We start from the raw sequence: 107,549 nt of genomic DNA on the forward strand, positions 1-107,549 counted from the left end.
GGATGGACTATAAAACGTATCGTAAACGGGGCCTTCTGATTGGGTCTGGGGCTATCGAATCAGCTCACCGAACGGTGATGCAACGACGGTTGAAGCGGTCTGGGCAACGCTGGAGTATTCGGGGTGCGCAGCGTGTTCTAAACTTGCGCGTTTGCCTGATGAGCAACCGATGGAATTTGGTTCGTCAGCAGATTGAGCCAATCAACTATGCGATGGCCGCATAGCGACATTTTGAATTGCACCCATGTTTATTCTTGTTAGATGGTATTGATGAAGTTCCAGAAAGTAAACAATATGGTAGTATAGAAATTTCAAGAACTTCTATTGCAAAATGGCTTATCCAGCAAGTAAATAATTATGGTAAAATGAATTCTGACAATCGATTTATCTTGACTACAAGACCTACCGATTATCATATTTTTTCTGGACATTTTCAATTATTTAAAATAGAAGACTTTAATAAATCTGAGGTAAAATTATTTACAAAAAATTGGTACTCTACATATAATGATATACTACGGCTTGCAATCGAAAGTGATCCTAGAGAGTATAAGCAAAAACATTATCGATTGGTATTGAATAATTTAATAGAGAATAGAATAGCTTTCCAAAAAGCGTGTGAAATTGAGCCCCTAGTAGAATTAATACAAAACCCGTTACTTTTATCGTTAGTGTTGTTAATTCACAGTATAGAAAAGACATATTCCGTTGACAATGCTGAGGGGCTATACGAGCAATTTGTAAAGACTCTTCTTTACCGATGGGACGATGTGAGGAACATGGATTTTTACCCAACTTTGTTTGGTAATAAACATTTTGACCGGCTATATGAAGTAATTCGAAAAGTTGCATTTCGTTTCTCTGAAAAAGAAGATACAATATTGAACGTTAATCAAATACGGGAGGCCTTGTTGCAATTTATTGCACGTTACGGTTTGGAACCTAATCAAGTTGCTTCGGCGACAGATGAGTTATTGAAAGCTTTACGTGACCGTAGCGGATTATTAACTGGTAAAACTGTAAGTGATTCTTTTGATGAGACTACCTTTGAATTTCAACACAAAACTTTTCAAGATTATCTTACGGCTATTACCTTACACCGCGATAATCTGTTGCCATCCGGAAAGTTTTCTTTGGATGATAAATTAGGAAATCCTTTTTGGCAAAAAACTATCGAATTCTTTGTTAATAGTGGAAATCCAGATTATTTCTTTGAGCAATATATTAACAATATAGAGTCAAATACTATTTATATTAATAATTTAGATTACTTTATTAGGTTCTATAATTTGGCTCGTGCAAAAGACCCTAGTTTAGAGGGGAAATTAATAAACAAATTGTTGGCTGTTTTTTTTGAAACAGACTTAGTTAATGAAGTCATATATTTATACCGTGTTCTACATTTATTTAAGCTAGATATTAATCTTTTTGTCAATTATTTTGAAAGTGATGTTACTTCAGAAATATCCGCTTATAAATCAGCTTATTGTGCTTTGCTGGTTAATGATAATCATCAATATAAGCTTATTCGCTCTAAATTTCTTTCTAAAATAGCCAGCCTTAAGTTTAAACAGGAGTTTGGTTATAATTTTATTGAAATATTTTTATGCAACTATATGATCATTGATAATGAAGATTTTACTGGGTATAAATTGATGTTTGAAGAATATAATTCAAATCCATACATGATAGCTATATATTTTGATTTTCTTTTTGTAAAAGAATTTCATAGAATAAGAACAATAAATAATAGGTTATATTTTAAGTCTGCACCAGAAGTACATGAAGAAATCACAAACATCTTGAAAATAAAAAACTTATTAGAATGGAAAGATTGGCCTAAAAGTAATAAGCTGGACTTTTTAATCGATTTGTATTACCTAGACAGAGGATTTGCTTATCCAGTTAATGTGCCTAATAGTCTACTTTATTATAGGCTTTTTTCAACAAAGGAAAAAAATACCCCTATTATAGATATTGTCTCAAAAATTGAAAAAACTAATTACAGTATTATTTTATCTGGTGTAGATAAATTTATAGAGCAAAATAGGAAAATTTTTTCAAGCCTTTCGCAAAAAGAAGTAGAGATGTATTTTAAATATTACTAATTACATTTAGTATAAAATATGCTACATACTTTATAAAATATTGCTTATAGACAATAAAAATTTTTACTGTCTATAAGCAATGTGTCGACTTTTTTCAGTTTCTAGATATGCAGGATCAATTAGCTGATCTGCTTGAGAAGCCTGTAAACCTGGCTATTGACAATGAATTGCCTCCCTAATCAAGCCCTATATCGAACTCGAAGTGCGACTGATTTATGAGAAAGCTGCTTGACTATAAAATTCGGTTACTACCCATACTTCATTCTATTATGACTCAGGGCTTTCTTATAAAAATGCCGCAGGCATGAAATCGTTGTAGAATGAGGTTGTTAAACTCCCAAAGAACTTCGTAGGAGTGACATCTTTAATAAATTATATCACTCTTACGGAGTTCTTTGGGTCGTGTAAATAGGTTTTTTCTGCACAGATACCACTTTTACGAGGTTATAACTTTTTATAAGAAAGCCCTGTATTGTGACTCTAGTGCTAGATGCCTGCACAAACCATATACAGTCCGCAAACAGCTGGAGTTCATTCACCGACCCACATGGTCTTTCCGGGTTTGTAGCTGCTTTAGCACTGCATTCAACTCTTTGGGCTTCCGCATGTAGGACGATAAATCATACAGGGAGACGGTGCGAAACTCGACGGGGTGGCTTTCGCTTTGCAGGGATATGTAGCCTTCGCTGAGGGGTTGCCCGTCTTTTTTGACGGCCGGGTCGTGGTGAATGACATTGCCACCCCCGATCTGCGGTTTTGAATAGACCATCACCGTGTCGCCTTCAACGATGTGCCTGATTAGCGAGTCGCCCAGCACCAGGGCTTCGGCATGCACCCATTGATCTCCGGCGTAGGTTTTCGAGTTGGAGTCGATGCAGTGGGGCGTAAAGAGTTTCCCGTCCCGCACTACGTTTGTGCCGGGTGTACACAGGTTACCCGTGTGCCGCTCGTGCTGACCATCGCCCCCCAGCAACTGCATTTCCAGCGAGATGGGGAAATCCTGTTTCAACCCCATAGTTTTGGGGTCCTGCCCGTGCAGCATCGCCCCGCTGTTGCGCGTGGCCCAGCCGGGCCCGCCTTTGGCCTGCTCACCAACGAATCGATACTCCATCACCAGCAGGTAGGCCGAAAAGGGTTTATTGTAGAAAATATGGCCGTACTGCTCGTCGAAGGCGTTGTATTGGTCGTAACGCACCACCATATTCCCGTTCTCTACCCGGAAGGTGTTACCGAAGTTATCGTTGAGCGGATGGCCGGTTATCTTCACCGCCCAGTTTTTCAGGTCTTTTCCATTGAAAAGCTCCGTCCATTTGCCCGACTGAGCCAACGATAGGGTTGTGGTAAACCAAAAAGTAATCAATAAGCTAACTAGACGCATAGGACAACGTTGTAAAAAAGGGGGCGATTGTGTGTATCGACCCCCTTGTAAGCAGTTGAATAAAGTATCTGTGTTGATTAAGCGACAATTGTCAGGCGGTTAATTCCTCGTAGGCAGCCTGCAAACTGCGCGCAATACCGTCGCCCTGCCACTCGCTAACGCCCGGAACAGACGTTGCTTTCATCACTTCTTCTTTTGATTTTCCGGCCTTGATTTCCTGTCCGACAAAGACGAGTAGTTTTTCCAGGTAATCCTTAAATGCCTTGATGTCTTCTTTGGTACCCGTTATTTTTTCGGGGTCGAACGCGTGGCCGAAAACAAAGATTGTTTTGTTATCGAACGTCGTCAATGTCTTATCCAGAACCGTAATCCAGCTTTTAACGCTGGCCCCGGCACTTCGGTCAACAAAGGGGTACCGGCGATTGAACACCAGATCGCCCGTGTGTACTACGTTGGCGTTTTCGAAGTGGATCAAACTGTCGCCATTAGTATGGCCCGGCCCGAAATAATACGTCCGGATGCTCTCTCCGCCTACCTTCTTTTTCCAGCCATTGCTGAAGGTGGTATCGGGATAGAGCTGTTTGTCTTCCGTCTTCGATTTTTCGGCTACGGCCTTCTGGTTTTTCAGCGAATTTTCGTGGGCCACCACGTGCTCCACCAGACCTTTGAAGGCAATATTGCCGCCCGTATGATCGCCGTGGTGGTGGGTGTTCATTAGCAGATGAATGGGGATATCAGACGTCTTTTTCAGACCCTCAATCAGATGCTGTGCCTGTTCCGGAAACTCTGAGTCTACCACTACCCACCCTTCTTTGGTGCGGAGGTAGGCAATGGTACCGCCCTTCTCAGTAAATACCCCCACCGAGTCGCGAACCATTTTCATCTTATACGGGTCGTCGGCAGCCAGTTGGGCAAAAAGAGGATGGTTTATCAATGATACACCGCCTATGGCCAGTGCGGAGTAGTGAACAAAATTTCTGCGATTCATTTACCTGTTTATTAAGAGTTAATCGTTGGGGCTAACTAGTACAGGACGTTTTCGCGTATCAATGCTAAACAGCCATTAGTTCCGATAAATATACGCAGGCTGATTCATTTTTCGCGTGGGTTCACCATCTGATAACGTATAACGGGGTAATGGCAGGGCTACGGATTATCTAACTACGAATCAGTCCGATACTGTCCGTTAACTAAGCCGTAATGAGGTATAATCTCTGACCAGCCTATTTATACGACCTGATTGGATTGGGTTTGTCAGGCTAGTCAGAGAAGGTGAAAGAGTTGGTTATTACCCCTTACCAGACCAGGCAGAATCAGCCGTTGTTAGTATTGCCGGTCAGAGCCAGTCCACCACCAACAAGGCCGTTATCTGTTTGCCTCACATAAAGACCGGTGCTCTTAACCAGGCTGTTACCTATATAACTATCGCCGAAAAGGCTCTTTCCGTTACGTTCAGCTACACCCATACCGACTGTAGTGCCGGATTTTTTGCTAAAATAGGTATAGAGGCCAAAACCGGCAGCCAGTGTTGCGCCCAGAGCAATGCCTACAATAGTCGTTACTTTCTTATCCATGATGGTTCTTGAAGTTGTTTGCAGCAATAACAGCCGTTCGTTCAAATGGTTTTAATACATCCAGTTAACCCCGCCCAACTGTCAGTTTGCCGGAGGGCGGGGAGCCCAGCGACAAGGAGTGATTAACCAACTGCAGAAGTGAGCCTGCTCGTAAAGCGGTAAGCCTGTTTAGTTGAATAGTCGGGATATACGATCAGGAGCGTTGAAACAGATACCACATACCCGCAACAATAATGGTTTCAATTATACATACATGCATCGTGTTGTGGTGGGCCAGTTGGCGAAGCAGAAAATGCAGTCCGAGGGCACCACCCGCAATAGGAATACCGAAAAAGAACTGTAGCACATTATTCCGCTGCCTCATGTCGACAAAGCCATAAAGAATCTTAACAACCCCTATTCCAGCTATGAAAACGAGTGGTGTTAACAGACTAAATAGTGTCGATATAACCATTTGTTCGGTTGCCCGCTGGGTTTTAACCTCGATTCAACGTGCTTTATTTCAACGTAAAGAGTAACCGGAAGGTTTTATTTAGGGTAGTCTGCATCCCAGCACGCATTGTCGATTGTCCAGATACGAACACAAGTAAATACTTCACGGTATTCACTGCACGGCAAGAATAATCTTGCCGATGTGGTCACTGCTTTCCATGAGTTCCTGTGCCTTAGCGGCTTCGGACAAGTGAAATGTACGGTAAACAATTGGCTTGAACTGTCCATCGGCCACAAGGGGCCAAACATGCTTCTCTACGTCGGCAGTTAGCTTCGCCTTGAAGTCGGCATCGCGTGGCTTTAACATACTGCCACTGATTGTGATGCGCTTTTGCATTAGCGTTGGAATACGAATCTGACTGTCGGCACCCTGCATGGCGTTGATAAACATCAGCCGACCATCCATTGCCAGCAGGTTCAGGTTTTTTTGGGTATAATCACCGCCAACCATATCCAGGATAACGTCGATGGGTACGCTACTCAATACCTGCTCAAAGTCTTCTTTTTTATAATTGACGCACCTGACTGCCCCGAGTTGCTCGCAAACCGCACATTTTTCATCACTGCCCGCTGTGGCATAAACATCAGCGCCGAATGCTTTTGCCAGCTGAATGGCCGTTACGCCAATGCCACTACTGCCCCCGTGTATAAGAAAATTTTCTCCGGCAGACAGTTGCCCCCATTGAAAAGCCGTTGACCAGACGGTCAATACCGTTTCGGGTAGAGAAGCTGCTTCCGCAAATGTCAACGTTGCCGGTACGGGCAGGCAATGCCGCTCGTCTACGGCTACGTATTCTGCGTATCCGCCCCCGCTAATCAGGGCACAAACAGAGTCGCCAATTTTCCATTGGCTGGCATTTGGTCCACACTTTTCCACAATACCTGCCACTTCGAGACCCGGAATCTGACCGGTGGGGTCGGTGCCGTAGCCGCCTGTTCGCTGGTGAATATCACTCCGGTTTACGCCAGCCGCCCGCACCCGAATAAGAATTTGCCCGGATTCGGGTTGCGGAATCGCCCGCTCCTGCAGGGCAAGAACCGATCCATCGCCGGGTTTGGTTATGATGATTGCTTTCATCCATGAATAACCATAAATGACTGCCTTTTGTCAGGAAAAAACGATCTGACCCGAAAATTGGTAATCGTTATTCGTGTCTGGCGATGGATGGGTGCGTAGAAGGTTTTTTTATGCAAACTTTTCCAGCTGCTTCACCAGCACCCCGAAATCTTTAGGATAGGGCGCTACAAACGTGTGTTCTTCGCCATTCAGCAGCGTGAATGTAAGCGAGTAGGCGTGAAGGGCAACACGCTGAATCAGGGGCAGTTCTTCGGTTTCCTGCTTGAGGTTGAACTTGCGCTTTACATCAGACAGGAAAACGGGCTTGCCCCCATAGGTAGCGTCATTGACGATGGGTGCTTTGAGGCACATTAGATGCACCCGAATCTGGTGCATCCTACCCGTAATGGGTAAACACTCCACCAGCGTAGTATTTTTATAGGCCTGTAGCGTATTGAAAATGGTTTCGGCTACTTTTCCGTTCTCCCGGTCAATCCGGACAAGCGTTCCGTCTTTAGCGGGCGAAATTGGCAGATAGACCGAGATACCGGCGAAATCATGCACGCCGTTCGTAACAGCGTGGTAGCGTTTTGTCACCTCGCGGTGTTCAAACTGCATGGCCAGATGCCGGTAAGCTTCCGGATTTTTGGCAATGGCCAAAATTCCCGACGTTTCCTTATCCAGGCGGTGCCCAAGCTGGGCGTCGGCACAATAAGCTTTCGCCAGCCTGACAATACTTTGCCCGCTGCGGTCGGGCGTACGCTCATCCAGCGAGGCTACGCGGGGAGGCTTATTGACAAGTATATAATCCTCATTTTCAAATACAATGAGGTCGGTGAAGGTGAGTTTCATAGCGTTCATTAGTTGATCAGTCGGAGAGTTGATCAGTGCCACTGGGAACCTACTGGCTGACTCACCGACTGATCAACTAACCCCCTGACTATATTTAATACAAAAAGCCTCCTCCTGACTGGAAAAGGCTCGATGAATGGTTTTTCGAAAGACTATAACGACAGCGTACCGCGCTGATGAGCCTTCTGAAGCGTTGCTTCCAGACCGTTTTTGTTGATGGTCTTGATGGCCGATGTAGCCACCTTCAGCGTAATCCACTCACCCGTCGACTCAACGAAGAAACGCTTCTTCTGGAGATTGGGGAAAAATTTACGCTTGGTTTTATTATTAGCGTGAGAAACGTTGTTTCCCGTGCGTGTTCGCTTTCCTGTTATTTGACAAATTCTGGCCATTACCGTACTGATTTTCCGTATGAGGGCGCAAAATTGGCTAAATTATCCCAAACCTGCAAATCAATCTTTCTTTTTTTTGAATCCGTACGGGCAGTGCCGGCAACCATTCTGGCAACAGTACCCCCGTTTCAGGTGATAGGCAGCCGTGAAGACCATGTACCCTTCCGGCGTGAGGTAATAATCTTCAGTGATTACCTCTGGAATGTTTTTTTGGGATGGCTGCGGGGGCATTTGGTTTGGGCTTGTGTCGAAGAAAGCGTATTTTTGAAGGAAACACACTGTGCTGTCGGTTAGTTGCTCAAACGCAAACAGAAGGCCGATAAGCCTATTTTAAACTGCTACTCATATGACACTCGACCCTGAAATACCTGTTTCGTCCGCTGATAAAGCGATGGACCTGGAATGGCACTATGGTGCCCATAACTACCATCCTGTTCCGGCCGTGCTAACGCGGGGAGAAGGCATTTTCGTTTGGGACGTGGACGAAAAGCGTTACTTCGATTTCCTGTCGGCGTATAGTGCCGTGAGCCAGGGACATTGCCACCCGCGTATCGTCAATGCCATGATGCAGCAGGCTCAGCGACTGACGCTAACGTCAAGGGCTTTTTATAACGATAAAACGGGTTTGTGCGAGAAATACCTCTGCGACTACTTTGGTTTCGACAAAGCCCTGATGATGAATTCCGGGGCCGAAGGCGGAGAAACTGCGCTTAAATTAACCCGTAAATGGGCTTACCTCGTGAAAGGGATTGCCCAGAATCAGGCCAAGATGGTTTTTGCCACCGGTAATTTCTGGGGTCGTACACTAGCCGCTATTTCATCGTCAACCGATGCCAGCAGCACGAATGATTTTGGTCCGTTAGTGCCGGGCTACATCGTTATTCCCTACAACGATCTCGAAGCCCTGGAGAACACCTTCAAAAGCGATCCCAATGTGGCTGGCTTTATGGTTGAACCAATCCAGGGAGAAGCGGGTGTTGTAGTACCCGATGCCGGGTATCTGCGCGGAGTGCGCGACCTCTGCACAAAATATAACGTGCTATTCATTGCCGACGAAGTGCAGACAGGTATCGGGCGAACGGGCAAACGCGTTGCCTGCGATCATGAGAACGTAAAGCCTGATTTGCTCGTATTGGGCAAAGCCCTGTCGGGTGGCATCATGCCCGTATCGGCCGTGATGACATCGGATGAAGTGATGCTGACTATCAAGCCCGGCGAGCACGGGAGTACCTATGGCGGTAACCCACTGGCCTGCGTTGTCACGATGGAAGCTCTTCAGGTAGTGGAGGATGAGCATTTAGCCGAGAATGCCCAAAACATGGGCGAGGTATTCCGGTCCAGAATGACCAGCCTGAGCCAGAAAACGGACCTTCTCCAAACGGTACGGGGAAAGGGCCTGCTCAACGCCATCGTCATCACCGAACGCCCGGACCTGGGCGACCAAACTGCCTGGGAAATATGCCTGAAACTAAAAGACAATGGCTTGCTCACCAAGCCAACGCATGGCGATAAAATCCGGTTCGCGCCCCCGCTCACCATCAAAGAAGCGCAAATGCACGAAGCCTGCGATATCATTGAGAAGACGATACTCGCGTTTTGATGAAGTAGTCATACGTTGTCAGGTATTGTCATTCGGTAGTCATTTGTTGTGAGGTGTTGTCAGATAAAAGGGTAACAGCAAATGGCTATGAACGACAATACCTGCCTATCAATGACAAAGTAATTAGGTACGTATATCATACATCTTTACTGCACTGGCTGCCCGTTTCTGAACGTAGCCGCTAGTTTATCGCCGTCGGAGAAATAGTAAGTTCCTTTGCCGTTGGGGACGTTTTTCTGGAACCAGCCCATGTACTTGTCGCCATTTCGGTAGTAATATACACCGTAATCAGAGCGGAGGTTATCCCGGAAGTTTCCCCGGTATTTCACTTTTCCATCGGTGTAGTATTCAACGCCTTCGCCGTGTTTGTCGCCTTCTTCAAACTCGCCGGCGTAGCGTTCGCCGGTGGGGTAAACAAAAACGCCCGTTCCATCCTGGCAATCGCCCGAAACACAGCCTGTTTTTGAGCGGACTGGTGCTTTGGACATAACAACCGGGCGGGTGGCAATAGCCGGGCGGCTAGCCGTAACGACGGGTTTGGGGGCTACTGCCGTTGGCGTTTTGGCATAGTTCCGGCTTTTGGGATACATGGCTTCGGCTTCCAGCCAGCCTTTCCGAATAGCCTCCACACGGGCAGGTTTGGCGGGGTGCGTAGAGGTAGCATATTCATCGCCGAGGGTTCGTACGGCTACCACCGATTCATCCAGCGAAGCACCTAACTGATGCAGGACAAAGCCCGAAAATTTGTCGGCTTCAATTTCTTTAATGGGCTGTCCACCGCGCCCGTCAATGGTATGGCCCTGCAAATGGTGCCCAATTTCGTGCGCCATAATGCTGATAGCCGACCAGTCAGTTTCAGTCTGTTCCTCGATACCCTGCATAAAAGCAGCATCATACACGATAAACCGTTGTCCTTTCAATACGGTGGCAAAGCAGTTATCTGTATTGGCGCATTCGACCACTTTGAAATTACGAATCAGGCCGATTGGTTTTAAAATCCGGTCGACCACTTTCTCCGCGTGTCCATTGGATGGCTTCTGTGAGCAGATAATGTCAGGATTAACAGATCCTCCGGTGTAATTGCAAATAAATGCCCCCGAGGCAAACGGGCGTATAGGAGCGGTGTTCTGGGCAAACAGCGGGCTCATAGCCGCGCTCAGGAAAAAAATGGGAAGTGATAAAGCCAATCGCACGGGCATAACCAAATGGGGTTAATCGTTCAACACGGCTAAATAACGATGGTAAACAGGCGGCTATTTTAATCGATTCCAAAACTATTTGAACCGGTGCACGGCTACTTTTCCTTTTGCACCAACGGTGTGAAATCCCTCAATAACTGATTTTCAGGATGAAACGGGAGCTATAGAGTAAAAAGTGCCCTTAATTTCTGTTCCAGAACAAATTGATAAGAGCCGGGCAAAACGCCTAACTGACGCTGAATCAACCTGGTAGGAATAGTGACTAGTCGATGGAGTCGAATAACAGAATCCAGCTTAAGCCCTGTCAGTTCAAAATCAGGATCAGTCGTTATGATTCTTAAATCACTTGGTTCGCTAGCTCCAGCTATTTGGCTGGTGATAAAACTGATAACTACATGGTCGTAAGCTCCGATAGAATCGGTGAGACACAGGGCGGGGCGTACTTTACTACTGCTTAAGTCATCGAACGGGAAGGGTACGAGGATAATTTTATTTTTCATTCGTCAGGGGACTCCCATCATTCAGCGTGTAGATATCTTCAGCCTCATCTTGCAGAAAATTAAAGGAGGGGTTTGTGCGTATCGCTGTTAACCATGCTTCGTCGTCCGATACGTCAGGGACCAGAATCAACACTTTGACTTTCTGATTGCGCAGGTCGAGTGGATGAGTCAAGATGAGTTGACCTTCCTGATTTACCGTTCCTGATGACTCGATAGCTACCATGTTGACCTAGTTTCGTTTAAGCAAATTTACACAAATTATCGGCTAACAATGCCTGAACGTATAGCCTTTCAATCCTCCAAAGACGCTTCTCATTTGAACCGCTGCACGGCTACTTTTCCTTTTGCACCAACGGCGTAGCAGGTACCTTTGGCGCAGGCCACAGCGTGAAAGCCTTCGGCGTCGAGTTTTTGCCAGGTTTGTCCCTGGTCGGCAGACAGGCTCGTTCCCGGCGGGCCAACCGTCAGCAAGCGGTCGCCGGGCAGGAGAGCTACGGCTTCTTTCAACCCGGGTGGGTCGGTTGGGGTCAGGAGCTGCCAGGTTTTGCCGCCATCGCGCGTAATGGTCGCATTGGGGCCGGGCTGTTGTTCCTGTTTGTAATTTCCGCCAACGGCTACGCCAATTTTGTCGCTGAAAAAACGCAGACCGAATATCCCTGTCGCTTCGGCACCCGGCAGGGGCGTGTTACTGACGGTCCAGCTCTTACCCCGGTCCGACGAATGAAACACACGCCCATGCCCACCCCCGCCCGACGCAATCCACACATTTCGTTTTCCTTCCACGACAAGGCTGGTACCACTGGCGGCAAAAGCGGCTTCGTTTGGCTCCATAGTAGGTAAAGCGGCTGGGGGTACGCGTTGCCAGGTTTTACCTCCATCGTCTGTTGTCAGGATAAACCACTTTTTGTTGCCCGCTTCATCGGTTACGGGGTCGCTGAAAACGATGCCGTGCTTATTGTCCCAAAAGTCGATTCCATCGAAGAAAACGCCTTGCTGTTCATTTTGGTAAAGTAACGTCCAGTTTTGCCCGGCATTCGTTGTCTTGTAAATCCGGGCCTGCCCTTTTTCTGCCGGACCGGCGCTCATCAGGTAGGCAGTCTGGACATCAATGGCCTGCACATCGCGAAAGTCGCAGGTCTGGGCATCCGGCACTGTGCCCGTTTGCCAGGTTTTTCCCCCATCGGCAGTTCGTACAAACGTTCCCTTCGTACCGCCAATCCAGGCAACATCGGCACCGGCTACACTTACGGCCCGAAAACTGGCATCCGTACCAACCGCCTGGGGTTGCCATTGGGCAGCACAGTAAAAAGGAACTAACAGGCATACGGCCAGACGATACGTGAGTCTATTCATGAGAATCAGGTTTTTGCTAACGAGTTGAACGATAGTGACGTTGGATACTGGTTGTCAATAATTGGTAAATTTCTGCCAGTTGGGGCTGATTGCCCAGATAAGTCAGATGCGTTTCAATTGTTTTCAAATCACCCCGGCGGGCCGGACCCGTTTGAACATCGGCCGGACTTTCGGCATCAAGTCCTTTATGAAACGTTTCTGCTATCAAGGGCCGGAGCAAATCGAAATCCATTCCTTCGGCGCTTACCATATCGTTGGCAAGAGCCAGCAGGTGATTGGTAAAGTTACAGGCGAACACGGCCGCCACGTGCAATGCTTTTCGCTCCTCGGAGGTGATAACGTAAACGGTGTGGCTAATATCCTGTGCCAGACGTACCAGCTTATCCTCAACCGTCGGGTCTGCCGATTCGATACAGAGCGGGATGTCCTCAAAATTCATGAATGGTTGCTCCCTCGTGAAGGTTTGAAGCGGGTAGAAAACACCCGTCTGCACAGGAACATCGCTATAAACGGCCATCCATTGTTCCAGTGAGCGCAGGGATTGGCCCCCCGCCGTATGCACCACCAGGGCATTTTCGGGTAGTACCAGCCGGGAGCAAACGGACTCGAGTGCCTGGTCGGAAACGGCCAGAACAAACAAGCGGGACGGACTATCGGCAAAGTTCAGGTCCGAATGCGTTCGGGCATCATACAGGTTACTGACCAGTTGACGGGCATGCTGAAGCTGGCGGCTGTATACTTCATTGATATGATGCCCGGCACTTTCAAGGGCCGGAGCAAGGTGCCAGGACAGGTTACCGGCACCGACAAACGTTATTTCCATGCCCAAGTATAAACTATTTTACCTGAAACCAGGCCGTGTTGGCTAAAGGTAACCAATTGACCACCTATGCCGTCACAATGGCTCATCCGGTTGGTTGGAACCCAACTATTTCCTCACAAAATCCGTTACTCACTTGTTCAGACGACCAAGCCTTTAGGTATACCGGTTTATAGTAAAAAAAGCTTCGTCGGCATTATTATGGAAATTCTCGTTTTACTAGTATACGCAACGGCCCTTTTGCTGTTGTTCTTATATAATTTCGGTCAACTAAGCCTGATAATTACGTATTTACGCTCCATAAAGCAGCGTCGGAAATTGATTCAGCCGACAGCCATACTATCAGCCGACGACCTGCCCCTCGTAACCATTCAGTTGCCTGTTTATAATGAACTCTATGTGGTGGAGCGGCTGATTGATGCCGTTGCCCGGATACAATACCCAAAAGATAAACTCGATATTCAGCTTCTGGACGACTCGACGGATGAAACAGTAGCCATTATTGCCGAAAAAGTGGCTGAGTACAAACAGCAGGGCTTCGCCATCGAACACATCCGCCGACCCGAGCGGACGGGCTTCAAGGCTGGGGCTCTTGGCTATGGACTTACGCTGGCTAAAGGGGAGTTAATCGCTATTTTCGATGCCGACTTTGTGCCCGACCCTGACTTCTTACTGAAAACGGTACCGCATTTTTCTGACCCACAAGTCGGGATTGTACAAACCCGCTGGGAGCATCTGAACGAAAATTTCTCGCTCATCACGCAGCTACAGGCTTTTGGCCTGAATGCCCACTTTACCGTTGAGCAGAGTGGCCGTTATGCAGGGGGGTATCTGGCTAATTTTAACGGAACGGGCGGAGTGTGGCGCAAAGAGGCTATCATTGATGCCGGGGGCTGGCAGAGTGACACCCTCACCGAAGATCTGGACCTGAGCTACCGGGCGCAGCTACGCAACTGGAAATTTGTTTATCGGGAGGATATTGGCTCCCCGGCCGAGTTACCCGTTGCCATGAATGCGCTAAAATCGCAGCAATATCGCTGGATGAAGGGAGCTGCCGAATGCGCCCGTAAGCTTTTTGTGAAGGTTATCAAAACGCCGGGTATATCGCTTCCTATGAAGCTGCACGCCTTTTTTCACCTGTTCAGCAGTGCTACATTCATTCTGGTTTTAGTACTGGGTGTACTGAGCGTTCCTCTGATCTATATACGAAGTCAGCATCCGGAGTGGGAGCGGGTATTTATGATTATTAATTTGTTTCAGCTTAACCTGATTATCCTGATTACGTTTTACGGTATTCCAGTCTGGTTTTTGACCGGGACCAGCAAAGCGAAATTAATCTGGTACTTTCCCATGTACTCATCGCTGATGATGGGGTTATCGCTGCACAATACCATTGCGGTAATCGAAGGCTACATTGGCAGGAAAACGCCGTTTGTCCGTACGCCTAAGTTTAATGTCAAGGCGGCTACCGACAGCTGGGCTGCCAACAAATACATCAACCGCCGGGTAAGCTGGCTAACCGTAGCGGAAGGCGCCCTGACGCTTTATTTTCTGGGGGGCCTTGCTTTGGCGGTTTATCTACAGGATTTTCGCCTTTTTTTCCTTCACATCATGCTCATGGTTGGCTTCGGCATGGTGGCTATTTACTCCCTCATTCAGGCCATGAATCGTACCGTGTCGGTAAGAGCCTGAATTGTTTCTTGCCTGTGTAGTTCGATTCCTGGCATATATCTCTAAGTTTACATCGGTAAAGTATGGCCTGGAAATTGTAGGGCGCTTTGACAGGTTAATCATCTCCCGCGTAACAGATGGCAGATGAATGACGATTTGTACGTAGCTTTTCGTCGTGTTATGTCAAAATGAACGGTAGATTGCCGGTTAAAAAATTCTACAACCCGGTTAGACGAATGATCTGATGTTGGCCGTTTGATAGAAGTACGTACCGTACACACCTATTTCTGAACCTGAAAAGTCCCAAATGGTGAACCCTTACATTGTTCACACGTCTCTTTTTTACCACCATATCCCCGCTTTTGGCAGGCTTCTGTTCGCTCAGAATGGCTGGCTGATACTGGGGTGCTGGCTACTTATGGGGCTGGGGTTAAGCTACGGGCAGAACCCGACCACCCCCACCCGGCGCGGAGCTAATAAACCGCAACAGGTTAACGGAGAGGTAGAATCGGAGCTTGAAAAAGAATTGAACCCAGGTAAAGTCGATAAACGGCAACAGATTAATGCAGACTCGGCCCGCGCTGGTGTTCAACGTGCGGCTGCTGCCCGGACCGATTCTATTAAAAAAGCGGTGCAGGAACGCACCGACCGTGCAGCCTCAGCCCGCGCTGCTGCCCAACGTGCGGCTGCTGCCCGAACCGATTCTATCAAGAGAGCAGTGCAGGAACGCACCGACCGTGCAGCCTCAGCCCGTGCTGCTGCCCAACGTGCGGCCGCTGCCCGAACCGATTCCATCAAGAGAGCAGTGCAGGAGCGCACCGACCGAATTCGGGTTAATGCGGACTCCGCCCGCGCTGGTGTTCAACGTGCGGCCGCTGCCCGGACCGATTCTATCAAGAAGGCAGTGCAGGAACGCACCGACCGAATTCGGGTCAATGCAGACTCGGCCCGCGCTGGTGTTCAACGTGCGGCTGCTGCCCGGACCGATTCTATCAAAAAAGCGGTGCAGGAACGCACTGACCGTGCAGCCTCAGCCCGTGCTGCTGCTCAACGTGCGGCTGCTGCCCGGACCGATTCTATCAAAAAAGCGGTGCAGGAACGCACCGACCGTGCGGACTCGGCCCGCGCTGCTGCCCAACGTGCGGCTGCTGCTCAAACTGATTCCATCAAGAAGGCAGTGCAGGACCCGACGCCAACCCGGCGGGGGGCCGCCGGTCGCCGGCAGCAGGCTGCTACTGATACTGCCCGCGCCAATGCCCGCCGACAGGCCGCTGCCCGCGCCGATTCGGTCAAGAAAGCTATTCAGGACCGCACAGACAGCCTTCGGGCCGTGCGTAGTGCGGGTCGTCATCCAACCATAAACTGGCCCGACCGACGTGCCACCCGTTTCTCTGACCAACCGTCTAAATCGCCCTTTATCTTACGAGACCCGAAAGGTGTCTCCACCGACTTTCGGCTCGGGCCAAATGGGGGGCTTGATGTGTCGGAACGAGTCCGAACGGGCGTATCCCTGTCAGGCGCACCTACGCCCAACAGCGTGCCGGGACGAATGGACCTGACCTCGCCCCCCGCATCCGGTACGGGGTTATCCGGTCTGGCCTTGCCCCCGTCGCAGTTTGGGTTGCCTTACCGACCTGCCGAAACGATTCCTTTTTCAACTTATAACGAACTTCAGAATCAGCGTGTCGAACAGAATCTATGGCGCGAGTACAGTGCCCGCAGCGACGGCCAAAGTGCCCTGAGTGGACGTGGCCTGATTCCGAAACTCGAATTACCCCCCATCATCGACCGGCTTTTTGGCGGTAGTGAGGTCGATTTTAAGCCCAACGGCTTTGTCACGCTCGATTTTGGGTATCTCTACCAGTTTAATGACAACCCCGCTTATCCGGTTCGTCAGCGTCGTACGGGTAATTTTCTGTTTAATGAGCAAATCAACATCAATTTCAACGGTAAGATTGGCGAGAAGCTGGGCGTACTGGCCAACTTCGATACCAAAGCCAGTTTTAACTTTGAAAATGCCATCAAATTAAATTACCGTCCGGGCGGTGGGTTGCCTGCCTTCGGTTCGGGGCAGAAGCCCGGACTTCCGGCGGCACCCACCTTACCCGGCACCCCGAATGCCCCCGGCCTGCCGGGTTTTACCCCCCAGAACGAAAGTATTTTGCAGGGCCTTGAGGTCGGTAATATTAGCTGGGCGGTCAATAGTCAGCTTATTCCGGGCGTACAAAACCTGTTCGGGATAAAAACCCAACTCCGCTTCGGCAAACTGAATGCTACAATCGTGGCTTCGCAGCAACGGTCGCGCAAGAGCGAGATCGTTTTGCGGGGAGGGACTTCCAACCGGCCGTTTGAAATTCGGGCTGACAACTATGACGAGAATCAGCACTTTTTTCTGTCGCAGTTTTTTCGGTCCATCTACGAGTCGTCCCTGAAAACACTGCCACAGGTAACGTCGGGAATTAACATTACCCGTATCGAAGTGTATGTGACTAACCGCACCAACACCACCGAATCGCTGCGGAATGTAGTTGGTTTTCAGGATTTGGGCGAAGGCAATCCGTATAGCCAGGCGAATCCAAATCTGCCCCCCTTCTCCCGCAGTAACCGGACCCCTACGGCCAATGGTGCCAACGGCCTGTATAGTAAACTAACGTCGGATTCCAACAACCCGCTCCGGCAGGTAGACCGGACTAATGATGTACTGACGAGCACGTATGGACTGACCAAAGGAACGGACTATGACCTGCTGCGGGCGGCCAAACGCCTGACCGACCGGGAGTATCGGTTGCAGCCCGACCTGGGGTATATATCGCTGGTAACACCCCTGCGAAATGACGAAATTCTGGCCGTTTCCTACGAGTACACCTATCAGGGCCAACGCTACAAAGTGGGGGAAATGACCGAAGATTATCAGGCACGCAGAGATGGTGAAGTGCTGGTCATGAAGTTGTTAAAGTCAGCTACGCTGCGGAACAATCTTCAGTTGCCGATGTGGAACCTGATGATGAAAAACATTTACGGGCTCAATACGGCGCAGATAACCCGGCAGGGCTTCCAGCTACGGGTTATTTATAAAGATGACCTGACGGGGATCGACAACCCGAACCTGCAGGAAGGCAGGCGGACGCAGAACCGCCCACTGGTGCAATTGTTTGGCATGGACCGGCTCAATCAGCAGCTGGATGCCCAGCCCGATGGTAATTTTGATTACGTGGAGAATTACACGATTGACAGCCGATATGGGAAAATTATTTTCCCGGTACTGGAGCCGTTTGGAGCATATCTGGAGCGGCAGTTCGATACCGACGAAACCAGTTTAAAGGCTAAATACGTCTTCAACGAACTGTACCGTACCACCAAGGCGGATGCTCAGCAGATAGCCGACAAAAATAAATTTTTCCTGAAAGGCTCGTTCCAGTCGGGCAACGGGGCCGAAGTGCAACTGCCTTACGGGGTCAATGAACAGTCGGTTACGGTTACGGCGGGCGGGGTACCCCTCAGCGCCGGAGTGGATTATGTACTCGAAGCGCAGATTGGCCGGTTGCGGATTATTAACGAGAGTGTGACGAATTCGGGTCGTGAGATTCGGATTAGCTACGAACAACCCGACCTGTTCCAAAACCAGATACGATCGCTGGTGGGTACGCGGCTGGACTATGCTGTCAATCGGGATGTGAGCATCGGGCTGACGGCCATGCACATGAAGGAAACCCCCGCCGGTTTTCTGACGCGGGTGGCTCTGGGTAATGAGCCGGTCAACAACACCATTCTGGGTGTGAATGCCAACATCCGCAAAGACTCCCCCGGTCTTACCCGACTGCTGGATGCGCTGCCGGGTGTGCAAACCAAAGAGATGTCGACCATTCAGTTCAATGGCGAAGTGGCGCAACTCTTCCCCAGCACCAATCAGAAAGCTAACAACGAGAGTTTCCTGGATGATTTTGAAGCGGCCCGGACTATTTATGACCTGACCCGCCAACCCACCCGCTGGCGGCTGGGTGCCACTCCGCAGCAGTTTCCGCAGGGCACCTTTGCCGATCCATTGCCTTACGCCTACAACCGCGCCCGGATTTCGGTCTATACCGTAGACCCCAGTATTTTTGGCTCTACGGGTGTGCTGGGCGTAGCATCCAATATCGATATAGACGATGCGAACGCCCACGTGTACGAACGGCCTTTTTTACCGCAGGAGCTGTTTCCCGGCCGGTCTGCCCGACCGGTGCAGCTGCCCGAAAACATTCTGGACGTGGCGTATTTTCCGACTGAGCGGGGTATGTACAACTACAACCCGAACCTGGATGCACTGGGTCGTTTGCCTAATCCACGAAATAATTTTGGTTCGGTTACGCGGGCTATTGCCTCCGACATTGATTTCGACAATGCCAACGTAGAGAACATAACGTTCTGGCTCATGGACCCCTTTGTGCCCGGTCCTTCCGGCGTGATTCGGAGCGGGCCCAATCAACAGTTCGACAATACGGGCCGTGTTCAGGGTGGTAAACTGGTGTTCAACCTGGGCGATATTTCGGAAGATGTCATTAAGGATAGCCGATACGAGTTTGAAAACGGCTTTCCGATTGATTCGGCCATCAGCGTACGAAATCCCGGCACGGATTCTACCGCCTGGGGCCGGGCACCTACGCGGCAATTCGTAACCAATGCCTTCCAGGCGGGGGCGCGTGAGCAGCAGGATATTGGCCTGGACGGATTGAAAAACGACGCGGAAAGGCAACGGTTCAGCAGCTACCTAAACACTATACGGACGCGGGTAACGAACAACCCCGGCGTATTGGCCGACATACAACGGGATCCCTCTGGTGATGATTTTCAGTTCTATCTGGGTGAGCAGGCCGATTCGGCCCAGTACATCGTAGGCCGGTATAAGCGGTATATGGGTATGGAAAACAACTCGCCCGAAAATACCAGCGCCAACCAGTTCCTGACTCCTGCATCGACAACCCTGCCCGACATCGAAGACCTGAATATCGATAATACCATCAATGATAACGAGGCTTATTACGAGTATGAAATAGACCTGCAACCGGGTAAAATAGAAGTCGGGCAGAATAAGTACATTATTGATAAAGTATCTGTGCCAACCAAAGGGGCACCGGGTGGAGTGGTTACCTGGTATCAGTTCCGGATTCCGGTGCGCGAACCCCTGCGGAAAGTAGGCAGCATCAACGGGTTCAAATCCATCCGTTTTATGCGGATGTACCTGACCAATTTTGCTGACCCGGTTGTACTCCGGTTTGCCCAGTTGCAGATGGAAGCCAACCAGTATCGTAAATATACCGGCGACCTGACCCAACGTGGTTTGCAGGAAGTACCCGAACCCTACGACGCCAATTTTACCGTTTCCACCGTCAACGTAGAAGAGAACAGCAGTACGCAGGTTACTGCTCAGGGGGGAGATAAGTACGTGTACTCGGTACCACCGGGATACGTTCGCGACCGGGACTACACACAGCCTAACATCGTGGAGTTGAACGAACAGTCGATGCGCCTGAGCGTAACGAACCTGCGCGATGGGGATTCGCGCGGGGCATTCCGGAATACCAATTTCAACCTGCTTTTCCGGGAACGGCTCAAGATGTTTGTCCACATGCACAACCCCGATAACGAGAGCGGTCAGGTATCGGCTTTTGTGCGGGTTGGCACGGATTATACGGACAACTACTACGAAATCGAAATTCCCCGACTGGTTGCAACGCTCTCCGGTAATCAGTCTCCAGAAGCCGTCTGGCCTGATGCCAATGCGCTGGACATTGCACTTCAGGAGTTGATTGACCTGAAAGCAAACCGTAACCGACAGTTTGGTCGCCGAACGTCATTACCCTTCACGCAGCCTTCTGCCGATGGGCATTACCTGATTACGGTAGTCGGTAACCCCGACCTGAGTTCGGTGCAGTCGGTGATGATTGGGATGCGTAATCCTAAAATTCTGGGCGATGGCGAACGGCCCAAAACGTTCACCATCTGGGTCGATGAGTTTCGGGCCAATGGCTACGACCAGCACGCGGGCATGGCGGCTATCGCGGCTGTCAGTATGAAGCTGGCAGACCTGGGTACCCTCACCGCTTCGGGGCGAATAACGACCTTTGGTTTCGGGGGCGTTCAGACGCGTATTGGGGAACGGGCCCTGGAAACAACCTCCGAGTTCGGGGTATCGTCTGCACTGGCCATCGATAAGTTTCTGCCCGCCAGCTGGGGGCTTAAAATTCCGCTGTATGTCAACTACGACCACCGGAATGTGAACCCCCATTTCGACCCGCTCGACCCCGATACCCCCTTGCAAACGTCCATAGACACAAAGCCGGAACTGGAACGGGACAGCTACAAGCAACTGGTGCAGGATAATACCACCCGCCGGGGCTATAACTTCTCGAACGTCAGGAAAGTAAAAACGAATCCTAATGCTAAATTACACTTCTGGGACTTTGAGAATTTTGCCTTCACTTACGCGTTCAACGACATAAAACGGACGAACATCCTGACCCAGGAATACCTGCAACGGCAAAATAAGGGCGGCATCTCGTACACCTACAGTGTGCAGCCGAAAGCGTTTGAGCCCTTCCGGGATGTGGCTTCATTTGAGGCTCCCTACCTGCGCTGGCTCAAAGATTTTAATTTGACGCTGCTCCCTTCGTTAGTGTCCATCCGAACGGATATGGACCGCAGTTTTATCAAAACCCAACTTCGTTCGTCGGACCTGACAACGGACGGGATTCTGCCGCAGTTTGAGAAGTACTTCCTCTTCAATCGCTATTATGATCTGACCTGGAACCTGACCCGGAATCTGGTGCTGACCTATCATTCGCAGGCCAATGCGATTATCGATGAGCCAGCGGGTGATATTGATACGCAGGCCAAACGGGACTCGATTCTGAACAGCATCAAGCACTTGGGCCGGATGAAAAACTTCGTGCAGGATATTCGGGCTACGTACCGGCTGCCGCTGGACAAAATCCCGTTGCTCGACTGGATTGCGGCTGATGCTGTTTATGGCATTGGCTACCAGTTTCAGGCTAACTCGTTCGGTATTGTTGATTCGCTGGGGGTACCGTTCGGCAATATTATCCGTAACAACCGCGAACAGGGCATAACGGGCCGCGTTGATTTGATTCGCCTGTACAATAAAATACGTTACCTGCGGTTTGTCAATACGCCCGCGCCCATTCGGAAAAACTTTGCCCGTAACCCAGGCGATATTGAGGACATTGAACGGGGTGAAAGTAAGGTGCTGAAAAATTTCACCCGCGTTTTGTTAACCGTACGGGGCATCAACTTCTCGTATATCCGGCAGGAAGCCACGATTCTGCCCGGCTTTCTGCCCACCCCCCGCTTTTTTGGCCTGAGCCCGGAAAACGCGCCGGGCATTGGGTTTGTGCTGGGTAGTCAGGCGCACGACATTGCTTATAAAGCCGCGGCAAATGGGTGGATTTCGCCCAGTACGGTCCAGAACACGGCCTTTCAGCAGAACATCACCAAAAAATTTACGGCCAGCACCACCCTGGAGCCGTTCAAGGATTTCAGGATGCAGATCAACTGGCGACTCGACCGGACCGATGCATACCAGGAGTACTACCGTCCGGGTTCGCAGGGCGGCCCGTTCGAAACCCAGACGCCCGTGCGCAGTGGTCAGTTCAGCATGTCGTTCTGGTCATTCCGAACGGCTTTCAAAGGACTACGTGGCGATAATACGTCGGTTCTGTTCGATAGCCTGGAGAGTTACCGACGTTATTTCAGCCAGAAATTGAACGCAATGGCTAAGGGCGAAAACCGGCAGGGAACGTACGACCTCAATTCGCAGGATGTGTTGGTTCCTGCATTTTTTGCGGCCTACAGCGGTCAGCAAAAAGAAAAGGCGAAGTTCTCCCCGTTCTATAATTTCCCGTTGCCCAACTGGCAGATTACCTACAACGGGCTTTCGGGATTAGGCTTCATTCGGAAGCAGTTCAGCGCGTTCACCATCAACCACAGCTACTCGTCGACCTACAGCGTAGGAAACTTCATCTCGAATCTGGATTATGGAGCGGCCTACGTGAACCTGGCCGTGCAGGAGTTTGAGCCGGGGCAAATCCTGAATCAACTCAACCAGTTTGTGCCTATTGTGGCCCTGAGTACCATCACCATGTCGGAGAAGTTTGCGCCCATGCTGGGGATCCAGTTCCAGACCAAGAGTCGCATGACGGGCCAACTGTCCTACAATCAAAGCCGCGACGTGGCCCTGAGCCTGTCCAACGCGCAGGTGGCCGAACTTCGGAACAAAGATTTGACGGCCTCACTGGGTTTCACAAAGCAGAATTTCCGGATACCGTTCCGCATCAACGGGGCCTACAAAAAGCTGAAAAACGACCTGACCTTCTCCTGCGCCCTGACCTTCCGGGATACGCGCACCATTCAGCGAAAACTGGATGCCGAGCAGATTGTTACGGCGGGTAACGTAAACTTCCAGTTGCGGCCGCAGGTCAGCTACATCGTGAGCCGCCGGTTAAATTTCAACCTCTATTTCGACCGTACCTTCAACGACCCACTGGTGTCTAACTCTTTCAAGCGGGCCACCACATCGGGCGGGGTTCAGGTGAAGTTTAACTTAGCCGAGTAGGGCGTTCGCGGACCGGGACGTACCCGAAAGGATGAGTAGGTATGCGATAATCATACCATCGAAAACCGCGCTCTGTTTAGAAAACCGCGGTTTTTTTGTGTGGGAATAGGCTGGCTCAAGGTCAGTGTATTTTCATCATGTATCGTAGCTGTAGAGGTGGTAGGGTAGCGGACGAAAATCTCCGACACCAATACGCGTCGGAGATTCAGATTTCAACCTAACTTATGTCTTGCTTTTGAGTGATCCGCCGGTAGCAACGGGCTGGTTATTCGTATCTTCCTGTGCCATTTTTGACGCTGGTTTACAGATGGATCCGGTAGTAAAATCGACCGGAATACTCACTGAAGGGAACCGCAGGAGGTCGGCAATCAGCCCACCTGACGAGCTGGCTGACCGGGTACGGGGTGCTGTTTCTGATGCACCGGAACGCGCCCGTCAAACACGGTAGCGTAGGAAGATAGGGAGCGTGATCGAGGCCAGTGCCTAAACGTCGTTTTTTTGAGCGCATTCCAAGGTATACGTTTATTTAGTGGCGCCGATGGTAAAGTGCACGTTGCTATCATCTACTCCGTTGATAGTCAAATTGTTGCTATTCAGTTCGCCAATCTGCTCACCGTCATACTTGAAGGTTAGTTTGCCGCTGCCTGCGTCGAACACATCGACACCACCGCCCGACAGCACAATGAACTCGCTGTTGTCTGATTTCTGGCGAATATTTACATCCATACTCACTTTGCCGGCCGACTCGCGTGCCACAGTAATGGTGCCTTTAAGATTGGTCTGGCTGGCGGGCAGGGTTTGGCCGTTGAACGTCAGTTCCGAATAGGTGTACGAACCAGCAGCCTGGGCTGCGGCATCGGGAGCAACAGCGTCATTGTTTTTCTTACAGGCCGTAATGAGGGTGGTGGTTAGCAGCAGCACGAATGCTACAGAACGGAAGCGTACTATGGTTTTCATTGGTTTGATCGTTAGGCCACGGTAAATGGTTTGACCATTTGTGCGGGCGGTGAAAAAGGAGGAAAGTAATTGACGGATAACGCTTAAAATTTAGCGGCTACGCCTAACCGCAGGGCTGAAACGCCATAGCCCACTTCGGCAAAACCGCCGACTTTCTCGCTGAACATGTACCGGCTGCCGAGGTGAATACCCAGAAACAGACCGCTGTTGTAGGGGCTGGCGTAGTTATCGTAGCCATAGGTATCCTTGTAGCCAGCGTAGCGCAGTCCCAGCGTGGCCCCCACGTAGGGGTCGAATTTGTCATTCTGTACATCCAGCAATTCGCCTAGGTGGTACGAGGCTCGCGTCCCGGCATACACGAAGGTATAGTTCCATTTGTAGCCACCTGAATTGTAGCCGTACCGGAAATAATCGACCGAGCCACCCACAGAGATGTTGTTATTTTTGGTGGTCACTTCAAACGACATGCCTATCGGCAGGCCACCGCCGTAATAGGCCGCGAGGCCGATGCCCGCGTTAAGGTATTTGTAACGGGTACCGGCCAGCGTTTTGGCGGGTTTCGCGGGCGCAGTCCCAACCGGAGCCGTAGCCACCCGACGGTTGGTCGGGACCGGTGCTGACGTGGCTGTAGCCAGAGCGGAAGAACTGGCCGGTTGAGCAGGTGCCTGGGTAGCGACCGGTTTGGCTGTTGCTGTCGGTTGGCCAGCCGGGCGGGAAGAAGCCGGGCGCGTTGTGGTAATGGGTTGTTTGACTGGTAAGGCCGGCCGTTTCGACTGGCCCAGCATGGGACTGGTAGCACTGGATACTGTCAGGATCACAGCCAGCAGGTTGTTTTTTGTAAACAGGGTGTTCATACAGATTTGTGTTTTGAAAAAAAGAAATGTTCAGCGGGACAGTGTAAATCCCGTTGCAAACCTACGCCCGCCCCAGGCCTACATCCAGGCCCGGTTGTGTCAACTGCGCAAATGAATATACCAACCGGATTTTTGACCGGATGAAGTGGTTTAGGGCCAGAACAGATGGCAGTGAAGGACAGAAGCGACGCATGGGATGAAGCCGGGTGAGGTACGGCACGAACCGGCTCTCGGGCTGATAAACGGTTCAGCCGCAGTTCATCCGGCTCTTTGTCCGGTTCAGATAGCCGAGGTTGCGTTTCGGCAGAAAAGCGTTGCCAACCGCTGGCACCATTCGCCAATTTTGATCCGTCAATCACGGCAACGAAGCCATCGACAGACAATGCCTTCTTCTTTTTTCACCAAAACCAACAACAACCAATGAACACTTTTTTTGCGCTCGCCCTGGCCGCGACTCTTAGCACGGCCCCCAACACTAACGACGACAGCAAGACGCTGCCGAAGGAAGCAACGACCTATATCGTTACCGATAACGTAGCCATCTGGCTGTCGGAGGCTGGTAAACTAAAACTGGCCATTGGTCAGGATACTAATGAGGCTACAATCGAGTTTCGGAGTCAGAAAGAAACGCTCTACACCAGCACCATTGCGCTCAAGAAGGCCGTTCACCAAACCTTCGACCTCTGGCAGTTGCCACAGGGCAACTACCAGATTCGGGTAACCATTGGCGGACAAGTCATCAGCAAAACCATTCAGATTGAGTCCGTGCAGTCGCGTACCTGTCGGTTGATCTGAACGCATTTTGCCCATTTTTCTGGCCTCGTCTGGTTGCTGAACCGGGCGGGGCCTTGGCAGTTCACGCGTTTTTTTACCAGTTCATATACGGGTAGTAGCAATTGGGGCCGAACTGGCATAGAATGTGCCAACCGGGCTAATTATTTTTGTAAACAGGCTCCGGCTCATTTTTCGGTCTGTTTCCTATGCCCCGTTTGCTGACTTCACTGGTCGAGAAAGAGCAGTTGAAAAAGACGAACCTGCAAGGCCAGTACAAGAGTCTGAAAAATCAGGTCAACCCGCACTTCCTCTTCAACCCGCTCAACTCCCTCTCCTCGCTCATTGCCGACGAGCCGCAGCGGGCCGAGCAGTTTGTGGACGAGATGGCTAAAGTGTACCGCCACCTGCTTCAAACTAACCGCCCCGCTGACACACCAGGCCGCGAAACCGACCTGACTACGCTAACCAATGAACTGACGTTTATCGAGTCGTATTTTCACCTGCTCAAAACCCGCTATGCGTCGGGTATCCAGTTGGAGATTACCATCGACTCTGCCGATGAAGACCGGCTGCTGCCCCTGCTCACGCTTCAGGTGCTGGTTGAAAAGGCAGTGAAGCACAACGTTATCCACGCGGCCAGGCCGCCGATTATCGAAATTAAATCGGCTCCCAACGGGCATCTGCTGGTGCGTTACCTGCTTATTCTGTTACTGCTTTTTTGGGTTGAAACCCTTCAGGCCCAGCCTCTCAAAAAGCGGGGGCAACTTGGCATTGCCGCCGTAGCTGGATGCGGCATACTTGTTGTAACTCCAGGTGATCTGAAACCAGCACAAGCAGCAGTGGCCCAACGTATGGTTATGCGTGGAATGCTGCTTGTCTGAACGCTCATTATGATTTCGTCAGTACAGCGTGCTCCGGTAACGGAAACTGTTCCGGCATAAACACGCCTGTTAATCAACGGGATAACGGTGTCCGCTGTCGTACAGAATTTGTCCGATAATGGACGTTTATACTTTTCTATTTGTGTTAATTCACTAGTAGTCAGTGTTTTATTTGTCTGGCATGATGATGGCTGAAATGTTTTTTCAACGCATCCCCTACCTACTTTTTGCCAATTCATGAAAACGCTTTGTACACTACTCCTAACGGGCATTGGTTTCAGCGTAGTAGCCCAATCATCATTTGTCAACAAGCACATCACGAATGATGGCCATCAGCTCCGAATTCGCGTCGATATCGAAGACGATGGCCGTTCTGTGCACTATAGCCGCTCATTCGATGTGTCCGACATGGAAAAGACAACCGTGAAAGCACTCGAAAATCGCATTGTCGATTCGTTGGAGCAGCATGCTGCCGAACTAGATGCCGTAGTTATCGCTGACCCAGAACAGGGTAGTAAAACGAGGAAAAAACAGGTTGATTACCGGGGGAACAAGGGGGCAGATACGGACGAGAACAGCCACCTGGAAGCGAATGCAACATCGTCGCTTTCTCCCGACGACGTAATGCCATCATCCGTACTGGTTCGGGAAGACAAAGAGAACGGGCGGCTCTGGATGCAGTACGTTTTCCGGAAAGACGGCGACGAACTGATCATCGAACGTACTGCCAATGTAATCGGTAAATCGGAGCACGAAAAACAGGTAATCATCCGGGATACCGAACGCAGCTTCGGTATCAAAACCGGTAATCAATAACGTCCGCATTCCTTATCTCCAAAGCCTATGTCATACATCGCCATTCCCATATCTTCGATGCCTGGCAAACAGGACATAGAAATCGACGTGACCATCAATGGTCAAAAGCAGGCATTGCACTACCGCGTCGAACTATTTTACTGGGGCGACTGCCTGTCACCCACATTCGACCGGGTCGAGTGCATTCAGCAATTGCTGGCCGACTACGACCGTAACTGGACGTTATACTACATCGGCTCACCAACCGATGAGTTTGTGCCAATAACTTTTGTGAAAAAGGAAGATTTGGTCAAACAGCGACGAATGCTGAGAGCCTGACTGGAAAATAACACGCTGAGGTATACAGTTACTTTTCAGCTTTTTTGAATCTGTTTCGCTGTGTCGTTCGTACATATGTTGGGAAATTTCTTATTCCAGCTAACCCCAGCTCCTTATCGACCAGCACCATGAGGCACTTTTTTTTACTACTCGTTACCATCACTGTTAGTAGCGCTTCGTTGCAGGCTCAGAACGCCAAAACGATTGCTGACGCTATCCACTACACAAAGTTAGCGAACACCCTCCGGGAGGTCGACAAATCACCGGAATCGATTAGCCTGCTGAACCGGGCCATGCCTGCCTTCATTTCCGGCAAAAGTGTGTACTGGCAGGCCGTTGCCAACGAGTTGATTGGTCTTTCGTACAAAGACATCAAGGATACGACCAATGCCCTGGCTTACCTGCAAAAATCACTCGACCTGTATGGTAAACTGAAGTACGTAGCCAGCGGATGGGGGGTTAACGAAGTGATGCGGGCACTCTCCAGCAAAAATATTTACGCTGGTATCCAGTTCAACCAAACGGGGGTGCGGGTGGCTATCTTCAAAACAAAGTACGAAAGCGATTTCTACGAGAAAGACATCAAAACAACCTTCGACATTCCAAACAACCTGCTGGTTGCCGATGCCTCCAATTCATTTAAAGGTAGCCAGGACGCGCTTCGGATTGGGCTTGACTCGATCCGGCGCTACCAGATTCCCAACGAACGGATTTTTGTTGTGCTGAGCAGCGACATGAGTAATGAACTGGCCCATACACCAGAAGGGCGTAAAAGACTGTACACGCAGTTGGAGCGGGCCGTTCCGGGTACCGGACTTCGTATCGACACTACGTTTACTCCCGCACGCGAAGCTGAACTGTTCACCATTGGTGCCATTCCCCGAAAAGTGTGGCCGACTACATCGGCTCTGAATGTGGGCAATAACAGTACGATGGGTGGCTATTTCGAGAGTGAAGCCAGCCGCCGGAATTACACCAATGTTGATAAGGATTTTCATAAAATCACGCTGCCTCTTGGCATCAACACGCTTGTAAGCCAGATCGAGAGCAAAAAGTCGCTGGGCATGGATGCGTACCGGCGCGAAGCCCAGCTTGTAGTCCCGACCATAGCCGATTCTGCCCTGAAACCGTTCATCCAAAATCGGGATACGGGTTTGCAGGAACGTCGGACGGTAGGGTTAGGGGGGGATATTGTTCAGGCATTGGTTGCTTATCTGCACCCCGAAAAGGCGGGTGTTACGGCCGTAGCTGTTACGGTCAATGATATCGAACAGTTCAAGCGTATGGCCCTGACGGATTACAAAGCCCTGACCCGCCCCGACCTGAAAGATATTCCCAACGCGGGTATACGCCGTCAGGCCGAGCAGGATATCAATGCATCTCAGAATCAACTCAGTGAAAAGCAGCTCATTGCCGGTGCTTTGTGGCTCGATTATATCACGCGGGTGTACAACAACTCACTGGGGTCCAAACGATTTGTGTTCATCCGAAACTCGGACTTAGGCTGGGTAACGGGTAAATTTCTGGAAACGATCAACAACGAGTACGAATCTACTATTGCCAAAGGCGACTTCTATACGCGCTAACGCAACGGTATCACTGGTACAAAAAAAGAGAATCGACCGAGACTTGTACGCTTCGGTCGATTCTCTTTTTTATATCGTGCCAACTCACCCAAAGACACTGGATGATCATTTGGGTGAGGAACAGACTACTACTTTCGCATTGCTTTGAAGGCGTTTATCAGGCCGTTTGTCGAGCTATCGTGTGCGCTGATAGTTTCATCGTCCTGTAACTCGGGCAGAATACGGCTGGCCAGCTGCTTACCCAGTTCAACACCCCACTGATCGAAACTGAAAATGTTCCAGATAACCCCCTGCGTAAAAATCTTATGCTCATACAGGGCAATCAGGCTACCCAGCGTGTGCGGGGTCAGCTTCTGGAACAGAATGGAGTTGGTGGGCCGGTTGCCGGAGAAGGTTTTAAACGGTGCCAGAGCCGCTATCTCATCCTCGCTTTTGCCTGCTTTCCGCAATTCGTCGGCCGCTTCTTCTTCCGTTTTGCCATTCATCAGGGCTTCCGTCTGGGCAAAATAATTGGCCATCAGTATTTTATGATGCTCACCAATGGGCCGCTGACTGATTGCCGGGGCCAGAAAATCGCAGGGAATCAGTTTAGTACCCTGGTGGATTAGCTGATAGAACGCGTGCTGCCCATTAGTACCCGGTTCGCCCCAGATGATGGGACCAGTCTGATAATCGACCGGGTTACCATTGCGGTCAACCGATTTGCCATTACTCTCCATATCGCCCTGCTGAAAATAAGCCGCAAAGCGGTGCATGTATTGATCGTAGGGAAGGATAGCTTCGGTTTGCGCACCAAAGAAATTGTTGTACCAAACACCCATCAACGCCAGAATAACGGGCAGGTTCTGGTCGGAGGGCGTATCGCGAAAGTGGTTATCCATCGCGTGGGCACCCTCCAGCAACTCCTCAAATTTGTCGAAACCAACGTACAGGGCAATGGACAAGCCAATGGCCGACCATAAGGAGTAACGGCCACCCACCCAGTCCCAGAAGCCGAACATATTGTCGGGGTCGATGCCGAATTTCCGTACGGCTGCCTGATTGGTTGATAAGGCAGCAAAATGTTTGGCAATGGCGGCTTCGTCGTTTGATGCATCCAGAAACCACTGCCGGGCCGTTTGGGCGTTGGTCATGGTCTCCTGCGTGGTGAAGGTTTTGGAGGCAATCAGAAAAAGCGTCGTTTCTGGCCGAACCGTTTGCAGGGTCTCGTAGATATGCACGCCGTCAACGTTGGAAACGAAATGGACGCGGAGTTTTTTATCGTCGGCGTAGGACTTCAGGGCTTCCGTTACCATCACCGGGCCGAGGTCGGAACCACCGATACCAATGTTCACGATGTCCGTAATGGCTTCGCCCGTGTAACCTTTCCACGCCCCCGACCGGATACGCTCCGTGAATGATTTCATTCGTCCCAAAACGGCATTGACATCGGGCATCACATCCTGCCCATCGACCAGAATCGGGCTGTTGGACCGATTGCGCAGGGCTATGTGCAGCACCGCTCGATCCTCCGTCTGGTTGATTGTGTCTCCCGAAAACATCTTGCCGATGGCATCCTTCAATCCGGCCTGATCGGCTAACTGAATAAGCAGGTCCAGCGTTTCGGCGGTGATGCGGTTCTTCGAAAAATCGAGCAGGATATCCTCAAACCGGCGTGAGAAGGTAGTAAACCGCTCCGGGTCTTCGGCAAAGAGATCGCGTAGATGCTGGTCTTTTATCGTATCGTAATGAGCCTGTAACTGGGCACGGGCTGGTAAGTCGGTAAAGGAATGGTTAGCGAGCATGTGTTGCGGTTTTAGGTTTGCGATTTCTGGTTTTCAGTGGTTCGTTTACGGCTAACTATCCCGTTATAGACGTAGAACTAAAAACCATAAACCTACTTGTCGGCGCGAATATCGGGAATCCCGGCAACTTTTTTCGGCTATTTTTGTGCTTCTTTCCCCGCTGGCAGGTCGGGCTTTTTTGACATGACTCCCCGTATTAATGAATCAAAAACTCTTTTATTCGCTTATTCTGGTTGCGCTGGGAGCCTTATTTTTTATTCCGTTTCTGGGTGGTGTCCGGCTCTTCGACTGGGACGAAATTAACTTCGCAGAGGCCGCCCGCGAGATGATTGTACTGAGCGACTACCTGCACGTTCACATTGATTTCAAACCCTTCTACGAAAAACCGCCCCTGTTTTTCTGGCTTCAGTCGGCCATGATGAATCTGTTCGGCATCAACGAATTTGCTGCCCGGCTACCGAATGCTATTTGCGGCATCATTTCGCTGGTTTACCTGTACAACCTCGGCGAAAAACTGCACGGTCATCGCTTCGGGTTGCTTTGGGCAGTGGCTTATCTGGGTTCGGTTACACCCCATCTGTACTTTCGCTCCGGTATTATCGATCCCTTTTTCAACCTCTTTATTTTCATTGGACTGGTCAACCTGATCCTGGCTTCCTGGAAACGGGAGCGGCTGGGGGGCGCCATGACGGCGCCCAAACGTGAGTGGACGTACCTGCTGATTGGCGGCTTTGTGCTGGGACTGGCCATCCTGACAAAAGGGCCGGTTGCCTACCTCATTATTTGTCTGGTACTACTGGTGTACTGGATGCTGGGACGATTTCGGTGGTTTATCACACCGGCGCAGTTTCTAACTTTTTCCCTGGCGGCTTCGCTGATGTCGCTGGCCTGGTATGGGCTGGATGTGTACCTGCACGGCCCCGCGCTGATGCGTGAATTTCTGGCGTATAATATTCGCCTGTTCAGTACGCCGGATGCCGGTCATGTGGGGTTTCCGGGTTTTCATGTCATTATGCTGCTGGTTGGCTGTTTTCCGGCATCCATCTTTGCCATTCGGGCATTGGGCTCGCTGTTTATCGAGCGTAATTACCAGCGCGAGTTTAAGCGGTGGATGCTCATTCTATTTTGGGTAGTGTTGGTTCTGTTCAGTCTGGTGCAATCGAAAATCGTCCACTATTCTTCACTCTGCTATTTTCCGCTAACGTACCTGGCCGCCCTGACGCTGGTGCAACTGGAAGAGCGAAAAATCCAGTTCAATAACTGGATGCGGGCCGGGTTGATACTCATTGGAGGGATTTACGTCGTAGCCCTTATTGGTATGCCCATTCTGGCGCATCACATGGACATTGTGCGGCAATATGCCGACCAGGATGCCTTCTCGCAGGGGAATCTGGATGCCAGCATAAACTGGCCGTGGTGGACGTTGATACCCGGAATCTGGCTATTGATTGTCCTCACGTTGGCTTTCCGATGGTATAACCAGCGCGAAACGGCGCAGGCATCCATAACGCTTTTGGGGGGGATGGCGGTGTTTATTACGCTTACTCTCTGGTTTTTTATCGGGCGTATCGAAGGGATTTCACAAGCCGCAGCTATGGCGTTTTTCGAGCGGGCGCAGGAGCAGGATGTATACGTAAAGACCTACGGCTACCACAGCTACGGCCCGTATTTTTATACGATGAAACAGCCATCTGCCAATCCCAATTACTACAACGACGAATGGTTGCTGCGGGGGCGGATTGACAAAGATGTGCTCTTCATTCGCCACGCCAGCGAGGAGCCGACATTGCTCGACTCATTACCTGATGTGCGAAAGACGGGTGCTAAAAATGGGTTTGTCTTTTACCGAAGGCGGGTAAGGTGATTTGCTGTGCTGAAAACTGTTGACCCGGCCGGACAGTTATAGCGTACAGGTAACTTCTAACAACGATGCGCCATCTCTTACTCAAAAACCTGATTCGCTTTGCCACCCTGCCAATTGGGTTGATTTGTCTGACAATTTATCTGCCGGGCTGTAGTGCTGGTAACTCATCAAGCTCAGGAACCACAAAAAAGATGAGCATATCGGTGGGCGACATCAGAGAAATATCCCTGCCCGGGAGTGGCGATGGGTCAATGGAACTGATTGGTACCTCCGATAATCAGGAGATTGTAGACGTATCGCGCCGGGAGTTGGCTCCGGCAGTAGATACACTCAAACGAATGGATACCGGCTCCACGGTTTTTCAGATTAAAGGGATCACGGCGGGTAAAGCCAATGTCGTTTTCAGGAAGCAGGCAATGGGCGCAACGGGGAATGGTCAACCCGTACGAACGTATATCGTGCAGGTAAAAGCAAAATAAATCTGGCCATCGGTCAGCCGCGCCCGTGGGGTCAGCGCATCAAATCCGCTGAATCAGTTCGGCCACTTTGTGCACTTCCCGGCCCATAATGTGGTCGATGATAGACTGCGCGTGTTCACGACCGTTTTCGATGAACACCTTCTCGGTGTAAATACCCGCCAGCACCGTACCACACACGTACAGTCCGGGTACGTTGGTTTCGAACGTTTCCCTGTCGAAAACCGGTACCTGCGTTTCCGGATTCAGGTCAATACCACAACGGGTTAGCAGGGCCGCATCAGGAATGTAGCCGGTCAGGATAAAGACGAAGTCGGCGGGGATTTGCCGTTCTTCGCCCGTTTTTAGGTCATTGACCGTTATCGAGTGTTCGTCGATTTGAGTAACGCAGGCGTTGAATACCGTTTTGATTTTTCCCTCTTTCACCCGGTTTTTTACATCGGGCACCAGCCAGTATTTCACCGTACTTCGAAAATCTTCACCCCGGTGTACCACCGTAATGTTTACGTCGTGCCGGTACAATTCCAGCGCGGCCTCAACGGCAGAATTCGATGCGCCGATAATAACCACGTTCGTAAATGAATATTTGAACGGTTCATCGTAATAATGAGACACGTGGGGCAGTTTCTCACCCGGAATGTTGAGCCAGCGGGGGCGCGTGAAATAGCCCGTAGCCATAATGACCTTGTGAGCATAGTACGTTCCGCCGGTAGTAGTCGTAACGGTGAACAGCTCACCTTCCTTCGTAACGTCCCAGACTTTCTCGAACAGCTTGAAATTCAGGTGGTAGTAAGCCGCTGCTTTACGGTAGTACTGCAGGGCTTCGTCGCGACCGGCTTTCACGTCGGAAATGGCAAAAGGGAGTCCCCCAATCTCGATGTTCTCGGCGGTCGAAAAGAAGCGCATCCGGCGGGGGTATTGGCGGATTGACTCGGTCAGGCTTCCCATTTCCAGGATTAGATGGCTAAGCCCGGCTTTGGCCGCTTCGATACCGGCGGCAAGGCCACAAGGCCCACCACCCACTATAATGACATCAACAGGTTGCATATGACTATGTTACTTATACTACTCTAACACACAAAAAGTCCCCAAAGGTTGCGCTAAGGGGACTTTTTATGGGGTTGGTCTGCTGGTATTTACTTTTTGCTCCTTCTCACCACAATTGGAATACAGGTGGCAGGAGGGCAAACAAATGGTACGACCGCCAGACTAGCCGAAACCCGGCAGCCATTGCTGGCAGTGGCCGTAACAACGTACGTACCATCATCAGTTGCTTTGGCTTCTGACCCAATGGCGGTGAAGTTATTGGGACCTGTCCAGCTTAAAGTGGCACCCGGCGCTGTAGCTGCCACGGTGGCGGCACAGGTTTCACAGTTTTTGGCCACTACCGTTGTTGTCATTACCGGCGTTACCGTATTGGACGTAACAGGGGTGCTGACAATGGTATTGCACCCATTACTGCCTGTCACGGTCGCGGAATACGGCCCTGCCGTGCTGACCGTGATGCTGGCTGTGGTCTGGCCCGTATTCCAAAGGTAGGTATACGGGCCAGCACCACCTGTTACCGTGGTACTTAGCATACCCGATTGACTGGTACAGGTTAGTTCCAGCGTATTGACTAAAGCCCTTGGGACTGTCGTTTCAGACACAACCGAGGTGGTGGCAGTCGTAATACAACCGTTGGCTCCGGTAACCGTGACGGAGTAAGGTCCGGCCTCACTGGCCGTGATGCTGGCTGTTGCAGCCCCCGTATTCCACCGGTAGCTATACGGAGCGGTACCATCCGTGGTACTGGCGGTAAGTATGCCTGACAGTGTAGTACAAGTCAGTGTCAGTGCATTGACCGAAACGCTGGGTACGGCCGTCCCGGACACCACACTGGCACTGGTTGATGTCGAGCAGCCGTTGGCCCCCGTAATCACAACTGAATACGAACCGGCACTGCCGACACTGATACCAGGGGTACTGGCGTTGGTACTCCACCGATACGTGTACGGAGCGGTGCCACCCGTTACGCTGGCCGTTAAATTGCCGGATGGATTGGTGCAGGTCAGGGTCAGACTATTGACCGATGCGCTGGGTACGACCGTTTCGGACGTGACCGTCGCAGCAACCGTAGCGATGCAGCCGTTGGCACCTGCGACGGTCACGGAGTATGGACCCGCCGAACTGGCCGTGATGTCGTTTGTAGTCGCTCCTGTACTCCATAGATAGGTGTAGGGTGCGGTGCCACCAGTTACACGGGTGGAAAGCGTACCCGTTGGGCTGATGCAGGTCAGCGTCAGGGAATTAACGAACGATACCGGAACGGCTGTGTTGGAGATGACCGTTACCGTAGCGGCAGAACTACAGCCATTTGCACCCGTTACCGTAACCGAATATGGCCCGGCCTCACTGGCCATGATACTGGCGCTGGTAGCTCCCGTGTTCCATAAATAGGTGTATGGAGTGTCTCCCCCTATTACACCGGCAGTGAGCCTACCCGACGGATTCGTGCAAGTCAACGTCAACGCATTGACTGATACGCCTGGCTGATTCGTATCCTGAACAACGCTGGCAACCGCCGAAGATGAGCAGCCGTTAGTGCCGGTGAGGACCACTGAATAGGATCCTGCCCTGCCCACGCTGATGGATGGGGTGTTTGCAGTGGTACTCCACTGGTAAGTATACGGAGCGGTGCCGCCCGTGGCATTAGCGGTCAGTGTACCCGCTGGTCTGGCGCAGGTTAGTGTCTGGCTGTTGACCGATGCGGTGGGTACTGCCGTATCAGAAATAACTGCGGTGCTGGCTACCGTCTGACAGCCATTTGCTCCGGTGACCGTAACGGAGTAAGGGCCATCCGTATTGGCAGTGATACCTGCCGTTGTCTGACCCGTATTCCACTGGTAGGTATACGGAGCGGTGCCGCCCATGGCGTTCGCTGTGAGTAGCCCCGATGGGTTAGCACAGGTTAGCGTCAAACTATTGAGGGAGGTACCTGGCGGGACTACATCGGATGAGACAGTGGCCGTAGCTGTTGTGACACAACCATTCGCACTGGTAACGGTTACCGAGTAAGGCCCGGCTGTGTTGACGGCAATACGCTGGCTGGAAACTCCCGTGCTCCATTGGTAGGAGAACGGTGCTGTCCCCCCCGATACACTGGCCGTGAGCGTACCTGTTGGGTTTACACAGGTTAACGTCAGGCTGTTGACAGAGGCACCAGAGGCCATTGTATCAGCCGTAACCGTAGTAGTAGCTGTTGTGACACAACCATTGCTACCGGTAACAGTGACCGAATACGGCCCGGCTGCACTACCCACGGTAATGTCGGGAGAAGTAGCTCCCGTGCTCCACAAATAGGTGTAAGGACTACTGCCCCCCGATACGCTGGCTGTGAGTGTACCCGTTGGATTAGCGCAATTCAGGGCCAGATTATTGACACTCACTACCGGCGTCGTCAGGTCGGCTGTAACGGTTGACGTTGCCACTGTACGGCAGCCATTGCTACCGGTAACCGTGAGCGAATATGGCCCGGCTGTGTTGACGGCAATACGCTGGCTGGAAACTCCCGTACTCCATTGGTAGGAGAACGGTGATGTGCCCCCCGATACGCTGGCCGTGAGTGTACCCGTTGGGTTTATACAGGTTAATGTCAGGCTGTTGACAGAGGCCACCGGAACGGCCGTATTGGCTATTACGGTGGCGATTGCCAGTGGCGATTGTACGCTGGTGCAGGCTGGATTGCCTACGGTAAGGGTATAGATACCCACTTCTGACACGGAAGGGTTTTGCTGGGTGCTGCTAAACCCGTTCGGCCCTGTCCAGGTATAGGTAACGTTGGTAGCAGCGGAACCATTTCCGTAAAGAGCCTGCCCATTCAGCGTAATCTGTATGGTCGAACAGCTCACTGTTCCACCCGTTGCCGAAGCGGAAACCGCTGGTGAAACAGTGAGCACCGTCTGGCTACTCTGCCGGCAGTTAGGGTCGGCTGGCATGGGCCATACCAACGCATAGATGTATTGACTAACCATCCCGGCCGTGTTATTGGTTGTATTGACAACAGGGTTACGGAGCACAGTACGACCGGTAGTCGGGTCTGGTAATATGGTTCCGAGCAAGGTGCTGCCAGACCCGTACATGGCCGTACCCGACTGGGGGCTGCTGAACACAACGAAACGGACGGAATCGACCTGACTGAGGTGCGTTCCGTTCGATACAATGGAATCCAGCGGCATGCCCGAACACAGGCTCAGGTTATCTGTCTCATTTCGTAGTTCGGGACAGGTGTAAATACCCAGATCATTCGTGAAATCATTCTGACCAGCGTTGCCCGTTGTTACGGTAATGATCGCTGTGTTACCCGTTAGCTGCGCATCGGAGTCGCGGAGGTCGGGGTTGGTAAAGTTGTTGCTGTTGGCCGGTGAGAGGGTATATTGACGCTGTAGCCCGGATAGGGGGGTGGACCCCTTCATTGTAATGTCCAGTGCCGACAACTGGGTCATGTCCATCCGGATCTCGTAGCGACGATTATACTGGAGGCTACCCGATACGGTCGTGTTGTTGAAGTAAAACTGGCCGCCATCGTGCGTCGTTTGGGAGGCAATGGGGGTACCTCCGTTGTCCATATCGTAAAGGGTCAATACAACCCCGTCGATACCCGGTTCGTAGGCGTTCTGGATCCCATCGCGGTTATCATCGAACCAGAAGCGGTTACCAATCTCGATAGGGGCAGGGTCGCAAAGGAGTTTATTGTCGCCCAGTCCGCCCGCTTTGGCAAAAAGCCCTTCCGCTTGCCGGTATATCTCATAGTTTCGGGTAACGGCGGCCTTCGTTGCGTTGAAAATTTTCAGGCCCGCTGCCAGATAGCGGTCGTCAATCGGATCGACGGCCGAGTTTATGATTTCGTTGTAGCCCGGAGCAAAAGACAAGGCCCCCGACGTTATTTCCCTACTGGCAACATTACCGAAGAACTTCCAGTAATCCTGTCCGTAAAATTCGCCACCACCGGGCCCGTCATTATCCCCAACGCCGGTACCCGTGAGTGGCCCTGCCTGACCATTCTTTTCCAGTTCAAACGTGCCATTGTTGTTATACGCCCGGAGCAAATCACCAAACCCAAATGAATCATAGCTTCCATGCCCGGCGGGGTCATGGTTGGCCTGACCACCCAGGTGAGCAAACCGGCTCAGCATACCAATAAACATGGACCCGTCCACATCAAATTCCAGGTCAGTCACCATCGGCTGGGACGATATCGCAAACCGGGGCGTTGGTCCTTCGCCACAGGGATCCGGCCAGGCATCGGTCCAGGGAAGCCAGTGATCTTTGGTGATGCAGGTACCCGTCATATCCACCGGGCCCCGCTGGTAGTCGAGTGGAAACGAAAGTACCTCGTCAAAAACAGCGTTGGCAACAGCCGGATCGAATCGGTAGATGGTGACTTTCAGGTCACTCGCCTGTTGGGATGTTTCGGCCGAACAGACAACCCCCACGTAAATTTTACCTCGGTAGACCTTAAGGGCCCAGGGACGAAAATCGCCATTGGAGCAGCCCGGATTAGGAACCGCCCACGATTTTACGTCCGAAGCCGAGGGTACCACGGCTGGCAGTCCGATGGGCAAGCCATACACCTTACGATCGTTGAGGTTGACAACGTACAGCGTTTTATCATCGTCCGACATGTCGGCTCCCCCAAAACTCATCCGGCCAACCGCCGACATGGCACTGGGGTCTGTGCTGCCGCCAGTACGATCGCCAAACAAATTAGCCAGTGGGTCTTTATGCGGGTCTTCCCCTACATCGATGCCCAACGCCGTAACCGACATGAAGGTAGAACTAACACCCGAGGCAACGTCTGTTACGTAGATACCGCCCGGACCAGCGGGGCCGAAACTGGTATGGCGTTTAACGAAGGCGGTACTAAAAACCTTTTTGGCCCGTCGCTGGTAAGCAAGCCCCCAGACTGTTCCTATCTCGCCCGCTGTGCCAACGTGAGCAGGCAGGAAATTGCCCGGCCCGGCTATGCCTGATGCTTCGTAGGGAAACATGACCATTGCATCCGTCAGGGCGGCCTGTTTTTCGGGTGGTACAGGGTTCCCGTTTATATCAAGCGTCGACTGCGAATCGCCATTGACAAAGCAGGACGTAATCAGCAGTCTGCCCGCCTGCTGGCAATAATCAGTGGGATAGTTTATGCCCAGATCAACGCCCCCGGCCGGCGCTTTCAGGAACTATACACTTGTTCCGTTGTTACTACCATACGAACTGGTATAGTAGCCCGTCAGGAAATTGTCGAATTCAATGCGCACAGTACTACCAGACGGAACATCGGTCGGGCTGAATGCGTACTTACCATCAGCACCGCTGCTGGTTGAAATGGGTATTTGGTTAAAATTGATGAAAGCCCGTACCGTGATACCGGCCACACCCAATTCGGTGGGCAATGTGTCGGAGCGAATGCCATTCGAGTCGAAGTCACGGAAAACAACCCCGCTTACCTGGGCGTTGATCGTCGTTGTGCAGATAAGAACAGCTAAAAAAGCTATCAGTGAACACCACCTCCCAGTGGTGTTCAACGGATACACGTTTCTCATGGATAAGTCAATTTAATTTGTAATAAACAGGGAGATATAACAGGCAGGATTAGTGGGTTGTAAGGGGTGAAACAGGGATAAAAAATCTGTTAATTATCTTTATTTTACTTTTGGTTTACAACTACGCATCCATTGTGGGGAAATAGACAAAAGCCCTGCCAAATGGCGGAGGGTTTTGTTCGTATATTTATTGTCCATACTCGAGAGCTTTTGTGGAAAATTCGTTCAGTCCTTTGTTTACGGCCTTTGATCAGGAAGAAGTAACCTTCTTTGCCGATTTGATTTTGCCCATTCCGGTACCAAAATTGTTTACCTATCGGGTTCCGCGCGGGATGGCTGAGGTGCTCAAAATTGGTGCCAGAGTGATTGTGCCCTTTGGTAAGAAAAATAGCCGCGTGCTAACGGCGGTCGTGGCCAAACTGCATAACTCACCCCCCGCTGCCTACCAGGCCCGGTATATTAGCGAGGTACTGGACGAGTACCCGCTGGTGACCGGCTACCAGCTGGAGTTGTTCAAATGGATGGCTGAATATTACATGTGCTGCGTGGGTGATGTGATGAACGTGGCCCTGCCATCGGGCCTGAAAATATCGAGTCAGTCGAAAGTGCAGGTCAACCCGGATTTCGATTATCCCGAACTGCTCACCGGGTTTGAAGAAACACTGCTTGCCGAGCTGAAAAAACACCCGGCCCTGTCGTACGATGAACTGGGACGAATGGCGGGTGAGGGAACCAACGTACCCGCTTTGATCAAGTCGCTGGTGGGCAAAAAGGCGATTATTGTATTCGAGGAAGTCCGGGAAAAATACGTACCCAAAATGGTTCGAAAGGTGCGCCTGCACCGGAACTACGAAGAAAAGGAGCAACTGCTTGTTCTGCTGAACCGGCTTGAAAAACTACCCAAACAGCAAGAGGTCGTGATGCGGTACCTGCAGCACGTACCGATGCAGCGCAACCCGGAACTCAACCAGAAAGGACTTGATAAGGGTATTCTGAATCAGGACGACGAACTATCGCAGTCATCCCTGTCTACCCTGATCAAGAACCAGGTGTTTGAAACGTTTGAACTGATCCAGCCCCGCTTTTCGGACAATAACGCCCCCCAGGCCGAAATCAAACTGACCGAAGCGCAGCAAACGGCTTCGGCTCAGATTATGGCGCAGTTCGATACCCAGAACATCGTGTTGCTGCACGGTATAACCGGAAGCGGTAAAACCGAAGTCTACATCGACCTTATCCAGCAGGCCCTCGGTAGTGGGTCGCAGGTGCTGTATCTCCTGCCCGAAATTGCCCTCACCACGCAGATTGTGGTGCGGTTGCAGCGGGTATTCGGCGACAAAATGGGGATTTACCACTCCAAGTTTTCGGACAATGAGCGGGTGGAGGTCTGGAAAGGCGTCGTGTCTGGCCAATATCAGTTTGTGGTGGGCGTGCGGTCGGCGGTGTTTCTGCCCTTCGATAACCTCGGTTTGATTATCGTGGACGAAGAGCACGAGACCAGCTACAAACAGCACGACCCGGCACCCCGCTACCACGCCCGCGACGTAGCCATCATGCTGGCCCACTGGCAGCAAGCCAAAGTGTTGCTGGGGTCGGCCACGCCCGCTTTGGAAACCTATTTCCAGGCCAAACAGGGTCGCTATGGATTGGTGGAACTGTTCAAGCGATTCGGCGATGCCACGCTGCCCAATATTCTGCTGATCAATACCCAACAGGAAAAGCGGCAGAAATCCATGAAGAATGAGTTTTCGTCGGCCTTACTCACGGCGCTGGGCGATAACATGGAGCGCAAAGAGCAGAGCATCCTCTTCCAGAACCGCCGGGGCTACTCGCCTTACATGCAGTGCGAAGACTGCGACTGGACGGCCGAGTGTAACAACTGCGCCGTCAGCCTGACCTACCATCAGCGCGACGCCGAACTGCGCTGCCACTATTGCGGCCATAAAGACCCCGTGCCCCGTACCTGCCCTACCTGCGGTTCGACCAAGGTGAAAACGATTGGGTTTGGCACCGAGAAACTGGAAGACCAACTTCTGATTTACTTCCCCGAATCGAAGGTGTTACGGATGGACCTGGATACGACTCGCGCCAAAAACGCCTATCAGAACATAATTCAGGAGTTTGAAGGTGGGGAGGTCGACATTCTGGTGGGTACGCAGATGATTACCAAAGGACTCGACTTCGATAACGTGAGTCTGGTCGGTATTTTCGACGCTGACCGGCTCATTCACTTCCCCGACTTCCGGGCCACGGAGCGGGCGTTTCAGATGATTACGCAGGTGAGCGGCCGGGCGGGCAGGCGGGCCGGGCGGCAGGGAACAGTGCTGATTCAAACGGCTAATCCACAACAGCCCATTCTGCAAAAGGTGATTCAGAACGACTACAAAGGATTGTACGAAGAGGAGATTCAGGAACGTCGGGATTTCAGTTACCCGCCCTTCGTGCGGCTTATCAAACTAACCGTTCGCCACACCGACAAAGCCATCAGTCAGCAGGCCGCTACCCGCCTTGCCGCCGAACTCACCGATGCGCTCGGCAGCAGCCGCGTACTGGGGCCCGAAGAACCCCTGGTGGAGCGTATAAGAAACCAGTTTCTGTTCGATATCCTCGTCAAGATAGAGCGCGAAAAAGTGAACATAAAAGCGGTGAAAACCTACATCCGCGATCGCATCAACGATATCCTCACCGACAAAGGATTACGTCAGGTCAGCATCGTGGCCGATGTGGATTGTTTATGAGACTCGTTTGGCTTTCTTACTTTGACTATGCCAGTCTAAACATCTCAGCCTATACGGCTTCAACCAAATAGTCCAGGTTCTCTTCGTGCAGGAAGTTGTGGGGCGGCATGAAGTTTCCACCGTGCTCGGCTACTGTACGCTGATTGATGAAGGCGATGTCGTCTTTGTCCAGATAGGTCATGCCAACGCCCTGAAAACGGCTTCGTATTCAGCAAAATCTTCATTCACGATTTGCTCCAGGCGTTGTCGCTTGTTTTGCTTCAACGAGTTGGCTACTTCGAGAATGAGATTCCTGACAAAATCCGGATCATTGACTGCCAACTCTTTAAGTGATTGGCTAATTTGATCCTTATCCAATGGTGCGCTCATGACTTTGCAAGTTTATCTATACAAAAGTAAGTAATTGATTGATAGTCTGTTGATAGTAACGCTGACGGAGAGCCTAAAGTTGACCCTTCAATCCTGATTTACTTACTTTTTATGCCCATTAATCCAGGGAATGACGAATCCTCTGCCAGTAGAATACGATTGGCCGTACAGTTTATTTTCGTCCAGATAGCCGCTGTGAAAATAGGTGCCCGACTGGTCGGCGGTAGTGAAGGCAAAGTAAATCACGCCCCACGCAGTATTGACCTTACCATCCGAAAAAGGCGTATCGTAAAACACGCCACTCAACGAACCATCGAAGTAGCCATTGACGACAAACTCTTTTAAATAAGGAGCCGCGTCGGGCGCGGGGCGCAGGTCGATTTCCCAGGTGCCGCTCAGGGCGCGAAGTAATGAATCTTTGGTGGCTGCAGCCATCGTCTGGGCTGGCTTGCTGGCAGATTGACCGTAGCTGCTGACACATAAAGCTACTGCCAACAGGCCAGTGAATAAATGGGTACGTAGTTGCATGATTGTCGATTGATTTTAGTTGTGTTTTGTGCACGTAAAACTTTGCCTGACAGGCTTTAATTAATACGCCCTTTCTCATCTTCCAGACCCGTTTTGCGCTGCCGGGCTGCTTTGACCTGCTTATTGCCGAAAGTATACGTGAAGTTGATTCGAACCTGACGGCTTTCGTATCCGCCACTGGCATCCATGTACAACCCACCAAACTGACTGATACCCCGCCACTGCTGACTGTTGAACGGGTCCGACACGGTCAATACCAGCGACCCGCGCTCGTTTAACACTTTGCGCTGTATGCCTACCGTGCTGCCCCAGTACCGGCGGTTCTGGAAGGTACCACCCCAGATGGACGGTGAGGTGTAATAGCCAGATACTTCCAGCTTCCAGGCTCCGGGTAGCGTAATGGTTTGCTGGGCGTACAGACTCAGCACGTTGGCCGACAGACCGATGGTTTTGCCACCGCCGAAGTTAGCATTGTTCGCCGAGTGATACCCGCTCACGTTCAGGTACACGTTCCACCACTTAGCGATATTGAACGGGTAACTCACCGCCAGTGATACCACGCGCTGATTGGCCAGATTCCGGGTAGTGATATAGTTGCGGGGCCGCTCGCCGGGAGTTGTGGCAACGGTATCGGTAATGGAGGTGAAGTAGTCCTGTGTGTCGCTGTAGCTGAGTGAGGTGGTCAGCTTGTATTTGTAGGTGTGCGAAAGCTGGATGGTGTTGGTGTACTGCGGGCGCAGAAATGCGTTGCCTTTCTGATAGGTTAGTTCATCCAGCTTCGACTCGAAGGGGTTCAGGCTCTCGTAAGTGGGGCGGTCGATTCGGCGACTGTAATTGAGCGAAAACGAGTTGTTCTGATTCTGATTGTAAGTCAGGCCCGCGCTGGGGAAAGCATTCATGTAGCGACGGACCACGTGGGATTCGGCGGTTGGTTCAGCTACGCCAATCAGTTGCCCGTCAGAATGGGTATGCTCGATGCGCAGCCCCAGTTGTCCCTGCCATTTTCCCTTGCTTTTCTCGAACGATGCGTAGCCTGCGTTCACATTCTCGGTATAGACGAACTGGTTGGTGCGGTCGGTATTTAGTATATTCTGAGCGTTGATTACGTCGAAGAAGTTGAAGTCATTATCGGTTCGCACGGAGGATAGTTTGACCCCCGCGCTAAACTTTCCGCCCCACAGCCGTTGGCTGTAATCGGCTTTCAGCGTGCGAAGGGTGATATTGGTCAGGGTCGTCATGCGGTAATTACGCTCCTGAATAAGGGCGTTCGTGATGGGGTCGACGTAGCGGTTGGGCTGGTAATTATTGCCCGTCGACCGGAACCGGCCCAAATCAGCATCTATGCTCAAGTCATGCCCAGAGGTATCGGCAAAGCGATAGTTCAGGTTGGCGTTGCCGTTGACCCGGTTGCTGAGGTTGCGGTTATCAGCAATGAGAAGCTGCGAGGTGATTCGCCCTTCGAGACTGCCAATGGGTGTCAGGCCCAGGGTATTGCCGGTAGCGTCGCGCAGCGAACCATCCAGCAACATACCGAGGGTGCTGTATTTACTGACAAACCAGTCGGCTCCCAGGCGGGCGTTGTGTGCTGCTGACCGGGTGGTGGTTTCGCTTCGCTGATTGAAAAACTGGCCACTTTGCTCGCGGTAGAGACTTATATACGACCAGTCGCGGGCATCGCGCAGGCTGTACGTAGCAAACAGGTTCGTCTTTTGTGTGCGGTTATTGAGCGATACCGAACCGGTATATTTAGGGTAGTAGGCACCCATGGCAACCCCCAGTGTAGCACTGCCGTTAGTACCGAAGTTACGGTTCTTTTTCAGCCGGATATTGATAATCCCCGCGTTGCCCTGCGCATCGAAACGGGCCGAGGGCTGAGTGATAATTTCGATAGCGTCAATATCCGATGCCTGTAATGTCCGTAAATAAACGGTAAGGTCCGCCGGGCCGAGGGGCGAGGGTTTCCCGTCGATAAATACCCGAACGCCATTTTTACCCTGTAGTATGATGTTGTCGTTTGGATCGATCAGTACGCCCGGTGCTTTTTGTAACAACTCAATGGCCGAACTGCCCAGGGCCGTAATGCTGCTTTGCACGTTCAGAACTAACTTATCGGGCAATACCTCTACCAATGGCTTTGTCGCTTTCACGCTCACTTCCGCCAGCGACTTTGCCGCTTCGGTTAGCCGGGCGGGGGCAAGGGTAGCGGTCTGCCCATCGGTCAGATTAACTACATCCGACTGCCAGGTCGCGTAACCAACAGCGGTTAAACCAACCCGGTAACTACCGGCTCGTAAGCCCGAAAAGGCGAATACACCGGCTTCATTGGCTACGGCTGCTTTCACTAAAGCGGAGTCGGCTACCGACCGGAGGACGGCCGTGGCGAAAGGAACCACCTGCCCGATGGTTGTTACGGCGGTGCTGCTGATGGAAGCGGTTTGGGCGAAGGAGGCCGAACCAATAAGAAGGAGAATCAGGGACAACAGGAATGGCTTTTTCATAGCTTCTACGAGTTTGAATGGGTCAAAGCTACGGGGCGGGTCAGGGGAGAGCCAGCCGCATTCGGTGAGTGGCCGGTTTTGTCGGTGAATGAAAGGCGATGTCATTCACCGACGTATTTGTCGATTCGTCGGAAAAAGAGAAGTAGTGTATCGTAAGTTGATGTAAGTTTGATTGTTATTCATAGAACCGATGGGCTACAACCGAACCGTTTTCTGGGGCATTACGTACCGCCAATTGATGCTCGTGCTGGGTATGTACGGGTTATCGGCTTTGCTATATGACATAGCCTTGTCGATTAGCCAGCGCGAATGGGCAAAAACGCCAATCCTTGATTATTTCACGGGCGAAGTTCCGCGTATTGCTCTCGATTACGGGTTGAAACTGCTGTTCACGGCTCCCATCTGGTGTTTGTTGTTTGTACGGCTACGGCATTGGTCGCTCATGCAGCGGATGCTGTTGCACATCGCGTTGCTGCCGCTGTTCATTATCGCCTGGCAAAGTGTGTATTACGCTGTTTCCGATGCCATTGGGGTAGGCCGGATGCGGGGAAATTCGAGCATTTGGGACACATATATCGGGGCGCTGTTTTACATGGTTCAGTTCGGGATTTTTCACGCCTACACGTATTACCGCGATTTGCAGCAGCAACGCATTCAGGAAATTCAACTGCGCGAACTGGCAGTGAAAAGTGAGCTATCGGCCCTGAAAGCGCAGTTGAACCCCCACTTTCTGTACAACGTATTCAACACTATCAGTGCGTCGGTGCCACCCGAGCAGGAACACACTCGCGAGCTACTGGCCGAACTCGCCGATTTGTTCCGCTACCAGCTTCAGGCCTCCCGCTCCGATACCGCCACCGTGCGCGACGAAATTGCCTTCGTCGGGAAATACCTGGACCTCGAAAAAGCCCGCTTCGGCGACCGGTTGCACGTTCGGTTCGACGTATCCGATGATGTGCTGAATTGTATGTTACCGCCCATGTTACTACAGCCCTTGGTGGAGAATTCCGTTCGGCACGGTGTCGCATCGCTCATTGACGGGGGGGAGGTGTGCGTCAGTATACGTCAGCATGCTAATCAACTCCGGGTAATGGTTTCCGATACGGGTGTTGGAATGAACGGTTCCGGCGAGAAAGGGGCTGGCGTTGGGTTAGCTAATACGCGACTACGGCTCGAAAAAATGTACGGTACCGAACTCAGCATCACTGCTAATCAGCCGCATGGCGTTATCATATCGTTTGAACTGCCCGTTCAGGAAAAAAACAGCGATACTGACATACCGCAGGATTTACCAAAATACACAGCTGCTTTTTAGTAACTTACCGCCCGCTCCTGTGCCAGCCGGACTGCGGCCCATTCGCATGCAAAAAGTAATTATCATTGATGACGAAGCCGCCGGACGCACGCTAATCCGGCAATACCTGGGCGAATATCCAGGCCTGATTATTATGGGGGAAGCCAACAACGGCGTAGATGCCGTGCGGCTCATCAACGAGTTCAAACCCGACCTGATTTTTCTGGATGTGCAGATGCCCGGTCTGAGCGGGTTCGATGTGCTGAAACACCTGAACGAGATTCCGCAGATTATTTTCTCGACGGCCTATGACCAGTACGCGCTTCAGGCGTTTGAGGTCCACGCGGTCGATTACCTGCTCAAGCCCTACACCCGCGCCCGCTTTGCCCAGGCGATTCAGCGCGTAACGGATTCCCGGACGGGAAACCTCCAGAAAATTCAGCCCCTCGCCGAAAGTCTGCTCAATACGGCTACTCTGTATCCCGAAAAAATACTGGTACAGACGGGTAATCGGCTTGTTACCGTTACCGTATCCGATATAGTCCGAATTGAAGCCGAGGGCGACTACGCTACGCTGGTTACCGAAACGGGTAAGCACCTGAGTAATTACGGTATTGGGGCACTGGAAGCGAAACTCAATCCGCAGAACTTCCTGCGGGTTCACCGCTCCGATATCGTTAATCTGAACTTCATCCGGGAAATCCAGAAGTACCCGTCCAGTTACGATGTTATCATGCAAAACGGCGATGTTGTACGCGTCAGCCGGTCATACATGGATAAAATCCGGGAACTGACGTTCTAAACAGTGTCGTAAGTTATTCGTTAAATTTCCGCTAACACCATCGTTTATCAGCCCATCCGGTTAATTTTGCACCGGCTTGTAGCCAGTTTTGCCCAATATTCCCCATCCTATGTCTAAGAAAACCAAGATTGTTGCCACCATTGGTCCGGCTTCCGACACGAAAGAACAGTTGCTGGCACTAGCCAGAGCGGGAGTCAACGTATTCCGGCTGAATTTTTCGCACGGTACCCATGAAGACCACCTGATGCGGCTCACGCGCATCCGGGAAATAAATGAGGAATACCACTTGAACCTCTGCGTATTACAGGATTTGCAGGGGCCTAAAATTCGAATCGGCAACGTCGAACATAAGGATGGGGTTACGATTGTACCTGGTCAGGAACTGGTCTTTACGAATGACGATATTATTGGTACCGCCGAACGGGTTAGCACACCCTACAAAAATATGTATCGGGATGTGCATCCGGGCGAGCGTATCCTGATGGACGACGGTAAACTGGAAGTTAAAGTGCTGCGTAAAGAAGGTACTGATGTCGTAACTGAGGTCGTTTATGGTGGCCTGATGAAGTCAAAAAAGGGAGTAAACCTGCCCAATACAAAGGTATCCATGCCCGCCGTAACCGAAAAAGACTGGGCTGACCTCGAATTTGGCCTTGAACACAATGCCGAGTGGATTGCCCTCTCATTCGTACGCGAAGCATCCGAAATCATCGAGATAAAAGAATACATCAAGTCGAAAGGAAAGACGAGCCGGGTTATTGCGAAAATCGAAAAGCCGGAGGCAATTGCCAACATCGACGAAATTATTGCCGCCACCGATGGCCTGATGGTGGCTCGTGGTGACCTGGGCGTTGAGTTACCCGCCGAAGAGGTGCCGATGATTCAGAAGATGCTGGTTGAGAAATGTAATAAGGCCGCTAAACCGGTCATTGTGGCCACGCAGATGCTCGAAAGCATGATTGACGCTCCCCGTCCAACCCGGGCTGAAATCAACGACATTGCCAACTCCGTTATGGATGGCGCCGATGCCGTGATGCTCAGTGCCGAAACTGCGTCGGGCAAATACCCGATTCTGGCCGTTGAGAGTATGGCCAACACCATCCTACAGGTAGAGAAATCGACCGACAAGATTTATTTCCGCTACCATGCCTATGTGAATGAGCACCCCACCGAAAATGTTCTGAACGACAATGTGGTGATGAGTGCCTGCCGACTCGCCCGCGATACACAAGCCCGCGCCATTATCGGCATCACCAACTCAGGATACACGGCCGAGCGGATTTCGCACCACCGCCCCAAAGCCGATTTGCTGGTGTTCTCCAACGATGCACAGCTCCGTAATACCCTTGGTTTGTACTGGGGTGTTCAGGTAATTCCGTACGAGCAGGATCTGAGTCTGAGTGTTGACCAAACGGTGGAAGGTATCAAAGACATCCTCGTCAGTCAGGGCCGTTTGGATGATGGCGATATTTTTATCAACACCCTCAGCGTACCCCTCAGCGCATCCCGCCGGACTAACACGGTGAAACTAAGTATCGTAGATTGATATAGTTAGTTGACCCGTTTGAAACGTTTTGCGTCAGCTACTGACTGATTGACTCAATAACTGACCAATTTCTTATAAACACTAAAAAGCCGCGAAACCAAAGGTCATCGCGGCTTTCTCTTTTTACTGAAAATGAAGAACGTTAGGAGGAAGAATCTGATTGTTACTTAACCCGATTCAGGCCTTTTCTGTTTTCGACTCCTTGTCTTCTTTGGCAACCGGAGTTTCGGTAGTCTCTATTTCTTCTGATTCCACTGGTTCTGTGGTTTCCTCAGCCGCTACCTCAAATACTTCGGGTGCAAACTGACTCAGGATCGTGTACCAGCTGATTAATTTCTTGATGTCGGCTGTTCGAACGCGGTCGCGGTCGTAAGTAGGAACAACCGAGGCCATAAAGTCGGCCATTTCTTCATTCGACCCTTTGGTATCGGTAGGGAGTTTGTCGTTATATTTCTCCCTGACGGCAAGGAGCACATCGCCGAGTGACACGGATTTCTCATCGCTATCATCATCGACATAGATGGAAATGTCGTTCAATACCGACACACGGGCTGTTGGCCCCATCATGGTTTTTGCTTTTTTGTCGTCTAACGATTCAACGATAACGCCGGCTCGGCCCGGTTTTAAAATTCGGTAAAGGCCACTATAGCCAGCCACATTGGCAATCTGTTTTAATGCTTCCATTAGCGTGATTTTGTAAATTGGTAACGTGTAGTTTAACAGGGGTATTGCTTAAACGGTAAGAGTGAATGTGCGGACGAGTAAAAAAAAGACTCACCCACCGGTCACTTTTTGCCTTTTATGTACGCTTCATTCAACGGCCGGATAAACGACAGGATTTCTTCCCGACCGGCACTCGTGATGGCTGATGTGATAAAAAACTGGGGGGCTTCCTCCCATTCCTCCAGCAGGGTGGTACGGTACGTATCAATGGTCGCCTGGAGTTTGGGGCCACTGAGTTTTTCGGTTTTAGTGAAGACGATAACGAAGGGTAAGCCACGCTCTCCCAGATTGCTCATAAAATCGAGGTCTCGTTTCTGGGGTTCAATCCGGGCATCGACCAACACAAAAATGCAGAGCAGGTTGGGGCGGCTGGTTAAGTAACCGTCGATGAGGGTGGCGAATTTTTCGCGTTCGGTTTTGCTGACCTGCGCATAGCCATAGCCGGGTAAATCGACCAGATACCACGACTTATCGATAAGAAAGTGATTGATAAGTTGCGTTTTTCCCGGCTTTCCCGAAATTTTGGCCAGTGTTGTCCGGCTCGTCAGCATATTGATCAGCGACGATTTACCCACGTTGGAGCGACCAATAAAGGCGTACTCAGGCCGATTGGGTGGGGGACAAAGAGCCGGGTCGGAATTACTGACCAGGAATTCAGCTTGTTTAACGGGCATAAGTAGAAGACTGTAAAACGGCCGCAAAGTTCGGAAAGATTAAGCAGAATGGCACATGATTTGTAATTTGCATGCCTATCAGTATATTTATTAATGAAACAAGCGTTTCTGATTAGAAACGAAAATCGTTCGTTCGTGCGTTATAGAATCGAAAACCTACAAAGACTACCGGCTCGCCGGGTTTGACTATGAAAAAACTATTTTGGCTGTTTGCAATCGCCCTCATTGGCGTTACTGTGCTCCCAACTATTGCTGCTTTCGATCCCGTAAAGACAGACCATACCGCTAGCAGAATGGCTCCGAAAAGTGATGCTGAAGGAATTCAGTTTACGGAGGCTTCCTGGAAAGACATTCTAAAAAAGGCAAAAGCGGAGAAAAAAGTTATTTTTCTGGATGCCTACGCCAGCTGGTGCGGTCCCTGTAAGTTGTTGCAAAAGAATGTTTTTACCAAGAAAGCCGTTGGCGATTACTACAACAGCAAGTTTATAAACGTGAAAATGGACATGGAAAAAGGCGAAGGCCCGGCTTTAGCGCAGGTTTATCCGCTGGAAGCCTATCCAACCTTGTTGTATATCGACGGTAATGGAAAAATTCTAAGAAAGGTACTGGGTCTTCAAACACCGGAAGCACTGATTGCCATTGGCAAAAGTGTGAAGTAAGCAAAACGAATCCGGTTTATATCGAAAGAGGCTGTTTCACCAGAAACAGCCTCTTTTTATGTGCTCATTACTTTAGTCCGGGTGGCAACATACAAAATGGAAAGGGAACATAAAACGAGTCCGGCCAATATAAGCTGATGAACTATGGGCCATTCCAGTGCCCATAAAACCAGCCCGTTAATACCGATCTGCACGAAGGCATACCCGGTTGCTACGCCCAGGTGTGGCCAACCTCGCTGGCTGACCAGCAATTGATACAAATGCGACCGGTGCGCCCGAAGAACGTTTTGATGCTGCCTGAAACGGTAAAAAAGGGTAAGCAAAGTATCGGTACCATAAACTGCCAGCAGTAACAGGGGCAAATACGTATGATGCTCGTTGATTACGTTCAGGAGACCATAGAGCGTTATGAAGCCAATGCCGATACTGCCCACATCACCCGCAAAACAGATGGCTTTGGGCCGGGCGTTGAAAAAACTAAAAATCAGCAGGGCTACGAATACGGATGGATATAAAATCTGCGAACCGCCATCCATTTTGTCCCCTTGCACATACCACAGCGTTCCAACCGTAACCAGACTGTATAAGGCAGCCATGCCGTTGATGCCATCCATAAAGTTGCAGGCATTGATAACAGCGACTCCCAGCAACAACAGGCCAGGAAATGCCCACCAGTTTGTGGGAAACGTACCTGTTTGTATCAGTAGCAAACTAACCGCTATCAACTGAACAGACAGGCGAAAGCGGACTGGGATATCAGTAAGGTCGTCGCCAAAGCTAACCAGCACCACGGCTGTCAGGCCACCAAAGAACCAGGGTTGATTGAAAGAGCCAGTAAAAACCGTAATCAACACGGCCAGATAAATGACGATACCTCCGCCCCGAATCGTTGTGGTAGTCTGGTGTAAACTCCGTTCGTTGGGTATATCAAATAGCCGAAAGTGTCGGGCCAGTCTCAGGTAAAGAAACTCCGATCCCAGTAATAGAATGGTCAGGAAGCCGTAGTTAGTCAAGGTCATTAGGGTGTATGGACTGTTGGGGCAGAGTAGGTGGCCTTTTCTCCCGCCCTAAGGATGTGCCGGGCCAGTTCCTGATTGATAGTGTGCCGTGCGAACTGCCGTTTAAAGTCAACCCTGTCCTGCGTTTGGTAAGGGGTTTCGCGCAGTTGCCTGACCAGGCTCGCAGCATCAGCAGGATTGAAAACGAGCGTATTAGGTAGATAATCCCGGATGAAGGAAGCCGCATACCCGCAAACCCCGGCCAGAATGGGCTTATCCGTAGCACCGTATTCAAACAGTTTGGAAGGCAACACGCGCTGGCAGGCATCCCAGTCGTTCAGGTGTACCAGTAGATAATCTGCGTTCTGGTAGGCAGCAATCAATGTCTGCCGGTTGCAGGGAGGGCGCAACTCAATATTGATACATTGTTTTTCCAGAAGGGCTGCCTGAAGTTTCTCTCTGGCTCCACCGTCGCCAATCACCACAAACCGGAACTGGTTGCCCAGTTGCCGCGCGGCTTCGGGGATGAGTTTGTGCAGCCCTTGCCCTTCACCGATATTGCCCGCGTACAGGATGGTTTTGTACTGGTGGTTCAGGGGTGGCTGACTGGCTGGAACGGCCAGAAACGGAGCGTCGATACCATTCGTACAATGGCTGTATGTGGCTTGCCGGTACGAGTTAAAATAAGACTGGAAACCTTCCGAAACCAGATTGATATGCGTGGCATAGTTAAACGTGTAGTGCTCAACAAGTTTCAGCAATGGATTTAAACAGGTGTGAGCGAGTGGAAAACGGACGACCTCGGCTATCGCTTCCCGAAATAGATCGCGAATATCCAGGAAGAGTGGAATCGTTCGTTTGCGGGCTAGTCTGGCCCCCAGAAAAGCGGTGAATAAGCGGGAAGAAGACGCAATAACTAAGTCATAATCAGCCTCTTTGGTATACTGGTGAGCGGACCGGAAGTAAGTCAGGAAGGCCATAATCTGGCCAATCAATCCACTTTTATGCTTGGGAACGCGGATGCGCTGCACTAAAACCGGACAGCCTTCCGTAGGCCATACGTCTCTGTCAGGTGCGGCTGGTGAGTAGGATGCGTACCGATTTGGGTGGGTAGTAACCACATGAACTGAATCACGGGACGTCAGTTGGCTGGCCAGTTCACTAACCAGCGTGGTGTTCCGGAAAGAACCGGGGCACAGGTCAGGCTCAAAATAAAAAGTCAGGTAAAGTATCTTCATTCGATTAGGGTGAGGATTGTTTCCAGGGAGGTTGTGAAATCAACGATAAGACAGTGGCCCGGCAATAACCGGTTGAAACCATTGGCCATCGCATACGTATCGACTTGCCACGAGGGTTTGGTTGCGGAGCGAAATGCTATGTGTACGGGTCCTGCCCGTATACCACCGTCCTGCAACTGCCACGGTACAGAAGGATGAAAATAAAATCGGGCGGTGCCCGACTGCCCGGACTCGATTCCGGCTGGCCAAACCAGCAGTCGATCGGTTATCAGAATCGTACCGGTACCAATCGACCATGTTCGTTCGTGGATAATGCCCCGATGCCGGTAACCGTCATGGCGGGCCGTCAGCGTAGTAGCCGTGTCAGTCACCAAGTCCACCCGCGCCCGACGACCAACCCGAAAACTTACCCACATTTCGGAGGAGTCTTCGTCCGCTACCGTTACGGTATTGTGGGCTTCTGTACTGCGTTCCCAGTCCCGACGGGGGCTGTTTTGATACGTGGAGGTGGAGTTATCCACAAGTACGGGCTGGTTATCCACATATAGCACAGACGAAAGTGTATCCGCGTGGGCGTGACCGGGTTGCTGCGCCGGCCCGATGGCGCCAACGCAGGTAAAAAGCTCAAATCGCCTTTGCCGGAACATCCGGAAACCACTATCACTCAGGGGAACAGTGGGTGGAGTAGTTTGAGGTAGTAGATAGCTGGCCTTTTTCCGAAGCTGGGTTGTGCTGGGCGCAATACCCGGAGCTGCATCGTTAACCATCGGAACATCGCCGTTCCGGAACGTTATCGCGTCGAGCCAGCCAAGCATCAACACACCTTTTTCTGTCAGCAAGGCAATCTGCTCGCCGTTATCATGGCCAGCAGACGACCGCAAAATCAGTAGTGTGTCAAGCAATCGGTCCAGGAGTAGCTGCTGATACATGGGGCTGCGTTCGTAATGACCGCCATCGGGTGAAATCTGTTCGTCCAACTCCTGACGCAGCAGTTGGGTTGCTTTCCGGGTCCACGAGCTGTTTCGGAAATACAAGGCTCCTGTAAGCAAGGCGAAGCCATTTTCGAGCAGGTGATTACCTGACAGATGATACTCCAGGCGGTGACTCAGCAGCCGGACCTGCGCGAACAGGTGCTGGTTGATGACCTCGTCCCGAACCTGATGACGGCTCAGGAACTGCACCCAGTTTGTAATACGCAGCGCGGTCGGATACGCTTCCAGTCCATCCCGCATGTCGGCCGATTGACGAATAAAGTCGCGTATCAATGCCAGCCCCCGTTCGACCGGCATATCTGGTTGATTCAAAAAATCGAAGTATGTCAGGTTATAGGTCCAGAGTTTTCCATGCCGGGCGTAGTTCCAGTCGATGTCTGCTGAGAAAGAAACGGTCAGGTTCAAAAAAGTGAATCGACCCGGTAGCCACGATACCAGCTTGTCGGCATCGGGTACCGCCAGAAAATACGCTTCCGGCGTTTTGCGAGAGAGGTATAGTGTGGCCGGGCCGCGAAGACGGTGGAGGAGTTGATACGCCAGTTGCCGGCCCGTTAAATGCCGTACGGTTCGCCAGAGTCGCCCGATGTTTTTCATACAATATTCGGGGTCAGTAAATCCGTCTGGTTCATGCCGATACGAGCCACATCAACCCAGCGATTCTCGCGCAGACTTTGCAGCGCAGCCAGTGTGGTTTGGGTCGTGTTGATCAACTCAGCGAAAGGAATCAGCGCATCGCCACCCGTCCTAAGTTGGGTAAGCAACTGATTCGTCTGTTCGGCGTGGCCTTTATTCTGCCTGCCCAACAGTCCCGAAAAACGCCCGAATCCGTAGGTTGTCAGGCGAAGGAAGTTGTTCAGCACCAGTGTCCGTTCCAGTGAATAGACTTCGATTCGTTCTTTCGGATAAGTTTTGCTGCCATTACTGAAATAATTGATAACCCCCGTCGAGCCGTTTTCGTAGCGGAGTAGCAGGGAGACCGAATCGCTGGTTTCGGTGGGTAGCGGACCCATAGCGTTCATACACACGCTCCTTACAAGACTCCCGGTCAGGAACGTGATAAAATCCACGAAATGACCGGCTTCGCCCAGCATACGTCCGCCCCCGATGGTTCGATCATGTACCCATGAATCGACCGGAATGAATCCTGCATTGACGGTGACGACTACGTTCATGGGTAAACCAAGTGGTCCCAGCAACGCCTTCATTTTTCGGGCAAAGGGCGAAAAACGCCGGTTGAAACCAACCACCACCAGCTTGCCGGACTGCTGCTGTGCGCTGATGATACCCTCCAGCTCGTGCGTATGGATGGCCAGGGGTTTCTCGACAAATACGTGTTTCCCCGCCCGCAAGGCTTCGACCGTTAAACGGGCGTGGCTATCGTGCCGGGTAGTGATGATGCACAGGTCAATGTCGGGGTCGTCCAGTATGTGCCGGTAATCCGTGGTGCTTTGGGCGATAGCGTATTTTTTAGCGAGCAGGGTGGCATTGAGCCCTCCGGTACTGGCAATTGTCTTGATGTTATCCCCGGCCGATTTCAGGGCCGGGAGAAGAACTGCCCCCGTAAAATTACCCGCCCCAATAAGGCCAATCGTTACCTTCGTTGGTTCATAGCGATACTCGGTCAGCTGGCGCAACGGGCTACGGTTAACCGTGTCGGGGTAAATGAGCAGCGCGCCAATCCGGTGGGTTGCTGCTAGGTCGCCGTAAATTTGATTGTATTCTGCCAGGGGCACCCGGTCTGTAACGAGTGGTTTAACGACCAGCTTGCCAGCGGCCAGAAAGTCCAGAATCGTCTGAAAATTCCGGTTCTCCGTCCACCGCACGTATGCCAGCGGGTAGTCGTGACCCTGCTGTTCGTAAGTATCATCATAGCGGCCCGGCCCGTACGAATTGGCTACCATGAAGCTAATTTCATTTCGCTGGAAATCCGCCCGGTTTAAATCCAGCCCTACGGCACCGATCAGCACGATGCGCCCCCGCGAACGATTCATCCGGGCTGCCTGTGCAATAAGTGTATTTGATTGCGTTGCCGCTGTAATAAGTACCCCATCCGCTCCGCCATTCTGACGGGTAAGGGCCAATACCGTTTTTACTGAATCCGTGTTCGGGCCAGTGCGAATGACGGTGATGCCCAGTTTTTCGGCCAGCTGATATTTGATTTCATCCGGTTCGATGCCAATAACCTGGCAGCCGTTGATTAGCAACAGTTGAGCCGCCAGCAACCCGATTAGACCAAGACCGATAACGACGAATGTTTCATTAAGCGTTGGATTCAGCAAGCGAACACCGTGCAGCCCGATGGAACCGACTACGGTGAATACTGCATCCTCATCACTGACCGTATCGGGCACCGGTGCCACCAGGTTACGGGGTACGCAAACTACTTCGGCGTGGGGACCATTCGATACCACCCGGTCTCCCAGACGGAGGTCGGTAATGCCTTCGCCCAGGGCCAGTACCGTACCCATCTGGCAGTAACCCAGCGGCAGGGGCTGGTCGAGTTTGCGGGATACGGCTTTCAGTGTGGGCACTAGCCCGTCCGTTCGGATTTTGGCCAGTACCTGTTTTACTTTATCGGGTTGCTGGCGGACTTTCTCCAGTAAACCAGCGCGGCCAAAATCAACTAGCATCCGTTCTGTCCCGAGCGATACCAGCGAACAGCGGGTCTGAATCAGAACCTGCCCCCGACCAACTAAGGGAGCGGGTACTTCTTCGAGTAGTGTCTCGCCTGTTTTCAGCTGCTGGATAAGTTGTTTCATGAAAACTGACTGATTATGTGTGCGATGCGTTCGGCAGTTTTTCCATCCCAAAGCGGTGGTGTCTTGCCTGTATTAGTCCGACCCGCCAGAATTTCCGCTGCCATTTGCCCGGCTGTATCGGGACTTAAATCCGCTACTAACTGGTTGGTGCCGCAGTCAATCGTAATGGGCCGTTCGGTGGAGGGGCGAAAGGTCAGGCAGGGGACACGCAGGTAGGTCGTTTCTTCCTGAACCCCACCCGAATCCGTGATAACCAGAGCCGCGTTTTCCATCAGGTTGATAAATTCCAGATAACCCAGCGGTTCCAACAGGTGTACATTCAGACGGGTTGCCAGCGCGCCGAAAAGGCCGAACTGAATCAGGTTCGCGCGGGTGCGTGGATGAACGGGAAAGACGACCGGCCGGAGAGCCGCCATATTCTTTACCACCTGTAGCAGTCGGCTTAATCCGGCTTCGGTGTCTACGTTGAACGGGCGGTGCATCGTCAGGAGGACGTACTCTTTTGCGGTCAGACCCAATGCCTCAACGGTATTCAGTGCACTGGCTTTAGCCCGATACTGCACCAGCGAATCGATCATGACGTTGCCCACAAGCTTGATTTTGTCGGCGGCTACCCCTTCCCGCCGTAGGTTATCGCAGCCAGCCTTTTCCGTCACGAACAGCAGGTCGGCCAGCGCATCAGTCACGATCCGGTTCCGTTCTTCGGGCATCTGCCGGTCGCCCGAACGGAGACCGGCTTCTACGTGCGCTACCCGAACACCGTGTTGGGAAGCGGCCAGCGCACAGGCCTGTGTACTCGTCACATCCCCAACTACCACCACCCAGTCGGGCTGTTCCCGCTGGAGAACCGGCTCGAATTTCTCAAGTATATCGGCCGTTTGCCGGGTTGCAGAACCGGATTGTATGTTCAGATAATGATCGGGCTGGGGCAGGTGAAACTGGTCGAAGAATACGTCGCTCATCACTGCGTCGTGATGCTGACCGGTATGAATAATTTTTGACTCGATGGACGGGTACGCCAGAAAAGCCCGGTGCAAGGGCGCTACTTTCACAAAATTGGGCCGCACACCAACGATGCTGAGAATTTTCATTTAGTCAAGGGCTGGTGTTTTTCTGAAAACTCCCACGAGCAAATTGTTGACGTACTGTGCTGCCAGAAATGGCTTTAGCACCCGCGAAATCGGATCCTGCCCCGAGAAGTAACCCGTTTCGACCGGGGTGAATCCTGATTCGGTTAGCTGCCGGTTAAAGGTTGTTTCGGTCGCCGTGTTACGGATATAGCGGTAGTAAACCGGTCGGGCCAGCAACCGAAATAACTGTCGTTCCACTTTTCGGTACAGACTCCGTCTGTTTGGTATGGATACGAGCAACAGCCCGTTTGGTTTCAGTAGTAGCCTCGCCTGTTCCAGCATACCGGTCATGTCGTTCAGGTACTCAAGAATGCTCGACATGATTACCACGTCCTGCGCCGGGAAATGCGTTAGTGTTTTCAGGGGCAGGTTGCCCACCGCAAACCGCGCCATTGTGGAGGTTCGCTTTTGCTTACACAGGGCAATCATAGCCTCCGACCCGTCGATACCCGTCACTATGCAGCCTTTTTTGGCGAGGTAATTACTGAAAATGCCCGACCCACACCCCAGATCAATCACCTGATCGGTGGCGGTAATATACCGTTCGAATAGCGCCGTCCAAATGTGAAATCGTTCCTGAAAAGCCTTCGATAGTTCGTACCGGCTGTCGAATTCGATTGCCCTGTCATTATGAAAGTCGATGGCGTTTTTACTGTCCATTATGCAACTGTGGCTACGTCTTTTGTGTGGTTAGTACGCTGTACTGTCTCCTGATATACCTGTTCCCATTCGGCTATCTGTTCATGCACATCGAACTGCCGGTGAGCCAGCTTATAGGCCCGCTGCCTGTATTGCTGATACGCATCAGGCGGCATCAGGATGAATGTCTCAATTGCTTTCCGAAGCGATTCGGGATCATTGGATACCCAACTGCCCGCTCGCTCGGTTTCGAGTTGTTGCCAGGGTGTATGCGTTGATGCGATAACCGGGGTTCCCTGCGCCAGTGATTCGACGACGACATTCCCGAAACTCTCCGCGTGGGAGGGTAGGACCGTCAACCGGGCGTTGGCATAGAGGGTTTCTTTCCACGGCCCCCGCACCAATCCCACAAACGTTACCTTCTCCGAAAGGCTCAGCTGTTTAACCAACTCAGTAAGCATACTACCGTAGGCATTATCCGTTTGCGGCCCGGCAATGACTAACGAATAGTTACTGGCACGGAATGCCTCCGATGCACTCAGGGCACGAATCAGGTTGTCGATACCCTTGATGGGATGCAGCCGACCGATGAATAGTAGATAGGGCGGGGTTAAACGAATCGTCTCATCGGGTTGGACGAGTGGCGGTAATTCCATACGATTCTGGATTTCGGTTACAGAAGTGGCCTTCCCGAAGCAATATCGGATATGAGCGGCCTCCGCCTTACTGGCTGCCTGAAAATGAACAGATGAGGTGAGCATTCGTTTGACCAATCTCAGTATAAATCGCTTGAGCCGTGGGCGGATAGCCAGGGCTACCGGATTCAGTTCGCCGTGGGGCGACCAGATAACGGGCTTCCCCGCCCACTGACTCAGGAGCACCCAGATGAGGGATGCCGGATAAAACAGGCTGTTTACGTGAACCACATCAACGCTGGGAATTGCCTGCCAGCCTTCCCAGATGTGGCGGAGGGGCAGGTAGAAATGCGGATTATGGGTGTACATCACCCGCCCGCAATCCATCGTTACCCACTGATTGAGCGGAACTGATGGCGGCAAATCCTGCGACGTAGCAATGACTGTTACGTCATGACCGGCCCGCGTCAGTGCTTTTGCCAGCCAGTAAATGGTGTTGCTGGGGCCACCCATCTGAGTGGGGTAGAAACAGTCGGCAGATAGCAGTATCTTCATCGGGCTGGTTGTGGTGTGGGTTGAATAAAAATCATCTTTTGGTAGCGTTTCCGGTAGTGGAGAGCGGTTGCCGCTGCGGTGTAGTGCTGCGCGTTGAGCAGCCCAGCCTTCACCAGCTTTTGCCGATAAGCCGTATCGGTTATCAGGCGCAAAACTCCCTGCCTGATTGCCGCAACATCCAGCGGATTGACAAAATAGGCCGAATCGGGAGCCAGGTCGTACATAGGCGAGTCAATGGACGTAATCACCACGCGACCAACGGCATTCGCTTCCAGCACCGGCATGCCGAAGCCTTCGTAGGTCGATACAAACGTGACGATATCGCAGTCTGCGTAAAGCTGGATAACTTCCGCCCGACTCAGGTTTTCATACTGCCGGTAGTCGATTAACCGCTGTTGCAACGCCTGTCGGATTGGATCGGATACCGGACCTACGAGTAGCAGGGTGCAGTGAATGCCTTCGAGGGCGGTAATCAGCCGGAAAAGGTTTTTATTGGGCGCTGTTCCCACCTGTAATAAAACCGGATGGCTGGGTTGAAATGAACCTGGCTGGTGCCTGAAAGCGGGGTCGTAGCCATTGGAAACAACGACGACCTTCTGGGCAACATTGCCTGTATATCGAATCAACTCCTGTCGGGTTTTGTCCGAAACGGCAGTTACGACGCTGGCCCGGCGAATGGGCAGGTAATACCAGAACAACCAGAACAAGGCGTACCGAACGGGTCGATGTTGATTCTTGACCAGCGTACTGCAATCGTGAATCGTGAGCACCGTGCGCGACCCCGGCAGGGCCAGTGCGGTGTAATGAACATCGCCCGTAATGTGGAAAATATCGCTTTTGAGGGTTCGTACAAAACGAAGGTTCTGCCAGACACTACGCCAACCCCGGCTGATATGCGGCAGATATACCCGCTTGGTACGGATACCCGGTTGCTGGTCAACTTCCCGCTGAATACTCCCGAACAGTGCCTCGATGCTGTGGCCGGTGCCGGGACTACGAACCAGATACGTGATGGTCATGGGCCTATAGTTCGATACCTGTTTGCTCCAGCAACCAGAATAAAAGCGTGATGAAAAGGACGCTGTTTACCAGACTTCCCCAGGTCGACAGCAGGTCAGTTTCCATAGTCAGGCACCCCATATAGACCATCGGGAGCCACAAAACGATGGATGGAATGAGGGTTGCCAAACGGAAGGAAAATCGAAAGAAGCCGCCCAGCAGCAAACCGTAGGCCAGTGCAAACAGGATACCGCCGTAACCGAAATTCACGTACCCCTCGCCCACGGGTGACAGATTGATGCTGGTATTGGCAAACTGGGGAAGCGTCGTAAATCGCCGGATATTCTCGTAACCGCCCGTTTGTGGTTTACCCGTCCAGATGAATCGGGGAATAAACGGATAAACGAGTGAGAGCAGCACCTCGCCCTTAGCGTAGTCTTCATGGATGGGTACTTTATTCATCGCATTACCGATAATGATGCCCTGATTGAAGCGCACAAAAGCTGTGTAGAGATGGAACACGTTCAGCAGCTTTGCCGGATGGCTCACCCGATCCGTCAACAGCGTAGCCATCAGCCCCGCATCGGCCGTGCGTTCGTTTTTTGTATAACCCCAGGTCTGGTAACGGTACTCACGTTTGACCGACTGAACCAACAGCAAAAACGCGAAGGCCAGACCAATGGTCATGGCTTTTGTGCGCAGCGTTGGGGGAGCTGGCAGACTGGTCGAGAGCAACAATACAGCCGCCAGAAGCCAGAAGAACAGGTCGTTGAAGGTTCCCGTCACGACGGTATGCAGCAGGAGTAAACTAACAACGCACACGCTCTGACCTTTCCAAAAGGGGCTTTGGCTATAAAAGCTATAGAAGACGCTGGTCAGTAAACAATACGCAGGCAGCGTTCCCAGAAAAGCAGGTAGATTCGGTAGGCTCATTTTTAACAGGAACCCGACCAGCCCGATACTGAATAGTGCCACTCCGGCTCCCGGTCGGTGTTTCAGGTGATCAGCCGCTTTGAACAGGTATTCTTTATGCGATAGCGCGTCCGGTTGGCTGGCAACCCCCTGTAGTCCCGCATAGAAGGCCAGGCAGGCTGGCAGGGCGTAGCTGAAATAAGTAGTGGATTCGAGGGGCATGGAGGTCGGTACGAGCCAGTAGGTAATGGCCGGCACGAACAGAATTTCTCCCGCTGCAATACTGCTGATACATTCGGGCAGGGCAATTTTGTGGCCAATATGGTGAATGAAGGTAAGGAACGTGTACACCGAAAAGGCCACGGCGAAGGCCTCGTAAAACGAACTGCCGACCAGCCCGATGGCGAGCGGAAAAACCATCAGACTAAGGAGCAGTCGTTTCATAAGGAACCCATTTATTCGTTTATCGAACGCTTTAAACCGGACGTTTTATCCGCAACCAGGGCACTGAATCTCCCCGCGATGTTTCCCTGCTGGAGGAGTACGGACAAAACACCCAGCAACAAACCGGTTCCGGCAAACAGCAGTACGGTAAGGATTCGTTTGGGTGATGTTCGTTTGAGGGGAACGGCAGGTGGTTCGAGCACTTTGAAAATGGGCGTTCGTTCCTGCACTTTCAGTTTTGCCTGCTCCAGCTGACGCGATAATTCGGTGTAGACGGTCTGGGCAATGGTCAGTTCCGCTTCCATCCGCTGCCGGTCCATCGTGGCCGACAGCATCACCAGATTTTTGTGATTATCGTTGTAGTGGAACACGTTGTACTGCGCTTTCTGGTAGCGTCTTCGCACTTCAGTTACCCGATTAGTATAGAAGGTCAGGTCCTGCCGGACTTTTTCGGTCCGGTAGTTCGTAACATACGTTGTCAGGTAAGTCATGGCTAACTGCGTTACGCTGGCAGCCACGTAGGAATCGGGCATCTGCGCCGTAATGGTAATCAGCCCCGACCGGGCATCGAGTCGGGCGCTGACCCGCTCCATAATATCCTCGGCCAGGTCCTGCTGTTGGGTGGATAGCTGCAAGGCGCCGGATGGCCCCTTTACCAACGTTTGTGGCTTTGTTTCGAATCGGAAAAACGATAGTAGTTTTCTGAATGACCAGCCGGAGGTGCCCGTTAACAGAAAAGACCCTACCGTTTGCCGGGTACCGGTCGTGGTGGTAACGGGCTGGTCAATCAGGTAGAGGATAAAGGGGGTACTTTGTAACACATTCGGGTATAAGTCAGGCCGGATGGCGTCCATCCCTTCAGCGTCCGAAAAGTCAATGTCGGTCAGGCCCGCTACGGACGATAGTCGTTTGAACAGGTCGTTGGCCCCACCGTTCATTTCGGGCATGACGCGGGCTTCTGATCGAAATTCCGGTTGTTGCATCAAGGCTACTACAACACCCAGAATCGCACCTGAAACAACCAGCCAGATAACCCGAACGCGGGCCTGCCAAACCAATCGGAGTAGCACATCAGCCGGTAAGAATAACCGATGAGGTATGTCCGTTTGTTTTGTCATCCGAAAAAAGAAGGTTGGCGGTGAAGGTGGGTAGTAGCAACAAAAGACTATAAGACGAAGTAATATGAAAAAAGTATCCCGAATAGTGAAATCTGGACATTTTTTTCTTTGTATGTGCCTGTTAAGGTAACCGCAAAGCACGCTAAGGCAGAAACGCAAAGCGTGCTAAGGAGCTATCTACGCCAGCAATAATACGCTTACCTTTTCGCTACAGCCGTTGCATAAACCGGGGGATAACGGCGTTTTTCCAGGCGACAAACGTACCGGCCTCAATATGCGCTTTTGCCTGCCGGACGAGCCACAGATAAAACGTCAGGTTTTGCAGACTCGCAACCTGACCGCTCAGTAATTCATCGGCTTTGAAGAGATGGCGGAGATACGCTTTTGAATAGAACGTACTAGCGTAACCGCCCAGCGTAGGGTCGATGGGGCTAAAGTCCTTACTCCACTTTTCGTTCTTGATGTTGATAATCCCTTCCGTAGTGAAGAGAAGCCCATGCCGGGCGTTGCGCGTCGGCATCACACAGTCGAACATATCCACGCCCAGCGCAATCGCTTCCAGAATATTGGCGGGTGTGCCCACGCCCATCAGGTACCGGGGTTTGTCGGCGGGCAGAATACTGTTGACCAGCTCAATCGTAGTATACATTTCCTCGGCGGGTTCGCCCACGGCCAGCCCACCGATGGCGTTCCCTTCCCGGCCTTTGCTGGCAATCATTTCTGCCGACTGTCGGCGCAGGTCGGCGTAGGTGCTGCCCTGTACGATAGGAAACAGCGTTTGTTGATAACCGTAATGCGGCTCGGTCGTATCGAACCTGTCAATGCACCGGTCAAGCCAGCGGTGGGTCATCTCCATCGACCGGCGGGCGTACTCGTAGTCGCAGGGGTAGGGCGTGCATTCATCGAACGCCATTATAATGTCGGCCCCGATGGTGCGCTGAATATCCATCACCCCTTCGGGCGTAAACGTGTGTTTGGAGCCGTCGATGTGCGATTTGAACGTAACGCCCTCCTCCTTGATCTTGCGGGTATTGGACAGGGAGTACACCTGATAACCACCCGAATCGGTCAGGATAGGCCGTTTCCAGCCGTTGAAGCCATGCAGTCCACCCGCCAATTGCAAAATATCCAGCCCAGGCCGTAGATAAAGGTGATAGGTATTGCCCAGAATAATGTCGGCGTTGATGTCGGTTTCGAGTTCACGCTGGTGAACGGCCTTCACCGTTCCCGCCGTTCCGACCGGCATGAAAATGGGCGTTTGAATGGTGCCATGTTCCGTCGTCAGCGTTCCCGTCCGGGCTTTCGACTGGGGGTCATGGGCAGTAATCGAAAAGTTCATTCGGCAAAGATAAGGCGAAAAGATAGTAGGGGAGAGGAGAAAATAGCGCTTTACCCGTTGTGCTGTCCCTTGCTATGACTGTTCCCTGCCATCCTTTTTCCCTTTTCCTGCTATCTTTGTTGCCGCATTAAAAATCAGCGCGTTAGCGGCTGTCCTCTCTCCTTGGTGATTATAGTATTACTGATAACCTGGCTACTTGTAGTCGGTATTCAGCTGGTTTACATTTTATTTATCTATTCCCGAACGGCCCTGTATCGGCAGCCTGAACCGAACGAACAGGTCAGGGATTTTTTGCCGAACGAGTCTTCGTCGGGTGTTTCCATCGTTGTTTGTGCCCGCAATGAAATTGACAATTTAACGGAACTGCTGCCCCTGCTGAATGCACAGTGTTACCCCGATTTTGAGGTGCTGGTAATGGATGACCGCTCCACCGATGGAACGGGAGTATTCCTGGAAAAGGATATTGCCCACCTGGAGCGGGTCCGGTTCATTCGCATCGACAAGGAATATGAGCATATAACCCCCAAGAAATACGCCCTGACCATCGCCCTGAAAAAAGTGAAATACCCTACCGTTCTGCTTACGGATGCCGATTGCCGCCCAGCGTCGGATGGCTGGCTGAAGGGTATGGTTGCACCACTGGCCGATAAGGAGAAAGTGATCGGGCTGGGATTCTCGCCGTATGAGCGTCGGCCTGGTTTTTTGAACCGGCTCATCCGGTTCGAAACCCTGTTTACCGCCGTGCAGTATTTTTCACTGGCACTGGCCGGCCGGCCGTATATGGGGGTTGGTCGAAACCTGACCTACCGGACCCGTGTGTTTTTTGCCAATCAGGGCTTCTATCGGCACAAGAACGTCGTTGGTGGCGACGATGATCTGTTTGTCAACGAGGTCGCTACGGGGAAAAACACGGGCATTTGCCTGGATCCGGATACGTTTATGTGGTCGAAACCCAAAGAGACCTGGCCGGAGTGGCGGCTACAGAAACAGCGACACCTGAACGTCGGGAAATATTACAAGGCAGGAAACAAACTACGGCTCGCTCTGCTTACCGGCTCACACGTGCTGACGTGGGCGCTAACGCTGGTAGTCGGACTGGTTGTGCCGGTGGCGACCCTACTGGGCTATTCATTTACCCCGACAGAATGGTTACTTTTGCTGGCCGGATTGGTGGCGTTTACGGTTCGTCTGCTCCTGTTTTGGGGCATTGTCGGGCGAATCAGTTTTCGGTTGGCGCATACGGTACACTGGGCCGTTATGCCGTATATGGACGTGGTGCTGGCCGGGTATTATGCCTTCGCCGGTATAAAGACCCTGTTCACCAAACCACAAAAACGCATTTACTGGCGATAATTTAGTGAAGAGTGTAGAATGAAAAGTGAAGAATAGCCATTGCTTTTTTATTCATCATTCATCACTCTTCATTCTACACTTTTCAAAATGGACCTTATCTTAAAATACTTCCCGAACCTGACCGACGAGCAAAAGGAACGCTTTGCCGCGCTGGACGGGCTTTACCGCGACTGGAACGCGAAAATCAACGTGATTTCACGGCAGGACATCGACGCCCTCTACGAAAAACACGTGCTCCACTCGCTGAGTATCGCTAAAATCGTGAACTTCAAACCCGGAACCGAAATACTGGATGTGGGAACGGGGGGCGGTTTTCCGGGTATTCCACTGGCTATTCTCTTTCCGATGGTCGATTTTCACCTGGTCGACAGCATTGGTAAAAAGATAAAAGTGGTACAGGAGGTGGCCAATGCGCTAGGTTTACAGAACGTGAAGGCTGAACAGACCCGCGTGGAGCAACTGAGCACGACCTACGATTTTGTGGTAAGCCGGGCCGTAACGCGGCTGAAGCCTTTTTTGGGCTGGATGCGGTATAAAATTCATAAGTCGGGTAACAATGACCGCCCCAACGGGGTTCTGTACCTGAAAGGGGGCGACCTCGGCGAAGAGCTGTCCGAAGTAACGGACCGGTACCGGGTGTACGACCTGTCAGACTATTTTGACGAGCCTTTTTTTGAAACCAAGAAAGTAATTTATTTGCCTAAAAAATAGTAGTAGGAGCGAGGAGTGAGGAGTGAGGAGTTGCTGACGCACCAGCAAAAAATTGTTGTGCGTCAGCAACTCCTCACTCCTCGCTCCTCACTCCCAATACTCCCAATCCTATGCCTAACGAGAAATTTCAAAGCAGCAGTTTTAAAGACCCTATCCGGCGCGATGAGGTCGAGTTTACCGAGAAGGGAGTTACCTTCCGCGAGAAGAAACTTATTGGCGGCACCGACAATTTCGTTTTCTACTCCGACATTTCCGGGGTCGAGATTGACAACGGACTGTTCTTTGCTACGGTACGGGTTATTCCCCGCGCCCGGCCTCAGATCGTGCTGAACAACTTCACCAAGGGCGATGCCCGGCGTATCAAAGACCTGATTTTGCAAAACGTGCCTCATTACGGTGGTGACCCCACCGCAACGCCGGGTCGTTTTTAGACACTATTTTTTTTGCCGGGTTCTTGCGTAGTATCGTGTTTCACCTTACTTTTGCACCACAATAACCGATAACACTCCCGAATAGCTCAGTCGGTTAGAGCATCTGACTGTTAATCAGAGGGTCGCTGGTTCGAGCCCAGCTTCGGGAGCCCTGATTGTCAACCACTTACATCTATTATGATGTAAGTGGTTTTTTGTTGTGATACACAATTTGATACACAATTCGCATTCCTATTCCTTGAGCCAGCCGTAAACATATGAACACTCAGGCTACTTGCATAGTAGGTAACCTTGTTATACTATACCCAAGAACATACCAACCTGCTGAGTTTCTAAACCAATAAATAGTCCTAGAAACTTTGCAGGTTGGTATTCGAAGCAGAATGTGGCGAGATTAATGCTAAATGTGTCACTTAATGGGCTAAAAAGCTATTACACTTAATCGAGGGTGGCTGTTTCACAATTAATATCAACCTGTATAGGCCAGTTACTACTACCGAAATGGGTTTTATAAGTGTAATCTGTTTTTAATGAAGCGAGTCAGAACAGAAGGCATTGTACTTGTAAACCAAGACTGTTCCAGTTGTGCAACAACCACGTCCGTGAGAGTGTTCAGTAAAGTGTGTCAAAAGGGCTTTCTTATAAAAATCGTTTAGATCAAAACCAACCATCGTAGACAGGGAGGCAGCACCTAATCACTGATTTTAGTTACGCTTAACAAGCCATTTGACTTATCAAACAGTTCAGGGCTTTCTTATAAAAACTCACGAGGGCTCTTAAGTATACGAAATAAGCATTAAACTTGCGTTAAATATTTTAGATTTATCCACCTTATGGATTAAACTTGTTGCCAAACAGGACTACATTGGATTGTTGATGCCCAATAACTGGCCTAAAGTGGCCGAATTTGGCTAAGAGATTTTTTATAAGAAAGCCCTGTCAAACAGTTAGAATGGGCGAGCGTAAAGATGTTTTATAGAATATTTTGTGTACTTGTAAGGGTTGTTCATTTTTTATAAGAAAGCCCTGTATGTGAGTATAATGTAATGATGACAAGATAAATATTGGATTTGGCTCTTAATTAAAAATGTAGCAGTGATGAATTACAGTGATAAAATAAAAGAGTCTAGGAATAAAGCTTACGAACATACTACAGCTACAAAAATTCTTGACTCCCTAGGTAAACTTAGAAAGTTTGCTACCGATAGCAGTAGACGTAGATGGATTTGGGAATTAATTCAGAATGCAAAGGACGTTTCATTTACAAACAAACAAGTTGATATTTTGATTGATTATGTTGTAAATGAAGAACAATCCGAATTAAAATTTAGCCATAATGGTCGACCTTTTTCATTAGATAACATAACTTTTTTAATTGAACAGGTTTCCACGAAGGATAGAAATATAACGGATAATGCTATTCAAACTACGGGTAAATTTGGAACAGGTTTTCTTTCAACTCATTTATTATCAGAAAAAGTTATAATAGATGGTGTAATAAATGAGAATGGATTGCCCATACAAAAATTCAATTTATTACTAGATAGATCAGGTCGAAGTATTGAAGAGATTAGTACTAGTGTTAATAATGCAATAAAACTTTTAGACAATTTAGATTCGCAGCCAACCTTCAATGAATATAACCAGGAAAATTTAAATACAGCATTTACTTACATTTTAGAAGGAAAAGGTATAGAAGTTGCAAATTCTGGTATAAATGATTTAGGAGCATCTCTTCCTTTTACACTTGCTTTTCAGCCGAAGATAAAATCCGTAAAAATTACAAGTAAAGATGTGATTTATGAAGTTGTTTCAGAAGCTGAAGAATTTAAAGGTCCAATACGTATTATTACTATTAGAAAAACTTATGCTGATAGGCAAGAAGATGTAAGAATAGCAACATTAACTTCTGAGTTTACAATAATCGCAATTGAAATTTATTATAAAGATGATGAAATATACTTAAAGGAATTTGATGAAATGTTGCCTAGGTTATTTTGTGATTTCCCTTTGATTGGATCAGAAAATTTTTATTTTCCAACTGTTATTCAAAATCGCAATTTCAGCCCTACTGAACCCAGAGATGGAATAGAATTAACCGATAATGAAGACCCTGATATAGAACAGAATAAGTTAATACTTACAGAGGCAGTTTTACTTTATTCAAATTTACTAGAATTCGCAGTACAAAATAAATGGCAGAATTTATATTGCCTTGCTCAATTCTTTGAACCAAAAGAGAAAGAATGGTTATCAATCAAATGGTATAAAGAGCATGTTTTTGAGAAATTAAGACAGGTACTTATATACAAACCTATCGTAACTACTACAACCGGGGATAATTTATCGATAAAAATAAATAGCTTGGGATCAGGTTCAGAGCATTTTGGTATTTACTTTCCTTATTCAGATATTGAAGACTGTAGAGAAAGAATAGGAGAAATAACAAGTGAGTGGTTTCCAAACAAGATTCCTGCAAAAAAAGATATAGATAAGTGGTACACAATTAATAAACCTTGGGAAGATTATTTTAAATTTTCCCTGGAGGTCATAGCCAACAGCATTGGTTCAAGGAATAATATTGAAAAACTTAGCATCGAGTTTTCAAAATCAATTGAGGAAACATGCTTATGGCTTAATAAAGTTTATGCTTTAATATATCAATATAACAGTGATAATATATTTAATAAATATAAATTTATACCGAATCAAAATGGAACATTTATTAAAACTTTAGATCTGCGAATAGATCTAGATATTGATTTTGAGTTAAAAAATATTCTTAAGGTTCTTAACAAGGATTGGAATGACTTTTTATTAAATAGTTTAATAATATTACCAGAGGGAATAGTAAACGGAGTCAAGAGTCAGCAAAACGTCATTGATGAAATAAATACTACATTAACTAATGATAAAACTACTAATGCTTTAGATGCTGCTTATATTTTAATAAGTTGTTTCTCAAACGATCCAGGTTTTCCGAAAGAGCGCAATCAATTATACCAATTTTCTAAAGATTTACTGAAAGATAATATACCTGAAAAAAAACTAATTACTAACTGGAATAAAACTATCTGGGAAATAGGAGATAAATTTGTTATAAAGCAGATTATTGCGACTATATCGGCCCAGAGGAACGTTGAAAACTTATATAATTTGTTGCTGATTGATAATACGATTAAATGGCTAAATAGCTTCATTAAATTTTTATTGGAAAGCGATTTAGATAGTCAATTGAACCTAAAGAAAAATCCTATATTGCCAAACCAAAATGGAGTTTTTAAAATTAAAGATGATCTATTTTTAGACGATGGAGGTATTGACGAAATTTTAAAAAATATTTGTATAGAATTAGGATACGATTCACGCGATTCATTATTAGATAAATCCATATATTTGGAATTACCCGACAACCGAGTAAGGCATTCTATAGATTTAGCTAAAGAAATTATTGAGCGTGTAAAACCCTTACTTACAGAAATAAATCGCTCATTATTTACAAAGCAGGCATTTCAAAATCTTTATAGTTGGTTTTCAAGCAATGCCACACTTGCTGAAACAATATTTGGTGATCTTTATATAAATCGCCATAAACTTATAAGCGATGACGATATAGTTAGAATGGTTCGCCAAAACCAAGAACTAGAGAATTTTTTCAAAGAAGAAAATATTTCGAACTTGTCAGAATTAAAAGCTATACTTTTAGCATCTAGACAAGCAAAAGAAAACTTAGAAAAAGAATCATCTTCAATTAAACCTAGTGTTCTATCGGTCGACGATATTTTAAGTACATTAGGAATTGGATCAGAAGAAAGGTTGAGAGAATTTTTAAAAGATACTGATACCTCTAACGAATATACTATTAGTATGCAATCAGGTTTAGAACGTCTTGAGTTTGTTAAGCAGATTATTGAAGAAGCAAAAAAAGCCGTTTGGTTGCGCTTAAGCAAGGAGCCAGATTATGATATAACTACCTGGAACCCTATACAAGATACTGTTATTGATGGTGTAAAATATAAGACTAAGAAAATTTTCTTAGTTATTCGGCCTGCTATCAATGGTATGATTTATTTTTATTACAAAGAAGAATATCAAGCGCTGGATATACCGGAAACTCAATTATGGATTCATGAAGGTGGTGATGAAGTAAGTCAAATTTCTATAGGTACTCTTCTAGATTGGGTGAATAAAAGAAGAGTAATTATATACGATAGAATTTTTAATTAGATAATCATATCTAGCAGGGCTTTCTCATAAAATAGACAAGTAAACTAAGCGCTAATAACGTGTTGGGGAATTGAGAAAGGTTGAGAGTCGTGCCAACTTTGTGGTCGCCAAACTACAGAGTCATCACTAAACAGTGGAAGTCACTGACCGACCCTCAATGGGCCGCAATTTCGCCTTTCTTTGACCTAAAACGAAAGCGTAAACACGATTTGCCTCAGATTATCAACTGCATTCTCTGGCTCCTACGAACTGGTTGCCAGTGGCGGAATCTGCCTGATGCATGGCCACATTGGCAAGCGGTTTACTACTATTTCGACCGTTGGAAAACAGATGATCTCTTTGAGAGAATCAACGCAACGCTTAATGAAATGGACCGCAAACGAGTAGGCAGAATGGGTAAACCTTCATTGATATGCATTGACTTCCAAAGCGTTAAGCTAAGTCCAATGATTAATGAGGAGCGCGGTCTTGACCCTAACAAACGAGTCAATGGCCGCAAACGACAGTTCGTCGTTGATACTGAGGGCCGCCTTTGGGTCGCTCATGTACACGCGGCTAATGAAGCGGACGGTCCCACTGGTTGCACCATGGTGAGCAGCATTATGTGGCGAGTTGGTGAGAGGTTGGAGAAGCTTTATGGTGATCAAGCTTACAATGGTGTGTTTGCCGAAGAATTAGCTCGATGGAGTATCGACTTTGAGAAGGCAGCACGACCTGAATCAAGTTTAGGCTTTGTGCCAGTAGCCAAGCGGTGGGTCGTCGAACGGAGTATTGCCTGGACTAATTTCTTTCGCCGGATTATCAAAGACTACGAGTATACAGTATCATCTTCGGTAAACTGGCTTTATTTAGCTAATATTCAGATTATGCTGCAACGAATTCCTTGACCGACAAAAGATAATTACCAAACACGCTCTAAACTTAACTGGGGTTGATGTAATGGACCTAGTGAGGCTGTCTTCTATTGTGGAGACGAGAATGTTATACCCATGTTTGAAGTAAGACCAAATATGGGCGATTACTTAGTATTAGGACAATACAGGCATCCACATTTAGACAAAATCAAATTAACAATTCCTGTAATCGGTGTGGAGCAGGTTGTATCTTCACTCAATCACCGGGAGTCATCAAATTCGCTAACTAGCATATTAGCAGATGACATGCATTACAAGGAAGATATTAATCTCGAGACGAAATCTATCGATCAGTGTTTTGCTAACTGGTTTACTCAAGTTGTTGACAATTCCTGTGAGCAGTATTATAAGCTCGCAACGGCACTCTATCAGGCTTTCACTAAAAATGCTACCTTAGGAGAAGAAAAAGAATTGTTCAGTGGATTAATGTATCCTAGTGTTGCCAGCGATATTACAGGTGTAAATATTGCTCTTGAGCCAATTTTTGTAGATAATCACCTTAAGCTATGGCAAGCTATTATGTATAAAGTTGAAAGTATTGACTTGCAAAACACATACTTTTGCTTACAACCTATAAAAGACTTGTCGGGAATTTATAAGAATGGCAAACTAGAATGGAAAAGCTCCGATATGAAAGATAGACGATTAATATTTGAGCCTAATACACCTACTCTCCATTCAGACCTGCCAGAGAATTACTTGAACACAATGAGCGTATATAAATAAATCACATCATTTGTCTTTTTGAGGCATTGGAACACGTTTTTTAGGATATCATCGCCTACTACAGTTTCAAACACAATCAAGCATTACATACCATTTTAGATTCTATCATATTTAATTTCCATCATCCACGAACCCTTGTCAACTCAATAAATACTTTTTTTGTATGAATTATATCTGGTTACTATCTCTATTTTCACTCGGCTATTTCATCTTCAAATTAGTGCCCAATGATGGTGGAATATCTTATCGTAAAGTAGTAGGCGCATATATTTTATGGGCCTTTGTTAATTTAATTATGTGGCTGATGGCTGATGGAGATGGTAGTGAATTTTGGCCTTTTGATGGTTTTAGATATGTTGATAATTATGATGTAAGTGAGTTTGCAGTTTATGTTCTTGGACCAGTTGTCTGTAACTATGCTCGCAACTGGATGAGGAACCCTAATTCTAGCAACAGTCAAATATTAAATAGTGAGACTGAAAATTATGATCGAAAACGTGTGAGTCTCATATTTTATATGAAAGCCAGACAGAAGTTCAGTGAGCAAAGCAGAACTATTTACTTTGATAAAATGCAAGAGGTGTTCCAGAGTATAGATGCTTACAATACAGATTATACTTTACCACTCCGAGAGGTTCTCAATGTAATCTATGACCGCATTGGGGGGTATCAACCAACTTTTGCCGATTTGATGAACATTGATTCTGTCCATCAAAATTTCTTAATGGAGTATTCAAGGGATAATAAACAGGTGTGTGACCAAATCTTATTATATCAGGTAGTGGTGGTGAAGAAAGAATTGGATGCTATAATTATTCAGGCAACAAATGAATGGAAGTTAGCAAAGAGCAATGTCCATGTCAATACGATGAATGATATAAGTCAATATCTGGATAGAGTCAAAGATATGTTGATGAGCAAGTACTTAGTCGTCAAATCATAGAATTGTATTATCTACCTTTTGCAGGGTTTTCTTATAAAACAGCTTCGAGCTTCATGAACTGGAGAAGTGACGAAACATCGTCGGCAAAATCGTCTAGTTGAGCGGCCATGTTCTTAGGCTTTAATCAATGTAGTAGGTTCATCGTCAATGTCCTAAGACTGCTGACCAGACGATTTACTCCACTTTTCCCACTTCGAAGCACATCTTCAGACAAAACTACATCCCGTCGGTAATGCATCGTCTCCACCCGCCAATGACCTCGGATAGCCCCGAATAATTCCGCTCCGTAGGCCGCCGTAAGCACGGCTACATTACTCAAATAATAACTGATCTCTTCGGTAATCGCCCCACCTGCTAAGGCCTGTCGACTTCGCTTGACCCAAATCAGCGTTTGAAAGCCTGCCGCCCGCCAGCGTGGGGCAAAACTAGCCTTGGCTAAACTGAAGCCCTTATACTGCCTCTGTTCCAGTCGGCCATGTCCTCGCTCCCAGTCCGATGTAGTTTCGCAGATCGGTATATCAACAAGACAAAGGCAGATACAGTGACGATACAGCATGGCCTGATTGGCTTTGAGGCCTACCAGATAACCACCTGATGATGCATGAATAGCGTTAATAGTCAATGGGCTAAGGTGAAGAGCGTCCAGGCTGAGATGCTGACTGGTTAAGCCCTTATCAGTCAACAACTGCCGGACGACGAGTTTTTCACTCTCTTTCTTTCCACTGTAATAGGCTTGGGCCACAACGGCTTCGCTCGTCTGGACTACCACCGATACGCAGGCCTCACCACGGGTCTGGCCACTTCTAATACTACCTCGGAGGTCTTTGCCGTCGACGGCTAACCAAACCCCTTCCAGGGCAGGCAGATCAAGGCCAAACCACTCAAAAAGTAAGTTGGCAAAGAGTACTGAGTCTACTTTGACCAGCACCAGTGGTAGTTGTGCCCGTGAAACGGCCGTGGGCTGGGTAGAGACTGTAGCTTGGCAAAGCAGGGAAAAATGATGGACCATATGGCGCCGGGTGGCTGGTGCCATGCAGTTGGGATAGTGAGCCATCTCGCCCACAGCACAAAGCGCAGGTCAAACCGGACAATATCAAGGCGATAGGATGTTTTTTACCTCGATTGTCGCGGTTGTTTAGTGCAGGCGTTTGATGAAGAAGCTGGTAAAAAGCTGTAGTTTTAGCCCTGCAAGGAGTAGCGGTAATGGTTTTGTAGTCTAAGCAACCACAAAGGTAAGGCTACCTGCTCCTTGCCGTTTTTATAAGAAAGTCCTGTATACTGAGGTAAACGATTACCAAAAAGAACACTTGAGATTTTCATTCAACAGTACATTAAAGTCGTTAATTATACCTGTATTCTGTTTTTTATTATGGTTTACTTATAAAAATAGTAGTTCTTCGAGAAGACTAATTGAAAATAGCAATCTTGCTTAGAAAAGCGAAGATATTATTAATATCTTTAGTGATCCCAGTCTTAAATCTAAAGTTATTGGTCGTGTTATGAAAGGAACATCTTTCAGTTCTTTAAAAGAAACGAAATGCTTTAATAAAGTAGATATTATTGATAGAGAAGGGAATCTAAAGAGAGATTATTTACAGAAATCTAAATTGAAGATAGAAAAATAATATAATTTCTAAAGGAATGACTATGTTCTGTTTACCCACATATTTAAATCTTGTTTGTACTAACTTTCGCTTCGCGGATTCAAGATTAAATTGAAAAATTATGAGACATCACCTCTACTTTACCTTACTTTATGTGTCTATGGGCATACTCCCATCTTCTTGTAATAAAGTACTTAATTACATTAAGGATTTTGTAAAAACAAATAATAGTGAAGTAAATATAGTTAAAGCTTATAAGCCTTACAGGGTAACCGGCGTTGATTTAACCTTAGAGGAGGCATTTACTAGATTAATAGGAGTAAAAGGAGAGATATCTTGGAAATCATTTAAGCCTAAAGATTTTGTGGACAGGCCGGAAATTATTATGGTTCAAATAGACATGAAAACTAATAGATCTGATAGTAAACCCGAAAAGCTACTTATTCAATATTTAGTTAATAAAAACTCTAAGAGTGTAGAGTTTTATGCCGCAGAGAAAAACGGAAAACCTATTGAAAAAGTCATGGTTGATTTAAGCATAATAGGAACTCAATTTCCATTATAGAATGACGAAAGTGACGGCCTTGAATACAACATTTTTTATAAAATACAATGAGGATGTGTCATTATAGGAAGTATCTTTCTTTTACGTAAGATACAATTTTAAGAATTATATAAAAGGTATTAGTTTTTGGTTGTTAAATTAAATTTAAGAAGAACCAATCATGAAAACTTTGAAAACTATAAGCATTGAAGTAAAAGCTTCCTGCTTTATTTATCTCTTCTATAACTTTAGTTCTAACCAATTTTTGATAATTATCTTTTTTTCTTATTTCTATATGAATGAATTTTTCATTGAAAATGGCCACGATATCGCCTAACTCAAGTCGAATATTTTTATCTGTCCATCCTACATAAGAACGATAACGATTTGTTGAATTTATAGACACAGCTAATCCACCTGACATATTAATATAGTCCGTAATGCATTTCGTTAGCCCATAATTAGTAGAGTCATTATATGTATATGGTTTTTGCTTTAACGTAGTAAAATGAATTTTTTCTTGCTGTGAAATTCTCAATTCATTTAGGATAATGAGAGCATTAGATATCTTTTCCTTTTGACATTTACTCATTCTATTCATTCTGTTAATTAAAAAGAATATTTTATGTATTAAGAATAAAGAAAGATCAAATATACTCTTAATATATAAAATATTCTTCATGCTAGCTTATAAAAGATGAAAAGGAAGACACCCAAATTTAAATAGAAATGAAATCAAAATGGCTCGTAATTTAACAAATAATCAGCTACATCTAAACCCTGTTCATGAGCTTCTAGTATTGCTTCCTGCTCCAGCAAATCAGAGACCATGAAATTAAACCTTTTCGCTATCAAATTCCACTGTGCAAAAGTGCTGCCATCAGGTGAAAGATCAGGCCATAACACAACATGACGATTTTTCAAAACCTGACATTTTTCATCTGTTAATCCTTTGCTACCTCCACTGGCTAGCCAGATGAATTGTGGCAGGTATACACTAGCTATCAAAGCCGTTTTTTCACTTTCAACCACTGAAACGGGTTTATCTGGGTATTCTCCTAACAGGTGTTCGCCAAAAAAGCATTGTTTCAAATTGAAATCCTTCAAGCTCCAGATGGAATGAACCCAATTAATCGCTGGATTACTTCCATTGACCTTTATACGTCTACCTGTCTGTTCACTGTATCCAATTATTTTACCCCCTCGTATTTGACCCTGTTTGTCAATTTGATAGAAAACAGCATCTCCATTAGACATAGTGCCAATTAAGTACTGCTGCCGTAATTTGAGCATTCTGTCTTTACTCAACTTGTTTTGAAAGAAGTTTAAAAGGGCGTTGTTTTCATATGAAGAAAAAGTAGTATCAAATAATTCTTCAGGTACAGTACTAAATGCATTATTCATCGTGAGATTAGATTTGAGTGTTGAATCGTCTGAGTATTTAATGCTTGATTGATATTCATGAAGCCGAGTTTGATCGACATATTTTTTCCCTTCCTCATCTTCATGATATGGAGAAAGAAAGTAGCCACAACTATTTTCTCGATCACATCGTCCGTATTCTTCTGGTAATAATTCACCTGTTTTGTTATCTTCAAATCGTGAATACCGATAATTGGCCCCACACTCCGGGCAGGTGAATTTCCCACGTTTAGAGTTTAGTTGGAAACGATAATTTGAGTCTACCATAAAAAGTTTTTTTTGCTGCGTCACTTTCGTCACTATTAACATTTTTGTCATTAAACAATGCTATAGAGCGGTTAAATGTGAATGACGAAAGTGGTACAGACAGAATTTGTTTGAAGGAGAATGGAAGATTAACTTTCAGCAGTCACTGGTTTTTTCAAAAAGGCTTCTTGGCCCTTACTGGTACGCTTGAAACGTACACCCTGAGCTTCTAAACGTTTGAAAAAGTTGTTCCTAGAAACCGGCTTATTCCGGCACTCATGGCAATACTGCTCGTAATGAATGTACAGTTCCTTGACTGTAAGGTGTTCATGTGGATCCTGTGTGTAACCTTCTTCCTGTAAGAAAAGGGCAGTACTATCAGAATCTCGTCGGAACTGTTCTGTTTGAAGATTGACAGATTCCGAAACCGTGAACCTTTTTTGGGCTAATAAGCGCTGTGCCCCCTCAAGTACCCAGTTTAATATTCCCGGTAATTCTTGAGCAATGATGTTTTGAGCAAGTTGTTTGTCCTGTTCATCTTCAGGAATAGTGACCAGAAACGGAATAATAATGAACCGACGATAATAGCCTTCCGACTGTTCAACCTGCTTGGGCAGCTCATTTGTATTGAACATCAAGCGAGCGTAATTGCTTACCGTATAAGGTTCCTTGTACAATTGCCTGGCTTCAATGGGCTCTCCTGACGCAAGTTGTTTGAATAAGTCGGTTTCTAGGCCCGCACTTAATTCGGTAGAATAATTCAAAAGCTTACCTGAAAGCCGAGCACGGTATTGCCCAACAGAATCACACAAATTACGTAGAGAGATACAGGTAATATTATTGGAACCAAGTAGCGCGAAAATAATATCGAAGAAGACGGACTTTCCATTTGCACCAGTTCCATGAAGAATCAGGCACTTTTCTAGCTTCAGCAATGTGGTGGGCATAAAAACCCACCCTATAAATTCAGCGAGTACTTTCTGAAGGTCTTCATCCGGCAGAACTTCCTGAAGAAACTGTTTAAAACGAGGGCAATCAGCTTGCGGGTCATAATCGAAGGACAATAGATAAGTTTGAAAATCATTTGCCTCATGACCCCTTTTTCGGACTTTCCCATTATTGATTTCCAAGGTTCCATTTAGCAAATTTATTAGTGTAGTTCCAACAGAAGTTGCTGGTGCCGGTAGTGGCGAAGAGACAATAAACTGTTTGTAGAGGTGGTCAACAAACATATGGTCTTTACTGCGTATATCGTCCACCCCAAGTTTGGAGGCTGCTCTGCATAAGAATTGCCGTAACTCATCTCTGCTCCACCGAAGCCAATACTGACCATTGTATAAGTAAGCATAGCCATCATGTTGGCATAACCCCCAATTGTGTTGTTGAGCAAGTTTAGCGACCTGATCAATAACTAGTACATAAAGTACCACCAATGAAGTCTTTTCTTTATCCTCTAAACTAGCCAGTCTTCGGAAGTCAACTGGCTGGATCGCATTTAAAAGTTGCTCCGTAACAACGGGGTGTTCAAAGGATAAGTTAACGGGCTTGCTTAACTCAGTGGCATGAGCATAGATTTCCTTATAGCTCACGCTTAACGGAGCTTGATTTTTATTCATACAAAAAAAGTTTAGTTATAAAGAGATATAATATAGTACTAGTGCCGCCTGAGAATTTCGAGAGCTTCTCAGGCTAGACATATCTCGAAAAGGTCGAATGACCTGCTTAGTAAAATGATTAGGGAAACCTGTATATCTAATCCAGTCAGGCTGATTCCCTTACATAGTCAAATTAATGATAAAGAATTACAAGTACGCGGCTAGAATTTTTTGACATTATCCTTGACTTTTATTTCTACGAATATCAAATTTTGTTGAATTAGCCAAAAATGTTTGCACTTCTTGAGCAACCTCATCCGTAGTTTGACGGCGTCCTTCTTGAATCCAAGCACGAAGATCTGATTCGACAAAGTAAAGTTTACCTGAGTTTTTCGGTTTACAAAAGGGAATTTTGTGCTGACTGACTAAATTATAAATTGTTGACCGGGCAAGTCCAGTTATACGCTGAGCTAATTCAATACCTCCGATAGAATTAATTGAGGTATTTTTCGGTAACGATACGGTTTTACAATTAGAGATTTCTTCCTGAAAAATCTCTCGAATTGAGCTGAGAAACTCTTTAAGCTCCATCCCGCTTAAGATAATTTGACTCATTTTTTCTGTCTTTTATTTCCACAAAACAAACATCAAAAAAAATGATCACCAAAAATTATAGCCTCAACTGGCCAAAATAATAGCTATATAGGAAAACACTCATATAGCTATTATTTTTAACTAAAATTGAACTTATATTGAAAAATTATGTTTAAGCATTTTCTATTTATAAAATAGTCTGAAATTTGGTATATTACATCATTGATCGGTGCGTAAGTTGGTAATATTTGTATCTTATGTTTACGATAGCGAGCAGGGCCTTCTGGACTTGCTACATTTGACTGGAGACAATTTTTGGGCAGATTTGGGAACAAACCCGAAAGGATCCATGAAAAAAAGACGTGTGTTTGACCAAGCATTCAAATGAATGGCTGTCGAGTTGTCCCACTCAAAAGGCTCCGTGCAGGAAGCCGTCTGTGAACTCGGTATCGATTCGAGTCGGATCACCAAATGGCGGCAAAGCCACAAAAGTTCTGACCAATCTGCCACTGCGTTCACTGAGCTGAGTCCACGGTCTACCGGATTCTAAAGAGCCGAGGGCTGATTACAACCCCTGCCTATCGGTTGATGGAAGCGGCCGACCATTTTTATAATCCGACCACGGCACCGAATCAACTCTGGCAGACCGATTTTACCGCACCGGCGGGCCGGCTACTTCAAGATCAAGCACTGGGGCTGGTATTATCTCTCGACGGTGTTGGATGACTACCGCTTCGGCGGCCCGGTCGCGTTACATCCTGGCGTGGGAACTGTGTCCAGGCATGCAAGCGGTCGATGTGGAGCGAACGGTGCAAGCCGCTTTGCATGCTAGTAGTTTGAAGGCCGGCCAGCGACCTCGTATTTTGTCCGACAATGGGTCAGCCTATGTGTCCCGGTATCTGAAGGAGTATTTGAAAGGGGAAAGCATGGAGCATGTTCGCTGTGCTCCGTTTCACCCCATGACCCAAGGCAAAATTGAGCGGTATCATCGGTCGATGAAAAACGTGTTATTACTCGAACACTATTACAGCCCCGATGAACTGATCAGTCGTCTGACGGAATGGGTAGACTACTATAATCATCAGCGATACCATGAATCACTAGAAAACGTACGACCAGCCGATGCCTACTGGGGCCGTCAAGATCAGATCTTATTCGAACGGCAAAAAATCAAGCGATTGTCAATGCTGAAACGACGGAAAAGCGGCCCACCGCTGTGGTCATATTTTTCAGCGCGTCCAAAGTGGGTAAAACCGTCTCTTCTCTTTTCACCCGCATCTGTCCACTTTTGGTTGACGACGTACACCAATGCTTATACAATAGGCTTAAATACTTTACTGAGCTCTACTGTCTATGGTACAAGTAGTTACAATGCCACCTCGGACATTATATTTTGTTGTAACAATTAAGTAAGAAGGATCTTTAAGGATATTTAGTAGATCTTCAAAGATGTATGCTGTTATGTCCTCTTGTGCTGCACCGATATTACGCCAAGAAAGAATGTAGTACTTAAGGCTTTTTAGTTCAAGTATATACGGGCCCGGAACATATTCAATACGAAGTACTCCAAAGTCTGGCAAACCTGAGAAAGGGCATAGTGCTGAAAATTCACCTGTTTCTGTTTCATAAATCACTACTTGCTTAGCAGAATGGGTATATGGCAAGCGGTGGATTTCGTTTTGACGAGTCTCTGGTGGCAAGAATAAACCAAACTTCCCTTCTGGCTTTATACCGAACTTAGCCATGTAATCAAGTGCGCTGCTAGTGTGGTTCAACGCCTGCTTGTAGGTGATTTCCAACTGCTCCTTTATCTCTATCTCTTCTAAATGGCTCATGGCCTTTCAAAAATGGTTGTTTCATAACAAATGTAACATAATGGTAGTCCATTTTTTATATCTTGAACTATGTAAAGGTATCTTCCTATAGATAAAATTTGGGTATCTTGCAGGCTTGTTGGCTCGTTTGTCGGATACCATCTACATATAAATAAAGTAAATATAATTTTTTGTAAACTTCTGACAAACAGAAGTTTACCTATTCTCTAAAGAGAAAGCAGCTGACCTTGAACTGATTAAGTAAGAATCGCGCTTTGACATTATCTTAATGCGAATCGGTTCAAATAATTAAACTCATTTCGACAGTATGAAAGTAGCAAAAAGATTTCGTTGGGAAGGTGCTCACCGTCTTCCTTGGCATACAGGAGGATGCCAAAATTTACACGGTCACTCTTATCAGATGTGGGTGGAGTTAAAAGGTGAAGCTGACGGCCAAGGTATGTTGATAGATTTTAAGGACATTAAGAAAGTACTTAGTCCTTTAATCAATGCATGGGATCATGCTGTGTTAGTCGCCGATTCCGATCATGAATTACTTCAAGCCATTAGTATATTAAAGTCAAAGCACTTCATATTACCCTTTGATACTACTTCCGAAAACCTCTGCGAATTTATTGTCAATTTCTTAGCTGCTCAGGCACTTGACTTATTAGAGCAACATAAGGTGAGCTCCATCAACGTAAGGTTGCAGGAGACTGAGACATGTTATGCTGAACATGAGGTAACTGTTTTAGCATTAAGGTTGAAAAAGAAAGAGTTTGAAAATCCTGAAGTTGTAAAATCCTAAAACCCAGAAGTTATGGTAGATAAGTTAAGCTCTGCATTGGTCCTTTTCTCTGGTGGACAGGATTCAACTACCTGCCTTTACTGGGCTCAAAAATATTTCAAGAAAGTAGAGGCATTAGGCTTTCGTTACGGCCAAAAGCATGAAGTAGAGCTCTTGCAAGCAAAGTCAATTGCTGATCAGGCAGGTGTTCCTTTGAAAATAATTGATATTAGTGGAATGCTTGCTGGCTCGGCCTTAACGGAGCACGACAAAGATGTTTCAGCTCAACATGAGTTAAGTCCAAACTTACCTGCATCTTTCGTTCCAGGGAGGAATGCCGTTTTTTTGACAATAGCTGCTAGCTATGCCTTTACTAAAAATATATCGGATTTAGTAGGGGGGATGTGCCAAACAGACTATTCTGGTTATCCCGATTGCCGACGAGTATTTATCGACTCGCTTCAAACTACTATGTCGCTAGCTCTTGATAAAGATATACGCATTCACACTCCTTTGATGTACCTTACTAAAGCTGAGACGTGGAAGATGGCCAATGACTTAGGTGTACTTGAAGTTGTACGAGACTACTCTCATACTGATTACAATGGAGATCGCACTACGTATAATGAATGGGGCTATGGTAAATTAGACAACCCTGCCTCTATCCTCAGGGCTAAAGGTTATGAAGAAGCCAAACTGAATGGTTGGTTAAACTAATTATGCTAAATGGTTTTAGAAGAGAGAAAGCTTGAAAAGCGTGCATTTCAAATTAAAGCAATTTGGAAAACCTTACAAGGGGAAGGACTATTTGCTGGTAGACCTGCTGTTTTTATACGCATGGTAGGATGTAACCTATGGTCTGGCTATGAAGGCACTCGTGAACGGGATTCTCAGCGGAATAAAGCAGAATGTCCAAAATGGTGTGATACAGAGTTTACTAAAGAGGGGAGCCAATCATACGATGCGGTTGAGTTAGCACAAGCCATATTGGAAGTTGGTAAGGATACCCGTTTTTGTGTGCTTACCGGTGGAGAACCATTATTACAAGTTAATGCTGACTTGATAGAAGCATTACACTCTAATGGCTTTTTTGTAGCTATCGAGACTAATGGTACAGTGAGCTTGCAGGATTCTTGTTGGAGTTCAAAACAACAGAAGCTAATTCCTCCAGATTGGATTGTTTGTAGCCCGAAACTTCAAGAAAGTGCGCTTAAGTTAGAGTACTTCGACGAGTTAAAGCTTATAGTGCCTAATTACTTGCCTGAGCAATTCTCGCAGTTTTGCCGGCGTCAACGGTCAAATTATGTACAAGGTAGTCAACTGCCTTTGTTATGGCTGCAGCCTGAGGATGGTGCTCATGTGCGAGAAGCTACACAACTAGCTGTAAATATAGTATTAGAAAACCCCTTATGGAGGGTATCTGTACAGACTCACAAGATCCTTGAAGTAGAATAATGTTTCGTCTTTACATATGACAAATCAGCTACCAGATATACAAAGTGGTGTAGATAAAAGAGGGATTGGTCTCGACCAGGTTGGTGTTTCTGATCTGCGATATCCTATAATCGTTCTTGATAAAACTAATGGGGTGCAACATACCGTAGCTCGGCTAAGTATGTCGGTTAGCTTACCGCATAATTATAAAGGCACACATATGAGCCGCTTCATTGAAGTGCTTAATCAGCATAGGAATGAGTTCACGGTGCGAACATTGCCAGCTATATTAAATGAGATGAAGTTCAGATTAAAGGCAGAATCGGCTCGCATCGAGATGAGCTTTCCCTACTTCATAGAGAAGAAAGCTCCGGTTACTGAACATAAAGCGATGATGGATTACCAATGCTTTTTTCTGGGAGAGTCGTCTACCGAATTTGATGATTTCGTCTTGGGCGTTGATGTCCCAGTTGCAAGCTTATGCCCTTGCAGTAAAGAAATTAGCGATTATGGCGCTCACAATCAGAGAGGGGTTGTCAGTGTCCGTGTTAGGATGACCAAGAAAGATGGCTTTAATTCGTTTATATGGGTAGAAGAATTGATTGAAATAGCAGAGTCCTCTGCGTCTTCTCCGCTTTATTCTTTACTAAAGCGTCCAGATGAGCGTTTTGTAACAATGCAGGCCTATGATCGGCCAGCTTTTGTTGAAGACATTACCCGTGAGGTGGCTGTCAGGTTAAAGAATGACCAACGTATTGATTGGTTTGAAGTGCGAGTTACCAATTTCGAAAGCATTCACAATCATAATGCTTTTGCTTCTACTCAATGGAAGCGAGAAAATCACCTTGTTAAGAATTAATCATTAATGAAGATTCAAATAATTACTGCCTGTACTGGAGAAAAAGCGATTAACCATGATCGTGCACTTATTTTCTCTGATTTTGAGGCTGGGGCAGATAAGATCAAAGAGCGTGAGGCCGAATTAGAGCCGCTTCTTATGCCTGCTGCTTCGCTTTATACAGGACAGCAACATGTTCGATTAATGAAGGGGATAACAGAAAGCTTGTTAAATACAGGAATTCAAGCAGAGCTGTTTATCCTTTCAGCAGGTTATGGTCTGATCAGAAGCGATAGACATATTGCCCCTTATGAAGTCACTTTTGCAACTATGAAGAAAAAAGATCTTAATTCCTGGTCTTCTTTCTTAAATGTGCCTAGTGATTTTCGTCAAACTGTTCAAACTCCTTATGATTTTAGTCTAATCTTATTAGGTGACAATTATTTAGAGGCTTGTCAGCTAACAGGAGATGTTCAATTTGGAGGACCTACTATACTTTTTTGTGGAGCTTCTGCTGCAAAAAAAATGCCTAAGCTTGGTAATCTAAAAGTGGTTCCGCTCACTAATAAAGAAGCTAAGCGCTTTTCTTGTGGACTTGTAGGTTTGAAAGGGGAGTTAGCAGCGCGTGTACTAAGCCGTATTGTTGACGAAGGAACAGAGTTTGTACTTAAAATTATAGACGCTGATACACCTCTTGATTTATTAGATGAACCTAAAAAAAATAATGAAAATGGGAGAAAGAAACCTCTTGCAAATCCTAAGGTTGACCAAGTAATTACCCTTCCTGCAACTTGGAAGGACAGCTCTCACAAAAGTAGGTTAAGGTACTTTATTCCTGAATGGGATGATTTAGTCGATGGAGATTACAACTTCCTAGAGGATGTACACTCAGGAGGCTCTGGAGATTGGTCAAATGAGGTATATGCTCATCAAATGTTTACAGAGCCTAATTATGATGGTATACTTATATCTAAAGTTGTCGCTGAAAAAAGTGTAAAGAAGAAAGAAAGAATTAATTCTTTAGGAGTACACAGATTTTGTAGAGTGCCCCGAGAGTTTCCAATCATGGGAGATTGTGGAGCTTTTGGATACATAGCCCATGATGTTCCGCCCTATTCAACTAGTGAGATGCTAGATTATTACACCCGTTTAGATTTTGATCTTGGTGTATCACTAGACCATTTAATTGTAAGTGGTACTATGGAAACGGCTAAGGAGAGATATCAGCTCACCATTCAAAATGCAGAAGATTTTTTAGTGGAACATAGAAAGCGAGACCTACAGTGGCGGCCCATAGGTGCTGTCCAAGGTTGGGATCCCAAGTCATATTCTGCTGCTGCTGAGCAATACGTCAAAATGGGTTATGATTATATCGCTTTAGGAGGCTTAATTCGCACATCAACTCAAAACATAGTAAAAATAGTAGAGGAGGTTACAAAAGTTGTTCCTAGGAAGGTGGACATACATTTGTTCGGATTGGCCCGTCTCAGCGCGATGAGAACTTTCTCAAAGCTTGGCGTGACGTCTGTAGATAGTGCATCTCATTTAAGAAGAGCTTGGCTAGGATCTAATGATAACTACTGGACCGTAGGTGGGGAAAAGTTTGCGGCTATTAGAATTCCAGAGGGAGGCAAAAGTTTCCGTGCCAAAAGAATGATCAAAGAAGGGGGATTATCGGAAGAGAAAATATTGAGCTTAGAAAAAAAGTGTTTAAAGGCTGTGCGCGGATACGATAATGGAGAAGTAAGTCTATCAGCAACACTTGATACATTAGATGCTTATGACCAGCTCATCACGGAAGATCGCAAAAGTATGCGCAAGGAATACGAACGGACTCTTTCCGCTAAGCCTTGGAAAAGTTGCTCGTGCGATATCTGTCAAAAGGATGGAGTGGAGGTTATTATCTTCAGAGGAAATAACAGAAATAGACGTAGAGGCTTCCATAATACAAACATATTTTATTCTCTTCTTAAGAGAATCTTGACCGACGAAGCCTTCTTTTTTGACAAAGCGCACCGACTGTTTGAGCTCGACAGTAAAGCTGAAGAGTTACAAATGTCGTTATTTTAAGTTTTGAATGCAGATTCCTCTTCACTTAAGGTTTACCCTCAAGAAACAAATGAATGTATTAGCCCAAGAGATAAAATCTTGGGCTAATAATGAATTAATATCAAACGAAGAGGATATTGTAAAACGGATACAATTCTTTCCGCATACTACTAACCGGGGTAAGTTAATAGTTGCCAGTGTAGATAGTGATGGAGATTATCCTACATCTAAATACTTAGAGAGCTACATTTATCTCACTTGCTCGCAATCCGTCGTCTATAAGTCAGATTTGATTCATGGCTTAAAAGAAGTTAGCTCACGCGAGCCACGTATTAATTTTAGCTGGATTCCTGAAGAAGAAAAATTGCGACGTGCAGCGTATGAACAGACTTTCGAACAATTAGTTGGAGAGTCTATCAGCGAAATAATTCACAACTCAGATTATAAGGCACTGAAGTTGCAAAAGAGAAACAAAACACTTTCTATTCAGCAACTTCAGAAAGGTTTAATCTTCCCACAAGCTTCTGACTCAAGCAATATTGGTATCCAATTACGTCAAACAGCTAAGTTGGGAGAAGCTCTCAAAATAATGGAAGATGTAGAAAATATTGACTACTTGCTGATAGATTCCACTTTTTCCCTACCGTTGATTAATTCAGAGCAAAGTCTATATTTTGAACACCTTAAGAGATACTGCTGCGTTAAAGCATTGGAAAATAAGATTTGTCTTTTGGCAATTTCCAAGGCTGTGACCTCTTCTTACTTACCAGTTATAGAAAAAGCTGCCCTTGCAAGCGGTAAAGAGGGGGAAAGTACAGCTGAGCACTGGTATATAAGGTTACCAACATCTCCAGGAGAATGGAAGTTCTCATTAATAGAAGATAAAAGCCTTCCACCTGCTGGTGCAGTTACTTATCTTTTCAGGCTTCATAAGACTTTTCCTATAATGCGCTTGGACTTGGATAGAGCTTATTGGGACAAGTATGTTAAAGCAACATCGCAGGATGAAATCTTGTCTAATGAAAGGAAAATTTTCCAAGATATTGATTATTTAAGCCACGACCAACGTAGCTATGGCTTTCCTTATCCATTAAAATCTTGCAGTGATCGTACATCATTGAGCCAGGCTGATAAGTTAACTATACGTAAGCAGTTTATCGATGTTGCCGTAGCTAATGGCTTGAGCAAAAAGCTGTTTTCTTTTTAACACTATTAATGGAAAAAATTCTTAAGAAGTTAGGGGAACCCTTCGGCGTGTTAGCGGAGAGCAGTACCTATCAGCTAAAGGTGATCGCTCTAAATGCAGACGTTGCTTTGGGAGATTTATTTATAATGCCAAGTCAACGGGGAAATATAGATCGATTTTATCTTTTTAGGACAACGGAGTACGCAAATGTGTTAAATCGTTCTTTTGAGCTTAGTGAAATAGCACGAAGTAAACTCACTATGCCTGACTCATACTTTAGCGAAGATTTGGCCAATGAAAAGCTTATTGAGCTTAAAGGGATTTTATTAGGATACGCCGAGTTCTTTCAGGGTGGGTGGATTTTTAAGAAGCCTAGACGACTTCCTGAGCATTTCACTAACGTTTATCAGGTTCGCAATAATGATCCTGATGTTGCGGAGGTAGTTAAATTACTTCTTCAAGGACAACTAGGAAGTAACGGTCTTCTTGTAGGAAAAATAATGGCAGGTGAAGGGTTTCTGCCGCAAGTTGACGTATTCTTACCTACAGTATCGCTTTCGCATCACATTGGAATCTTTGGACGTACTGGTGCAGGCAAGAGTAATTTAATGATGGTCTTGCTTAGTTCTATCATGAAGCATAATGAGGCAGTTGAAGCAGGAATGGAGCAAGATCGAAAAGCTAGTATTTTTGCTATTGATCCTCATGATGAATTTAAAGCTTGGCATTCAGCAAGTGGTGGATCAGAAGGAATTCGTGGCATTGTTAATGGGTATTCAGATAATCAACAGCAAAATCTAATAAGTCCTTTCTATTACTTGACAAGTAAACGTTTAGAAAAAGAAGGTTTAGAAAGAACAATTAAATTTTCACGAGCTGACCTTTTACCCGACGACCTCTACTCTATTATGGAGTTCACTGAACAACAGATAGCTTACCTTAATCGTCAGTTCAATTTGTGGGGGGAAGAATGGGTATTGCGTACACTTTTAGGGGATACCTTTGATTTAGAAAATAGCGAGCAAGGAGCAGATTTTTTGCCAGGTACTAAATCAGCCGTTCAACGGCGAATGAGTTTTCTTTCTGGTAGTAATAGTAAGATTATAACCACTTTTGATGAAGAAGCAGGTAATTTTTATGATTCTATTTTAATAGACTTAGTATGTGCTTTAGAGAAAGGACGAGTTATTATTGTAGACACTAGTCTATTAAATGAACTTGAGCAATTTTTGTTAACTACTGTACTCGCCCGAACCCTCTTTACTCTTCGTAAATCGCTTAGGAGTGTAGAGCATGTAGAAAACCTAGAAGAGGCAATAAAAACTGCTTTTCGGGTAAATGAGACACTGGGGCAAACTGGGTTAAGAACCCTTGCAGAAGGTTTCGTATATAGTCTGCGGGAAGGCAGCTTACCATATATTAGAAACGAAAAAGTTGTTAGTCCGGATGATTTGCCTTATATCAATGTGGTTATTGAAGAGGCTCCTAGTATTTTAAATCCTCAGCGACTGCGATTTGGCTCAGTTTTTAGAGATATAAGCCGTCAAGGAAGAAAATTTGGTATTGGGCTAACAGTAATTAGCCAGCAAGTTAGTGAAATAGATAAAGGTGTGCTTACTCAAATTAACACTGAATTTAATATGTCTTTAGGAAATGATGAAGAACGAAGAGAAGCAGTACGAAATGCCTCTGGAGACTTAAAAGGATTTGAGCAAGAGCTTCAAGTTATGGGTAAGGGGCAAGTTATCTTAACTACAGTGTTTAAAGAGATTCCCATTCCGATCCAAGTACTTCCCTACGATAATATTGCATTTAAGGAATAGCTAAGTGGTCTGAATATATCTAGCTGGGCTAAGCTATTTCCGGCAATTTTACTTCTTGAATATGTAAAAGGTAATGTAAATCCTTTTCGACCTGAGAAAAGGATTTATTATATATATCTTTTTTATACTCATCTATTATATCTAACGCTTCATTTCTTCTTTTACTTTCAGACAAGTACTTAACTAACTCTTTATTGACTTTGTAGTTATCATATTGCTTTTTATTAATCTTACTAGTTTCTTTAATACCATTGAATTTATCTTTTGTTTTCTGTATTTGAGCCAATTCATAAAAAGCCTTTTTCCCATAAGTTACAAATACCCACTTTTTGAAGAAAGTTGATTGGCAAATTTTTCTATTTGAGGATGTAGATGGGCTAGGCAACTTAATAATTAAATACTCTTTTTCCTTATTTCCGCACACTAGCTTTATATTAAAAACAATCTTGTCACAAAAATTAATTAAAGAAGAATAATTGCTGCTATTTAACTGTAAAAACGGTGTATTGTACTCAGCAAAATACAAGGACAATTCTTTTTCTAAAACTAGTTTAAAAAACAGGCTAATTGTTGAGTTGCCAGCACTTATCTTTCCTCTCTTTGTTAAGTTCCAGCTACCACTTGTAAACAATATTCGATTAACATTATTATCTGATTCACTAATAAGGGCATTTATTAAGGGGTAATTTGGTATGATATTTCTTAATATCGAATCATCAGAGCTATTACCCATTCCGGAATCGCTCTCTTCGTCATTGCTTTTATTATTAAGCTTCTTTCTTTGTAAGGCTAGAATGATATCTGTTATACTAATTCCGCGTTTTTCTAACTTTTCAGTTAGTTCATCAACTTCCAGATTGATTCCAATTTTTATTTCAAGTAAGTCGCCAAGTACTTTCCAAAATGATTTTTTGTTACCATAAAAATAGTAAAGTTCCGGCTCTAATAAGCCTATTGCATCTCGAAGCATTAATGCAACTTTTTCGCATTTATCTTTTTTTCGGTAAAACGTTCTAAGGTAACTGGGAGGAGGGAAAGTGCCTAATACTAAATTAGGTTTACTTAAATCTACGTGCCTAGTTATATCAATATAAGGATGCCATTCTAAAGGTGGATATTTTTTAATTTTATAAATTGGTGCTTTTAAGAAATATTGCCTTTGTAGCTCCAAAATCTTCTTTTTTAGGTCATCAAGTGAAAACTCTGAATAAATTGATAAGTCTAAAGAGTCTATTTGATTCTCTGAAAAGAACTCATTGTATTGGTCTAGAAGTGTATTGTCTTGGTTTAGGAGTTCCATATGGATAACAGTAAGCTCTAAATATGTTAAAGTGGTATAGATCTTTCGTTACGTCCTTGCGGATATCTATCACAATTATAATGCAATTCGCAGGTCCGGCATGTTTGTTCATCGACCGCATGTGAAGGGGCCTGCCACTGCTGAGCATATGGTAATATCCGTTCTTGCTCTATTTCTTCTACTGTCTGATTAAAATTTTGGATAGCAACAGCAATACGCCCAGGGTGAGGCTCTACAGGAAGGACTAAGCGAGGAAACATCGAGGGATCGCCATTTGCAAGGTTCCAACGTGGATCATCAGCTAGTTCACCCAAAAATATAAGCACCGCTCTTGCCGGGTATTGTCCAGTTTGCTGTCGATATAACTCTGCATATACTCTCATTTGGTATTTATAGGATTCTAGTTCCCTAGATCCCTGCTCTGGTACTTGTCCTGATTTGTAATCCCATATTTCAACATCATCTGGCTCTGTACTGTAAGGCAGCCTAAGTGCGTGGGATACAGCGCCTGAAAGCACATCAACAATTCCTTCTAGTATGTAATCTCTGCCTGTATGAGTCACAAGCGCTCGATTTAGTCGGTATTCCGTTTGTTGTATGTTACTGAAGAAGGGAATGCCAAATAGTTGAATAAACCGATAAATTAACAGCGCAGCTCTGCGTCTCTGAAAGCCAGCATTAAACGTACGTACGCCTGACCTTATTAAACGATTATGAGCTACTAACACCATGTCATAAACACCTTGTTGGTTGGGCAGATTACCAGTAACCTGAAAGTCTCGGTTAATCTGGTCAAGCACATCATGCATGAGTGTACCAAAGTACCGTTGGGTAGCAGCTGGGCTATTATACTTCCTTACGCTGAAAAAACCGTACTGACGCCGGCATCTCTGGTAAGCTAGAATATCACCCACTGTTGAATATGTGTGAATGGCTATGTCAGCTTCCTTATATGGAGTAGTCCAACATGGTAAATGATTTACTATGCTCATAAGAAGTTTACGTTTAAGCCTATGAGTGAAGCTTGATTATTAATCGGCTGACCATGAACGTCTCTTCCAAGAATTGTATCCCATCTAGCTAAGTTTGTTCCGGCTAATATAAGTAAGCGTTTTGCCCTTGAATACCCAACGAAAAATAATCGAACGATATCCTCTTCTACTCGCAGCTGTATAGAACGGCGTAACAAAGGCTGGGTCGGTCTATTGATATAAGGAGCTAGCTGATCCTCAAGTACATGCGCTGTCCCAAGGAAGGGTGTGTTTTCTGGCTTGATGATAAAGACAACCTCAAACTGTAAGCCTTTTGATTGATGTATTGTCATTACATTCACACAACCAGGAACAATACTTACATCTTCGTCTTCAGAGTCATTCAAGCCATCATGATAGCTCTCGGCAAAGACAGCATAAAGGTTATATAAACTCCAAGTCTCAGTTTGTGTCTGCCCTGAAAGCGCTTGTTCAACTTTGATGGCACCTTCATCGTATAGAGACTCGTATTCCGCTAATAGTTGGTTGATTACTTTTAACCTTTCTCCATGCGCAGGATCTAGAATTGCATCGGAGTAGGGACTATGAGCAATCAGCTTGAAGAACAGACTTGAGATTGTTGTTCGTTGTCCACCTGCTTGAAGTAGATATGGGTTACTTGGGTCAAAAGGTGTTCCACTTACAGTGGTGATTGAATCATTTATATACACCTCTAAATCTGGAAAGCTGCCAGTGGCAATACGTTGTTGAAACGCATTGGTAGCCTCTTGAATATAACTTACCAAACGTCCTGGTAAAGTAAAAGTGGTCCCATCAGGCAGCGTCCATGTATTACTAAACCGTCTAATAGGATCAAGAATGCTACTCAGTGCACCTAGTATCTCTAATAAAGCCGTGTCGTTTTGTGCGGCCTTACTACGGGGATTTATATACGGTATTCCTGCATTATCTAGTGCGTCAATATATGCTCCAATAGCCCAGTTACTTTCTGAGGTACTAAAAGTTAAGAGAGCAACTTGACTGTAATCCGTAATGTAGCCAGCATTGAGTAGATCTTGAATAACTGTGGATACTTCAGCTCCTACTTGACTATCTCTTGAGCGTGTGATGATCTGAACCGGTTGATAGGCGCCGTTAATAGGTGATCTTGCCACTAAAGCAGGCTTACCTGGCGCACGTACACGAATCAGTGGGTTCAGTTCTATCATACTGGGGTGGTGTTGAATAAAGCGGTTTACCCATTCAACTATACCATTGTGGCTTCGTCGATTTTCTCGAAGGTATACTGCCCTAGGAGCAATGCCTATATAGTCTAAACAGGCACGGTCAAAGTCTATAAGAGATTCAACCGTAGCCCCTCGAAATCGGTAAAGAGATTGATCATCATCCCCAACTACGGTAAAATCGGGTAATCCACCGGTGAGAGCAAAATAAATTTCTTCTTGCACAGGGTTTGTATCTTGGTATTCATCGACGACCACTGACATACCATTCCCCAACCAAGTTTGACCTTCTGGTGATTGTAAAAACGTCAAGAAGTGCCTTTGTAAAGTTGCTTGGTCTGTACGCAGATCTTGTTGCAGATTCTGCTGGTATTGCTCATAAGCATCGGCCAACAACGCGAAATGGGGATCACCTGAGGTACGCATAGCATTTAAGTCCGCCCCATTTTCCGTTATACGGTTGAAGAGAATGCAACCACCTTCAGCTCGTTTTGCTCTTGAGGGTAGGTAAGTCTGTCCTCCTTGATACCTGGCCAGACGAAAACGAGCCCAAAATGTAACATCGTTAATATCCAGGATTGGATTACGGGTACGACGAAGAAAGTATTCTTGTACTCGCTCATCCGCAAGTACTCGTATCCGCAAAGTCGGCTCGTATCGTTGATCACGAAGTATACGAGCGCACAAGCTATGGAGTGTTCCTAAAAACACTTGCGTTACGTCGATTTCCTCTGCTTCTCGTAAGCCACTGCTTACTAATTGTTGTTTTGCTCGTAATAAACGGGAACGTAATTCAGTGGCTGCCTTTCTTGTGAATGTAGTTAAGACAATTCGATCTGCAGGAACACTGTCTACCAATATACGTTTTAGTACCAACCACACTAATGTATGGGTTTTACCCGTCCCAGGCCCGGCTATTATCCATAAAGGTTCGGTGAAGGTGTGCTCAACAGCAGCTTGTTGATCCAGATCTAAAGGCAACTCATTATTGAATGCTTTTTGGATGGCTAAAAAATAGTTTAATAAACTGATCATACTATAGTGAAGTGGGACTAGGTAGTTGGTTAGAAATATAGAATTAACTAGTTTAACCCGAGGTATTAACTTACGCTTTAATAATCCTTATTTATAAGTTCAGACTAATATTACATGTTATTTATAGTTCGTGAGCTGATCCAATTATCCTAGCATAACTACCATCAAATGGCTTTAATTAATATCTTAAGTAAAGTTTTATTAGCTCTGGTTTTTTAAAAGTTCGATTAAGGAATCTAATTCATCAAGATAATATATTTCATCCCAGCCACTTCTTATTAGGGTATTTATCTGGCTCTGGGTGAATGTGCCGTCAAGTATTAATACAAATCTTTCAATATCACTTCGAATCTTGAATTCGTTTCCACTAAATTCAAAACGAAGTGACTGAACTCTTCCAATTAGCTCTTTGACTTTATGAGTCTTACCTTGGTCAAATGCCGATTTCCAATGAATTGCTACTTTGCCAACTTTTATTAAAGGTGTAGTGGAAGCATTCTGGTTTTGACCATTTATTTCTGTTAGTAAAGAAGGATGCGCTGGAATATTTATAAACGGCAGACTTGATTCCTTTAGTTTCTTTTCGACAACTACCTTTAATGGATGGAATGATCTATATGACATAAGTTTTTGTTCTAAATTACTTGAAATGACTGTTTCTTCTAAAGACTTTCCTAATTGAGATAACGCATTGTATCCTACTTCATCTAATAACTCAGATAATACACCACTTGTAGCCCATAATATCTCAAAAGGTAAGTCTTTAGCACTTGTAACCCGGTTAACAAAACTAGGTAAGTTTATACGCCAAATAGTATGATTTGCTGGATAACTATTTGTGTTTAAATATTTTTGCGCTTTTTTGGACAGCTCGGATAATCCAAATCCCTGTTTTTTCTTTTTGTGTGTTTTGATTATATCAAATACAAAATAAAATATCCATACTATCTCCCAATCACCGCGTACTTTATCTTTATTTACTTTAAAGTACGGATCTATATATTGAGAGGTTAAACATTCGTACATACCTTTAACCGTCTTAAGATGTTGAAAATGATCCAATACAAATTTTACTTGAACTTCAACATCATTAATGTTGCATATTGGTTTAATCCACCTTTGCATTCTATCAAATGGCGAGTTTTTAATAGTATACTCGATGACTTCTTTTGTTAGTAAGTCTAAAGTATTATTAATTTCTTTATCGATAATTTTGTAGCCAAAAACGCTTTTTGTTGCAAATCCTAAAGTAATAGCATAATCTGGCATAGAATTTATCTTTAAGCCTAGCTCTTTATGCTTATATATTTGATTTCTATCCTCCTGAGGAAGAATTGCAAGTTTTAAAATTCCTCTTCTAAAAAATGTAATTTTTGCTAGTCTACTTGAACTTTTATTCTTATAACACTTTGCAAGGGCCCATAAGTCATTTAATAGAAAATTTTGTTTATTAATCGTATTATTTAGATGTATACAGAAGGTGCTAAATGCAATTCTTGCTAAATCGTCATTATCTAAAAGCTCTTTTAATAAATTAGATTTTCTCTCATTTGAGGCAGGAAATAAGGATAAGTTATTTTCAACTAAATTGACTAATACCTGCCCATACTTTTCACTTTGAACTAGGAGGTTACCATCTGATATTGCCTCCATTATATCTTGTAAGCTTTCTTTTTGGGTAGCTTCAAAAACTAGGTTATAAACACCAGGGGGAGGGGTAAAGGCTTTTTTTATTTCAAAAATTTCTCCTACGTTTCTCCAAACTTTCATATTATAGTTTGAAGCTTGACCTGTACTGGTTAACATTAAAAGATGGCTCGGGGCTTCTAGGGTACCAATAACAAAATCTGCATCTATACTTACTCCATTAGGCTTTTTTCCCCAGTATAGATCTTTATCTAATGAATAACCAATTTTCTCAAGTGCTAGATAGACCAATGCTTCGAAAGCGCTTCCTTTTTTTTCACCTGCCATGTGCTTGTATACAGTTTTTTAATAAATCCGATGCTTCTGTAAAACTTGTAAATTATCACTTTAATATTAATTACAGCTCTACATTTGTTATTATTATTATATGTTCATAAATAATAATTAGAACAAAAAAAAGATTTTCATAGTATAATTAGTGATTTGTTTGTACTTTACTAATATTTTGTAATATTTATTTTTAGGAAAAATTTGAATAAGGTTAGCCCCAAAGCTAAATAATAGGTATATGATAAGAGCTGATGTGTTCTGCGGTATAAGTGGTGCTTGCTTCGAGGAGGCTATAGAAGGTTGGGAAGCTTTGGCCTTGTCAGAGAGTTGGAAAGGGCTTATTCGCTTATTAGTTCCGACAGGCTCAACCCCACGTCCAGTCCAGATGTCAGCAATAAATGCAGGACTACTTGCTTCGCGCTGGAACGCGATAGTGGCCGCTCCTACCAATTCTGGTAAAAGCTTAGTAGGCTTACTGCCCTTGTTTGAGGCTTTATGTAGAGGAAAAAGAGCGGTTCTATTAGAACCACTACGAGTACTAGCCAAAGAGAAACACGAATACCTCACTCGTTACCTTGAAGACTTTAAGCTGATATTCGGCTCAGCGTTTTCTATACGTATATCAACAGGAGATTATAGACTTGAGGATGAAAAGTTTTCAGATGCTCCACCAGCAGGAGAATTACTTATTGCAACACCCGAGCGATTGGAAGCTATATTGCGGAATCCTGCTAATAGCCAATGGTTTGATACAGTGGGGGCAGTATGTGTAGACGAAGCTCATCTCTTGGCTAGTAATCGAAGAGGTTTAACACTTGAGTTTCTGATCACCACCTTACTTTGTCTTCCTAAACCACCCCGGCTGATTCTGCTTTCAGCCACCTTAGGCAAGCTCCAAAAGCTTAAGCAATGGTTAGAGCCTTGTGAGGTGATTGAGGTAACTGAACGTACACCTCCTTTACAAAAATGGGTTTGGTCGGTTAGTGATAAGAAAGAGGCTGATGCGGCAATTGTTGAGTATATAACTGATAAGATTATTCCTAATGATCATCAGGCTTTAATTTTCGTGTACACAACTGCAGATACCGAGAAGCTTGCTAATTACATTAATCAGCAGGTAAAGGGGCCTATAGCATCTCACTTCCATGCTAAAATAAGTAGCGCTGCACGTGATGAGGTCAGAGAAAGCTTTATTGAAGGAAAAACCAGAGTGATTGTAAGTACAACAGCACTCGGTATGGGAGTTAATTTACCTGCTAGTCATGTAATAGTACGCGATGTTACATTTGAAGTAAGCAAACCTGTTCCTCTTGGGGACTTGCTCCAAATGATGGGTCGAGCAGGACGAGGTGAGCAAGAAGGTACGGCTATAGCCATTGTTAAAGATAATGATGCTTGGGATAAATCGGAGCTAGTTAATTTACTCACATCCGAGGCACTTCCCGATTTTATACCAGCTTCAGCAGTGTTATCTAGTTCTATTGTTGACACTATTGCTTCATTAGTGATGGCACATCTATATAGAGTCGGTCCTACTGGAAAAGAACATGGACAAATACAGTGTTTTTTTGAGCGCTCACTGGGAGGGGCAGAGTTAGCTGCATTAATTCCTGAAACGGTCAGTTGGCTTATTCGCCAGAAGCTTGCTTATATTGATGAGAGTAAAATAATTCGGTTAACGAATTTAGGTAATCATACTGCCAAGTACATACTTCCTCCTTCAATAGCCGCTGGTATAGCCCAATTGATGCGCGATATTTTAAGCCTGGATGAAAAGGATGAATATCTGCAGCGGTGGAGTCTTATGGATAACTTATTTCTAATTCATCTGCTTTCTAATAACACAACTGTTAGTGTCCGGTATAGTGATGCTCGAGCCAAGAAAGTAGATAGTTGGTTTGAAAGTAATCCAGAAGAATTATCGATTATTTACAGAAACTGGGTAAGAGGTCAGGAAGGCTTTTCGAGAGCAGATGAAATACTAGGATCTTTAGGAGTAAAACTGGAAGGCAGCGGCCGTCTGGCAAATGAGAAAGCTCGTAAGAAATGTTACGAAGCACTTATAAAAGCAATTGTTCTATATGAGTTAGCTAAAGGTAAGTTGCCAAAGGACATTGAACGGGAATATGATATTAAGAATGTTGAAGGTGTCCAGGAGAAGTGGCGAGATCATGTTATCTGGCTTTTGTCTGGTATGGCTAAGCTATACAAAGTTCCCAATTTTTATTTTCATCTAAAAGAACACTGCCAAGCTGATAAGGATAGGGTTCAAAGGGTAGAAAACTTCTTTAAGAAGCTGGAATTCCGGGTATATGCGGGAATTGAAGAATTGAAATATTGTCATCCACTGGGATCACTCCTGCATGGAATCAAGCGGATAACCAACAACGTAGGAGCTGGCATAGGTATTCAGACTATGAATCGGCTTGTGGAGAATGGGATCACTACCTATGCACAACTATGTAAAATGAAACTTGAAGATTTTACTAGTATAGGAATCCATAAACCACAAGCCAAAATCATCACAAAGTATATCCAGAGACGCAGATTAGCCTAAGTCAGCATTCTGGAAAGATTTGTTGTTGAAAAGAACATTTCTGAAACAGACAATGGTAATGTTTTGCTGGTAACGTAAGCCAAATTGCAAAGCGCAAGATGCATACGCTCTAACGGAGTTGGATCAGTCAGTATCTTGTCCGGTTGGCTCCATAGTTTTCCTTCTGCCGCCAGTTGAACATAAGAACTCGAATCTATTGAATCCACACCCCATGTAAAAAGTTGCTCCACTATGCCTGGTTTACCAATGCCAAAAACGTGCAAAGGTAAATCAGGTATTACCTCTCGTACTGCTTGAATAATTGATTTGATCAGCTCAAGATCTCGTACTCTAGGTACTAAACCACCAATGGCTATACCATCAAAGCCAGCATTGACATAAGCCTGAGCACAGACTTTGGCGCTTTCAGCATCCCATGCTTGCACACAGGCATATAGCTTCATCTCTTTCCGACGTCTGTTTTTAATAGCCCATAAAGCATTCGCAATTGTAAGTCGCTGTCGAAACAAAGCCTCCTCTTTTTTGGCTTTAGGAGAAATTGGAAAGTCAAGTGTGAAGGCAATGTCGGCTATTGATTCCTGGAACTCTAGTATTTCTAACGGGTGCATCACCTTTACCTTGTTATCGGCTTCCTTTACTTGAATAATTCCAACCCCATTTTGCTCTTGAATGACCGAACTTTCAAACAATGCTGCAAATCCTCCTGAATCAACCATCAAGGGTAGCCGTGGATGTTCATTCTTTTTTATGTATTGCGCATAATAGTAGCTTACCATTACGCACTGCGACATGCGCGGAAGGTAAGGCCTAATCAATTGATCAAGAGGGTACTTCTCGCCAAAAGTGGTCACTGGGATATAAGCAGGGAAGTTTATAGTTCCCTTTGCCGTGTTGATGTACCTTGTCTTCTGGTTGTTCATAGATGATTTTCTTTAATGCGATTAATTGATTGTAGCTAGTCTCTTTATATAGGCTTTTCGAACCAAAGACTCTGTATACTCCACATATTTTTGGTGTTCAACCTTTGTTGACCAGCTTTTTTTAGGAGTAAAGGATCTTTGTGATATAATCGAAGAGCGAAAAGGTGTTTACAGATGTTGCCTTTGCTAAAATCAATACAATCACATACCCATTCATTTCCTTTTCTGTCAAGGAGGTGCGGTTCTGACCCTCCACTTATTTCATACTGATTAGCTCCCATCCGTACTATTTTTAGTGAGAGTGCGCGTTGAAGGCGATAGGAATCTATATTTATTGAGAAGCTTTCTGAAACTATTAAATTCTCTGTTGGCTCTCCAACAAACCTATTAGTAGACTTTTGCTTAACTAGTAGGTGTGCTTCATCAATCCAGCGTAAGGCTTGTTTACTAGATACTTTATGAATACCTACAAGGTCTGACAGCTCGGCTAGGGCTAAATCCTCAATATTCGAAATGCCATGTTTTATCAACTTCTTGGCATTTTTTGCACCAACTCCCTTTATAAAAGTGAGAGAAACTTGCTCTTCTGACAAGCCAGCTTCCAGCATCTTAAGGATTACATAAACCTTCTCTTTTAAGGGTATAAGTCTGATTAAGGCATTATTAACATCATCTTTTGATTCAATAAAAGAGTGTAAAGCCTGGAGCAGCCTTTGCAAAGACGTTACAAGCTTTATGACTTCAAAAGGATAACAGCTAAACTTTTTCGCTATTTCTTCGAGCTCTAGGCCAGACGTCCAAGCATTTGCAACTAATGCCATTTTTAAGCCAGAAAGTAATCGTTTGCCTTCGCAACCTGCAATGCTTACTGACTGTTGCGGACTGTTGCGGAGTAGGGTAGAAGGTATAAGCAGAAGCTCCGTACTTAGTAAGTCAAGCTCTTCATAATCAACATGGATAGATACTTCCTGATCATAAGCGCAGCCAAGTAAAAAGAGTAGATCAAATAAAGTATAATCAATAGGTTGTTTAAGGATGCGTACGAAGAGAAAGACAGTTTCTGGCGAAAGCTGATGCTTCACCATTAAGTAGCCTTCTTTAGTAACTTTTAGCTTTTGATGTGGATCGTTACTGCATTCTTGAATTAAGTTATTCTCAAGTAAATCTTGTATATTTCTTCTTAGGTTTGGTAGACGTCCTTGTTTATGACCAAGTGAGCTTTTAACATAAGCTTCTAATTGAGATACAGTTTTGGAAAATCCACACGCTATTTCTACTATAATTTGTTCGCTAAAGTGCCTTGGGTCTGACCATGAAGAGACTATTGGGTCATATTCCTCTTTCTCAACGCTCTGTAGCTCTCTGTTCCACCTTGGAATCAACAAAGTTGCCTCTCCGGATTTATCATAACCAAAACGGCCAGCGCGGCCAACACGTTGCCAAACACTATTTCTGGGTAGCGCTGAAAACTTTCCGTCATCAAAAATCTGCATGTCATAAAGTATGACCTTTCTAACAGGAAAGTTCACCCCCATTTCTAAGGTAGATGTAGCTATTAAGACAGAAATTATGCCTTTAGTAAACATCTCTTCCACCTGAATTCGTGTTTTGTAATCGAGCCCTGCATGATGGTATGCACTTGATATCGTTTGGTCTGATAAGAACTTTGATAGGGATTCTGCACGCTTTCGGCTTTGCACAAAAACAAGAATTTGTCCACCCTTTTCTAAACTTATTTGAACTTCCTTAAGAAGCAACTCTGGTTTGAAAGTTGCTTTGCTGAAGTAAACTTTTGAGACTTCAATAGGGATTGGCCTCCATGTGGAGCTAAACTCTATCCCATTAAGCCAATCAGCTAATTCAAGACGATTCCCAAGAGTAGCCGAAAGACCAATAATTCGTAGGAAGGGATTTAAGCGCTGAATTCTAAGTAACGAGCCTTCTAATCTCGCACCTCTATGTCTATCACCAAGAAGATGCAGCTCATCTACAACGAGTACGTGGACACTAGGTATCCAATTCCAATGGCAGCGCCAGTTTCTTATACAAGCTTCAAGACGCTCTGGCGTCATGATTAAAATATCCGCATCTTTGAAAGGAATAGGAAACGCTTTTTTTTCTGATGTAAAATCACCTGTGTAAATACCTATTTGATGCTGAGGTAGAGCCTCTTTAAACTTCATCCATATGTTCCAAGCAAGTACCCGGGTGGGAGCCAAGTATATTAGCCTTCCTCTGTTAGTAAGAAGTTCAGAAGCGTACTTAATTATTAAACTAGTCTTGCCGCTTCCAGTTGGCATCTGCAAAACACAGTTAAAACCTGAATGCAAGATTCCTGATTCAACAACTTCCTCCTGGCCTGGAAACAAAAGTTTGTTACTCATAAAAACGGATTGATTATCAAACAGGTCAAAATTCGCCTTTAAATTTATTAATTCAAAATTAACCAATTGATTCATATCGGGTAATTATGGAGGCTAATAATTATCAAGACTCGTTGATTTATATAAATATTAGGTTTTGTCTTTGGAAGGAAGGGCTACCTAAATTTAGATGGAACAGTGAACTTGTTAGAAAATTAGAAATCAATTCGTATAGGGCAGATGAGATCTTGAAGATCGAAGGACAAAGAGTAAATGAAAATGAAATAAGGTTATTAATTGATGTTTTTAACCTGACTGAGGAGGAGTTTCAACTCACCAACCTACTGAATAGCTCTTCTCATGATGTTTTAAGGGAGAATTTAAATTACTTGATTAACAGCAACTCAACGCATGGCGAAAAAAAAGTTTTAGCTTCTAGATTAGGTGTCGAAAACGGGACTATATCAAGATGGCTAAATGGCACTAGACGGCCAGTGAAAGATGAACAAGAAGAGTTCAAACGTATATTCTCGGTGAAGCCCTCTTATAATCTTGAAAAAGATCCAATATTTATGTCGTATGAATATTTTGGATTCAATGAAATAATTGAGTGGGGGAACCAAAGAAAAGAAAGGGTAGTCGAAAGCTTCGACGTCATTCGTCGGCTAATAGGTTAACTATTTACTATTGATACGTGAGTAGATTCGTAATAATTGAATCTTGTATTCAGTATGGCAAACTACAAACAAACCCAATATGAAGTGCTACGCCGACGGTGTGTTGCCCTCCAACAACAAGGTTGGAAACAAGTCGCCATCGCTCAAGCTCTGGGCATGACTCAAGGCTGGGTGAGTCGCACCTTAACTAAATTCCGCCAGCAGGGGCAAGATGGTTTAGCCTGGCAAAAACAGCCCGGTGCTAAACCTCGACTGACCCATGAGCAGTTGATTCAACTGGTGGCCGAGCTAAATCAGGGCGCTGAGCATCATGGCTTTCCGGGTCATGTCTGGACCCGCCCCCGTGTCAACGAGGTAATTAAAAAACTCTTTGGCGTCAGTTATGACCCCTCGCAGGTGGGGCGTATATTGAAAAAAGTGGAATGGACCCGCCAAAAACCTCAGCGCAAAGCCCGTCAGCAGAACCAGCAACGAGTAGAGCAGTGGCGAGAGGAGCGCCTACCTGAACTCAAAAAAAGCCCAAGCTGAGGGGCGGGTAATTTTGTATATCGATGAAGCGGCCTGTTATCTGTTGCCTATGCTGGGATTGACCTGGGCACCACGAGGCCAAACTCCGGTGTTGATCGAACAAGCGTGCCGCGAGCATCTAAGTCTGATTGCCGCTATTGTCTCCAATGGGCTGATTTATGTGGGCGGGCAAGACCAGGCCTTCACTGGCCAGGACATCCCCCTGGTTTCTGAGTAAACTTTGTAGCCAATACCGCAAGCGGGATTTATTGATCTTCTGGCAGGGCCGCCTGTGCGGATGGTGCATCTATCCACCGCAGTGAAGTGGTCAGAACCTTCCTTAGGGCGCGGCCGGGAAGAGTTCATTTAGAGCGGTTACCGGCCTACAGTCCTGATCGGACAGCCGACGCTGCTCAACCCGACTGAACTGGTCTGGAATCAGATCAAGCAGGGGCTAGAAAACCGAGTTTTTGTTTCGCTGGAAGACCTGACGGTAGCCGTTCTGGAACAGGTCAGAACTTTAGAGAAGGATCGAAAATCGGTGCAGGTCTTCTTCCGTAAGAAAGAAGTGGCCTTCTTTACAGATTAATTCACGGATCAATATCACTGCCCCCGGCAGTTGGTTATCAAATTTCACAAAATTCTTCATTTTGGGTTGACGCATGATATCACCCATCAAATTTCAATAATGCTTTAGTATATTCTCTTTTTATATTATCTTCAAAAGAGTCTAAGTAATTTTCCGTAGTCTTTAAGTCTGTATGCCCCAAGCTCTCAGCAATGTACTCTGTTGGTGCCCCCGACCTTTTTAGAACTGTAGCGAAACTGTGACGAGCATAGTAACTACTTACTGGTTTATCAATCCCTAACTCATTCGCAATACGCTTCATCCACTTGTTAATAAATTTAGTTACATTTTGAACTAGATCTCGCTCCCGTTTAGGGGCGATATTAGGTTGCAGGAATGGAAATATGAAAGCTTCTTGTTTCCGGTCCTTGTTGCCCCATCTCTGGATAACTTCTTGAGCCGGTTGGCTTAAGATTACTACTATCGGTTTCAGTTTTGTTTTGGCAGTATTAGCAGTTTTTGCTCGGATGAACTGTAAAATATCTCCATCAATGTTTTTCCATTTGAGCCGACATATATCTTTGACATTCATTCCATTGCAGAGATAAGAAAAAATCCACAAATCCCTAGCTTTCTCCTCGGGACTGCCTGGCTGAGCTGGGAAATGGAAAATTTTTTCAACTTCAGCCAATGTTAGTGCTTTTTTAATATTTCGACCGGCTGGAATTTGATAGCGATGCTTTCCAAAAGGATATTGCTCTTTCGTAATGATACTTTTGTCTAGAGCTTGATTCATAATAGCACGTACGGATCGAAGATAAATACCGACAGTTGTTAATGAGCGGCCTTTTTGAAGCATACTTTTTTCATATTTTTTCAGAAAATCAGGAGTAATATCTTCAAAGGTTAAAGATTTATGGCCTTGGCTAATTGAAGTTAATGCACCTTCATAACTAGAAGCTGTGCTAACCTGACCATCTTTCTTTAGATTATCTATGTATGCTTGAAAGGCAGAGGTAAGATCCTGTCTCTTTGCTTTTTCTTTAAGCGTTTCAGATTCGCTTTGAAAATACTTCCGTTCAAATGCCTCAAAGCTAAATTCTACTAAAGTTTTTAGCACACATTCAGCCTTTACCTCGAAAGCAGCAATACGTTCCCGAATCAATCTGAGTTCTTGCCGAGTTTTTGATTTATCCTGAACCTCTTCCCATTTAGCTTCCAGCACATCAATTCCAATATTGTAATACCGGCGAACACGCTGGAAGCTAATTCTTAACTTGAGTGGGAAGGTTCCATCAGCCTTATTCCTTCGAGTATCCAGGATGACGACAGCTGTAGCAGTATGAATCTTCATAAGGTATTTATGACACAATTTGATACACAAATATAATAAATACCTATAAAAATTAATAAAAACTGTATGGCAAATACGGTTTACTACATTGATTATCAATATAATAAGTGAATATCAATAAATAGCTATAAGAATATAGTACAATAAAACATCTGACTGTTAATCAGAGGGTCGCTGGTTCGAGCCCAGCTTCGGGAGCAAAAAGCCTCAAATCTTACGATTTGGGGCTTTTTTATTTTTTATTACAACGAATTTGTGCCAAAAAAGAACATCGATTATATTACAGCTAAATTATACTACCATACATAGATATGAACGAAGCAGAAAAAATTCAAAGGCTGAAGTCTCTGAGACCCGAGAGCCACTTTAGAGAATTCTTAATTGATCTGCTTAGGAAAATGGGCTTCACAGAAGTATTTCATACACACAGATACGGAGCCCCAGAGTCGGGTAAAGATATAATCAGGTGCATTTCAAAACTACTTATCACCTATTAAGGTTATTGGTGACTAATTGCCAGCGGCCACTTTTAGCCGCTACTCGCAGGTTGAGCATCGCCTGAGCCCCCGGGTTGGTCCAACGTTGACCACTGCGCTTCATCCGGCACTGGATCACCGTGCGATGAGCCGCTTCCATTGGGCCACTGCCAATCAGCAAACCCCGATTTCTGAAACTACCGTACTGCATCCNGGATCGGTTCGCTTCCAGATAAGCCATTAACCGAGTACGTTCTGCTTGCGTTGCTGGTTGCAGATTG

General features: G+C 46.9%; 85 protein-coding genes, 2 tRNA genes and 1 pseudogene. 38 read left to right on the plus strand and 50 right to left on the minus strand.

What is annotated here, in order from left to right:
* Nucleotides 1-224 (plus strand): annotated as a pseudogene (locus tag B157_RS0104465) (ISLre2-like element ISRsl1 family transposase); the annotation flags it as partial.
* Between the two features lie 30 nt (nucleotides 225-254).
* A complete protein-coding gene (locus tag B157_RS0104470; protein WP_020602176.1) occupies nucleotides 255-2,108 on the plus strand; it encodes an NACHT domain-containing protein in 1,854 nt (617 codons plus the stop codon).
* A 535-nt stretch (nucleotides 2,109-2,643) separates the two neighbouring features.
* Here B157_RS0104470 and B157_RS0104475 read toward each other — a convergent pair.
* From B157_RS0104475 to B157_RS40005, 8 genes are all read right to left on the minus strand, one after another.
* Entirely contained in the window at nucleotides 2,644-3,486 is an 843-nt protein-coding gene (locus B157_RS0104475; RefSeq protein WP_020602177.1) for a 3-keto-disaccharide hydrolase, read from the minus strand.
* 91 nt (nucleotides 3,487-3,577) lie between these two features.
* Nucleotides 3,578-4,474 carry an MBL fold metallo-hydrolase gene (locus tag B157_RS0104480; RefSeq protein ID WP_020602178.1) on the minus strand — a complete coding sequence of 299 codons (897 nt, stop codon included), beginning with the start codon at nucleotides 4,472-4,474 and terminating at the stop codon, nucleotides 3,578-3,580.
* Nucleotides 4,475-4,799: 325 nt separating this feature from the next.
* The gene (locus B157_RS0104485; RefSeq protein ID WP_041951895.1) at nucleotides 4,800-5,060 is read right to left on the minus strand and encodes a hypothetical protein; all 261 of its coding nucleotides are present in this window, start codon (nucleotides 5,058-5,060) and stop codon (nucleotides 4,800-4,802) included.
* Nucleotides 5,061-5,253: 193 nt separating this feature from the next.
* The gene (locus B157_RS0104490) at nucleotides 5,254-5,514 is read right to left on the minus strand and encodes a hypothetical protein (RefSeq protein WP_020602180.1); all 261 of its coding nucleotides are present in this window, start codon (nucleotides 5,512-5,514) and stop codon (nucleotides 5,254-5,256) included.
* A gap of 150 nt (nucleotides 5,515-5,664) precedes the next feature.
* Entirely contained in the window at nucleotides 5,665-6,630 is a 966-nt protein-coding gene (locus B157_RS0104495) for an NAD(P)H-quinone oxidoreductase (protein ID WP_020602181.1), read from the minus strand.
* A 108-nt stretch (nucleotides 6,631-6,738) separates the two neighbouring features.
* Entirely contained in the window at nucleotides 6,739-7,461 is a 723-nt protein-coding gene (locus tag B157_RS0104500; RefSeq protein WP_026308492.1) for an RluA family pseudouridine synthase, read from the minus strand.
* A gap of 152 nt (nucleotides 7,462-7,613) precedes the next feature.
* The gene (gene rpmB, locus B157_RS0104505; protein WP_020602183.1) at nucleotides 7,614-7,853 is read right to left on the minus strand and encodes a 50S ribosomal protein L28; all 240 of its coding nucleotides are present in this window, start codon (nucleotides 7,851-7,853) and stop codon (nucleotides 7,614-7,616) included.
* Nucleotides 7,854-7,913: 60 nt separating this feature from the next.
* Nucleotides 7,914-8,084, minus strand: a complete 171-nt coding sequence (locus B157_RS40005; protein ID WP_020602184.1) for a C1orf53 family protein — start codon at nucleotides 8,082-8,084, stop codon at nucleotides 7,914-7,916.
* 115 nt (nucleotides 8,085-8,199) lie between these two features.
* Between B157_RS40005 and rocD the strand changes: the two genes are divergently transcribed.
* The gene (rocD, locus tag B157_RS0104515; protein WP_020602185.1) at nucleotides 8,200-9,453 is read left to right on the plus strand and encodes an ornithine--oxo-acid transaminase; all 1,254 of its coding nucleotides are present in this window, start codon (nucleotides 8,200-8,202) and stop codon (nucleotides 9,451-9,453) included.
* Between the two features lie 146 nt (nucleotides 9,454-9,599).
* On the opposite strand, the gene B157_RS0104520 is transcribed toward rocD, so the two are convergent.
* From B157_RS0104520 to B157_RS0104540, 5 genes are all read right to left on the minus strand, one after another.
* Nucleotides 9,600-10,652, minus strand: a complete 1,053-nt coding sequence (locus tag B157_RS0104520) for a M48 family metalloprotease (RefSeq protein ID WP_020602186.1) — start codon at nucleotides 10,650-10,652, stop codon at nucleotides 9,600-9,602.
* Between the two features lie 161 nt (nucleotides 10,653-10,813).
* The gene (locus tag B157_RS0104525; RefSeq protein ID WP_020602187.1) at nucleotides 10,814-11,152 is read right to left on the minus strand and encodes a type II toxin-antitoxin system PemK/MazF family toxin; all 339 of its coding nucleotides are present in this window, start codon (nucleotides 11,150-11,152) and stop codon (nucleotides 10,814-10,816) included.
* Entirely contained in the window at nucleotides 11,142-11,375 is a 234-nt protein-coding gene (locus B157_RS0104530) for a hypothetical protein (protein ID WP_020602188.1), read from the minus strand. Before B157_RS0104530 ends, B157_RS0104525 begins: the two co-directional genes overlap by 11 nt.
* A gap of 89 nt (nucleotides 11,376-11,464) precedes the next feature.
* Nucleotides 11,465-12,505 carry a WD40/YVTN/BNR-like repeat-containing protein gene (locus B157_RS0104535; protein WP_020602189.1) on the minus strand — a complete coding sequence of 347 codons (1,041 nt, stop codon included), beginning with the start codon at nucleotides 12,503-12,505 and terminating at the stop codon, nucleotides 11,465-11,467.
* Between the two features lie 16 nt (nucleotides 12,506-12,521).
* Nucleotides 12,522-13,328 carry a Rossmann-like and DUF2520 domain-containing protein gene (locus B157_RS0104540; RefSeq protein WP_020602190.1) on the minus strand — a complete coding sequence of 269 codons (807 nt, stop codon included), beginning with the start codon at nucleotides 13,326-13,328 and terminating at the stop codon, nucleotides 12,522-12,524.
* Nucleotides 13,329-13,526: 198 nt separating this feature from the next.
* On the opposite strand from B157_RS0104540, the gene B157_RS0104545 reads away from it, so the two are divergent.
* Together B157_RS0104545 and sov are read left to right on the plus strand one after the other, a co-directional pair.
* Entirely contained in the window at nucleotides 13,527-15,017 is a 1,491-nt protein-coding gene (locus B157_RS0104545) for a cellulose synthase family protein (protein WP_026308493.1), read from the plus strand.
* Between the two features lie 286 nt (nucleotides 15,018-15,303).
* On the plus strand, nucleotides 15,304-23,604 hold the full coding sequence (gene sov / locus B157_RS0104550; protein ID WP_020602192.1) for a T9SS outer membrane translocon Sov/SprA: 8,301 nt from the start codon (nucleotides 15,304-15,306) through the stop codon (nucleotides 23,602-23,604).
* A 522-nt stretch (nucleotides 23,605-24,126) separates the two neighbouring features.
* Here sov and B157_RS0104555 read toward each other — a convergent pair.
* From B157_RS0104555 to B157_RS40010, 3 genes are all read right to left on the minus strand, one after another.
* A complete protein-coding gene (locus B157_RS0104555) occupies nucleotides 24,127-24,561 on the minus strand; it encodes a hypothetical protein (protein ID WP_020602193.1) in 435 nt (144 codons plus the stop codon).
* Nucleotides 24,562-24,644: 83 nt separating this feature from the next.
* Nucleotides 24,645-25,415, minus strand: coding sequence for a hypothetical protein (locus B157_RS0104560; RefSeq protein ID WP_020602194.1), 771 nt, complete (start codon nucleotides 25,413-25,415; stop codon nucleotides 24,645-24,647).
* 61 nt (nucleotides 25,416-25,476) lie between these two features.
* Nucleotides 25,477-25,608 (minus strand): hypothetical protein, encoded by a 132-nt coding sequence (locus tag B157_RS40010; RefSeq protein ID WP_281168438.1) that lies wholly within the window; start codon nucleotides 25,606-25,608, stop codon nucleotides 25,477-25,479.
* A gap of 227 nt (nucleotides 25,609-25,835) precedes the next feature.
* Between B157_RS40010 and B157_RS0104565 the strand changes: the two genes are divergently transcribed.
* The 5 genes from B157_RS0104565 (at nucleotide 25,836) to B157_RS0104585 (ending at nucleotide 29,790) form a co-directional block, all read left to right on the plus strand.
* A complete protein-coding gene (locus B157_RS0104565) occupies nucleotides 25,836-26,210 on the plus strand; it encodes a hypothetical protein (RefSeq protein WP_020602196.1) in 375 nt (124 codons plus the stop codon).
* A 185-nt stretch (nucleotides 26,211-26,395) separates the two neighbouring features.
* Nucleotides 26,396-27,070, plus strand: coding sequence for a histidine kinase (locus B157_RS34390; RefSeq protein ID WP_020602197.1), 675 nt, complete (start codon nucleotides 26,396-26,398; stop codon nucleotides 27,068-27,070).
* 237 nt (nucleotides 27,071-27,307) lie between these two features.
* On the plus strand, nucleotides 27,308-27,886 hold the full coding sequence (locus B157_RS0104575; protein ID WP_020602198.1) for a hypothetical protein: 579 nt from the start codon (nucleotides 27,308-27,310) through the stop codon (nucleotides 27,884-27,886).
* 27 nt (nucleotides 27,887-27,913) lie between these two features.
* Entirely contained in the window at nucleotides 27,914-28,204 is a 291-nt protein-coding gene (locus tag B157_RS0104580) for a hypothetical protein (protein WP_020602199.1), read from the plus strand.
* A 128-nt stretch (nucleotides 28,205-28,332) separates the two neighbouring features.
* Nucleotides 28,333-29,790 carry a tetratricopeptide repeat protein gene (locus tag B157_RS0104585; RefSeq protein WP_020602200.1) on the plus strand — a complete coding sequence of 486 codons (1,458 nt, stop codon included), beginning with the start codon at nucleotides 28,333-28,335 and terminating at the stop codon, nucleotides 29,788-29,790.
* A 128-nt stretch (nucleotides 29,791-29,918) separates the two neighbouring features.
* Here B157_RS0104585 and pgi read toward each other — a convergent pair whose 3' ends face one another.
* On the minus strand, nucleotides 29,919-31,574 hold the full coding sequence (gene pgi / locus B157_RS0104590; protein ID WP_020602201.1) for a glucose-6-phosphate isomerase: 1,656 nt from the start codon (nucleotides 31,572-31,574) through the stop codon (nucleotides 29,919-29,921).
* A gap of 199 nt (nucleotides 31,575-31,773) precedes the next feature.
* On the opposite strand from pgi, the gene B157_RS0104595 reads away from it, so the two are divergent.
* Complete coding sequence (locus B157_RS0104595) at nucleotides 31,774-33,438, plus strand: ArnT family glycosyltransferase (RefSeq protein ID WP_020602202.1); 1,665 nt, start codon at nucleotides 31,774-31,776, stop codon at nucleotides 33,436-33,438.
* Nucleotides 33,439-33,503: 65 nt separating this feature from the next.
* A complete protein-coding gene (locus B157_RS34395) occupies nucleotides 33,504-33,917 on the plus strand; it encodes a hypothetical protein (protein ID WP_020602203.1) in 414 nt (137 codons plus the stop codon).
* A gap of 39 nt (nucleotides 33,918-33,956) precedes the next feature.
* Here the strand turns inward: B157_RS34395 and B157_RS0104605 are convergent, their stop codons facing one another.
* The 3 genes from B157_RS0104605 to B157_RS38030 all read right to left on the minus strand — a co-directional run bounded on the left by B157_RS0104605 (nucleotide 33,957) and on the right by B157_RS38030 (nucleotide 40,489).
* Nucleotides 33,957-34,961, minus strand: a complete 1,005-nt coding sequence (locus B157_RS0104605) for a YpdA family putative bacillithiol disulfide reductase (RefSeq protein ID WP_020602204.1) — start codon at nucleotides 34,959-34,961, stop codon at nucleotides 33,957-33,959.
* A gap of 89 nt (nucleotides 34,962-35,050) precedes the next feature.
* On the minus strand, nucleotides 35,051-39,943 hold the full coding sequence (locus B157_RS36680) for an SdrD B-like domain-containing protein (RefSeq protein WP_169521661.1): 4,893 nt from the start codon (nucleotides 39,941-39,943) through the stop codon (nucleotides 35,051-35,053).
* Nucleotides 39,944-40,126: 183 nt separating this feature from the next.
* On the minus strand, nucleotides 40,127-40,489 hold the full coding sequence (locus tag B157_RS38030) for a hypothetical protein (RefSeq protein WP_157618305.1): 363 nt from the start codon (nucleotides 40,487-40,489) through the stop codon (nucleotides 40,127-40,129).
* A gap of 212 nt (nucleotides 40,490-40,701) precedes the next feature.
* Here B157_RS38030 and priA point away from each other — a divergent pair, with 212 nt between their 5' ends.
* Nucleotides 40,702-43,227 (plus strand): replication restart helicase PriA, encoded by a 2,526-nt coding sequence (gene priA / locus B157_RS0104615; protein ID WP_020602207.1) that lies wholly within the window; start codon nucleotides 40,702-40,704, stop codon nucleotides 43,225-43,227.
* 49 nt (nucleotides 43,228-43,276) lie between these two features.
* Here priA and B157_RS40015 read toward each other — a convergent pair whose 3' ends face one another.
* The 4 genes from B157_RS40015 to B157_RS0104635 form a co-directional block, all read right to left on the minus strand.
* Nucleotides 43,277-43,408, minus strand: a complete 132-nt coding sequence (locus B157_RS40015) for a hypothetical protein (RefSeq protein ID WP_020602208.1) — start codon at nucleotides 43,406-43,408, stop codon at nucleotides 43,277-43,279.
* A complete protein-coding gene (locus tag B157_RS0104625; RefSeq protein ID WP_020602209.1) occupies nucleotides 43,405-43,596 on the minus strand; it encodes a hypothetical protein in 192 nt (63 codons plus the stop codon). The genes B157_RS40015 and B157_RS0104625 overlap by 4 nt, the downstream gene beginning before the upstream one ends.
* Before the next feature lie 102 nt (nucleotides 43,597-43,698).
* Entirely contained in the window at nucleotides 43,699-44,124 is a 426-nt protein-coding gene (locus B157_RS0104630; RefSeq protein ID WP_020602210.1) for a hypothetical protein, read from the minus strand.
* Nucleotides 44,125-44,180: 56 nt separating this feature from the next.
* Nucleotides 44,181-46,727 carry an outer membrane beta-barrel family protein gene (locus B157_RS0104635; protein ID WP_020602211.1) on the minus strand — a complete coding sequence of 849 codons (2,547 nt, stop codon included), beginning with the start codon at nucleotides 46,725-46,727 and terminating at the stop codon, nucleotides 44,181-44,183.
* A gap of 85 nt (nucleotides 46,728-46,812) precedes the next feature.
* On the opposite strand from B157_RS0104635, the gene B157_RS34405 reads away from it, so the two are divergent.
* From B157_RS34405 to pyk, 3 genes are all read left to right on the plus strand, one after another.
* Nucleotides 46,813-47,937 (plus strand): sensor histidine kinase, encoded by a 1,125-nt coding sequence (locus tag B157_RS34405; protein WP_020602212.1) that lies wholly within the window; start codon nucleotides 46,813-46,815, stop codon nucleotides 47,935-47,937.
* Nucleotides 47,938-47,983: 46 nt separating this feature from the next.
* On the plus strand, nucleotides 47,984-48,718 hold the full coding sequence (locus tag B157_RS0104645; RefSeq protein WP_026308496.1) for a LytR/AlgR family response regulator transcription factor: 735 nt from the start codon (nucleotides 47,984-47,986) through the stop codon (nucleotides 48,716-48,718).
* Nucleotides 48,719-48,827: 109 nt separating this feature from the next.
* Nucleotides 48,828-50,264, plus strand: a complete 1,437-nt coding sequence (pyk, locus tag B157_RS0104650; RefSeq protein ID WP_020602214.1) for a pyruvate kinase — start codon at nucleotides 48,828-48,830, stop codon at nucleotides 50,262-50,264.
* Between the two features lie 177 nt (nucleotides 50,265-50,441).
* On the opposite strand, the gene B157_RS0104655 is transcribed toward pyk, so the two are convergent.
* Together B157_RS0104655 and yihA are read right to left on the minus strand one after the other, a co-directional pair.
* Nucleotides 50,442-50,948: a DUF5606 family protein gene (locus B157_RS0104655; protein WP_020602215.1), complete on the minus strand. Its 507-nt coding sequence runs from the start codon at nucleotides 50,946-50,948 to the stop codon at nucleotides 50,442-50,444.
* Nucleotides 50,949-51,049: 101 nt separating this feature from the next.
* Complete coding sequence (yihA, locus tag B157_RS0104660; protein WP_041951898.1) at nucleotides 51,050-51,661, minus strand: ribosome biogenesis GTP-binding protein YihA/YsxC; 612 nt, start codon at nucleotides 51,659-51,661, stop codon at nucleotides 51,050-51,052.
* Nucleotides 51,662-51,849: 188 nt separating this feature from the next.
* Between yihA and B157_RS0104665 the strand changes: the two genes are divergently transcribed.
* Complete coding sequence (locus B157_RS0104665; RefSeq protein WP_020602217.1) at nucleotides 51,850-52,320, plus strand: thioredoxin family protein; 471 nt, start codon at nucleotides 51,850-51,852, stop codon at nucleotides 52,318-52,320.
* 56 nt (nucleotides 52,321-52,376) lie between these two features.
* Here the strand turns inward: B157_RS0104665 and B157_RS0104670 are convergent, their stop codons facing one another.
* The 11 genes from B157_RS0104670 to tgt all read right to left on the minus strand — a co-directional run bounded on the left by B157_RS0104670 (nucleotide 52,377) and on the right by tgt (nucleotide 66,078).
* Nucleotides 52,377-53,339: an MraY family glycosyltransferase gene (locus B157_RS0104670; RefSeq protein WP_020602218.1), complete on the minus strand. Its 963-nt coding sequence runs from the start codon at nucleotides 53,337-53,339 to the stop codon at nucleotides 52,377-52,379.
* Nucleotides 53,339-54,556 (minus strand): glycosyltransferase family 4 protein, encoded by a 1,218-nt coding sequence (locus B157_RS0104675; RefSeq protein WP_020602219.1) that lies wholly within the window; start codon nucleotides 54,554-54,556, stop codon nucleotides 53,339-53,341. Before B157_RS0104675 ends, B157_RS0104670 begins: the two co-directional genes overlap by 1 nt.
* Nucleotides 54,553-56,142, minus strand: coding sequence for a heparinase II/III family protein (locus B157_RS0104680; RefSeq protein WP_020602220.1), 1,590 nt, complete (start codon nucleotides 56,140-56,142; stop codon nucleotides 54,553-54,555). The genes B157_RS0104675 and B157_RS0104680 overlap by 4 nt, the downstream gene beginning before the upstream one ends.
* Nucleotides 56,139-58,307 (minus strand): bi-domain-containing oxidoreductase, encoded by a 2,169-nt coding sequence (locus B157_RS0104685; RefSeq protein WP_020602221.1) that lies wholly within the window; start codon nucleotides 58,305-58,307, stop codon nucleotides 56,139-56,141. Before B157_RS0104685 ends, B157_RS0104680 begins: the two co-directional genes overlap by 4 nt.
* Entirely contained in the window at nucleotides 58,304-59,398 is a 1,095-nt protein-coding gene (wecB, locus tag B157_RS0104690; protein WP_020602222.1) for a non-hydrolyzing UDP-N-acetylglucosamine 2-epimerase, read from the minus strand. The genes B157_RS0104685 and wecB overlap by 4 nt, the downstream gene beginning before the upstream one ends.
* The gene (locus B157_RS0104695; RefSeq protein ID WP_020602223.1) at nucleotides 59,399-60,097 is read right to left on the minus strand and encodes a class I SAM-dependent methyltransferase; all 699 of its coding nucleotides are present in this window, start codon (nucleotides 60,095-60,097) and stop codon (nucleotides 59,399-59,401) included.
* Complete coding sequence (locus B157_RS0104700) at nucleotides 60,097-61,266, minus strand: glycosyltransferase (RefSeq protein ID WP_020602224.1); 1,170 nt, start codon at nucleotides 61,264-61,266, stop codon at nucleotides 60,097-60,099. The genes B157_RS0104695 and B157_RS0104700 overlap by 1 nt, the downstream gene beginning before the upstream one ends.
* Entirely contained in the window at nucleotides 61,263-62,285 is a 1,023-nt protein-coding gene (locus B157_RS0104705) for a glycosyltransferase family 4 protein (protein ID WP_020602225.1), read from the minus strand. The genes B157_RS0104700 and B157_RS0104705 overlap by 4 nt, the downstream gene beginning before the upstream one ends.
* A gap of 4 nt (nucleotides 62,286-62,289) precedes the next feature.
* A complete protein-coding gene (locus B157_RS0104710; RefSeq protein WP_020602226.1) occupies nucleotides 62,290-63,621 on the minus strand; it encodes a hypothetical protein in 1,332 nt (443 codons plus the stop codon).
* Between the two features lie 11 nt (nucleotides 63,622-63,632).
* On the minus strand, nucleotides 63,633-64,739 hold the full coding sequence (locus B157_RS0104715) for a GumC domain-containing protein (protein WP_020602227.1): 1,107 nt from the start codon (nucleotides 64,737-64,739) through the stop codon (nucleotides 63,633-63,635).
* 208 nt (nucleotides 64,740-64,947) lie between these two features.
* Nucleotides 64,948-66,078 (minus strand): tRNA guanosine(34) transglycosylase Tgt, encoded by a 1,131-nt coding sequence (gene tgt, locus B157_RS0104720; protein ID WP_020602228.1) that lies wholly within the window; start codon nucleotides 66,076-66,078, stop codon nucleotides 64,948-64,950.
* Nucleotides 66,079-66,240: 162 nt separating this feature from the next.
* Between tgt and B157_RS0104725 the strand changes: the two genes are divergently transcribed.
* The 8 genes from B157_RS0104725 to B157_RS0104760 all read left to right on the plus strand — a co-directional run bounded on the left by B157_RS0104725 (nucleotide 66,241) and on the right by B157_RS0104760 (nucleotide 75,383).
* Nucleotides 66,241-67,431, plus strand: a complete 1,191-nt coding sequence (locus B157_RS0104725) for a glycosyltransferase (RefSeq protein ID WP_020602229.1) — start codon at nucleotides 66,241-66,243, stop codon at nucleotides 67,429-67,431.
* A gap of 87 nt (nucleotides 67,432-67,518) precedes the next feature.
* On the plus strand, nucleotides 67,519-68,142 hold the full coding sequence (rsmG, locus tag B157_RS0104730) for a 16S rRNA (guanine(527)-N(7))-methyltransferase RsmG (protein ID WP_020602230.1): 624 nt from the start codon (nucleotides 67,519-67,521) through the stop codon (nucleotides 68,140-68,142).
* Nucleotides 68,143-68,252: 110 nt separating this feature from the next.
* Nucleotides 68,253-68,573: a PH domain-containing protein gene (locus B157_RS0104735; RefSeq protein WP_020602231.1), complete on the plus strand. Its 321-nt coding sequence runs from the start codon at nucleotides 68,253-68,255 to the stop codon at nucleotides 68,571-68,573.
* Between the two features lie 75 nt (nucleotides 68,574-68,648).
* A tRNA-Asn gene (locus tag B157_RS0104740) sits at nucleotides 68,649-68,722 on the plus strand.
* A gap of 949 nt (nucleotides 68,723-69,671) precedes the next feature.
* A complete protein-coding gene (locus tag B157_RS0104745; RefSeq protein ID WP_020602232.1) occupies nucleotides 69,672-72,800 on the plus strand; it encodes a sacsin N-terminal ATP-binding-like domain-containing protein in 3,129 nt (1,042 codons plus the stop codon).
* Nucleotides 72,801-72,922: 122 nt separating this feature from the next.
* Entirely contained in the window at nucleotides 72,923-73,687 is a 765-nt protein-coding gene (locus B157_RS0104750) for an IS5 family transposase (RefSeq protein WP_026308497.1), read from the plus strand.
* Nucleotides 73,688-73,789: 102 nt separating this feature from the next.
* On the plus strand, nucleotides 73,790-74,440 hold the full coding sequence (locus tag B157_RS0104755) for a hypothetical protein (RefSeq protein WP_157618306.1): 651 nt from the start codon (nucleotides 73,790-73,792) through the stop codon (nucleotides 74,438-74,440).
* 163 nt (nucleotides 74,441-74,603) lie between these two features.
* Nucleotides 74,604-75,383 carry a hypothetical protein gene (locus B157_RS0104760; RefSeq protein WP_020602235.1) on the plus strand — a complete coding sequence of 260 codons (780 nt, stop codon included), beginning with the start codon at nucleotides 74,604-74,606 and terminating at the stop codon, nucleotides 75,381-75,383.
* 124 nt (nucleotides 75,384-75,507) lie between these two features.
* On the opposite strand, the gene B157_RS34410 is transcribed toward B157_RS0104760, so the two are convergent.
* A complete protein-coding gene (locus tag B157_RS34410; protein WP_169521663.1) occupies nucleotides 75,508-76,416 on the minus strand; it encodes an ISAs1 family transposase in 909 nt (302 codons plus the stop codon).
* A gap of 692 nt (nucleotides 76,417-77,108) precedes the next feature.
* Between B157_RS34410 and B157_RS0104770 the strand changes: the two genes are divergently transcribed.
* Nucleotides 77,109-77,552, plus strand: coding sequence for a hypothetical protein (locus tag B157_RS0104770; RefSeq protein ID WP_020602237.1), 444 nt, complete (start codon nucleotides 77,109-77,111; stop codon nucleotides 77,550-77,552).
* Between the two features lie 133 nt (nucleotides 77,553-77,685).
* On the opposite strand, the gene B157_RS0104775 is transcribed toward B157_RS0104770, so the two are convergent.
* The 4 genes from B157_RS0104775 to B157_RS34425 form a co-directional block, all read right to left on the minus strand.
* The gene (locus B157_RS0104775; protein ID WP_020602238.1) at nucleotides 77,686-78,213 is read right to left on the minus strand and encodes a hypothetical protein; all 528 of its coding nucleotides are present in this window, start codon (nucleotides 78,211-78,213) and stop codon (nucleotides 77,686-77,688) included.
* A gap of 53 nt (nucleotides 78,214-78,266) precedes the next feature.
* The gene (locus tag B157_RS34415) at nucleotides 78,267-79,244 is read right to left on the minus strand and encodes a DUF6371 domain-containing protein (protein WP_169521665.1); all 978 of its coding nucleotides are present in this window, start codon (nucleotides 79,242-79,244) and stop codon (nucleotides 78,267-78,269) included.
* A 104-nt stretch (nucleotides 79,245-79,348) separates the two neighbouring features.
* Nucleotides 79,349-80,815, minus strand: coding sequence for a DNA primase family protein (locus tag B157_RS34420; RefSeq protein ID WP_020602241.1), 1,467 nt, complete (start codon nucleotides 80,813-80,815; stop codon nucleotides 79,349-79,351).
* Between the two features lie 216 nt (nucleotides 80,816-81,031).
* Entirely contained in the window at nucleotides 81,032-81,409 is a 378-nt protein-coding gene (locus B157_RS34425) for a helix-turn-helix transcriptional regulator (RefSeq protein WP_020602242.1), read from the minus strand.
* A gap of 701 nt (nucleotides 81,410-82,110) precedes the next feature.
* Here B157_RS34425 and B157_RS40385 point away from each other — a divergent pair.
* Nucleotides 82,111-82,797, plus strand: coding sequence for an integrase core domain-containing protein (locus tag B157_RS40385; RefSeq protein WP_084761758.1), 687 nt, complete (start codon nucleotides 82,111-82,113; stop codon nucleotides 82,795-82,797).
* On the opposite strand, the gene queF is transcribed toward B157_RS40385, so the two are convergent.
* Nucleotides 82,723-83,223 carry a preQ(1) synthase gene (queF, locus tag B157_RS0104805; RefSeq protein ID WP_020602244.1) on the minus strand — a complete coding sequence of 167 codons (501 nt, stop codon included), beginning with the start codon at nucleotides 83,221-83,223 and terminating at the stop codon, nucleotides 82,723-82,725. The genes B157_RS40385 and queF overlap by 75 nt on opposite strands.
* Before the next feature lie 307 nt (nucleotides 83,224-83,530).
* Here queF and B157_RS34430 point away from each other — a divergent pair, with 307 nt between their 5' ends.
* From B157_RS34430 to B157_RS0104840, 7 genes are read left to right on the plus strand one after another with little or no spacing between them, the layout of a single operon-like run.
* The gene (locus B157_RS34430) at nucleotides 83,531-84,010 is read left to right on the plus strand and encodes a 6-pyruvoyl trahydropterin synthase family protein (RefSeq protein ID WP_063881387.1); all 480 of its coding nucleotides are present in this window, start codon (nucleotides 83,531-83,533) and stop codon (nucleotides 84,008-84,010) included.
* 12 nt (nucleotides 84,011-84,022) lie between these two features.
* Nucleotides 84,023-84,706, plus strand: a complete 684-nt coding sequence (queC, locus tag B157_RS0104815) for a 7-cyano-7-deazaguanine synthase QueC (RefSeq protein WP_020602246.1) — start codon at nucleotides 84,023-84,025, stop codon at nucleotides 84,704-84,706.
* 9 nt (nucleotides 84,707-84,715) lie between these two features.
* The gene (locus B157_RS0104820; RefSeq protein WP_020602247.1) at nucleotides 84,716-85,444 is read left to right on the plus strand and encodes a radical SAM family protein; all 729 of its coding nucleotides are present in this window, start codon (nucleotides 84,716-84,718) and stop codon (nucleotides 85,442-85,444) included.
* A 16-nt stretch (nucleotides 85,445-85,460) separates the two neighbouring features.
* Complete coding sequence (folE2, locus tag B157_RS0104825; RefSeq protein WP_020602248.1) at nucleotides 85,461-86,282, plus strand: GTP cyclohydrolase FolE2; 822 nt, start codon at nucleotides 85,461-85,463, stop codon at nucleotides 86,280-86,282.
* A gap of 6 nt (nucleotides 86,283-86,288) precedes the next feature.
* On the plus strand, nucleotides 86,289-88,331 hold the full coding sequence (dpdA, locus tag B157_RS0104830) for a tRNA-guanine transglycosylase DpdA (RefSeq protein ID WP_020602249.1): 2,043 nt from the start codon (nucleotides 86,289-86,291) through the stop codon (nucleotides 88,329-88,331).
* A gap of 49 nt (nucleotides 88,332-88,380) precedes the next feature.
* A complete protein-coding gene (locus B157_RS0104835; RefSeq protein ID WP_157618309.1) occupies nucleotides 88,381-89,517 on the plus strand; it encodes a hypothetical protein in 1,137 nt (378 codons plus the stop codon).
* An 8-nt stretch (nucleotides 89,518-89,525) separates the two neighbouring features.
* On the plus strand, nucleotides 89,526-91,319 hold the full coding sequence (locus B157_RS0104840) for an ATP-binding protein (RefSeq protein ID WP_020602251.1): 1,794 nt from the start codon (nucleotides 89,526-89,528) through the stop codon (nucleotides 91,317-91,319).
* 28 nt (nucleotides 91,320-91,347) lie between these two features.
* Here the strand turns inward: B157_RS0104840 and B157_RS0104845 are convergent, their stop codons facing one another.
* The 4 genes from B157_RS0104845 to B157_RS0104860 form a co-directional block, all read right to left on the minus strand.
* Nucleotides 91,348-92,619: a uracil-DNA glycosylase family protein gene (locus B157_RS0104845; protein ID WP_020602252.1), complete on the minus strand. Its 1,272-nt coding sequence runs from the start codon at nucleotides 92,617-92,619 to the stop codon at nucleotides 91,348-91,350.
* A gap of 26 nt (nucleotides 92,620-92,645) precedes the next feature.
* A complete protein-coding gene (locus tag B157_RS0104850) occupies nucleotides 92,646-93,611 on the minus strand; it encodes a PD-(D/E)XK nuclease family protein (protein WP_020602253.1) in 966 nt (321 codons plus the stop codon).
* The gene (locus B157_RS0104855; RefSeq protein WP_020602254.1) at nucleotides 93,608-95,869 is read right to left on the minus strand and encodes a UvrD-helicase domain-containing protein; all 2,262 of its coding nucleotides are present in this window, start codon (nucleotides 95,867-95,869) and stop codon (nucleotides 93,608-93,610) included. The genes B157_RS0104850 and B157_RS0104855 overlap by 4 nt, the downstream gene beginning before the upstream one ends.
* 201 nt (nucleotides 95,870-96,070) lie before the next feature.
* Nucleotides 96,071-97,843, minus strand: coding sequence for a hypothetical protein (locus tag B157_RS0104860; RefSeq protein WP_020602255.1), 1,773 nt, complete (start codon nucleotides 97,841-97,843; stop codon nucleotides 96,071-96,073).
* Nucleotides 97,844-98,084: 241 nt separating this feature from the next.
* On the opposite strand from B157_RS0104860, the gene B157_RS0104865 reads away from it, so the two are divergent.
* A complete protein-coding gene (locus tag B157_RS0104865; RefSeq protein WP_020602256.1) occupies nucleotides 98,085-100,403 on the plus strand; it encodes a DEAD/DEAH box helicase in 2,319 nt (772 codons plus the stop codon).
* Here B157_RS0104865 and B157_RS0104870 read toward each other — a convergent pair.
* Nucleotides 100,400-101,323, minus strand: coding sequence for a tRNA-guanine transglycosylase (locus B157_RS0104870; RefSeq protein WP_020602257.1), 924 nt, complete (start codon nucleotides 101,321-101,323; stop codon nucleotides 100,400-100,402). The two genes, B157_RS0104865 and B157_RS0104870, sit on opposite strands and share 4 nt — an antisense overlap.
* A gap of 44 nt (nucleotides 101,324-101,367) precedes the next feature.
* Nucleotides 101,368-103,782 carry a DEAD/DEAH box helicase gene (locus B157_RS0104875; protein WP_020602258.1) on the minus strand — a complete coding sequence of 805 codons (2,415 nt, stop codon included), beginning with the start codon at nucleotides 103,780-103,782 and terminating at the stop codon, nucleotides 101,368-101,370.
* Nucleotides 103,783-103,793: 11 nt separating this feature from the next.
* Here B157_RS0104875 and B157_RS0104880 point away from each other — a divergent pair, with 11 nt between their 5' ends.
* Both B157_RS0104880 and B157_RS39615 read left to right on the plus strand, forming a co-directional pair.
* A complete protein-coding gene (locus tag B157_RS0104880; RefSeq protein WP_020602259.1) occupies nucleotides 103,794-104,363 on the plus strand; it encodes a hypothetical protein in 570 nt (189 codons plus the stop codon).
* A 54-nt stretch (nucleotides 104,364-104,417) separates the two neighbouring features.
* Nucleotides 104,418-104,891, plus strand: a complete 474-nt coding sequence (locus B157_RS39615; protein ID WP_245565025.1) for a winged helix-turn-helix domain-containing protein — start codon at nucleotides 104,418-104,420, stop codon at nucleotides 104,889-104,891.
* A gap of 647 nt (nucleotides 104,892-105,538) precedes the next feature.
* Here B157_RS39615 and B157_RS0104890 read toward each other — a convergent pair.
* Entirely contained in the window at nucleotides 105,539-106,792 is a 1,254-nt protein-coding gene (locus tag B157_RS0104890) for a site-specific integrase (RefSeq protein WP_020602261.1), read from the minus strand.
* Between the two features lie 129 nt (nucleotides 106,793-106,921).
* On the opposite strand from B157_RS0104890, the gene B157_RS0104895 reads away from it, so the two are divergent.
* Nucleotides 106,922-106,985: transfer RNA gene (locus B157_RS0104895), tRNA-Asn, on the plus strand.
* Nucleotides 106,986-107,549: the final 564 nt, after the last annotated feature.

Origin of the sequence: Spirosoma spitsbergense DSM 19989, assembly GCF_000374085.1 — a bacterium.
Taxonomy (GTDB): domain Bacteria; phylum Bacteroidota; class Bacteroidia; order Cytophagales; family Spirosomataceae; genus Spirosoma; species Spirosoma spitsbergense.

Coding starts and splice junctions, on each gene's coding strand:
- folE2 (WP_020602248.1), top strand. CDS start 85,461: ATGACAAATCAGCTACCAGATATACAAAGTGGTGTAGATAAAAGAGGG.
- sov (WP_020602192.1), top strand. CDS start 15,304: ATGGTGAACCCTTACATTGTTCACACGTCTCTTTTTTACCACCATATC.
- dpdA (WP_020602249.1), top strand. CDS start 86,289: ATGAAGATTCAAATAATTACTGCCTGTACTGGAGAAAAAGCGATTAAC.
- B157_RS0104735 (WP_020602231.1), top strand. CDS start 68,253: ATGCCTAACGAGAAATTTCAAAGCAGCAGTTTTAAAGACCCTATCCGG.
- B157_RS0104775 (WP_020602238.1), bottom strand. CDS start 78,213: ATGAAGAATATTTTATATATTAAGAGTATATTTGATCTTTCTTTATTC.
- B157_RS0104635 (WP_020602211.1), bottom strand. CDS start 46,727: ATGACATCGCCTTTCATTCACCGACAAAACCGGCCACTCACCGAATGC.
- B157_RS0104870 (WP_020602257.1), bottom strand. CDS start 101,323: ATGAACAACCAGAAGACAAGGTACATCAACACGGCAAAGGGAACTATA.
- B157_RS0104820 (WP_020602247.1), top strand. CDS start 84,716: ATGGTTTTAGAAGAGAGAAAGCTTGAAAAGCGTGCATTTCAAATTAAA.
- B157_RS0104675 (WP_020602219.1), bottom strand. CDS start 54,556: ATGAAGATACTTTACCTGACTTTTTATTTTGAGCCTGACCTGTGCCCC.
- B157_RS0104525 (WP_020602187.1), bottom strand. CDS start 11,152: ATGAAAAATAAAATTATCCTCGTACCCTTCCCGTTCGATGACTTAAGC.
- B157_RS0104705 (WP_020602225.1), bottom strand. CDS start 62,285: ATGACCATCACGTATCTGGTTCGTAGTCCCGGCACCGGCCACAGCATC.
- tgt (WP_020602228.1), bottom strand. CDS start 66,078: ATGAACTTTTCGATTACTGCCCATGACCCCCAGTCGAAAGCCCGGACG.
- B157_RS0104700 (WP_020602224.1), bottom strand. CDS start 61,266: ATGAAGATACTGCTATCTGCCGACTGTTTCTACCCCACTCAGATGGGT.
- B157_RS40385 (WP_084761758.1), top strand. CDS start 82,111: ATGACTACCGCTTCGGCGGCCCGGTCGCGTTACATCCTGGCGTGGGAA.
- B157_RS0104770 (WP_020602237.1), top strand. CDS start 77,109: ATGAGACATCACCTCTACTTTACCTTACTTTATGTGTCTATGGGCATA.
- B157_RS0104835 (WP_157618309.1), top strand. CDS start 88,381: ATGAATGTATTAGCCCAAGAGATAAAATCTTGGGCTAATAATGAATTA.
- B157_RS34395 (WP_020602203.1), top strand. CDS start 33,504: ATGCGCCATCTCTTACTCAAAAACCTGATTCGCTTTGCCACCCTGCCA.
- B157_RS0104760 (WP_020602235.1), top strand. CDS start 74,604: ATGAATTATATCTGGTTACTATCTCTATTTTCACTCGGCTATTTCATC.
- B157_RS34430 (WP_063881387.1), top strand. CDS start 83,531: ATGAAAGTAGCAAAAAGATTTCGTTGGGAAGGTGCTCACCGTCTTCCT.
- B157_RS0104745 (WP_020602232.1), top strand. CDS start 69,672: ATGAATTACAGTGATAAAATAAAAGAGTCTAGGAATAAAGCTTACGAA.
- B157_RS39615 (WP_245565025.1), top strand. CDS start 104,418: ATGGCAAACTACAAACAAACCCAATATGAAGTGCTACGCCGACGGTGT.
- B157_RS0104695 (WP_020602223.1), bottom strand. CDS start 60,097: ATGGACAGTAAAAACGCCATCGACTTTCATAATGACAGGGCAATCGAA.
- B157_RS0104855 (WP_020602254.1), bottom strand. CDS start 95,869: ATGATCAGTTTATTAAACTATTTTTTAGCCATCCAAAAAGCATTCAAT.
- B157_RS0104500 (WP_026308492.1), bottom strand. CDS start 7,461: ATGAAACTCACCTTCACCGACCTCATTGTATTTGAAAATGAGGATTAT.
- B157_RS0104495 (WP_020602181.1), bottom strand. CDS start 6,630: ATGAAAGCAATCATCATAACCAAACCCGGCGATGGATCGGTTCTTGCC.
- yihA (WP_041951898.1), bottom strand. CDS start 51,661: ATGCCCGTTAAACAAGCTGAATTCCTGGTCAGTAATTCCGACCCGGCT.
- B157_RS0104755 (WP_157618306.1), top strand. CDS start 73,790: ATGTTTGAAGTAAGACCAAATATGGGCGATTACTTAGTATTAGGACAA.
- B157_RS0104480 (WP_020602178.1), bottom strand. CDS start 4,474: ATGAATCGCAGAAATTTTGTTCACTACTCCGCACTGGCCATAGGCGGT.
- B157_RS0104845 (WP_020602252.1), bottom strand. CDS start 92,619: ATGGAACTCCTAAACCAAGACAATACACTTCTAGACCAATACAATGAG.
- B157_RS34390 (WP_020602197.1), top strand. CDS start 26,396: ATGCCCCGTTTGCTGACTTCACTGGTCGAGAAAGAGCAGTTGAAAAAG.
- B157_RS0104670 (WP_020602218.1), bottom strand. CDS start 53,339: ATGACCTTGACTAACTACGGCTTCCTGACCATTCTATTACTGGGATCG.
- B157_RS0104875 (WP_020602258.1), bottom strand. CDS start 103,782: ATGAATCAATTGGTTAATTTTGAATTAATAAATTTAAAGGCGAATTTT.
- B157_RS0104685 (WP_020602221.1), bottom strand. CDS start 58,307: ATGAAACAACTTATCCAGCAGCTGAAAACAGGCGAGACACTACTCGAA.
- B157_RS0104580 (WP_020602199.1), top strand. CDS start 27,914: ATGTCATACATCGCCATTCCCATATCTTCGATGCCTGGCAAACAGGAC.
- B157_RS0104890 (WP_020602261.1), bottom strand. CDS start 106,792: ATGAAGATTCATACTGCTACAGCTGTCGTCATCCTGGATACTCGAAGG.
- rsmG (WP_020602230.1), top strand. CDS start 67,519: ATGGACCTTATCTTAAAATACTTCCCGAACCTGACCGACGAGCAAAAG.
- queF (WP_020602244.1), bottom strand. CDS start 83,223: ATGAGCCATTTAGAAGAGATAGAGATAAAGGAGCAGTTGGAAATCACC.
- B157_RS0104710 (WP_020602226.1), bottom strand. CDS start 63,621: ATGAAACGACTGCTCCTTAGTCTGATGGTTTTTCCGCTCGCCATCGGG.
- wecB (WP_020602222.1), bottom strand. CDS start 59,398: ATGAAAATTCTCAGCATCGTTGGTGTGCGGCCCAATTTTGTGAAAGTA.
- B157_RS0104545 (WP_026308493.1), top strand. CDS start 13,527: ATGGAAATTCTCGTTTTACTAGTATACGCAACGGCCCTTTTGCTGTTG.
- B157_RS0104535 (WP_020602189.1), bottom strand. CDS start 12,505: ATGAATAGACTCACGTATCGTCTGGCCGTATGCCTGTTAGTTCCTTTT.
- B157_RS0104630 (WP_020602210.1), bottom strand. CDS start 44,124: ATGCAACTACGTACCCATTTATTCACTGGCCTGTTGGCAGTAGCTTTA.
- B157_RS0104715 (WP_020602227.1), bottom strand. CDS start 64,739: ATGACAAAACAAACGGACATACCTCATCGGTTATTCTTACCGGCTGAT.
- B157_RS0104645 (WP_026308496.1), top strand. CDS start 47,984: ATGCAAAAAGTAATTATCATTGATGACGAAGCCGCCGGACGCACGCTA.
- B157_RS0104565 (WP_020602196.1), top strand. CDS start 25,836: ATGAACACTTTTTTTGCGCTCGCCCTGGCCGCGACTCTTAGCACGGCC.
- B157_RS0104655 (WP_020602215.1), bottom strand. CDS start 50,948: ATGGAAGCATTAAAACAGATTGCCAATGTGGCTGGCTATAGTGGCCTT.
- pyk (WP_020602214.1), top strand. CDS start 48,828: ATGTCTAAGAAAACCAAGATTGTTGCCACCATTGGTCCGGCTTCCGAC.
- B157_RS40015 (WP_020602208.1), bottom strand. CDS start 43,408: ATGACCTATCTGGACAAAGACGACATCGCCTTCATCAATCAGCGTACA.
- B157_RS0104490 (WP_020602180.1), bottom strand. CDS start 5,514: ATGGTTATATCGACACTATTTAGTCTGTTAACACCACTCGTTTTCATA.
- rocD (WP_020602185.1), top strand. CDS start 8,200: ATGACACTCGACCCTGAAATACCTGTTTCGTCCGCTGATAAAGCGATG.
- B157_RS0104475 (WP_020602177.1), bottom strand. CDS start 3,486: ATGCGTCTAGTTAGCTTATTGATTACTTTTTGGTTTACCACAACCCTA.
- B157_RS34410 (WP_169521663.1), bottom strand. CDS start 76,416: ATGGCACCAGCCACCCGGCGCCATATGGTCCATCATTTTTCCCTGCTT.
- B157_RS0104850 (WP_020602253.1), bottom strand. CDS start 93,611: ATGAGCATAGTAAATCATTTACCATGTTGGACTACTCCATATAAGGAA.
- B157_RS0104865 (WP_020602256.1), top strand. CDS start 98,085: ATGATAAGAGCTGATGTGTTCTGCGGTATAAGTGGTGCTTGCTTCGAG.
- B157_RS0104575 (WP_020602198.1), top strand. CDS start 27,308: ATGAAAACGCTTTGTACACTACTCCTAACGGGCATTGGTTTCAGCGTA.
- rpmB (WP_020602183.1), bottom strand. CDS start 7,853: ATGGCCAGAATTTGTCAAATAACAGGAAAGCGAACACGCACGGGAAAC.
- B157_RS0104665 (WP_020602217.1), top strand. CDS start 51,850: ATGAAAAAACTATTTTGGCTGTTTGCAATCGCCCTCATTGGCGTTACT.
- B157_RS0104880 (WP_020602259.1), top strand. CDS start 103,794: ATGGAGGCTAATAATTATCAAGACTCGTTGATTTATATAAATATTAGG.
- B157_RS0104555 (WP_020602193.1), bottom strand. CDS start 24,561: ATGAAAACCATAGTACGCTTCCGTTCTGTAGCATTCGTGCTGCTGCTA.
- B157_RS34420 (WP_020602241.1), bottom strand. CDS start 80,815: ATGAATAAAAATCAAGCTCCGTTAAGCGTGAGCTATAAGGAAATCTAT.
- B157_RS0104540 (WP_020602190.1), bottom strand. CDS start 13,328: ATGGAAATAACGTTTGTCGGTGCCGGTAACCTGTCCTGGCACCTTGCT.
- B157_RS34425 (WP_020602242.1), bottom strand. CDS start 81,409: ATGAGTCAAATTATCTTAAGCGGGATGGAGCTTAAAGAGTTTCTCAGC.
- B157_RS36680 (WP_169521661.1), bottom strand. CDS start 39,943: ATGTTTCCCTACGAAGCATCAGGCATAGCCGGGCCGGGCAATTTCCTG.
- queC (WP_020602246.1), top strand. CDS start 84,023: ATGGTAGATAAGTTAAGCTCTGCATTGGTCCTTTTCTCTGGTGGACAG.
- B157_RS0104520 (WP_020602186.1), bottom strand. CDS start 10,652: ATGCCCGTGCGATTGGCTTTATCACTTCCCATTTTTTTCCTGAGCGCG.
- B157_RS0104595 (WP_020602202.1), top strand. CDS start 31,774: ATGAATCAAAAACTCTTTTATTCGCTTATTCTGGTTGCGCTGGGAGCC.
- B157_RS0104485 (WP_041951895.1), bottom strand. CDS start 5,060: ATGGATAAGAAAGTAACGACTATTGTAGGCATTGCTCTGGGCGCAACA.
- pgi (WP_020602201.1), bottom strand. CDS start 31,574: ATGCTCGCTAACCATTCCTTTACCGACTTACCAGCCCGTGCCCAGTTA.
- B157_RS0104860 (WP_020602255.1), bottom strand. CDS start 97,843: ATGGCAGGTGAAAAAAAAGGAAGCGCTTTCGAAGCATTGGTCTATCTA.
- B157_RS40010 (WP_281168438.1), bottom strand. CDS start 25,608: ATGCGTCGCTTCTGTCCTTCACTGCCATCTGTTCTGGCCCTAAACCAC.
- B157_RS0104680 (WP_020602220.1), bottom strand. CDS start 56,142: ATGAAAAACATCGGGCGACTCTGGCGAACCGTACGGCATTTAACGGGC.
- B157_RS0104840 (WP_020602251.1), top strand. CDS start 89,526: ATGGAAAAAATTCTTAAGAAGTTAGGGGAACCCTTCGGCGTGTTAGCG.
- B157_RS38030 (WP_157618305.1), bottom strand. CDS start 40,489: ATGAGAAACGTGTATCCGTTGAACACCACTGGGAGGTGGTGTTCACTG.
- B157_RS40005 (WP_020602184.1), bottom strand. CDS start 8,084: ATGCCCCCGCAGCCATCCCAAAAAAACATTCCAGAGGTAATCACTGAA.
- B157_RS0104585 (WP_020602200.1), top strand. CDS start 28,333: ATGAGGCACTTTTTTTTACTACTCGTTACCATCACTGTTAGTAGCGCT.
- B157_RS0104625 (WP_020602209.1), bottom strand. CDS start 43,596: ATGAGCGCACCATTGGATAAGGATCAAATTAGCCAATCACTTAAAGAG.
- B157_RS0104605 (WP_020602204.1), bottom strand. CDS start 34,961: ATGCAACCTGTTGATGTCATTATAGTGGGTGGTGGGCCTTGTGGCCTT.
- B157_RS0104560 (WP_020602194.1), bottom strand. CDS start 25,415: ATGAACACCCTGTTTACAAAAAACAACCTGCTGGCTGTGATCCTGACA.
- B157_RS34405 (WP_020602212.1), top strand. CDS start 46,813: ATGGGCTACAACCGAACCGTTTTCTGGGGCATTACGTACCGCCAATTG.
- B157_RS0104530 (WP_020602188.1), bottom strand. CDS start 11,375: ATGGTAGCTATCGAGTCATCAGGAACGGTAAATCAGGAAGGTCAACTC.